At 65.3% G+C, this 92547-nt stretch carries 73 protein-coding genes and 2 pseudogenes; 49 read left to right on the top strand and 26 right to left on the bottom strand.

Translation table 11 applies throughout. The features are described from left to right. From M3I56_RS26070 to M3I56_RS26090, 5 genes are all read left to right on the top strand, one after another. Positions 1-547, top strand: a 547-nt coding sequence (locus M3I56_RS26070) for an acetylating acetaldehyde dehydrogenase (RefSeq protein WP_254356390.1), incomplete at its 5' end; no start/stop codon positions are given. Positions 548-551: 4 nt separating this feature from the next. Next, on the top strand, positions 552-1577 hold the full coding sequence (dmpG, locus tag M3I56_RS26075) for a 4-hydroxy-2-oxovalerate aldolase (protein WP_254356391.1): 1026 nt from the start codon (positions 552-554) through the stop codon (positions 1575-1577). 94 nt (positions 1578-1671) lie between these two features. Then, on the top strand, positions 1672-2919 hold the full coding sequence (gene mhpT / locus M3I56_RS26080) for a 3-(3-hydroxy-phenyl)propionate transporter MhpT (RefSeq protein WP_254356392.1): 1248 nt from the start codon (positions 1672-1674) through the stop codon (positions 2917-2919). A 65-nt stretch (positions 2920-2984) separates the two neighbouring features. After that, positions 2985-3854: an alpha/beta fold hydrolase gene (locus tag M3I56_RS26085; protein ID WP_254356393.1), complete on the top strand. Its 870-nt coding sequence runs from the start codon at positions 2985-2987 to the stop codon at positions 3852-3854. A 339-nt stretch (positions 3855-4193) separates the two neighbouring features. After that, positions 4194-5540 carry an MFS transporter gene (locus M3I56_RS26090; RefSeq protein ID WP_254356394.1) on the top strand — a complete coding sequence of 449 codons (1347 nt, stop codon included), beginning with the start codon at positions 4194-4196 and terminating at the stop codon, positions 5538-5540. 119 nt (positions 5541-5659) lie between these two features. Here M3I56_RS26090 and M3I56_RS26095 read toward each other — a convergent pair whose 3' ends face one another. After that, positions 5660-6577 (bottom strand): LysR substrate-binding domain-containing protein, encoded by a 918-nt coding sequence (locus tag M3I56_RS26095; RefSeq protein WP_254356395.1) that lies wholly within the window; start codon positions 6575-6577, stop codon positions 5660-5662. Between the two features lie 114 nt (positions 6578-6691). Here M3I56_RS26095 and M3I56_RS26100 point away from each other — a divergent pair, with 114 nt between their 5' ends. Continuing rightward, positions 6692-9742, top strand: coding sequence for an FAD-binding and (Fe-S)-binding domain-containing protein (locus tag M3I56_RS26100; RefSeq protein ID WP_254356396.1), 3051 nt, complete (start codon positions 6692-6694; stop codon positions 9740-9742). A 6-nt stretch (positions 9743-9748) separates the two neighbouring features. On the opposite strand, the gene M3I56_RS26105 is transcribed toward M3I56_RS26100, so the two are convergent. Beyond that, a complete protein-coding gene (locus M3I56_RS26105; RefSeq protein ID WP_028202834.1) occupies positions 9749-10024 on the bottom strand; it encodes a hypothetical protein in 276 nt (91 codons plus the stop codon). 312 nt (positions 10025-10336) lie between these two features. On the opposite strand from M3I56_RS26105, the gene M3I56_RS41695 reads away from it, so the two are divergent. Both M3I56_RS41695 and M3I56_RS26115 read left to right on the top strand, forming a co-directional pair. Next, positions 10337-10687, top strand: coding sequence for a response regulator (locus M3I56_RS41695; protein WP_375541791.1), 351 nt, complete (start codon positions 10337-10339; stop codon positions 10685-10687). Positions 10688-10865: 178 nt separating this feature from the next. Continuing rightward, entirely contained in the window at positions 10866-12602 is a 1737-nt protein-coding gene (locus tag M3I56_RS26115) for an ATP-binding protein (protein WP_254356398.1), read from the top strand. A gap of 7 nt (positions 12603-12609) precedes the next feature. Here M3I56_RS26115 and M3I56_RS26120 read toward each other — a convergent pair whose 3' ends face one another. Continuing rightward, on the bottom strand, positions 12610-13854 hold the full coding sequence (locus M3I56_RS26120) for a DUF1479 domain-containing protein (protein WP_254356399.1): 1245 nt from the start codon (positions 13852-13854) through the stop codon (positions 12610-12612). A 99-nt stretch (positions 13855-13953) separates the two neighbouring features. Here M3I56_RS26120 and M3I56_RS26125 point away from each other — a divergent pair, with 99 nt between their 5' ends. From M3I56_RS26125 to M3I56_RS26150, 6 genes are all read left to right on the top strand, one after another. Next, a complete protein-coding gene (locus tag M3I56_RS26125) occupies positions 13954-14925 on the top strand; it encodes an AraC family transcriptional regulator (protein WP_254356400.1) in 972 nt (323 codons plus the stop codon). A 204-nt stretch (positions 14926-15129) separates the two neighbouring features. Continuing rightward, on the top strand, positions 15130-16374 hold the full coding sequence (locus tag M3I56_RS26130) for a branched-chain amino acid ABC transporter substrate-binding protein (protein WP_254356401.1): 1245 nt from the start codon (positions 15130-15132) through the stop codon (positions 16372-16374). A gap of 40 nt (positions 16375-16414) precedes the next feature. Continuing rightward, positions 16415-17362: a branched-chain amino acid ABC transporter permease gene (locus M3I56_RS26135; protein ID WP_254356402.1), complete on the top strand. Its 948-nt coding sequence runs from the start codon at positions 16415-16417 to the stop codon at positions 17360-17362. Positions 17363-17401: 39 nt separating this feature from the next. Next, positions 17402-18676, top strand: coding sequence for a branched-chain amino acid ABC transporter permease (locus M3I56_RS26140; RefSeq protein WP_254356449.1), 1275 nt, complete (start codon positions 17402-17404; stop codon positions 18674-18676). After that, on the top strand, positions 18673-19440 hold the full coding sequence (locus M3I56_RS26145) for an ABC transporter ATP-binding protein (RefSeq protein WP_254356403.1): 768 nt from the start codon (positions 18673-18675) through the stop codon (positions 19438-19440). The genes M3I56_RS26140 and M3I56_RS26145 overlap by 4 nt, the downstream gene beginning before the upstream one ends. Next, the gene (locus M3I56_RS26150) at positions 19440-20159 is read left to right on the top strand and encodes an ABC transporter ATP-binding protein (RefSeq protein ID WP_254356404.1); all 720 of its coding nucleotides are present in this window, start codon (positions 19440-19442) and stop codon (positions 20157-20159) included. Before M3I56_RS26145 ends, M3I56_RS26150 begins: the two co-directional genes overlap by 1 nt. A 39-nt stretch (positions 20160-20198) precedes the next feature. On the opposite strand, the gene M3I56_RS26155 is transcribed toward M3I56_RS26150, so the two are convergent. Both M3I56_RS26155 and M3I56_RS26160 read right to left on the bottom strand, forming a co-directional pair. Beyond that, positions 20199-21386, bottom strand: a complete 1188-nt coding sequence (locus tag M3I56_RS26155; RefSeq protein ID WP_254356405.1) for a DUF2235 domain-containing protein — start codon at positions 21384-21386, stop codon at positions 20199-20201. A gap of 259 nt (positions 21387-21645) precedes the next feature. Next, on the bottom strand, positions 21646-22554 hold the full coding sequence (locus M3I56_RS26160; RefSeq protein WP_028202843.1) for a LysR family transcriptional regulator: 909 nt from the start codon (positions 22552-22554) through the stop codon (positions 21646-21648). Between the two features lie 181 nt (positions 22555-22735). On the opposite strand from M3I56_RS26160, the gene M3I56_RS26165 reads away from it, so the two are divergent. From M3I56_RS26165 to M3I56_RS26195, 7 genes are all read left to right on the top strand, one after another. Next, the gene (locus M3I56_RS26165) at positions 22736-23518 is read left to right on the top strand and encodes a 5-oxoprolinase subunit PxpA (RefSeq protein ID WP_254356406.1); all 783 of its coding nucleotides are present in this window, start codon (positions 22736-22738) and stop codon (positions 23516-23518) included. A gap of 21 nt (positions 23519-23539) precedes the next feature. Continuing rightward, positions 23540-23782, top strand: coding sequence for an acetyl-CoA carboxylase (locus M3I56_RS26170; RefSeq protein WP_254356450.1), 243 nt, complete (start codon positions 23540-23542; stop codon positions 23780-23782). 4 nt (positions 23783-23786) lie between these two features. After that, positions 23787-25253 carry an acetyl-CoA carboxylase biotin carboxylase subunit gene (locus M3I56_RS26175; RefSeq protein WP_254356407.1) on the top strand — a complete coding sequence of 489 codons (1467 nt, stop codon included), beginning with the start codon at positions 23787-23789 and terminating at the stop codon, positions 25251-25253. Continuing rightward, the gene (locus M3I56_RS26180; protein ID WP_254356408.1) at positions 25250-26125 is read left to right on the top strand and encodes an allophanate hydrolase subunit 1; all 876 of its coding nucleotides are present in this window, start codon (positions 25250-25252) and stop codon (positions 26123-26125) included. The genes M3I56_RS26175 and M3I56_RS26180 overlap by 4 nt, the downstream gene beginning before the upstream one ends. After that, positions 26115-27110: a biotin-dependent carboxyltransferase family protein gene (locus M3I56_RS26185; protein WP_254356409.1), complete on the top strand. Its 996-nt coding sequence runs from the start codon at positions 26115-26117 to the stop codon at positions 27108-27110. The genes M3I56_RS26180 and M3I56_RS26185 overlap by 11 nt, the downstream gene beginning before the upstream one ends. A 213-nt stretch (positions 27111-27323) precedes the next feature. Next, positions 27324-28679, top strand: coding sequence for a cytosine permease (locus M3I56_RS26190; RefSeq protein WP_254356410.1), 1356 nt, complete (start codon positions 27324-27326; stop codon positions 28677-28679). A gap of 413 nt (positions 28680-29092) precedes the next feature. Then, positions 29093-30286 carry a succinylglutamate desuccinylase/aspartoacylase family protein gene (locus M3I56_RS26195; RefSeq protein WP_254356411.1) on the top strand — a complete coding sequence of 398 codons (1194 nt, stop codon included), beginning with the start codon at positions 29093-29095 and terminating at the stop codon, positions 30284-30286. Between the two features lie 204 nt (positions 30287-30490). Here M3I56_RS26195 and M3I56_RS26200 read toward each other — a convergent pair whose 3' ends face one another. Then, positions 30491-31891, bottom strand: coding sequence for a GntP family permease (locus M3I56_RS26200; protein WP_028202852.1), 1401 nt, complete (start codon positions 31889-31891; stop codon positions 30491-30493). 203 nt (positions 31892-32094) lie between these two features. Here M3I56_RS26200 and M3I56_RS26205 point away from each other — a divergent pair, with 203 nt between their 5' ends. Both M3I56_RS26205 and M3I56_RS26210 read left to right on the top strand, forming a co-directional pair. Beyond that, entirely contained in the window at positions 32095-32715 is a 621-nt protein-coding gene (locus M3I56_RS26205) for a BON domain-containing protein (RefSeq protein WP_254356412.1), read from the top strand. A gap of 158 nt (positions 32716-32873) precedes the next feature. After that, positions 32874-33095, top strand: coding sequence for a hypothetical protein (locus tag M3I56_RS26210; RefSeq protein ID WP_309249186.1), 222 nt, complete (start codon positions 32874-32876; stop codon positions 33093-33095). 16 nt (positions 33096-33111) lie between these two features. Here M3I56_RS26210 and M3I56_RS41415 read toward each other — a convergent pair whose 3' ends face one another. Then, positions 33112-34359: a helix-turn-helix transcriptional regulator gene (locus tag M3I56_RS41415; RefSeq protein ID WP_254356414.1), complete on the bottom strand. Its 1248-nt coding sequence runs from the start codon at positions 34357-34359 to the stop codon at positions 33112-33114. Positions 34360-34743: 384 nt separating this feature from the next. Between M3I56_RS41415 and M3I56_RS26220 the strand changes: the two genes are divergently transcribed. The 4 genes from M3I56_RS26220 to M3I56_RS26235 all read left to right on the top strand — a co-directional run bounded on the left by M3I56_RS26220 (position 34744) and on the right by M3I56_RS26235 (position 40137). Beyond that, on the top strand, positions 34744-34971 hold the full coding sequence (locus M3I56_RS26220) for a hypothetical protein (RefSeq protein WP_254356415.1): 228 nt from the start codon (positions 34744-34746) through the stop codon (positions 34969-34971). A 105-nt stretch (positions 34972-35076) separates the two neighbouring features. Beyond that, on the top strand, positions 35077-35370 hold the full coding sequence (locus M3I56_RS26225; protein ID WP_069261447.1) for an H-NS family nucleoid-associated regulatory protein: 294 nt from the start codon (positions 35077-35079) through the stop codon (positions 35368-35370). Positions 35371-35934: 564 nt separating this feature from the next. Next, a complete protein-coding gene (locus M3I56_RS26230) occupies positions 35935-37536 on the top strand; it encodes a peptide chain release factor 3 (RefSeq protein WP_254356416.1) in 1602 nt (533 codons plus the stop codon). 237 nt (positions 37537-37773) lie between these two features. Next, complete coding sequence (locus M3I56_RS26235; protein WP_254356417.1) at positions 37774-40137, top strand: GNAT family N-acetyltransferase; 2364 nt, start codon at positions 37774-37776, stop codon at positions 40135-40137. Positions 40138-40167: 30 nt separating this feature from the next. Here M3I56_RS26235 and M3I56_RS26240 read toward each other — a convergent pair whose 3' ends face one another. Both M3I56_RS26240 and M3I56_RS26245 read right to left on the bottom strand, forming a co-directional pair. Then, on the bottom strand, positions 40168-40713 hold the full coding sequence (locus tag M3I56_RS26240; protein WP_254356418.1) for a hypothetical protein: 546 nt from the start codon (positions 40711-40713) through the stop codon (positions 40168-40170). Positions 40714-40882: 169 nt separating this feature from the next. Then, on the bottom strand, positions 40883-41716 hold the full coding sequence (locus tag M3I56_RS26245; RefSeq protein WP_254356419.1) for an IclR family transcriptional regulator: 834 nt from the start codon (positions 41714-41716) through the stop codon (positions 40883-40885). Between the two features lie 232 nt (positions 41717-41948). Between M3I56_RS26245 and M3I56_RS26250 the strand changes: the two genes are divergently transcribed. The 9 genes from M3I56_RS26250 to M3I56_RS26290 all read left to right on the top strand — a co-directional run bounded on the left by M3I56_RS26250 (position 41949) and on the right by M3I56_RS26290 (position 51149). Further along, positions 41949-43031, top strand: a complete 1083-nt coding sequence (locus M3I56_RS26250) for a sugar ABC transporter substrate-binding protein (RefSeq protein WP_254356420.1) — start codon at positions 41949-41951, stop codon at positions 43029-43031. An 83-nt stretch (positions 43032-43114) separates the two neighbouring features. Further along, positions 43115-44626 (top strand): sugar ABC transporter ATP-binding protein, encoded by a 1512-nt coding sequence (locus tag M3I56_RS26255; RefSeq protein WP_254356451.1) that lies wholly within the window; start codon positions 43115-43117, stop codon positions 44624-44626. Continuing rightward, a complete protein-coding gene (locus M3I56_RS26260; RefSeq protein WP_028202864.1) occupies positions 44616-45656 on the top strand; it encodes an ABC transporter permease in 1041 nt (346 codons plus the stop codon). Before M3I56_RS26255 ends, M3I56_RS26260 begins: the two co-directional genes overlap by 11 nt. Positions 45657-45671: 15 nt before the next feature. After that, positions 45672-46001, top strand: a complete 330-nt coding sequence (locus M3I56_RS26265; protein WP_254356421.1) for a UxaA family hydrolase — start codon at positions 45672-45674, stop codon at positions 45999-46001. A 42-nt stretch (positions 46002-46043) separates the two neighbouring features. Next, positions 46044-47357, top strand: coding sequence for a UxaA family hydrolase (locus tag M3I56_RS26270; protein ID WP_254356422.1), 1314 nt, complete (start codon positions 46044-46046; stop codon positions 47355-47357). A 57-nt stretch (positions 47358-47414) separates the two neighbouring features. Next, a complete protein-coding gene (locus M3I56_RS26275) occupies positions 47415-48452 on the top strand; it encodes an aldo/keto reductase (protein ID WP_254356423.1) in 1038 nt (345 codons plus the stop codon). Positions 48453-48455: 3 nt separating this feature from the next. Then, positions 48456-49331, top strand: coding sequence for an amidohydrolase (locus M3I56_RS26280; RefSeq protein WP_254356424.1), 876 nt, complete (start codon positions 48456-48458; stop codon positions 49329-49331). A 156-nt stretch (positions 49332-49487) separates the two neighbouring features. Next, positions 49488-50231 carry an SDR family oxidoreductase gene (locus M3I56_RS26285; RefSeq protein WP_028202869.1) on the top strand — a complete coding sequence of 248 codons (744 nt, stop codon included), beginning with the start codon at positions 49488-49490 and terminating at the stop codon, positions 50229-50231. A gap of 69 nt (positions 50232-50300) precedes the next feature. After that, positions 50301-51149 (top strand): ureidoglycolate lyase, encoded by an 849-nt coding sequence (locus M3I56_RS26290; RefSeq protein WP_028202870.1) that lies wholly within the window; start codon positions 50301-50303, stop codon positions 51147-51149. Positions 51150-51234: 85 nt separating this feature from the next. Here M3I56_RS26290 and M3I56_RS26295 read toward each other — a convergent pair whose 3' ends face one another. Beyond that, a complete protein-coding gene (locus tag M3I56_RS26295; RefSeq protein ID WP_254356425.1) occupies positions 51235-51678 on the bottom strand; it encodes a PaaI family thioesterase in 444 nt (147 codons plus the stop codon). A gap of 291 nt (positions 51679-51969) precedes the next feature. On the opposite strand from M3I56_RS26295, the gene M3I56_RS26300 reads away from it, so the two are divergent. Beyond that, positions 51970-53529, top strand: a complete 1560-nt coding sequence (locus tag M3I56_RS26300) for a methyl-accepting chemotaxis protein (protein WP_254356426.1) — start codon at positions 51970-51972, stop codon at positions 53527-53529. A gap of 73 nt (positions 53530-53602) precedes the next feature. On the opposite strand, the gene M3I56_RS26305 is transcribed toward M3I56_RS26300, so the two are convergent. Further along, a complete protein-coding gene (locus tag M3I56_RS26305; RefSeq protein WP_254356427.1) occupies positions 53603-54688 on the bottom strand; it encodes an AGE family epimerase/isomerase in 1086 nt (361 codons plus the stop codon). Positions 54689-55111: 423 nt separating this feature from the next. On the opposite strand from M3I56_RS26305, the gene M3I56_RS26310 reads away from it, so the two are divergent. The 4 genes from M3I56_RS26310 (at position 55112) to M3I56_RS26325 (ending at position 57504) form a co-directional block, all read left to right on the top strand. After that, positions 55112-55945 carry a hypothetical protein gene (locus tag M3I56_RS26310; RefSeq protein WP_254356428.1) on the top strand — a complete coding sequence of 278 codons (834 nt, stop codon included), beginning with the start codon at positions 55112-55114 and terminating at the stop codon, positions 55943-55945. 200 nt (positions 55946-56145) lie between these two features. After that, positions 56146-56301, top strand: coding sequence for a hypothetical protein (locus M3I56_RS26315; protein WP_165822904.1), 156 nt, complete (start codon positions 56146-56148; stop codon positions 56299-56301). A 198-nt stretch (positions 56302-56499) separates the two neighbouring features. Then, on the top strand, positions 56500-57114 hold the full coding sequence (locus M3I56_RS26320) for a flavin reductase family protein (RefSeq protein WP_254356429.1): 615 nt from the start codon (positions 56500-56502) through the stop codon (positions 57112-57114). A gap of 93 nt (positions 57115-57207) precedes the next feature. Continuing rightward, complete coding sequence (locus tag M3I56_RS26325; protein WP_254356430.1) at positions 57208-57504, top strand: hypothetical protein; 297 nt, start codon at positions 57208-57210, stop codon at positions 57502-57504. A 12-nt stretch (positions 57505-57516) separates the two neighbouring features. Here the strand turns inward: M3I56_RS26325 and M3I56_RS26330 are convergent, their stop codons facing one another. Further along, the gene (locus tag M3I56_RS26330; RefSeq protein ID WP_254356431.1) at positions 57517-58689 is read right to left on the bottom strand and encodes a porin; all 1173 of its coding nucleotides are present in this window, start codon (positions 58687-58689) and stop codon (positions 57517-57519) included. Positions 58690-58981: 292 nt separating this feature from the next. Here M3I56_RS26330 and M3I56_RS26335 point away from each other — a divergent pair, with 292 nt between their 5' ends. After that, the gene (locus tag M3I56_RS26335) at positions 58982-61513 is read left to right on the top strand and encodes a penicillin-binding protein 1A (RefSeq protein ID WP_254356432.1); all 2532 of its coding nucleotides are present in this window, start codon (positions 58982-58984) and stop codon (positions 61511-61513) included. A 101-nt stretch (positions 61514-61614) separates the two neighbouring features. Here M3I56_RS26335 and M3I56_RS26340 read toward each other — a convergent pair whose 3' ends face one another. Next, positions 61615-63621 (bottom strand): methyl-accepting chemotaxis protein, encoded by a 2007-nt coding sequence (locus tag M3I56_RS26340; protein WP_254356433.1) that lies wholly within the window; start codon positions 63619-63621, stop codon positions 61615-61617. Between the two features lie 268 nt (positions 63622-63889). Further along, positions 63890-66367 carry a heavy metal translocating P-type ATPase gene (locus M3I56_RS26345; RefSeq protein ID WP_254356434.1) on the bottom strand — a complete coding sequence of 826 codons (2478 nt, stop codon included), beginning with the start codon at positions 66365-66367 and terminating at the stop codon, positions 63890-63892. A gap of 309 nt (positions 66368-66676) precedes the next feature. Between M3I56_RS26345 and M3I56_RS26350 the strand changes: the two genes are divergently transcribed. Together M3I56_RS26350 and M3I56_RS26355 are read left to right on the top strand one after the other, a co-directional pair. Continuing rightward, positions 66677-68131, top strand: coding sequence for a DUF1254 domain-containing protein (locus M3I56_RS26350; protein ID WP_254356435.1), 1455 nt, complete (start codon positions 66677-66679; stop codon positions 68129-68131). A 327-nt stretch (positions 68132-68458) separates the two neighbouring features. Next, positions 68459-72241 carry a DUF748 domain-containing protein gene (locus tag M3I56_RS26355; protein WP_254356436.1) on the top strand — a complete coding sequence of 1261 codons (3783 nt, stop codon included), beginning with the start codon at positions 68459-68461 and terminating at the stop codon, positions 72239-72241. 51 nt (positions 72242-72292) lie between these two features. Here the strand turns inward: M3I56_RS26355 and M3I56_RS26360 are convergent. Together M3I56_RS26360 and M3I56_RS41700 are read right to left on the bottom strand one after the other, a co-directional pair. After that, positions 72293-73471 (bottom strand): annotated as a pseudogene (locus M3I56_RS26360) (PLP-dependent aminotransferase family protein); the annotation flags it as partial. A gap of 65 nt (positions 73472-73536) precedes the next feature. Then, positions 73537-73819: pseudogene (locus M3I56_RS41700) on the bottom strand (GntR family transcriptional regulator); the annotation flags it as partial. Between the two features lie 164 nt (positions 73820-73983). Here M3I56_RS41700 and M3I56_RS26365 point away from each other — a divergent pair. The 4 genes from M3I56_RS26365 to M3I56_RS26380 all read left to right on the top strand — a co-directional run bounded on the left by M3I56_RS26365 (position 73984) and on the right by M3I56_RS26380 (position 78447). Next, on the top strand, positions 73984-75075 hold the full coding sequence (locus M3I56_RS26365) for an ABC transporter ATP-binding protein (protein WP_254356438.1): 1092 nt from the start codon (positions 73984-73986) through the stop codon (positions 75073-75075). Positions 75076-75198: 123 nt separating this feature from the next. Next, a complete protein-coding gene (locus M3I56_RS26370; protein WP_375541792.1) occupies positions 75199-76242 on the top strand; it encodes an ABC transporter substrate-binding protein in 1044 nt (347 codons plus the stop codon). Positions 76243-76316: 74 nt separating this feature from the next. Then, positions 76317-77594 carry an ABC transporter permease gene (locus tag M3I56_RS26375; protein ID WP_254356452.1) on the top strand — a complete coding sequence of 426 codons (1278 nt, stop codon included), beginning with the start codon at positions 76317-76319 and terminating at the stop codon, positions 77592-77594. Between the two features lie 13 nt (positions 77595-77607). Further along, complete coding sequence (locus M3I56_RS26380) at positions 77608-78447, top strand: ABC transporter permease (RefSeq protein ID WP_254356439.1); 840 nt, start codon at positions 77608-77610, stop codon at positions 78445-78447. A 60-nt stretch (positions 78448-78507) separates the two neighbouring features. Here M3I56_RS26380 and M3I56_RS26385 read toward each other — a convergent pair whose 3' ends face one another. From M3I56_RS26385 to M3I56_RS26410, 6 genes are all read right to left on the bottom strand, one after another. Next, positions 78508-79983, bottom strand: coding sequence for an amidase (locus tag M3I56_RS26385; RefSeq protein WP_254356440.1), 1476 nt, complete (start codon positions 79981-79983; stop codon positions 78508-78510). Between the two features lie 119 nt (positions 79984-80102). Continuing rightward, on the bottom strand, positions 80103-81629 hold the full coding sequence (locus M3I56_RS26390) for an efflux transporter outer membrane subunit (protein WP_375541793.1): 1527 nt from the start codon (positions 81627-81629) through the stop codon (positions 80103-80105). A 10-nt stretch (positions 81630-81639) separates the two neighbouring features. Further along, positions 81640-82782 (bottom strand): ABC transporter permease, encoded by a 1143-nt coding sequence (locus M3I56_RS26395; RefSeq protein WP_254356441.1) that lies wholly within the window; start codon positions 82780-82782, stop codon positions 81640-81642. After that, positions 82779-83732, bottom strand: coding sequence for an ABC transporter ATP-binding protein (locus tag M3I56_RS26400; protein WP_254356442.1), 954 nt, complete (start codon positions 83730-83732; stop codon positions 82779-82781). The genes M3I56_RS26395 and M3I56_RS26400 overlap by 4 nt, the downstream gene beginning before the upstream one ends. Further along, on the bottom strand, positions 83729-84679 hold the full coding sequence (locus tag M3I56_RS26405) for an HlyD family secretion protein (protein ID WP_254356443.1): 951 nt from the start codon (positions 84677-84679) through the stop codon (positions 83729-83731). The genes M3I56_RS26400 and M3I56_RS26405 overlap by 4 nt, the downstream gene beginning before the upstream one ends. After that, positions 84676-85413, bottom strand: a complete 738-nt coding sequence (locus tag M3I56_RS26410; RefSeq protein ID WP_254356444.1) for a TetR/AcrR family transcriptional regulator — start codon at positions 85411-85413, stop codon at positions 84676-84678. Before M3I56_RS26410 ends, M3I56_RS26405 begins: the two co-directional genes overlap by 4 nt. Positions 85414-85590: 177 nt before the next feature. Between M3I56_RS26410 and M3I56_RS26415 the strand changes: the two genes are divergently transcribed. Further along, positions 85591-86193, top strand: coding sequence for a response regulator transcription factor (locus tag M3I56_RS26415; protein ID WP_254356445.1), 603 nt, complete (start codon positions 85591-85593; stop codon positions 86191-86193). Positions 86194-86293: 100 nt separating this feature from the next. Here M3I56_RS26415 and acnA read toward each other — a convergent pair whose 3' ends face one another. The 4 genes from acnA to M3I56_RS26435 form a co-directional block, all read right to left on the bottom strand. Beyond that, entirely contained in the window at positions 86294-89011 is a 2718-nt protein-coding gene (gene acnA / locus M3I56_RS26420; RefSeq protein WP_254356446.1) for an aconitate hydratase AcnA, read from the bottom strand. 76 nt (positions 89012-89087) lie between these two features. After that, positions 89088-90551 carry a bifunctional 2-methylcitrate dehydratase/aconitate hydratase gene (locus M3I56_RS26425; RefSeq protein ID WP_254356447.1) on the bottom strand — a complete coding sequence of 488 codons (1464 nt, stop codon included), beginning with the start codon at positions 90549-90551 and terminating at the stop codon, positions 89088-89090. Positions 90552-90570: 19 nt separating this feature from the next. Then, positions 90571-91095, bottom strand: coding sequence for a hypothetical protein (locus M3I56_RS26430; protein ID WP_254319745.1), 525 nt, complete (start codon positions 91093-91095; stop codon positions 90571-90573). 287 nt (positions 91096-91382) lie between these two features. After that, the gene (locus M3I56_RS26435; protein WP_254356448.1) at positions 91383-92426 is read right to left on the bottom strand and encodes a CoA ester lyase; all 1044 of its coding nucleotides are present in this window, start codon (positions 92424-92426) and stop codon (positions 91383-91385) included. Positions 92427-92547 lie beyond the last annotated feature (121 nt).

A 92547-nucleotide genomic window follows, 5' to 3' on the forward strand; every position in this document is an offset into this window, starting at 1 on the left:
CGGTCAGGCCACGATTCCGATGGTCGCGGCGGTGTCGCGCGTCGCGAAGGTTCACTACGCCGAAATCGTCGCGTCGATCAGCAGCAAGTCGGCGGGCCCCGGCACGCGCGCCAACATCGACGAGTTCACCGAAACGACTTCGAAGGCGATCGAAGTGGTGGGCGGTGCCGCCAAGGGCAAAGCGATCATCGTGCTGAATCCGGCCGAGCCGCCGGTCATGATGCGCGACACGGTTTATACGCTCTCCGAAATGGCCGATCGCGCGAAGGTCGAGCAGTCCATCGAAGCGATGGTCGCGAAGGTGCATGCCTACGTGCCGGGCTATCGCCTGAAGCAGAAGGTGCAGTTCGACGAGATTCCCGCGAACGCGCCCTTGAATATTCCGGGCCTCGGCAAGTTCAGCGGCCTGAAGACCTCGGTGTTCCTCGAAGTGGAGGGCGCCGCGCACTATCTGCCCGCTTACGCAGGCAATCTCGACATCATGACTTCCGCCGCGCTCGCCACCGCCGAACGCATGGCGCAGACGCTTCTGAGCGTGGCGGAATAAGACCATGAGCAAGAAACTCTACATCTCCGACGTGACGCTGCGCGACGGCAGCCACGCCATCCGCCACCAGTACTCGATCCAGAACGTGCAGGACATCGCCCGCGCGCTGGACCGTGCGAAGGTGGACAGCATCGAAGTCGCTCATGGCGACGGTCTGCAGGGCTCGAGCTTCAACTACGGCTTCGGCGCGCACAGCGACCTGGAATGGATCGAAGCCGTGGCCGACGTGGTTACGCATGCGCAGATCGCCACGCTGCTCCTGCCCGGCATCGGCACGATTCACGACCTGAAGGCCGCGTACAACGCGGGCGCGCGCGTGGTGCGTATCGCCACGCACTGCACGGAGGCCGACATTTCGAAGCAGCACATCGAATACGCACGCGAACTGGGCATGGACACCGTGGGCTTCCTGATGATGAGCCACATGACCACGCCGGAAAACCTCGCGGTCGAAGCGAAGAAGATGGAAAGCTACGGCGCGACCTGCCTCTACGTGGTCGATTCGGGCGGCGCGCTCACGATGAACGACGTGCGCGACCGTTTCCGTGCCGTCAAACAGGTGCTCAAGCCCGAAACGCAAACGGGCATGCACGCGCACCACAACCTCTCGCTGGGCGTGGCGAACTCGATCGTGGCGGTGGAAGAAGGCTGCGATCGCGTCGATGCGTCGCTTGCCGGTATGGGGGCGGGCGCGGGCAATGCGCCGCTCGAGGTGTTCATCGGCGCGGCGGAACGCATGGGCTGGAATCATGGCACCGACCTCTACGCGCTGATGGACGCCGCCGACGACATCGTGCGCCCGCTGCAGGACCGCCCGGTTCGCGTGGACCGCGAAACGCTCGCGCTCGGCTATGCAGGCGTGTATTCGAGCTTCCTGCGCCACTCGGAAGTGGCCGCGAAGAAGTACGACCTGAAGACGGTGGACATTCTCGTCGAACTGGGCAAGCGCCGGATGGTGGGCGGTCAGGAAGACATGATCGTCGACGTGGCGCTCGATCTGAAAAAGCGCCGGCAAGGATTGCAGTCCTGATCAAGCGCGCCGCGCATCGCCTTCGGGTGGTGCGCGGCGTTGCCACTTATAGCCGCCGGAAAGAGCGGCTCGTATATATACATGGAGACTTTTTATGACGTCGCGAAACCGTAGTGCTGGAGGAAGTGGAGCAAGCAGCAAGGCGACCATCGCCCTGTGTCTGGCGATTGCGCTGCTCGAAGGGTTGGACCTGCAATCGGCGGGCGTAGCGGGACCGCGTATGGCGAAGGAGTTTCATCTCGCCGTCGCGCAAATGGGCTGGGCGTTCAGCGCAGGCGCGATCGGCCTCCTGCCGGGCGCGGCGCTGGGCGGGCGGCTTGCCGACCGCTTTGGCCGCAAACGCGTGCTCATGTGGTCGGTGGCGCTGTTCGGCCTTTTCTCGCTCGCCACGACCATGGTGTGGAATTTCGAAAGCCTGCTCGTCGCGCGTCTGCTCACGGGTCTCGGTCTCGGCGCGGCCATGCCGAACCTGATCGCGCTGTGCTCGGAGGCAGCGGGTGAGCAGCAGCGCAGCACGGCAGTGGGTGCGATGTATTGCGGCATGCCGTTCGGCGCGGCGATCGCCGCCGTCATCGGCATGCTCGGCGCGGGCGACGCGAGCTGGCGCCACGTGTTCTACGTCGGCGGTCTCGGCCCGATCGTGATGGTGCCGCTGCTTGGCCTGTTCCTGCGCGAGTCGCAGCAGTTCGTCGCCGCGCAAGCGTCGAAGGTCGCGAGGGAAGGCGCACCGAGCGTGACGCAAGCGCTCTGGCAAGGGGGCCGCGCGCGTACCACGATTGCGCTGTGGATCAGCTACCTCGGCACCTTGATCGTGCTGTACTTCCTGATGAACTGGCTGCCCTCGATGGTGCTCGCGCGCGGCCTCACGCGCGTGCAGTCGAACCTCGTGCTGATGCTGTTCAACATCGGCGGTGGCGTCGGCGCCGTTGCGATCGCAACGATCATGGACCGCTTTGGGCGCCGCGGCACGGTGATCGGCATGTACGTGGGTATCGTGGCGGCGCTCACCGTGCTCGCAAGCGCGGGCGGCGCAAGCTCGACGGCCGTGGGCGGCCTGCTGTGCGGCTTCTTTATCGTGGGCGGCCAGTCGGTGCTGTATGCATTCGCGGGCCATGCGTACCCCACGGAAGTACGCGGCACGGGTGTGGGCGCGGCAGTGGCCGTGGGGCGTCTAGGCTCGATTCTCGGGCCGCTCGTGGCGGGACAGCTGTTTGCACTCGGCCAGAGCCCGTCGATGCTGGTGGGTTCGAGCATTCCGCTCGTCGTGATCGCGGCCCTTGCCGCGCTCAGCGTGGTGGGTGCATTCAGGCAGCGCAGCGCGCTGGGCGCACAGGGCGCGTGAATGTGAACGGGAGAAGGCACGCGCCTTCTCCCGCATGGGTTAATACGTTTTAAAGGATGGTCATCATGACGGGTACGGCACAAGCAATCACCGAAGCCTCGACGAGCAAGTTCGCGCGAGTGAAGGACGGCGAGGTCGAGTTCCAGATTCACTACAACGACGCAGGCGCTGGCGCCGAAACCGTTGTGATGCTGCACGGCTCGGGTCCGGGCGCGAGCGGCTGGGCCAACTTCAACCGCAACGTCGAACCGCTCGTCGCGGCCGGCTACCGCGTGATCCTGATGGATTGCCCGGGCTGGAGCAAGAGCGACCCGCTCGTCTGCACGAGCTCGCGCTCGGACCTGAACGGCCGCGTGCTCAAGGGCCTGCTCGACGTGCTCGACATCGAGCGCGTGCATATTCTCGGCAATTCGATGGGCGGGCATAGCGCCGTTGCGTTCGCACTGGCGAACCCGCAACGCGTGGGCAAGCTCGTGCTGATGGGCGGCGGCACCGGCGGCCCGAGCAGCTTCGTGCCGATGCCCACCGAAGGCATCAAGCTGCTGCAAGGTCTCTATCGCGATCCGACGATCGAGAACCTCAAGCGCATGATGAACGTGTTCGTGTACGACGCGAGCGCGCTCACCGACGAGTTGATGCAAACGCGCCTCGACAATATGCTCGCGCGCCGCGACCACCTGGAAAACTTCGTGAAGAGCCTCGTCGCCTTCCCGAAGCAGTTCAGCGACTATGGCCCGCGCCTTGGCGAAATCGCCGCGCCCACGCTCGTGATCTGGGGCCGCGACGACCGCTTCGTGCCGATGGATATCGGCCTGCGTTTGCTCGCGGGCATGCAGAACGCGCAACTGCACGTGTTCAACCGTTGCGGCCACTGGGCACAATGGGAGCATGCGGAAGCCTTCAACCGCATGGTGATCGACTTCCTGAAGCACTAGGACGCGAAAGCCCTCGCGGTAACGATGCGGCGCACCTCGCGGTGCGCCGCTTTTTTATTGGGGCGAGCGCATTGCGTTTGCAAACCGGCTTTTGTGTGACGAAACCGTGGGTCAACGTACCGTCGACATGTTCATCTAAAGACAAACCATAATTAGCGTAAAGCAAAGCGATTCGCCATTGACAAATTAAACCTGCCTCACCTATGATCGGCCTCAATGCCTGGAGACGCGTGAACCGTACGCGTCCCGGCGAGCCGCGCAAGGCGCACAAGACGCCGCGCATCAACGGTCTGCCCGGGCCCGCCTGGGTGAACCGGAGTCATGTTTGGAGACAGGCAGATGCCCCAATCGATTGCCCCGGACCGCCGGTCCGAAGCCGCACGCGCGTACGCTACGTCCGCGCAACATTCCTCGCAGCAAGAAGACGCGCTCTATCGCAAGGTCTCCGCGCGCGTCATCCCGTTCCTGTTCGTTTGTTACGTCGTCTCGTTCCTCGACCGCATCAACATCGGCTTCGCGCAGTTGCAGATGAAGCACGACCTGGGCTTCAGCGACGCGATGTACGGGCTCGGCGCCGCCGTGTTCTACGTGGGCTACGTGCTGTGCGAAGTGCCGAGCAACATGCTGCTTGCGCGCTTCGGCGCGCGCCGCACGTTCATGCGCATCATGCTGCTGTGGGGCATTGCCTCGACCAGCATGATGTTCGTGTCGAGCCCCACGCAGTTCTATGCGCTGCGCTTTTTGCTGGGCGTGTTCGAGGCGGGCTTCTTTCCGGGTATCGTGCTCTATCTCACGTACTGGTATCCTGCGCGCCGCCGCGCAGCCGTGTTCTCGATCTTCTTCGCGGGCGTGGCGGTGGCGGGCGTGCTGGGCGGCCTCATCTCGGGCTGGATCATGCGCGACATGGCCGGCGTGGCGGGATTCGCCGGCTGGCGCTGGATGTTCCTGATCGAAGGGCTGCCGGCCGTGCTGCTCGGCCTCATGGCGGCGTTCTGGCTCGTGGACGGACCCGAGAAGGCGCGGTGGCTGACCGATGCAGAAAAGGCACAACTCCTCGCACAACGCGACGGCGAAGGCGATCACGCGCACTCCACGCGTTCGTTCGGGGCGGCGCTGCGCAACCCGCGCGTGTATCTGTTCGCGTTCATCTACTTCTCGCTGACCTGTGCCTCGCTCACGCTGAACTTCTGGATGCCGCTCATGATCCGCGACTTCGGCGTGCATGACGTGCTGGCGATCAGCCTCTACACCGTCATTCCAAATGCGGTGGGTGCGGTGGGCCTCATGTGGATCGCGCGCCGCTCGGACCGGCGTGGCGAACGGCGCTGGCATTTCGCGGCGTGCACCGTAGGCGGCGGCATGGCATTGGCGCTGCTCACGCTGCATCTCGCGAGCTTCGCCGCGATGATGGCGATTCTTTCGATCGCAGCGGTGCTGATCTTCGCCGCGTTGCCGATCTTCTGGGCGGTGCCTTCGGCGTATCTCTCGGGCAAGGCCGCCGCTGCGGGCATCGCGCTCATCAGCAGTATCGGCATTACAAGCGGCATTGTGAGCCCGTGGGCAATCGGGCTCATCAAGACGCATACGGGCAGCATGGATAACGCGCTGTATCTGCTCGCGGCGTTGCTGGTGGCGAGTGGTGCGGCATTGGTGGCGGGTGTGCCGGCGGTGAAGGCTGGCCGCTGAGCGCGCCTCACGCAGGCATGAGTGGCGTGCGCCAGCTCGGCCAGCGCCTGCTGAACATTCGCCATGGTGGTGGCGCAGCAAATTTCATTCCGCATCCCCTTGCGAATGCAACCTTGAAGTCACTGCTGCCCCGCAAGCTCCTGCAGCAGCCAGTCGCGAAACGCAACCAGCACGGGATGGCGCTGAACCCGCTCCGGGTAGACGAGGTAATACGAGCGCGAGCTTGGCACTGCTTCGAATGGGCTGAGAAGCCGGTCTTCCCTCAATTCGTCTTCCACCAGCATGCGCGGCACGAGGCCTACGCCGATACCGGCCACGACTGCCTGGATCAAATGCGAGGTCAACTCGAAACTCGGGCCCGGCCGCAGCGCGTCGTGAGGCAAACCGAAGTGCCCACACCATTCGCGCCACGCGTCGGGAAAGCTGCGCACGCGCAGCAGCGTGAGCCCTTCGAGGGATTCGATGGTTGGCGCGGCGGCCCTGCGCCTCGATTTTCGCGCGAGGGGCAACACGGCAGGGTTGCCGACCAGCACCAGATCTTCCGCGTAGAGCCGGTGCGCCGTCACATCCGGCCAGCGGCCGTCGCCCACCACGATGGCAGCGTCGAGGTCCTGGGTCGAAAAGTCGGCGGCCTCGATGCGCGAGTCGAGATCGATCTGCAAATCGGGGTGCGCCTGGTAGAAGCGGTGCAGGCGCGGCAGCAGCCACTTGGCGCCGAACGTCGGCAGGGTCGCGACGCGCAGCTGCGTTTTCGGCGCGTTGGAGGTGAGGGCCTGCAGCGTCGCGCTGCGGATCAGCGTGAGCGCGTGCGAGATCTCGGCCATATAGGCGCGGCCGATATCCGTCGGGATGATGCGCTTGCCCTCGCGCGTGAAGAGCGCAAGCTCGAGCATCGCTTCGAGCGCCTGAACCTGGCGGCTCACGGCGCTCTGCGTGAGCGACAGCTCCTCAGCCGCACGCGTGAAGCTCTCATGCCGCGCGGACGCTTCGAACGCGAGCAGCAGCGACATGGAAGGCGTGAGCTTGCGGAAATTCATTCATAAACCTCATGATCAACCCAACGAATATACGTTTGCCCGGTGCCGGCGGGAACGCGACAATGCCTTGCCAGAAAGGGAATGGTACGCCCAAGGCGAGACTTCGAGAACGATATGACAATTGCCCCGCTTGCCATCGGCGAATTCAGCAACCCGCTGATCCGTCAATTTTTGCATGAATTGAAGACGTCGGGCTTCGAAGGCGAGGTGGATGCGACTCACGCGACGCGCACGGTGCTGGCCACGGACAATTCGATCTATCAGCGCTATCCGAAAGCGGTGGTGTTTCCGCGCCATGCGCAGGACGTCGTATGCCTCGCGGGCCTGCTCGGGCGCGAGGCGTTCCGCGGCGTGGCGGTGGCGGCGCGCGGCGGCGGCACGGGCACGAACGGGCAGTCGCTGACCGAAGGCATCGTGGTCGATATGTCGAGGCATATGAACCGGATCCTCGAAATCGATCCCGTCGCGCGTACCGCCAGAGTGGAAGCGGGTGTCGTCAAGGATCAGCTCAATGCCGAACTGAAGCGGCACGGACTCTTTTTCGCGCCGGAACTATCGACTTCGAACCGCGCGACCATCGGCGGCATGATCAGCACGGATGCGAGCGGGCAGGGCAGTTGCACCTACGGGAAAACACGCGACCATGTGCTCGCGCTGGAAACGGTCCTGGTCGGCGGTGCGTGTCTGTCGAGCGCGCCGGTCGATCATGCCGCACTGACGGCGCTCTGCGCGCGCGAGGACAAGGTCGGCGAAGTTTTTCGCACCGCGCGGGACATCAGCGAGCGCGAAGCCGGCCTGATACGCGAGCGCTTTCCCGAACTGAACCGCTGCCTGACAGGTTACGACCTCGCCCATCTGCGTGACGGCGAAGGGCGCTTCGACATCAATAGCGTGCTGTGCGGCTCGGAAGGCACGCTCGGCTTTATCGTCGAGGCGACGCTGAATGTGCTGCCGGTTCCGAAGCACGCCGCGCTCGTCAATATCCGCTATGAGGGTTTCATGGATGCCCTGCGCGACGCGCGCGCGTTGATGGCCCATCGTCCGCTCTCAATCGAAACCGTGGACGCCACGGTGCTGCGGCTGGCGCGCGAGGATAGCGTCTGGCAAAGCGTGGCCGACTATTTCCCCGACGACGAAGACATCGAAGGCGGTGCGAGCGGCATCAACATGGTCGAATTCAGCGGCGACGATGCGGACGAAGTGCGCGCGCGCGTGGCGGCGTTCACCGCGCACCTGGGCGCCGACGCGAGCGTCAGGCGCCTGGGACATACGATCGCCGACGGCGAGGCGGCGATCCATCGCGTCTATGCGATGCGCAAGCGTGCGGTGGGCCTGCTGGGCAACGCCCGCGGCGCGAGCCGGCCGCAGCCCTTCGTGGAAGACACGGCCGTACCGCCCGAAAATCTCGCTGACTATATTGCGGAGTTTCGGGCGCTGCTCGATGGTTTTGGTTTGCGCTACGGCATGTTCGGCCACGTCGACGCCGGCGTGCTGCACGTGCGCCCCGCGCTAGACATGCGCAATCCCGACGAGGCCGCACTCGTGCGCCCCATTTCGGATGCCGTGACCGCCTTGACGATGAAGTATGGCGGCCTGCTGTGGGGAGAGCATGGCAAGGGCGTCCGCTCGGAGTATGTGCCGGAGTATTTCGGGCCTTTGTATCCCGCGCTGCAGCGGCTCAAGGCGGCATTCGATGCGCACAATCAGCTCAATCCCGGCAAGATCGCCACGCCGGCGACGGCGCGTGCGGCGCTGTTGAAGATCGACGCGACGACGCTGCGCGGCGAACTGGACCGGCGCATAGACGAGCGTGTCTGGCAGGCCAATGCCGACGCCGTTCACTGCAACGGCAACGGCGCCTGCTACAACTTCGACCCAAACGACGCCATGTGTCCGTCGTGGAAAGCCACGCGCGACCGCGTGCATTCGCCGAAGGGGCGGGCTTCGCTGATGCGTGAATGGTTGCGCCGGCAACAGGATGCCGGAGCGGATCTCGCGGCTGTGCCAGCCGCGGCGGCGTTGCCGGTGCGCATCTTCAATAGCATACGCAAACGCCAGGGCGAGCAAGACTTCTCGCATGAGGTGTATGACGCCATGGCGGGTTGCCTCTCGTGCAAGTCATGCGCGGGGCAGTGCCCCGTGAAAGTGAGCGTGCCAGAGTTTCGCGCCCGCTTTCTGGAGCTGTATCACACGCGCTATTTGCGGCCGCTGCGCGACTATCTGATTGGCGCGCTTGAATTCTCCGTGCCGCGTGTCGCGGCGGTGCCAGGAGCGAGAAGCGTCTACAACGCGGTGATGGGCGCGGGTCTCGTCAAATCGGTGCTTGCGCGCTGTCTGGGCCTTATCGATAGCCCATTGTTGAGCCCGGTGTCATGGCGTGATGCGCTGCGCCTCTCGGGAGCGGAGGTCGCAACGCCCGAACGCCTCTCGATGCTCGGCGTTGCCGAGCGCCAGCACAGCGTGATCGTGGTGCAGGACGCGTTCACGCGCTACTTCGAAACGCCGGTCGCCGCCGCGTTTCTGGAAGTCGCCGCGCGGCTCGGATTCAAGGTCTTCGTCGCACCTTATCTGCCGAACGGCAAGCCACTGCACGTACAGGGGTTTCTGCCGCAGTTTCGCCGGGCTGCGCGGCGCAATGTGGCGCAACTGGCCGTGCTTGCCAGAACGGGTGTGCCGCTGGTCGGCATCGACCCGGCAATGACGCTCGTGTACCGCCAGGAATACCGCAAGATGGAAGGCATCGAAACAGTACCCGAGGTTCAGTTGCCACAGGAATGGCTGATCGGCGCATTGCGCACGCGTGCAACATCGCCGCGAGCGTCTGGCTCGTTCAGTCTGCTACCGCATTGCACTGAGCGCACCAACGCGAGCGCTGCCACGCTCCTGTGGAACGACGTCTTCGCGGCGGCTGGCCTCACGCTCACGACGCAGGCCAGCGGTTGCTGCGGCATGTCGGGCACTTACGGCCACGAGGCGCGCAATCGCGCGACCTCGGAAACGATCTTCGAGCAATCTTGGGCGCGACATGTCGATGCGGCATCGACGTCGACGCAGGGGGCGCAAGAACTGCTCGCCACGGGTTATTCGTGCCGCTGCCAGGTGAAGCGCTTGCGCGGGCGCCAGCTGCGTCATCCCATTCAGGCGCTGCTGGACGCCCTGCGCTGACCCGGGTCAGTAGTCCCAACGGCCCCGGTCGTGCCATTCGCGTTCGCGCCACTGCCGCTCGCGCCATTCATGCTCACGACGTTCGTGCTCGCGCCATTCGTGTTCCCGCCAACGCCGCGCGCGCCAGTCGTCGTCGCCTCGCCAGTCGGCCTGGACGGGAGCCGGCGCATAGGCCGCGCCTGGCACGCCAACGCCCACGGCCACATCCACGTGGGCCAATGCAGCGGTCGAAGCCGCCAACGCCGTTGCGCCCAGGACCAGGCCGAGAATCGTCCTCTTCATATCGCAACTCCTTCGCACGCTGCGTGCGTTTTTTTGATGAGCACGGTTTCGAGTGTAGGCGCCGCCGCCGGACACAGGTGCAACGGCGCTGCGAGATTGGTAACAACGAGTTATGCGCCTGCTCCGTTGCCACTGTTCAAACCGGTTTGCGTATTGCTCAGTACACCGATGAATTCAGGACGCCGGACTCCGACCCATGGCGCGAGGCGGCGCGGGCGTTTGCCATTGACGGAATCCGGGTACACTCGAAGGCGACCCACGGTCGAGTCCTGACTGTGTCGCTCCCGCTCTCCAGCCAGTTTTTTGTACCCGATGCCAAAACGAATCCTGCTAATCGACGACAACCGCGACGTCGCAGATGCGCTCGCGGCGCTCGTCGAATTCGAAGGTCATCAAGCCCGATGCGCCGCCGATGGACATGAGGCCCTGCTCGTTGCCGGATTGTTCCTTCCCGAACTTGCCTTCGTGGACTGGAGGCTTCCGGACATGAGCGGCGGCGAACTGGTGGACCAGCTTCGGCTCAACCCCGCTCTGTCGCATACCCGGTACGTTCTGCTGTCGGGACACACCGACCCGGACATCGCGGCCAAGGCTGCAGCAGCCGGCTTCGACAAATGTCTGACGAAACCCGTGCGGCTCGAAGACCTGCTGGCCTGCCTGTGACGCCGGTCTGAGCGGCTGCCGCTTCGGCACCGGTTGCCCTCCGTGGCGATCTTGACGGCCCGCGCCGGGTGCTGGAACGAGAATTGCGCACCCTGCCTCGCTCGTGCGCAGCGTCGAATCCTCCACGAACATCGCCGTTCCGAAATCCAGCAGCGTGTCCCGGGAGCCGAGTCGCGTCATGAACAAGGAAGTTCCACCGCCGATCGAGCGCCCCTTGACCCGCTGGCCGGGCGAAATGGCGGAGCGCATCGCCGCATTCGACTGGAGCGACACGGCGCTCGGCCCCCGCGAAACGTGGTCGGCGAGCCTCGTCGCCGCGATCAATATGCTCCTCGCCTCGCCTTCTCCGCTCGTCATGCTTTGGGGACACGAAGGCACGATGGTCTACAACGACGCCTACGCGGTTTTCGCGGGCGGCCGGCATCCGTTCCTGCTCGGCAAACCGGTCGAAACCGGCTGGCCAGAGGTGGCGGCGTTCAACCGCAATGTCGTCGATACGTGCCTCGCCGGTGGAACGCTGGCCTTCCAGGACAAGCAGCTCGTGCTGTATCGCGAAGGTCACGCCGAAGACGTCTGGTTGGACCTGAGCTACAGCCCGGTTTTCGAAGACGACGAGCGGCCGGCGGGCGTCATCGCCATCGTGTTCGAAACGACCGCGAAGGTGCAGGCGGAAAGGCAGCGCAAGGTGGCCGAAGACGCGCTGCTGCAACTGACCCAGACACTGGAGCAGCGCGTCGCCGAGGAAGTGGGCGCGCGCGTGGCAATGGAGGAGCGGCTGCGTCAGGCACAAAAGCTGGAGGCGATCGGCAGTCTCACGGGCGGCGTGGCGCACGACTTCAACAACGTCTTGCAGGTCATTTCCGCCAACCTGCAACTCATCGAGCTTTCTACGCGAGGCAACGTCGCGCTCGAGCGGCGCGTGGCGGCGGTCAGCAACGCGGTGTCGCGCGGCGCGAAACTCGCCGCGCAATTGCTGGCCTTCGCACGCAGGCAACCGCTCGCGCCGGCCGTTCTGAATCCCTTCCGGCTGGTCGAAGGCATCGCCGAGATGCTTCACCGGACCTTGCCGGAGACGATCGAACTCGCCATCGTGCCCGCGCAGGAGAGCTGGAATATCTGTGCAGACCGAAGTCAACTGGAAAGCGCGCTGTTGAATCTGGTCATCAACTCGCGCGACGCGATAGACGGACCGGGACGCATCTGCGTTTGTCTCGCGAACATCGACGCAGGCAACGACGAACTGGCGCGCCGCGACGGCGTGCCAGCGGGCGAATATGTGCGTCTGTGCGTTTCGGACTCGGGCAGCGGCATGCCCGACCACGTAAAAGCGCGCGTGTTCGAGCCGTTCTTCACGACCAAGGCCGAGGGCCAGGGGACGGGACTGGGCTTGAGCATGGTGCACGGGTTCGTGGCGCAGAGTTCGGGCCACGTTGTCATCGAAAGCGCGCAAGGCCAGGGCACGACCGTCAACCTCTATTTCCCGCGCAGCCTGGAGGCGGAATACGACGCTTACAAGCCGACCGTTGCGAGACAGGAGCGCGGCGGCGAGACCATTCTCGTGGTCGAAGACGATGCCGACGTGCGCATTGCCGCGATCGAAATGCTGGCCCAGCTCGGCTACAAGGTGCTCTCCGCGCAAGATGGCGAAAGTGCGCTCAAGCTGATCCAGAACGGCCAGCGTTTCGACCTGCTGTTCACGGATGTCGTGACGCCGGGCACGGTGAGAAGCAGCGAACTGGCTCGTATTGCGAGCGGGCCGCCGTATTACGCCGAGGTCCTGTTTGCCTCTGGCTACACGCGCGACGTCATTTTCCACGACGGCAAGCTCGACGAAGGCGTCGCGCTCATTAGCAAGCCTTATCGATACGACGAGCTTGCGGTTGCGGTGCGCAATGCGCTCAGCAAGACCGACTGACGCAAGCTCAGGTCTTCAGCCCGATCTGCATGCGTCCGAGCGGCGTCAGGTCGTCGACCGTTGCGCGCCCGAGGAAATCGACTTCGAAATGATCCGTCGGGAAGTCCGGCGGACTCTTGCCCTCGAGGAAGCTCGGCAGTTGCCGCGCGAGATACGCGTCGTTCTTGGCGCAGGACGGCGCCGACGCGATGTACATCACGTTGCTGTAGCCCTTGCCGCGATGCGCATCCTCCACGGCATGAATGACGTCGCTGTGCCAGAAAACGGTGTCGCCCGGTTGCATCAGTGGGATCGACGAAAGCGCGTGGAAAAGCGGCGCGTGATACTCCGGCTTGATCGAGAGCGCCCGGCCCGGCATCGCGCCGCACAGGTCGTCGTCGGCAATGTCGTCCTGCAGCGCGCGCAGCAGGATGTAGACCATCGCGTTCGCCATAGGCACGAGTTGCAGCGTGCCGTCGCCGGGGCCTTGCTGCGTGAGCGCCGTCCAGCCCTGAAACGTGCGGAACATCGAGCAGACAGCGGGTGACGGAATCTCTTCGACCGCGGTGCGCCACGCCGCATCGAACGCGTCATAGTCGCGCCAGTTTCCGGAGAACACGTGGCGGTAGACCTTGCGGAAGTTTGCTTCGATCCAGCGCTCGACTGAACCACCGTCGCAATGCGCGGAAAGCCCCAGCGACTCGGAGCCTGGCGGCCGGCGGCGCAGCCGGTCTGCATAAACCGGCACGTGATCCGGGTCGAAGTGCACGCGGCCTTCGCTCTCGGTGCGCCACAGCCGGTTCAGGAACACGCGCGCCTGCGTGAGTTCCGGCGACTGGCGCGCCAGCACTTGCGGCTTCGACCAGTAGACACCGTAGATCTGCGGCTTGCTCGAGGCCAGCTGGCCGAAGTATTTGTCTTCGGCGCGATGAAGCAGCTTGCGGTCGAGATCGTTGCGCTCGACATAGTCGGCAATCTCGTTGTCCCACTGCTCCACGAGCGAGCGGTCGAAGACCTTGCGGATGACACAGGCGCCGCGCGCCTTCACGAGCGCGATCTGCTCCACGCTCACCCGGTTGCCGACGATGTCCGCGAAGGCGATTTCGGGGATAACCGGCTCACCCCGGTCGCGAAGCTGGGCAATGCGATGCGCCTGTTCGTGCATGGCCGATTCGACCTCGGCGAACACGGCCTGGTAGTTGGGCAGTTTTTCCCGCAGTTCCTGCTTGGCCTGGCGGATAGCCGCGGGCAGGTCGTCGATATGCAAAGCCATGTCGTTGTCTCCACCTTGGTGATTTCGAATGATGGGAGCGTACGCCGGCGCAGCCTTGGCCGGTGATATTATCAAGTCAATCTTTTTGTAGTTTCGGCCATGAAAGCAGCGTACGAGCACGTCGACTTCGGCAGCAGGTGTTCGGTGCGGGTTTACCACCGGCGCTTGCCGCGCATTCCGTTCGAGTGGCATCACCACCCGGAATACGAACTCACGCTGACGATGAACAGCCAGGGCAAGCGCTATATCGGCGATTCAGTCACCGTTTATGGCGCCGACGATCTCGTCCTGGTCCCGCCGGACATGCCGCACACGTGGTCGTCCAATCGCTCGATCGACCCGGCGGATTCGCAGGTCGCCATCGTCATCTGGTTCGAAGGCAGCTGGGTGCAGCGCCTCGCCGACGTTTGCCCGGAATACGCGAACCTGCGCAACCTGCTGCGTCGCGCGGCCTGTGGACTGGTCTTCGAAGAGGGCGCCGGCGCGCATATGCGCGGCTATCTCGACCATCTTTTGTCGGCGGACCCGCGCGGGCGTCTGGCTGCCGTGCTGGAGATCCTCGCCTGGCTGTCCGATTTACCGGCTACCCAGCTGGCGACGCCCAGCGCGTTCGAAGGCCGCGTTGGCGCGTCTTCGGGCTACGAGCCCGAGCAACTGAACCGGGTGCTTGCGCTGATCGAAACGCAGTTCTCGCAACCCTTGCGGCTTTCGACGCTCGCCAAGGCCGCGGGTCTGTCCGAACGCACGCTGACGAGACATTTCGTGCAGCACACGGGCGAAAGCGTGGGGCAGTACATCGCGCGGGTGCGAATCGGCCACGCCTGCCGGCTGTTGTCCGACACGCAGATGCCCATCTCCGTGATCGCCACCCGCTCGGGGTTTCCCAACGCCGCGAATTTCAACCGGCAGTTCAAGGCCACGAAAGCGTTGACGCCGGTGGCCTACCGACAACAATTCAAGGGTGCAAAGCTTGACGAGGATCATGCTGCGCCGTCCCTGACCGAGCGCTCGCCTTCTCTCGAGCCTGCGCGGCGGATGGCGGGCGTCAAGCCCCGGTTGCGCCGGGCCTGAGGTCCCGAACGCGGGGTTGAGCCATCGCAAACGGACCGAGGCTAACCGTAAGCCAGTCGCAATGATTCGCTATGCCTGCTCGCGTCAGCGATTTCCCTGGAGTGCTGTCATTAGCGCCAGGAATGTGGTGATATAGCGAAAAATCGCACGGTCGGACAGAAAATTCACGCTCGATAAGAAATGCCCAAACAAAGGAGACAGTCCATGAGGATGTTGCGCTCGTTGCTGGTTGGTGCGGTGGTATCGTCGGCGTTGTCGGGAGGGGCCGCGCAAGCGCAGACGGTCAAGATTGCCTTTATCGATCCGCTGTCCGGCTTGATGGCGTCACTCGGAACAAATCAGCTGCACAGCTGGCAATACACGGCCGAATACGCCAACGAGCACAACTGGGCAAACGGCACGAAGTTCGAGGTGGTCGGATTCGACAACAAGCTTTCGCCGCAGGAAAGCCTGACCCTGCTGAACCAGGCTGCCGACCAGGGCATTCGCTATATCGTGCAGGGCAACGGCTCGTCGGTCGGCCTCGCGCTGGAGGATGCGGTCGCCAAGTACAACTCGCGCAATCCGGGCAAGGAAATCGTCTACCTGAACTACGCCGCGGTGGACCCGGCCATGACCAACGCCCGGTGCGACTACTGGCACTTCCGCTTCGACGCCAACGCCGACATGAAGATGGATGCGCTCACCACGTTCCTCGCGCGCGACAAGGACATCAAGAAGGTCTACCTCATCAATCAGGACTACTCGTTTGGACACGACGTTTCGCGCGTGGCGCGCGAGGACCTGAAAAGCAAGCGCCCGGATATCGTGATCGTCGGCGACGATTTTCATCCGCTCGCGCGCGTGAAGGACTTCTCGCCCTACACCACCAAGATCAAGGCGTCCGGCGCCGACACGGTGGTCACGGGCAACTGGGGCAGCGACCTCGCATTGCTCGTGAAGGCGAGCAAGGACGCGGGCGTGACGGCCAACTTCTACACCTATTACGCAGGCACGACCGGCGTGCCGACGGCCATGGGCGCGTCCGGCGCCGACCATGTGAAGTACGTGGGCGTGTTCGGCCCGAACACGGCGAACAACCCGCCCGTGGTTGGGCAGATCATCGAGGGCTACAAGAAGAAGTACAACGACGACTATTACCTGGCGACGGCCTATGCCGCCATCGAAATGCTGAGCAAGGCGATGAACGCAACGAAGTCGACCGATCCCGTCAAGGTGGCCAAGGCCATGGAGGGCATGACGGTCGACGGCATGAACGGTCCGGTGGCGATGCGCGCTGCCGATCACCAGGCGCAACAGTCGCTCGTGATCGCGACATGGACCAAGGCGGACGGCAAAACGGTAAAGTACGACCAGGAGAACACCGGCTATGGCTGGCGCACCGACGTCCAGCTTGGGCCGACCGCGGCAACGCAGCCGACCACTTGCCAGATGAAGCGCCCGGGCTGAACGTGCTCTCGCTACGACACTTCACAAGGATCATCGGGCAGTGGAATTCCTGACCATCTCTCTGTTGAACGGCATCGGCTACGGGCTGCTGCTGTTCATGCTTTCCTCGGGCCTCACCTTGATCTTCAGCATGATGGGCGTGCTCAATTTCGCGCACGCCAGCTTTTACATGCTCGGGGCCTACTTTGCCTACACCATTGCCAGCAAGATCGGTTTCTGGCCGGCGCTCGTGGTGGCGCCGGCGCTCGTGGCGTGTGTCGGCGCGCTCGTCGAACGTTTCGGCTTGCGCACCGTGCACAAGTATGGGCATGTGGCGGAATTGCTGTTCACCTTCGGCCTGTCATATCTGATCGTGGAGGGCGTCAAGCTGGTCTGGGGACTGGCGGCGGTGCCGTACGCCATTCCGCCCGAACTGAACGGGGCGCTGTTCAAGGTGTACACGTCGGAGTTTCCGAAGTATCGCGCCTTCATGATGCTCATCTCGATCGCCATGCTCGCGGCGCTGTATCTGCTGTTGACACGCACGCGCATCGGTCTCGTCATTCAGGCGTCGCTCACGCACCCGGAAATGGTCGAGGCGCTCGGGCACAACGTGCAGCGCGTGTTCATGCTGGTGTTCGGCGGCGGCGCCGCGCTGGCGGGCCTCGCCGGCGTGATTGGCGGCAACGCGTTCGTCACGTCGCCTTCGATGGCCGAGTCGGTCGGCACCATCGTGTTCGTGATCGCCGTGGTGGGCGGCATGGGTTCGCTGCCGGGCGCGTTCATCGCGTCGCTGCTGATCGGCATCATGCAGACCTTCGCCGTCACGATCGATGCCTCGCTCTCCGATCTGTTCTCACTCGTTGGCGTGACGGTCACGGACGGCACGACGCTCTCGTCGCTGTGGCGCATGCCGGTCTCGCAGGTCGCGCCGATTCTGCCTTATCTGCTCATGGTGCTCATGATGATCCTGCGACCGCGCGGGTTGCTCGGCAAGCGGGAGGGCTGACCGATGAAACCGCTCATTCAGGCCAGCGCCGGTTCGGCCATGCAACGCCGCGGATGGCTGCAATCTGCGCATTCGCTGCGCTGGATCATTTGGGGCGCCACGGTGCTCGTGATGCTGGTGCTGCCGCTCGTGTTTTCCAGCGGCTTCGCGATCGCGCTGCTGTCGCAGATGGGCATCATGGTCATCTTCGCGCTCTCGTACAACATGCTGCTCGGTCAGACCGGCATGCTCTCGTTCGGGCACGCGGTGTACTCCGGGCTCGGCGCATTCGTCGCGGCGCATGTGCTCAACCAGATCGGCGCGAGCCATTTCCCGTTGCCCGTTTCGTTGTTGCCGCTGGTCGGCGGGCTCGGGGGCATGCTGTTCGGCGTGCTGTTCGGCTACGTGACCACGCGCAAGTCGGGCACCACCTTTGCGATGATCACGCTCGGCATTGGCGAAATGGTGGCGGCGAGTTCGCTGATGTTTCCCGGGTTTTTCGGCGGCGAGGGCGGGGTGCCGACCAATCGCACGGTTGGCCATGCGGTGCTGGGCATCACTTACGGCCCGGCGATCCAGGTGTACTACCTGATCGCAGTGTGGTGTCTCGTGTCGATGATCGCCATGTACGCATGGACGCAGACACCGCTCGGTCGTATCGCCAACGCCGTGCGTGACAACCCCGAGCGTGTGGAATTCGTCGGGTACAACACGCAGCGCGTGCGCTTTTTCGTGATGGTCCTTTCGGCGTTCTTCGCCGGCATTGCGGGCGGCCTCTCGGTGATCGACTTCGAGATCGTGACCGCGGAGAACGTCGGCGCCGCGCAGTCCGGCGGCGTGCTGCTCGCGACGTTCATCGGCGGCGGCGCGTACTTCTTCGGGCCGATCATCGGTTCTATTTTGTTCGTGCTGTTTGCGGTCGCGTTGTCCAATCTCACGCCGGCATGGTTGCTGTACCTCGGCCTTTTCTTCGTGCTGGTGGTGATGTACGTGCCGGGCGGCGTGTCGAGCCTGCTGATGAAGCAGGTCCCTCTCATCGCGGCGCGCAAGCTGCACCGCATGCTGCCGTCCTATGCGGCGGCGTTGGGCGCCGCGCTGATTTTGCTTGCTGCGCTCGTACTGACGGTCGAACTCGTCTACAAGGTGCAGATCGATAGCGACAACGGCACGGCCATGGCGTTCTTCGGCCTGAACTTCGATGCCGCGTCGTGGAGGCCCTGGACCGTCGCCGCGGTGCTGTGGGCGCTGGGCGCACAGGCGGGACGCCTCGCGGCCGCGCGGGTGCGCGACGCGTGGGATGGCGTGCAACGGGAAATCGCAGGGGGCAACGTATGACGGCCGCGCTGGAGTTGCATGAAGTGCGCAAGAATTTCGGGCGCACGGAGATCATTCGCGGTGTTGACCTGAATATCGCGAAGGGTGAACGTCACGCGTTGATCGGTCCCAACGGCGCCGGCAAGTCGACGACGTTCAACCTGATTTCGGGGCGCATGGCGCCGAGTTCCGGCACGGTCAAACTCAACGGCGTCGAGATCGGCGGGCTGCCGCCGTACAAGATCAACCGCATGGGGCTCTCGCGCAGCTTTCAGGTGACGAACATTTTTCACCGCCTTTCGGTGTTCGAGAATTTGCGCTGCTCCGTGTTGTGGTCGCTCGGCTACCGGTATTCGTTCTGGCATCGCCTCGAGCAATTGCGCGACGCGCGCGAACGCGCCGAAGCAGTGCTCGAACTGATCGGCCTGCAGGGCCGCCACGACACCCTTGCAGGGCTGCTGACTTACGCCGAGCAGCGGGCGCTCGAAATCGGCATCACGATTGCGGGCGGCGCCGAGGTGATCCTGCTCGACGAACCCACGGCGGGCATGAGCCGCTCGGAGTCGGATCATGCAGTGGAGCTGATTCGCCGGGTCACCGTCGGCAAGACGCTGGTGATGGTCGAGCACGACATGAGTGTCGTCTTCGGCCTCGCCGACCGCATTTCGGTGCTCGTGTACGGCGAGGTGATCGCCACGGACACGCCGCAAGCCATCCGTAACAACCGCCGCGTGAAGGAAGCCTATCTGGGCACCACGCTGGACGAACCCGCAGGTGCACATTGATGGCGACCGCCAATTCCATGCTCCAGGTGCGCGACCTGCACGCGTACTACGGCAAGAGCCATATCCTGCACGGCGTCGAGATGCAAGTGGGCGAGGGCGAGATCGTCGCCTTGCTCGGGCGCAACGGCGTGGGCCGCTCGACGCTGGCCAAAGCTATCATGGGGCTGGTGCGGTGCGAGGGGCAGATTCTGCTGCGCGGCGAAGAAGTGCGCGGGCTGCGCACTTTCGAGGTTGCGCATCGGGGTATCGGCTACGTGCCTGAGAACCGCGATATCTTCCCGACGCTCACCGTGCGGCAGAACCTGATGCTCGGCGAAAAGCGCAGCCGCTCACGCCAGAAGCCGCGCTGGCAGTTCGACGACATGTGCCGGATGTTCCCGCGCCTGAAGGAGCGCGAGGACACGCCCGCGGGCCTGCTGTCCGGCGGCGAGCAGCAGATGCTGACGCTGTGCCGCACGCTCATGGGCGACCCCGACCTCATCATCATCGACGAGCCGACCGAAGGGCTCGCGCCGCTCGTCGTCGCGCAGGTGGGCGAGTATCTGAAGACGCTGAAGGCGCGCGGCATTTCGGTGCTGCTCGTCGAGCAGAAGCAGGCCATTGCGCTCGATATCTCGCAGCGCGTGTACGTCATGGGGCACGGCCAGATCGTGTTCGAGGGGACGCCGCAGCAGTTGAAGGCCGATGCGCGCGTCCGCCAGGAATGGCTGGAAGTGTAGGGCGTGCTTCGATCGTTCGCCCTGCCGAAGCAATTCCGCTTAGCGTGCGGGCAAGTTACCCGGTGAGTACACAGGCTGCTGGCCGGCAGCGCCAAAAAGATCTTCGGGTTGATCGTTCATACGCTGCCGTATGTTGTCGTTGACGACCATGCCTGCCGGGAAGGCACGCGCGCCCACTCCTGCTGCCAGCCAGACAGGATCCGCAACCCATTCCCGGTGTCGCGGCCCCAAGGGATTGGATTGGACGGCAACGGGGGGATGAAGGGCGAACTTCAAACCCACGCCAGTCTGCTGCAACCTGTCCACGATCCAGACCAGGGGGCCGTCGGAGAGGCCGTGATCGGCATAGCCGCCGCCGACATCGCAATGACCGCCTGGAAAGAGCGCTTGCGTCACGTTTGGGTTGGGATTCCACAGCGTCGGCTCGAACGGCCTGCGTTGCTCGTCGAGCGAGACGGCGTGCACGCCGAGGCCAATGTCCGGGTTGAGATTCAGATCGCAAAACCGGAACAAGTCGATGGCGGAGCCCTGATAGTAGATGGGAATGCCGAGCGAACCCACCGTGTCCCAAACAGCCACTGCGGCGATTTTTGCGTCCACGAATGAGTCGGCGTCCAAAGGTTTTGGATTGGAGAATGCGGTATGGATCGTCAAGAACTCCATCACGCCGTCGGCGATCTTCTGGAACGTCGTATCGTGGCCGTGTCTCCATCGATACCACGCCGCAACCGCGGTGTCGTAACGATTCTGATCGTCGATGGCGGCGAGCTCTGGCCGAAGCAGTCCCTGTCCCGCGATCAGTCCCGCAAGGGCTCGCGCGGTGTACGCGCCGCGGCTGAATCCGACGATCACGATGCTGTCGCCCGGCTCGAAATTGCGCGAAATATACGTATAGCCACGAGCGATGCGGGCGACGACACCGACACCGAACGCACCGCCGGCGACTTTATCAAGCAGTTGCTGGGAATTTCCGACCCCGTGAATGTACTTCGCGATTTGTACAGGGTTGCCGTTTGCGTCGGAAAGCGCCTTTTCCATCTCGACGCCACCCCAGTCGGTTCCTTCGGGCAGCATGTTTCCATCGAGCCACGCGAAAAGCTTGCATACATTGGTCAGTCCCGGCTGACACCCTGCCACGGCGTCAGGCGCGCCGCCATCGCCTTTTCCTGCCGGATCGTCGGGGCCGTTCCACGTGCCGTCTGCGCAAAAGACTATCGTTTTGGACATCGCTGGCTCCTCACACGCAATCCAGTCGCAACATACGGAACGTTTGTTCGCAATCCTGAGTATCGTCCCGGTGCGTTACGTCAGCCGATGCGGCAACGCGTGCGGTGCGCGTTCCGAACGTCAGATCTACAAATATAGCTTCTGCGCCCCGGATTGCGAGGTCGGGAATGTACGATGGCGCACGTATGACAGGGGACGGTAGGGCTCGCAGCGGCTGGATCAGCTGCTGTGAACGGGCTAGGTCAGGATGTCCGGCAATTTATCCGGTAGCCCTCGGCTCCATGAACGTATGGCGGAAATACTCTCTCACCGCATGCATGGCCGGGCTCAGTTCCATGTTCTTGCGCCATGCCAGACCCACGCTCATCGCGGGTACAGGATCGAGCAGCACGATCGTCTCGATGCGTCGACCTTCGAGCGACCACGGACGATAGACCATATCGGACAGAATGGCGACGCCAGACCCATTCGCCACCATGCTGCGAACAGCTTCAACCGACGAAGTCCGGAGTATCACATTCGGCCGCCATGGCGTCTCGTTCCAGTAGCGCATCGCCGTTTGCGCAGCCTCGTCTACCGTCAACATCACAAAGGGCTCGTCTGCCACTTCGGAAAAGGTCACGCTCTCTCGCCTTAGCAGCGGATGGTGGGCGGCCACCCATAGCCGGCGCACGGAATGAATCATGGGCTCCAGAGCAAGCTCGGGGTTCGACACGTTCGACGTGAGGAGCACGGCCATGTCGTATTGCCCGCTAATCAAGCCCTCTTCGATGGCGTCGCGATTCAACTCATGCAATTGAATGGTCAGGCGCGGATACAGTGCATTCAGCCGTTGTATGTGATGCGGCAGGAAGTATCCCAACACCGTATAGCTCGCCGCGATAGCAAGCGTGCCGGTGAGCGTGCTCTCGAGGTTGGGAATCCGCATGGCCTCATCCACCGACGCGAGAATGGTGTACGCGTGATTGAGAAAGCGACGGCCGGTGTCGGTCAACGTGACGCCTGCGGCGTTACGCACGAAGAGCTGGGTGCCCAAACTCTCTTCCAGTTCCTTGATTGCACTCGTCACTGCGGACTGAGATATGGTCAGATGAATCGCCGCTTGGGAAAGCTGTCCAAGCTCGGCAGTCGCGACGAAATACTTTAATTGTCTGAGGGTAAGCGCCATCTTCGAAGTCAAACCGCTGGACGTCAGAGTGAGGTCATCACGCGGATGCTATCGAAAAAATCGATACCAAGGCATACAAAAATAAAACTTTTTTGGCTAACCCTGTCCGTATAACCTCCATTTCACATTGGTTGGTGCGCGCTTTAAGACGCCCGACCGCTCAAATCTGGAGGGGAACAGTATGAAGAAGCAGTGCGTCGACCTGAACTCCGATATGGGAGAAGGCTTCGGCCCGTGGCGAATCGGCGATGGTGTCGACGAACAGATCATGCCGCTCATCAGCTCGGCGAATATCGCCACCGGCTTTCACGCCGGCGATCCCAACATCATGGCGCGGACGGTTCAGCTGGCGCAGGAGGCTGGCGTGGGTATCGGTGCGCATCCGGGATTTCGCGATCTGGTCGGTTTCGGCCGTCGAAACATCGCCGAAACGCCTCAGGCGCTGGTCAACGACATCCTTTATCAACTTGGCGCGCTGCGTGAGTTCGCACGTCTGCATGGCATCCGGCTGCAGCACGTGAAACCGCACGGCGCGCTCTACATGCACGCAGCGCGCGACGAGGCATTCTCGCGGCTCTTCGTTGAAACGCTGCAACAACTCGATCCCAATCTGTTGCTCTTCTGCATGGAGTCGTCTGCGACGTACCGCATCGCGCGCGAGATCGGGCAACCGGTCGTCCGGGAGTTTTACGCCGATCGCGACTACGACCGCAGTGGTTCGATCGTATTCATCCGTCGCGTCGGTCGTCTCGATCCCGAACAGGTCGCCGAAAAGGTCCTGCGAGCGTGTACGGAAGGCAAAGTGCGGACGGTCGATGGAGACGATATCGACATCGACTTCGACTCCGTTTGCATCCACAGCGACACGCCCGGCGCACTGGAGCTCGTCCAGCAGACTCGCGAGCGGCTCGTTCGGGAAGGGATTCGAATTACCGGGCCGCAGGCGGCGACGACAAAGATCTGAATCAATTCAAGGAGAGACATGATGGCACTGCACGATATCGTCAGCCCCCTGCCGGGCACGTTCTACCGGCGCCCCTCGCCAGAGGCGCAGTCCTACGTCGCCGTCGACTCCGCCGTTGAGGCCGGCACGATCATCGGCCTCGTCGAAGTGATGAAACAATTCACCGAAATCGAGAGCAGCGTCTCGGGCCGCGTAACCGAGCTTCTCGTCGAGGACGGAGAGCCTGTGGACGCTGGACAGGTGCTGATGCGCATCGAGGAGTGAAGTCATGAACGTGCAAGATTCAGCGACGACGTTCTACCGCCCCAGACGAATTCGAACCGTTCTGGTTGCGAATCGCGGCGAGATCGCGGTGCGCGTGATTCGCGCGGCGCAGGAGCTTGGCATGCGTGCTGCGGTCGTGGTGAGCGACGCGGACCGGGACAGCCTGGCCGCCCGCATGGCGGACGAAGCGGTGCATATCGGTTCTTCGCATGCGGCAAAGAGCTATTTGAATCCCGCGGCGGTTCTCGCTGCCGCAAGGCAATGCGGAGCAGATGCGGTTCATCCGGGCTATGGTTTCCTGTCCGAAAACGCGGACTTCGCGGCGCAGGTGGAGGCGGCCGGCCTGGTCTTCGTCGGGCCGACGTCGCAGGTAATCGCAACGATGGGCGACAAGGCACGCGCGCGCGAGACGGCGCAGCGCGCTCACGTGCCCACGGTGCCCGGCAGCGCCGGTATCGTAAGCACGCGCGACGAAGCCCGGGAGGTCGCTGCGCGCATCGGCTACCCCATCATGATCAAGGCGGCAGCGGGTGGCGGCGGCCGTGGCATTCGCGTTGCATATGACGCCGCCCAACTCGACGCGGAATTGCCGCTTGCGCAGCGCGAAGCCCAGGCAGCGTTCGGCGATGGCGGCGTCTATCTCGAGCGATTCATCGCACGCGCCCGGCACATTGAGGTGCAGGTACTGGGCGACGGCAATGACGTCATCCACCTGTTCGAGCGCGAGTGCTCCCTGCAACGGCGGCGTCAAAAAATTCTCGAAGAAGCGCCCTCGCCGTCTCTCACACCGAAGTTGCGCGCGGAGCTTTGCGCGTCGGCGGCGCGCCTCGCAAAGCAGGTTGGATATCGAAGCGCTGGCACACTCGAATATCTCTTCGACGAAACGCGCGGCGAGTTTTACTTCATCGAAATGAACACGCGTATTCAGGTCGAGCACCCGGTCACAGAGGCGATTACGGGCGTCGATCTCGTGCGCGAAATGCTGCGCATTGCAGATGGCGAGCCGTTGCGCTTCAGCCAGAGCGACATCGTGCTGCGCGGCGCGGCGCTTGAATGCCGCATCAACGCGGAAGACCCGATGCAGGACTTCCGCCCGAATCCAGGGCGCGTAGACGAGCTGGTCTGGCCGACCGGCCCCGGTGTGCGAGTCGATTCGCTGCTGTACCCCGGCTACGTCGTGCCGCCGTTCTACGATTCGCTGCTCGCCAAGCTGATCGTGCACGACGAAAGCCGGGCGGCCGCCATCGAACGCCTCGCACGCGCGTTGCGGGAGTTGCATATTGGTGGCCTGAAAACCACGGCGCCGCTGCACCGTGCGCTCGTTGCAGACGAAGACGTGCGCGTGGCCCACTATCACACCAATTATCTCGAGACTTGGATGACGGCGTGGCGCGAAAGTAGCGAGGCCGCATCGCTCGCGGCGGGAGAACGCGCCGTTGCAGTGTCGTCTGGCGCACGGGAGGCATCATGACCATACGCTATACCTTTGGCGGCGACGAATTCGTATTTGCCGAGATCAGCGAGGAGATGTCGCTCGAAGCGTTTTTCCAGGGCACGGCGATTACGCGCGAACTCCAGCGCCGCAACGTGGCGGGCGTGACCGAAATCTGCCCGGCGAATGCCTCGTACCAGGTGCGCTATGACCCGGATGTCATTGCCCCTGATGCGCTCGTCGCGCTGCTGCGGAGCATCGAGGCCGAAGTCGGCGAAGCCGCGCTCGACATCGACACGCGCATTGTCGAAGTCCCGGTGCTCTATAACGATCCCTGGACGCACGAGACGCTCATGCGTTTTCGTGAGCGTCACCAGGACCCTTCCTCGACGGACCTCGAGTACGCGGCGCGCATAAACGGCAAACGCGACGTCGATGCATTCATTGCGGCACATGCCGGCTCGCCGTGGTTCGTTTCGATGGTTGGCTTTGTCGCGGGGCTGCCGTTCATGTACCAGATGGTCGAGCGCGAGCGTCAGCTTCAGGTGCCGAAATACCTGCGGCCGCGCACTGACACGCCGAAGTTGACGGTCGGCCATGGCGGTTGCTTCGGCTGTATTTACTCTGTGCGCGGCGCGGGCGGATACCAGATGTTCGGCGTGACCCCAGCGCCGATTTTTGACCCGGCGCAACGGCTCGATTATCTGCGTGACTTCATGGTGTTTTTCCAGCCCGGCGACATCGTGAAGTTCAAACCGATCGATCGTCCAGCCTATGACGAAGCCGTTGCCGCCGTCGAGGCGGGCACCTTCTCGCTACGTGTACGCCCCGTGAAATTCTCGCTTGATGCCTTCCTGCGCAATCCTGACGAATACAACCGTTCCCTCGTCGAGGTGCTGAATGCCAACTGATACGCTCAATGTGATCGAGGTTCTGAAGCCGGGACTAGCCACGTCGGTGCAGGACACGGGACGCCAGGGCTACTACCACGTTGGTATTCCCCCTTCCGGATCGCTCGACCAGTATTCGTCTCGTGCGGCGAACCTGCTCGTAGGCAATGTCGAAGATGCGGCCGCGCTCGAATTCACGCTGCTGGGCCCTGAACTGCTGTTCCACTCGGAAACGCTGATCGCGCTAACGGGTGCGGAGATGACTCCGAAAATCGACGGTGTCGCCTATCCGTCCAACACGGCCCTGCGGATTCGCGCCGGAAGCAAGCTCTCGTTCGACTATGTGAAGCGTGGCGCACGCGCGTACCTGGCAATCGCCGGTGGTATCGACGTTCCGGCGGTATTGGGCAGCAGGTCGACCTACACGCTCGGTGCTATCGGCGGCCTCGAGGGTCGTCGGCTGCAAAAGGGAGACCGTCTCAAGATGGGCGCCAGCAACGCAAAGCTGAGTGAGGGTGTCGAACTGCCCGCAGCCTTGCGTGCAAAGCTCGACACAACGGTCGAACTGCGTGTGTTAAGGGGCCTTTATCACTACCGCCTCACCAGCGAGTCGGCGCAAACGTTCTTCGATGATGAGTGGACCGTCGCGCCCGAAGCGGACCGCATTGGCTATCGATACAAGAACGGGCGTCCGCTCCATTTCATGGACCGAGAACAACCCTTCGGTGCAGGCGCCGATCCGTCGAATATCGTCGATGCCTGCTATCCCATTGGCTCGATCCAGGTGCCGGCCGGGCTTGAGCCGATCATTCTGCATCGTGACGCGGTATCAGGGGGCGGATATGCCACGATCGGCACGGTGATCAGTGCCGATATGGATCTGATCGGTCAGATGCAGCCTAACCACCGCGCGCGGTTCGTGAGCGTCACCATGAATGAGGCACTCGCTGCACGACGCGAGTATCGACATCGACTTGCCCTGCTGCGCGAAGCACTAGCGCACTAACCCGTTCGAAGCTAAGGGGCGGCCCGCAGCAGCGCCGTTCCCCTGCCTTTTCCTTTCGCGACCCGCGTTCCGTGTGGCTTCCCGCCACACGGCGGGAGCGCTCGCACGTTCTTCGCAACATCGGCTGCCCGCCCGGCGTCAAGGCAGCCCCGTGAGTTGCATCGCACCGCGGTACGGACGTCGTTCGTTAAATGCAGACTCGAGGAGCAGATCATGGCCAACCTGGCTCAGGAAAGCGCGGAGGGAGCCGTCGATCTATCGACGGTCGCCATTCCCGATAGCGCAAGAATGGCGCCCTTTTCGCTAACGATGGCGTGGTGGGCAGTATGTAGCGCAGTGTTTTACATTGTGGTTGGCGCGACGCTTGCACTGACTTACGGAGCGCGCAACGCATTGATCGGCATGGCGCTATCGGTCGTATCGTATGGCGTCATCAACTCGATCATCAGTCGATACGCCATTCGCACCGGTTTGTCCGTTGCGCTGTTCTCACGCGTTCTGTTTGGAAGCGTCGGCGCCGCGCTCGCGACGCTGATTTTCTTCGCAACGGCCATTTACTACGCCGTATTCGAAGGTTCGGTCATCGCAGTCGCGGCCAATCATCTGTTTCCCGCGCTGCCATACAAATGGGCCGCGCTGATTGTAGTCTGCTATAGCGTGCCGCTGGTATTCGGTAGCGTGCAACACTGGCTGGACAAGTTCAATGGCGTGCTGCTGCCGTTCTATCTGCTAGGACTCCTTGCGGCCGTGGGACTTGCGACCTGGGAATACGGCTATAACGCATCGTGGCTCGATTTCGGTCCCAAGGGCACGATACCCGTAGATGGCTGGTGGCAGTGCTTTGTTTACTACATGGGCGTATGGGTATTGATGATGTTCACGTTCGACTACGCCCGCTTCGGCCGCAAGGAAGATGCTGGATACCACGGCCGGTTTAATTTCGGGATTCCGTTCTATCTCGTCACGTTCCTCGTCAATGGCGCTGCGGGCATTTATCTCGTGAGTACGATTCCGGGTCTCGGCACGCTCTCCGAAGTTTCGGTTGTCCTGGCGCTGTTGAAGCTGATGGGCATCTGGGGCTTGATGTTCGTCTGGGTCACCCAATCACGCATCAATACCGCTAACTACTATCTCGCGACTATCAACATGCAGGCCTTCTTCCAGAAGGTTGCAGGATTGCGTGCGCCGAAGTTCGTGTGGGCGCTGGTTGTTGGTGCTGTGGTCTACGCGCTGATGATGGCCGATATTTTCTCGAAGATCCTCCAGGCGCTTGCGTGGCAGGGTGTCTTCGTCGTCGCATGGGTTGGCGTCGCGCTGGCTCACATCACGTCGGCGCGTTATGAACGACTCATCGGCGCCGATATCGAATGCCGCGACTCTCACGTACCCCAGTTCAATCCCGGCGGTTTGATATCCTGGTTTGCCGGGGCCTTCGTCGGATTCGTCTTGAACAATGGCTCGGGCTTTCTTGTGTCGCTCTCCGCGCCAGCGACGTTCGTCATTTCCTGGACGGTTTATAGCGGCTTGCTGGCTAGTGCGAAGCGGACATGGTTCGTGCGGAATATGTGACCAGTGCAGTTTTTCTCCAGCTATTGGCCTCGCCAGCGACGTGGCTGGAAGTGAGCTTCGCGCATCGAGGGAGATGCATGTCGACGTCCCCTCGGAGACGTGCAAAAGGCGGGAGCGCTGTTTTGGCCGCCTGCGTCAAACGGGCCGAACAGGATACCTGGCCGAAGTAGCTGGTCGTCAACGAATGAGATACGGGTTCGATAAGGCAACTGCGTTGAGGTTGCGAACTGGCAAACTTGTGTCGACCGCGATAGCGGACGTTAACGAATGTTCGGAACTCGCCGACAGTCTCCTTCCCGGGAAATGGCCAGCGTGGTCGCATTCGATGCGCACAGGAAAAGCAATGCCTCTCCCGGTGTAACCTGTGAAGTGCCGTTGATTGATCTCCACCCCAACGTCAGGACCTCCCTACCATGCAAAACGAATCGGATGATGTTATCGCTCGTCGCGCCTTCATGAAGAAGGCGGTTGCGCTGGTCGGCGCGACGTCCGCATTGGCCACGCAAAGTGGGGCGGCGAATGCCCAGGCCGCGAATGCACCGGCCACCAGTGGCCGAAAGGGGACGGTGTACACCGGCGATGTGATCCAGGGGAAGAAAGTCATTAGCGCGCTCGACGTCGACGACCTTGAGCGCGGAAAGACACACAAGCTCTATTTTCAGGGCGTCCAAATGCCGACGGGGCAGGATTGGTATGTGTCGGTTATCGTTGTCCACGGTGCGAAGCCGGGCAAGCGCGTCGCGCTGATCAGCGGGGTGCATGGCGATGAAATGAGTCCCGTGCATACGATACACAGCGTGATAAGTCAGCTCGATCCCGCGCAAATGTCAGGCACCGTGCTGGCGGTTCTTGACGTATCGCGCCCCGCGCTCGAAGCCATGGAGCGCAGATGGCCCAATACCGCACTTGGTACCGGCCTCATCGACATCAACCGCGAATGGCCGGGCAACGAGAATGGCGCCAGCGCGCCGAGCCGGCATGCGGGACTGCTGTTCAACCGGCTGTTGAGGCCGAACACCGACTACGCAATCGATTTTCATACGGGCACGACCGGCATGGATTTGACGTCCTTCAATCTGGTCAGAATGGAATTGCCGGAGCCGCGAGCCATGGCGGAGCTTTTTCCGATCAAGCAGATCTTCGACAATCCCGCCTATCCCACGCTGCTTGCAAACGCATTCATCACTGTGGGGATTCCCGCCATCACGCCCGAGATCGGTTCCGCGCGCGTTTTCGACTTCGACATGATTCCCTCGTTCGTCGAGGGCACGATGAACGTGCTCAAGCGCTACAACATCGTATCTGGTCCGATGGGGCGCACTGGGCGAGACGTCGGGACCTTCGTCGGCAACAGCGGCCACTCAGTCATGTCGACGCACGGTGGGTTCGTCGAACTGCTGGTCAAGCTGAATGAGAAGGTCAAGGCGGGCCAGAAAGTGGCAATCCAGCGCAATACCTTTGGCGAAGTGGTCGCGGAGTATACGACCGAAGTCGCGGGCGAGGTGACGGGACGGCGAACCGACGCCACGGCAGAGCCCCGAATTCCTCTCGTGATGATTCTTTATCAGAGTGCGGCCAGGGAGAATCCGGAGGACTACTCCGAATGAATTCGGGCCGTTGTGAGCTTGCGCTTGTGAACCTGGGAGTTGGTCTGCTCCACTGAGTCACGAATAGCGAGGACTTACAGTGGCAGCCAGCTAGCTGCGAGCAGGGCAGCTAGCGATCGCGCAGAATTGCAGCGGGCCAGGATTGCCAGGACAGTGCATTGACAGGCTTGTTGCAGAGGGTGGTGCCGCTGCGAGCACCCCACGTCAAACAATGCCCGTCGCATAGTACACGGCGATCACGAAGAAGACGGCCAGCGTCTTGATCACCGTCACCGCGAAAATGTCCCGATACGACTCGCGGTGCGTGAGTCCCGTGACCGCGAGCAGCGTGATGACCGCGCCATTGTGCGGCAGCGTGTCCATGCCGCCGCTCGCCATGGCCACCACGCGGTGCAGCACTTCCATCGGAATATGCGCCGCCTGCGCGTTCTTGATGAAGAGGTCCGACATGGCCGCGAGCGCGATGCTCATGCCGCCCGAAGCCGACCCCGTGATGCCCGCAAGCGCGCTCACCGAAATGGCGGCGTTCACGAGCGGATTCGGAATGCTCTTGAGCGCATCGCTCACGACGATGAATCCGGGCAGCGCCGCAATCACACCGCCGAAGCCGTATTCAGAGGCGGTATTCATCGAGGCCAGCAGCGCCCCGGCCACGGCGGCCTTCGTGCCGTTCGCAAAGCGGTCTTTCACGCGGCCGAACGCCGTGACGATCACGAGCACGATGCCCGCGAGCAGCGCACCCTGAACCGCCCAGATCGCCACGACTTGCTTGACGGTGGCCGTGACCGGCGTATGAATGCCGGGCAGCACTTCGGGCGGCACGGTCACGGTGTCGCCGTACCAGACGGGAATCCAGTGCGTGAGCAGGAAGTTCGCCACGCCCACCAGCACGAGCGGTGCGACGGCGAGCGCCGGGTTGGGCAGGTGCTCGGTCTTCACGTGTTCCGGCTCGTTCACGAGCGAGGTGCCGTAGCCTTCGCCTTTGGACATCGCGCTGCGGCGGCGCCATTCGAGGTACGAGAGACCCACCACGATGATGAACAGCGAACCGATTACGCCAAGCGCGGGCGCGGCCCACGCAGTGGTCTTGAAGAACGTGGTGGGAATGATGTTCTGGATTTGCGGCGTGCCGGGCAGCGAATCCATCGTGAACGAAAAGGCACCGAGCGCAATGGCGCCCGGCATGAGGCGCTTGGGAATATTGCTCTGGCGATACAGTTCGGCGGCGAACGGGTAGACGGCGAACACCACCACGAAGAGCGAAACGCCGCCGTAAGTGAGCAGCGCGCACACGGCGACGATCACGGCGTTGGCGCGCGAGCGGCCGATATAGCGGATGGCGGCGTGCACGATCGCTTCGGAAAATCCCGATAGTTCGATCACCTTGCCAAATACCGCGCCGAGCAGGAACACGGGAAAGTAGAGCTTCACGAAGCCCACCATCTTTTCCATGAAGATGCCCGAAAAGACGGGTGCGACAGCGGCGGGTTCGGTGAGGAGGACCGCGGCGAGCGCGGCGATGGGCGCGAAGAGAATCACGCTGTAGCCGCGGTACGCGGCAAGCATGAGGAACGCGAGGGCGGCGAGAACGATAACAAACGACATGGAGTCTCCTGCGGATCGATCGTGTTGCGCGATTCAGCTTGCTGCGTGGGCGATGGCTTTAGACGCGTCTTTTCGTGCGTCGGGGCCGTGGTGCGTCGCAGCGATTGTAACGAAAGGATTTATCTCGTTATTGCGAGCGTGGCCGCGCGGTCCTATCGTTGCGCAGAAGAGCGGGCCGGAGTGAGCCGGTGAGGTGACAGTCGATGGGTGCAATCGATAAGGGCGGGCAAAGCGCGTGGCGCGCGCGGGCGGTCCGGACAGCGCGGCTAGCGGCGGCGCTTGTTTGCGTGGGCGTTTTTGCGGGCTTTTGGGCGGGCGCAGCGCTCGCGCAATCGCAAGCCGGCGCTTCCGCGCCCGCCTCAAACGCAGAGCACGCTGCGAACGCGCCGGACGTCCCGCGCAAGAACTGGTACAACGACCCGTTCTTCGCGCTGTCGAACGCAATCGGCGCCTGCCCGCAGCCGCTCGGCCCGCGGATGACGAAAGCCGAAGCCGACGACGACGCCCACTATCGTGTGGAGCGGGGCACGACCTGCTGGCTCGCGCACAAGTGCTCGAAGCCGAACTCATATCTTTACGATGCGGACATTGCAGCGGCCATTCGCCAGCAACTGCAAGGCGATGCCCTGTTTGCTGGCACGAGCATCTGGATTACGGTGCAGCGCCGTTTCGTCTATGCGGAAGGCTGCGCGGGTCCAGGCTTCGACAGTGCGGCGCTCGAGCGCAGGCTCGCCGCGATTCCCGACGTCGAGCAGGTCTTCGTGCGCGTGAGTTCGGACCCGCAAGGCGCGCTGCCATACAAGACGCTCTCGACCGCGCCCTGAGCGCGTGCACGCAGCGCTCGCGGCGATGCATCGCACATGGCTCGCGGCATGGCACAATCGCAACGTCGAAAAACTAGAAGCCCGTTGGGGTGCTCCAAATGACTCGTCCTGGTTCGTCGTTGTTCCGTTTGCGCAGATTGCCGTTCGCGGCGTGCGCGTTGACCTTGATCGCAGGGCTGGCTGCGTGCAGCAGCGGGCCGCCGCTGTTCCTGTCGGACGGCCGTCCGACGGTCCAGGTGCAGTGCCCGGCCTCGGGCGATCGCGATTCCTGCGCGCAGCAGGCGCGTGCCCGTTGCGCCAGCGCAGGCTACGACACCGTCGCGACATCGACCGACAACGGCAACTACACGCTCGTGTTCGCCTGCCGCAAGGCCCAATAAGCCTGTCGCGCGCCGCTCAGCCCTCGGCGGCGGCGCCCATGCCGCGCGCCGGCAGATTCAGCAAAAGGCGCAGCAGGTCGGGCTGGCGGCGCGTCGCCGTCTTCTGAAAGATCGATTGCAATTGTTTGCGCACGGTGTCGTGCTGCACGCCGACGTGCGCGGCGATTTCCTTTTGCGTGAGGCCTTCCGCGAGCAGCAGCGCAATACGGCATTCGGCCGGCGAGAGATCGAAGGCCGTGGCGAGCACCCGCTCGTCGACCAGCGGCGCGGAGCGCGGGTGATAGAAGGTCAGCGCCGCGAAGGCGCGCAATTCGGAGGCCGAGGCGTCGTCGGCCGTCACCACGTTGTAGAACGCGTAGAGCACCTCCTGCTGGCTCGCCGAGGCCTGTGCGCGGCCATGCCCGCTAGGGGTTTGGCCGTGCCGGTCCGTTGAGGCGGCATCCGGCGCATCCGGCGCGAGCGTGCCGTCGGCGGCGCCTACGATACGCAACGCGCGAAAGCGCGCCGCCGCGGTCCGTGCGCCGCTCATGCGGTTACGCAGGCGCGCCTCGCTCACGGCGATGTCCTCGAGCAGGCGCGCGTGATGGGGCGCCGCGAGCGTGATTCGCCGTCCGCGCACCCGCACGAGCGAGGTCGCCCTCAGGAGCCGCTGTGCGGCCTCGTTGCTATGGAGCACCTCGCCCAGCGCGCTCACGAGCATGGCTGGCGGACGTGAGCGGTTTGCAAGCGTGTCGGCGTTCAAGGCGAAGCGGCGCAGGTACAGGCGCACCGCGCGCACGAGGTGAGGCGTGAGCCGCTCGAGCAGTTCGCGGTGCTCGCCGGGGAGCGGCCCGGCCTCGGCGTGAGCGCGGCACGCGAGCATGACGGCGAGTCCGTTCTGTTCGATCAGCTTGCACAGCGCCGCGCAGCGATGGCCTTCCTCGAGCGGGCAGAGCTCGAACCCGGCTGCGCAGTCGCCGTCCGTGCAGTCGAGCTCGATGCCGCAATGCAGCCACTTGCCCGGCGGGTAAGCGCGCAGCCATGCAAGGCGCGCATCGTCGCGGTAGAGCGGCCGAATGCGCTCCAGCGGTTCCGCGCCGGCGAGCGCGAAACCGTTGCTCCAGGAAAAAAGATCGCGCTGCCGGTCAAAGGCATACAGATGAATCGACGCCACCCCAGTCGCTTCGCGCAATTGCGCGCAAAAATCCTTCCAGGCGCAAGGATTATCGAGTGTGTCGTAAATAAGGTGCAGCAGGCGATCGTATTGTGATTCGCTTGTTCTCACGCCATTCTCGTTGTTCGTATTGTGAAAGGCCGTCGGAAATAAAATGCGCTCCGCATAGCGTTCCACAATTGAGGAATATACAGACGCAATAGCCCCCGTTAATCTGCCTTCCGATATGGATGCGGATACAACCGTCAGCGTGGACGAGCGGCCTTTGGAATTCCGTGCGGTATCCAACGGATAGCCGGGCGTGCTGGCCTTATTCTGGTCTGACAGTACGAACAAAAGCAGTCAGTCCGCTGCGGCGTGCATTTAGCACCGTCAGCCGGCGCGATTACCAAACTGACCGATTATCCGCAGCGTGCGGAAAAGCGGCGATGCGACGAAAGTGAGTGCGCGCTATTTGTGCGCGCTCGATAAAACTTGTCATTACCGGGGGCAGCGATGAATCATCACCAACTCGAAAAGGACATTGAGCATCTCGAACACATCATCGGGCGGCTCTCGGGGCGCGACCGTATTCCGCTCTCGTATTGGCGCGGCCGGCTCGAGTCGGTTTCCAGCGCGGACCTCGTACCTTCGCAGGTGCAGCGCGTGAAGCGGCTCAACGAAGCGCTGCGCGCGCTCGAGAGCCGTCTGTCACACGAATCGCTGCAGCAGCGCGAACGGTAACGCCAACGTTTGCGGCAGCGCTGTAAAAAAGCGTGCCTTCTTGGTCGCTCGGGCTCCAAACCGGTCACAATGGCACTCTCTTGACCGAACTGGAGATGACGTTTCATGCCGAGCTACAAGCAACTGACCGCCCAGCTGGAGAAGCTTCACAAGGAAGTGGCTGCGGCGCGTGAAAAGGAAATTGACCAGGCAATCGCCGAGATCAAGGAAAAAATCGCGGAGTACGATATCACCGCGGAAGAACTGGGCTTCACGAGCCGACGTGCAGGCCCCGCGCGCAAGAAGGCGCTGCCGGCCCGCTACATGAACCCGAAGACCGGCGAGACCTGGAGCGGCCGTGGCCGCGCGCCGGGCTGGCTGGCGGGCAAGAACCGCGAACGATTCCTCATCAAGGAATAACGGGGCAATTCTCGCCGGGCCGTCGCACCAGGGGGGCGCAGCCCCGACGTGACGGCCGCACCGCTTCAGGCCTCCCGAAAAAGCTCACCTCACGGCCTGCGCGGCGTGCAGCAGCATGCCGCAATGAGCAGGACCACGACGTTCACGCAGCGGGTGGACGTCTGTGGCGAAAGGAAATTCTCGCGAAAATAGGAGGCGTCTCGCGAGCGCGGCGGGTGCACGAAGCTGTCGACGGTGCACTCGCATCGAGGTCCTGTAAAAGCTCACCTTTGCCAAAACGGCGCCCACCTGCACGTCTAACCCGTTCGTACCCCATCAAACCTTTAGTCGGCGGGGCGAATGCCGTGTATCATTCGGTCCCGGCGCCTTTTCGCTTTTTTGCGCGGGCATCCGCGGGACATTCCCGATCGCTCGTGCTATTTGCCGCGCGTCGCGGTCCGCGCACTGCCGCCGCACGCGCCGTAAGCGTTGCCTGAAAACGCGCCCGCAAGCGCCGCCGCGCTCGCCGCAACCCCCGCCGCGCGGCCCGGTTGCCCGAATTCATCCGTGATACCCGCCCTATCCATGTCAGTAGCCGAACTCAGACGCCGCCGCACGTTCGCGGTCATTTCTCACCCGGACGCGGGCAAGACCACGCTCACCGAAAAGCTGCTGCTGTTTTCGGGTGCGATCCAGATCGCCGGTACCGTGAAGGGCAAGAAGAGCGGCCGCTTCGCGACCTCCGACTGGATGGAGATCGAAAAGCAGCGCGGCATTTCGGTCGCCAGCTCGGTGATGCAGTTCGAGTACGGCGACGCCGTCATCAACCTGCTCGACACGCCGGGCCACGAGGACTTTTCGGAAGACACCTACCGCGTGCTCACGGCAGTCGACGCGGCCGTGATGGTGATCGACGGCGCGAACGGCGTGGAAGCGCAAACGCTCAAGCTGCTCGAAGTCTGCCGCAGCCGCAAGACGCCCATTCTCACGTTCATCAACAAGCTCGACCGCGAAGTGCGCGAGCCGCTCGACCTGCTCGACGAAATCGAGCAGCACCTTGGCGTGGCCGCCGTGCCGTTCACCTGGCCCATCGGCATGGGCAAGGAGTTCCAGGGCGTGTACGACATCCAGCGCGACCAGGTGCGCGTGTTCCGCGCGGGCCAGGAGTCGCTGGGCGGCGCGGTGGAAACGCTGCAGAACATCAGCGACGCCGATGGCGAAGCGCGCTTCGGCTATCACTGGAAGCGCACCAAGGAAGAAGTCGAGCTGATCACGGGCGCGACGCCCACCTTCGATCGCGACGCCTTCCTCGCGGGCGAACAGTCGCCGGTGCTGTTCGGCTCGGCGATCAACAACTTCGGCGTGAAGGAAATTCTCGACGCCCTGGTCGATCTCGCGCCGCCGCCGTCGCCGCGTATGGCCGTGCAGCGAGCGGTCTCGCCGGACGAGCCGAAGTTCACGGGCGTCGTGTTCAAGGTGCAGGCCAACATGGACCTCGCGCACCGCGACCGCGTAGCGTTCATCCGCGTGTGCTCGGGCCATTTCGAGCGCGGCATGCAGTTGAAGGTCACGCGCAACAACAAGACCTTCCGCGCGAACAACGTGGTGAGCTTCCTGTCGCAGCGTCGTGAGACCGTGGCCGAGGCCTACCCAGGCGACATCATCGGTATTCCTAACCACGGCACGCTGAGTCTCGGCGACACGCTCACCGAAGGCGAAGACCTGCAATTCACGGGTCTGCCGTTTTTCGCGCCGGAAATCTTCCAGACCATCGAAGTGGTCGATCCGATGCGCGCGAAGCAACTGGGCGAAGCGCTCAAGCAGCTTGGCGAAGAGGGCGCGATCCAGGTGTTCCGTCCGATCCACGGCGGCGCAACGATTCTGGGCGCGGTCGGCCAGCTGCAGTTCGAAGTGGTGTCGCACCGCCTCGCGGCCGAGTACAAGGTTGCCGTGCGCCTGATGCCCGCGCGCTATCGCCTCTCGCGCTGGGTGACCTGCGACGATCCCGTCGAGCTGCGCCGCTTCACCGATTCGTACGAGGCCCGCATGGCCTACGACGCGTCGAACGCGCCGACCTATCTCGCCTCGCACGTCTCCGAAATCGAGGTCGCGCAAAAGGCATGGCCGAAGATCGTGTTCAACGAGCTGCGCGAGCATTCGGGCGCGCCGTTCCGCAAGTCGATGTAACACGCACGGCGCGCCCGCGCCGTGTTTTCAAACCAGCGAAGTTCCTTCTCGTGCATCGTGGTGTCACACGCCCAGGGCGGCGTGCGACGCCATACCGCCGCATCTGCGCTCATACGCGCCGGGCGAAAAACGCGCAGCGCCTGCGCGCTTGCCCTATCCTCTTCTCGTAACGGTAAAAGACGACAAACCGGCGTTCGCCTGTGCGGCAAGCGCTTGTCCGACCGACGAGGAGTGCCTGTGACCGTACGCAATCTCGATGCAGTGTTCCAGCCGAAATCCGTGGCCGTGATCGGCGCATCGCAGCGCCCCGGCAGCATCGGCAGCATGGTGTGGCGGCGGCTGATCGAAGGCGGCTTCACGAGCCCGCTCTGGGCCGTCAATCCGCGCCATGCGGGCGACTTCGAAGCCTTCGATGGCCGACCCGTGCTCGCCGACGCGGGCGATCTGCCCGAGGCGCCCGGCATTGCCATCATCTGCACGCGGCCCGCCACGTGGCCCGCGCTGGTGCATCGCCTCGGCGGCATGGGCACGCGCGCGGCGATCATCGTCGGCGAGGTGCGCGACGAGGCCGATCAGGCCGACCTGCGCCATGCACTGGCGGCGGCGCGCCCGCATCTGCTGCGCATCGTCGGCCCCGGCAGTCTCGGCGCGCTCACGCCCGCGCTCAACGCGCAGCTGGGCGCGGCGGCGTCGATTGCGCGCAAGGGCGGCGTGGCCTGGGTGTCGCAGTCCAACGCGCTCACTAACGCGGTGCTGCGCTGGGCCGCGCCGCGCGGCCTGGGCTTTTCGCACGTGATCGCGCTCGGCGACGAAGCCGACGTCGACGTGGGCGACGTGCTCGACTATCTCGCGAGCGACCCGAGCACGCGCGCGATCCTGCTCGAAGTGGACACGATCCGCGCGGCGCGCAAGTTCATGTCGGCGGCGCGCGCGGCGGCGCGCAACAAACCCGTGCTCGCGCTGCGCAGCGGCCGCGACGACAAGGGCGATGCGCTCTACACGGCGGCGTTCCGGCGCGCGGGCCTCGTGCGCGTTGACACGCTCGACGATCTGCTCGACGAAATCGAAACGCTCGGCGTGGGCCGCGTGGCCGCGAGCGACACGGCCACGCTCATCGCGAGCGACCGAGGCGTCGCTACGCTTGCGCGCGACGCCTTCATGAAAGCCGGCGACACGCTCGCACGCTGGAACGACGAAGCGCTCGCGGCCATAGAGGCCGCGCTGCCGCACGCGCAGGCCGGTAATCCGCTCGTGCTCGGCGACACCGCGAAGCCCGAGCACTTCGGTCTCGCGCTGCAAACGCTCGCCCCGCACCGATCGAGCGGCACGGCGTTCGTCGTGCATGCGCCCACCCACAGCGCGCCGGTGGACGCGGTGGCGCGCACGCTGATCGAGCAACAGCGTTTCGCGTATCGCGGCATGCTCGCGTGCTTCTTCGGCGGCGTGGACGAAACCACGCGCGACGAACTGCACGCGCACGGCATTCCGGTGCACACCACGCCGCGGCGTCTGGCGCGCGCATTTGCGCGTCTTGTCGATTACCGGCTGGGCCGCGAGCTATTGATGCAGACGCCGGAGACGATGCCCGCCCAGGGGCCCGCCGCGATCGAGGCCGCGCAGGGCGAAGCGCGCGCGGCGCTGGCGGCCGGGCGCACGGAACTGAAAGGGGAGGAGGCGGGCAGACTGCTGACCTTGTTCGGCCTTGTCACGCAGGCGCAGGACGAACCGGGCGTGAAGCCCGTGGTGGACGTGTCGGTCGAGTTTCGCGACGATGACAACTTCGGGCCGGTGTTCCGTTTCGCCGCGCCGTCGCCCGACGATTTTTCGCCGCCGCTGCGCGTGTACAGCCTGCCGCCGCTGAACCCCGTGCTCTCGCGCGACATCGTCGCGCACTCGCCCTATGCGCGCTACGCGGCGCCCGAGCCGACGCTGGCCGCGCTCACCGAGCTATCGCAGTTCGTGTGCGAGGTGCGGGAAATCGTGGGCTTGCGTCTGACGCTGCGGGTGCTGCCCGAGGCGGTCGTGGTCGTCGCCCCCTGCCTGCAGATCGCGGAAAAGCGCAGCCGCTTCGCGATCATGCCGTATCCGCGGCGGCTGGAAGAAACCATCGACTGGCGCGGCGAGCGCCTCACGATCCGCCCGATCCGTCCCGAAGACGAGGCCATGCACGCCGCGTTCGTCGCGTCGATGACGCCCGACGACTTGCGCCTGCGCTTCTTCTCGGCGGTGCGCAGCTTCGATCACACGCAGCTCGCGCGCATGACGCAAATCGATTACGACCGTGAGATGGCGCTCATCGCGGTCGTGCAGGGCGAGGACGGCCAGCCGCGCACGCTGGGCGTGGTGCGCGCCGTGGCCGATCCGGACAACGAGACCGCCGAGTTCGCGGTCGCGATTCTGTCGAATCTCAAGCGTGGCGGCCTTGGGCGCTTGCTGATGTCGCGCATCATCGAGTACGTCCGCTCGCGCGGCACGCACTGGCTGCTCGGCGAGGCGCTGCGCGAGAACGCGCCGATGATCGGCCTCGCGCGCGCCTGCGGCTTCACCGTCACGCCCACGGAAGACCCGGGCGTAGTCGGTTTTCGCATGGCGCTCGACTGAGCGAGCACGCGGCCTGGTTCGAGACGGTGCTTAAGCGGCCAGCTTCGCGAGCGCGTCGTCGATCTGGCCGCGCGTGAGTGCGAGCTCTTCGAGCCAGGCCTCGCCGTACTGCGCGCCGGTTTCCTTCTCCAGCCGCGCGATGGTCGCGGCGCAGCGCGCGGCGTCCTTGGGCGTGGCGATGAACGCCTTGACCGACTGGCCGCCCTGGAACGCCTCGAACAACGGGGCGCGAATGTCCTCGGGCAGCGCGCGCGTGGTCCACTGGTGCGTCTTGCCGTTGAAGGTCAGCGAAGGCGGCAGCACGCGCTCCTTGCGCGTGGCCGGAATCAGACCGAAATTGCGCGCGGCTTCGGCGATCTGCTCGGCCGTGAAAAGCTCCTCGGGAGCGATCTCGAATTGCGCAATGGCGGTTTCGACGGTCTTCATCGCGTCGGCGCGGTCGTCGCGCTTTTTCTGCGCGCGCGCGACGATGTCGCGCAGCTCGTTGGCTTCGTCGGGCGTGATCGTGAAGCTCGCCTGTTTCTGCTGAAGCTCGGAAAAGCGCTGGAATTCTTGATCGGTCAGGAGTTTCGCCATGGGTTTCGAATGCGCGTTCGCCATACAAGGCGCACAGGTTTTTTTGAGAGGGCCGCCATTCTAACCGTTTTGCGTGGCCGGCTCTCCATCCACGAGAATCTGTGGATCGTCACGTTCGACGCCGGGCGCTGGGGCATCAAGCAACGTTCGTACTGAGCCCCACCGGGCGTCAGGCCACGCCGTCCTCGCGAAACATCGACAAGGTCTGCACGGTCGCGCTCAGCATTTGCGTTGCCTCGTCGAGCGAGGGCGCGACATAGTCGTCGATACGCTTGAGGAACGGGCAGGTGAGCGCCGCGATCGCCTGGCCCGAAGGCCCGAGCACCGGAAACGTCACGTCCGTCACGCCGAAAATCTGCTGACTGTCCTTGCGCGAGAAGCCCGCCTCGCGCACTTGCTCGCACGCGGCTTCCAGCGCCGCGTGGTCGATCGTCACTTCGCCCTTCACCTTCGTATGCTCCGCGAGCATGTGCGCGCGCTGCTCCGGCGTTTGCCAGGCGAGGAGCGTGCGGCCCGAACTCGTATCGACGAGACCCACGCGCGAACCCAGCCGCACCGCGATGCCCCATGTGCCCGGCCCGTCCACCTGGGCGATCACGAGCAGGTTGCCGCGGTCGTACACGGTGAGATGGCAGGACTGTTCGGCTTCGTCGGCGAAGCGCTGCATGAGCGGCAGCGCTTCCGAGATCAGCCGCTCCATGGGCGGGTGACGGTGGGCGAGCGCGAAAAGTTTCAGGCTCAGCGCATAGCGGTCGCCGCCTTCCGAACGGATGACGTATTGCCGCGCCACCAGCCGCTCGAGCATGCGGTAAATCTCGCTCGCGTTGCGTCCCAGCGCCTTCGTGATCTCGGCGCGCGTAAGGCCGGCGCGCTGCTCCGCAAGCAGTTCGAGGATGTCGAGCCCCTTGTCCAGCGCGGGCGCGCGATAGCGATCGGCGTCGTCTTTCTCGTCAGTTTCTTCGGGCACGTTGTCCATCTGGCTCTTCTTCGTGTTTTTTTCCATTCGATCGCCCCAGGGAAATCACGGACCCATGCTGCACTGCACATCGCTTGACCTCTTGATGTGCGTATATGAATAATACGTTCACTGGTGAATAAACGCCAGCGTCGTCAGGTAGAGAAGAGGCAGTTGCAACGGGTCGCCGGCGCTTCGAGCATTCCACGTGGGCGCGGCAAACACATGCGATTCATCAACGACAGAATCGGCGCGCGAGGCGCGTCGACAGGAGACACACATGGCGTTCGCATCCGGGCTCTCGAAGGCCCGCCGCTCCACCGGAATTCCCCAAACGCGCGGCGCCTTCGCCCGCGCCGCCACCAGGACGCTGTGCGTCGCCGCGGCCTGTGCTGCGGCGTTCGGCGCGTCGGGTGCAAGTAACGCGGCCGAACTCGGCAAGGTCGGCCTTGGCCTGCCGCTCCTCACCTCGCCGTTCTGGCAGTCGTACAACAACTATCTCGGCGCGTATGCGAAGCAGGACGGCATCGACATCCTCGCGCCCGTGAACTCGAACAACGATCCCGCCCAGCAGATCACGGACATGAACAACATGATCAATCTGGGTGCGAAGGGCATCGTGGTCGGGCCGATCGATTCGGCGGCGATCAGCCGCGCGCTCGGCAACGCCGCGCAGAAAGACGTGAAGGTCGTGGCCGTGGACGTCGCGCCCACCCAGGGCAACGTGGCGATGGTCGTGCGCGCCGACAATCGCGCGTACGGCGAGCAGGCCTGCAAATACATCGGCGAGCACGTGAAGTCGGGCAAGGTCGTGCAGATCATGGGCGACCTCGCCTCGGTGAACGGCCGCGACCGTTCGGAAGCGTTCCGCGCGTGCCTGAAAAATTATCCGAATCTGTCGCTGCTCGAAATTCCGGCTGGCTGGAAGGGCGACGTGGCGGCGAGCGCACTGGACAGCCTGCTCACCGCGAACCCTGACGTGAAGGGCATCTACATGCAGGCGGGCGGCGTGTATCTCTCGCCCACGCTGCAAACGCTGCGCCGCAAGCAGCTGCTCGTTCCTGCGGGCGATCCGAAGCACATCGTGATCGTCTCCAATGACGGCATTCCGCAGGAATTCGAAGCAATCCGCAAGGGCGAGATCGATGCGACCGTATCGCAGCCCGCCGACCTCTATGCGAAGTACGGCCTCTACTACATCAAGGCCGCGCTGGAGGGCAAGACGTTCAAGCCGGGCAAGACCGATCACGACAGCACCATCATCCAGTTGCAGTCCGGCATTCTCGAAGACCAGTTGCCGGCGCCGCTCGTGACGAAGCAAAACGTCGACGACAAGAACCTGTGGGGCAACACCGTCAAATGAACGATCGAACCAGCGATCGGGCCGTGGCAGATAGCGCGCCGCCGTGGGGCGGCGCGCTATCGGTGGGCAGCCGCGAGGCGGCCATGCGAGCCCGCTTGCCGGTAGTCGAGGCGAGCGGCGTGACGAAGCGTTATGGCTCTACCGCGGCGCTCGCCGACGTGAGCCTGCGCGTGATGGCCGGCGAATCGCACGCGCTGGTGGGCCGTAACGGCGCGGGCAAGTCCACGCTCGTTTCGATCCTCACCGGCCTGCGCAAGCCCGACGAAGGCAGCGTGCGCTTCAACGGCGAGAGTGCGCCCGCGCTCGCCGACCGCGACGCCTGGCGCGAACGCGTGGCCTGCGTGTATCAGCATTCGACCATCATTCGTGATCTCACGGTCGCGGAGAACCTCTTCATCAATCGCCAGCCCAGGCGGCGCGGGGTGATCGACTGGCCCACCATGCGCCGCGACGCGCGTGCGCTGCTCGACCACTGGCGCATCGGCGTGCGCGAGGACGCGCGCGCGGGCGACCTCACGGTCGAAGCGCGCCAGCTCGTCGAGATCGCGCGGGCGCTGTCGTATGGCGCGCGTTTCATCATCCTCGACGAACCGACCGCGCAGCTCGACGGCGAGGAAATCAAGCGCCTCTTCCGGCGTATCGACGAATTGCAGCGCGAAGGCGTGACGTTCCTGTTCATCTCGCACCATTTGCAGGAGGTGTACGAGATTTGCCAGGCCGTCACGGTGCTGCGCGACGCGCGGCATATCGTGAGCGCGAGCGTGGCCGAGTTGCCGCGCGAGCGGCTCATCGAAGCCATGACGGGCGAGCGCGGCGGCCTGAACGTCGCCGATGCGGCGGCGCGCGCGGCGCTGCCCGCCAACGCGCCACTCGCGCTCGAAGTGCGCGGCCTTACGGGTCATGACTATCACGACGTGTCGTTCACGCTCAAGCGTGGCGAAGTGGTGGGCCTCACGGGCGCGACGAGCAGCGGCCGCACGAGCGTGGGCGAGGCGATTGCGGGACTCGCGGCGCAGCGCGCGGGCGAGATTCGCGTGAAAGGCGCGCCGCTCACGCCCGGCGACGTGCCCGCGGCGCTGGCGAGCGGCGTGGGCTGCGTGCCGAAGGACCGCCATCATGAAGGGCTCGTGCTCACGCAGTCGGTGGCCGAGAACGCTTCCATGACGATTGCGGGCTTGCTGGGGCGTTTCGGTTTCGCGCCGCCGGCGAAGAAGCAGGCATTTGGCAAGTGCATGATCGAGGCGCTCGGCATCGTCGCGCAAGGCCCGGATCATGTGGTGTCGGGGCTTTCGGGCGGCAACCAGCAAAAGGTGGTGATGGCGCGCGCGTTGGCAAGCAATCCTGACGTTCTCGTGCTGATCGACCCCACGGCGGGCGTGGACGTGAAGTCGAAGGAAGCGCTGCTCTCGGTCGTGGACCGCGTGCGCGACGAAGGCAAGGCCGTGCTCGTGGTGTCGAGCGAACTCGACGACTTGCGCACCTGCGACCGTGTGCTCGTGATGTTTCGCGGCGAGGTGGTCGCCGAAATGGCGGCCGGATGGCAGGACCACGAACTGATCGCATCGATTGAAGGAGTCGATCTCCATGAAGAATAGCGTTTCGACACCCGCGTTCGCGGCGGCGCAGGCCGATGCGGCCGCGAGCGCTCGCGGTGCGCGTCCGCGCATCCAGCTGGCGCGCCTGCGCGATTTCGCGCTGCTGCCCGCACTGGTGCTGCTGCTCGTGATCGGCGGTTTCGTGAGCCCGAGCTTTCTCACGCGCGCGAATCTCATCAGCGTGCTCGGGGCTTCCGCTGCGCTCGCGCTCGTGGTGCTCGCCGAATCGCTGATCGTGCTCACGGGCAAGTTCGATCTTTCACTCGAATCGACGGTGGGCATTGCGCCCGCCGTTGGCGCGATGCTCGTCATGCCGGCCGCTTCGGCGGGCTTCGGCTTGCAATGGCCCGCTTTTGCGGGGCTCGCCGCCATCGTGGCGGTGGGCGCGCTGATCGGCTTCATCAACGGCTTTCTGGTCGTGCGGCTGCGCCTGAACGCCTTCATCGTCACGCTCGCGATGCTGATCGTGCTGCGCGGCATGCTGGTGGGTGCAACCAAAGGCGGCACGCTCTTCGACATGCCTTCGTCGTTCTTCGCGCTCGCCACCACCATCGTGCTCGGCCTGCCGGTTTCCGTGTGGCTTGCCGCCGCCGCATTCGCGATTGCCGCGTTCATGCTGCGCTATCACCGCGTGGGCCGCGCGCTCTATGCGATCGGCGGCAATCCCGACGCGGCGCGCGCCGCGGGCATCCGCGTGGAGCGCATCACGTGGGGCGTGTTCGTGCTCGGCAGCGTGCTTGCCGCGATTGGCGGCTTGATCGTCACCGGCTACGTGGGCGCGATCAACGCGAATCAGGGCAACGGCATGATCTTCACGGTGTTCGCGGCGGCCGTGATCGGCGGCATTTCGCTCGACGGCGGCAAGGGCACGATGCTCGGCGCTCTCTCGGGCGTGCTGCTGCTCGGCGTGGTGCAGAACCTGCTCACGCTCGCCCAGGTGCCATCGTTCTGGATTCAGGCGATTTACGGGGCGATCATCCTCGGCTCGCTGATGGTGGCGCGGCTCGCGGGCGGCGAGGCACAGAACTAAACGCGGAGACTATCTGTGAACGGCAACGCACCCCATACCGACGCCCGCCTGATTCTGCTCGCGCCTGAGGACAACTGCCTGATCGCGGCGGCGCGTCTGGCGGCGGGCGAGACGGTGGCGATAGAAGGCGAGCGCGTGACGCTCGCGAAGACGATCGAACTTGGTCACAAAGTGGCGCGCCGCGCGCTCGCGCAAGACGAGAAGGTGCTGCGCTATGGCGCGCGCATCGGCCACGTGAACGAGCCGGTGGCGCGCGGTGAGCATCTGCACACGCACAACCTGGAAAGCGATTACTTGCCGACCTATACGCACGACGCGGGGCACGAGTTCGTGCCGCACAAGTAACGCCACCATGATGCGGCACGCGCCGCGAGCAGGATTCAAGTTATGAGCGATAGCAACGTCACCCCTTCACAAGTCGCCGCGCCGATGCTCGAAGGCTGGCTGCGCAACGACGGCCGCAAGGGCATTCGCAACGTCGTTGCGGTGGCCTATCTCGTGGAATGCGCGCACCACGTGGCGCAGGAAATCGTCGCGCAGTTCCGCGAGCCCTTTGGCACCTTCGACGAACCGCATGCGCTGCATCACCCAAAAGAGCCGCCGGTGCATCTGATCGGTTTTCCGGGCTGTTTCCCGAACAGCTACGCCGAGAAGATGATGAAGCAGCTCACCACGCATCCGAACGTGGGCGCGGTGCTGTTCGTCTCGCTCGGCTGCGAGAGCATGAACAAGCATTATCTCGTGGAGCAGGTGCGCGCCAGTGGCCGTCCGGTAGAAGTCCTGACGATCCAGGAAAAGGGCGGCACGCGCAGCACGATCCAGTACGGTCTCGACTGGGTGCGCGAGGCGCGTGCGCAACTTGCCGCGCAGCAGAAGGTGCCGATGCGCCTCGATGAACTCGTGGTCGGCACGATTTGCGGCGGCTCGGACGGCACGAGCGGCATCACCGCCAACCCGGCTGTGGGCCGCGCCTTCGATCAGCTGATCGCAGCAGGTTCGGCCTGCATTTTCGAGGAAACCGGCGAGCTGGTGGGCTGTGAATTCCACATGAAGAGCCGGGCGGCAAGACCCGAACTGGGCGAGGAGATCGTGGCGAGCGTGGCCAAGGCCGCGCGCTATTACTCGATTCTCGGCCACGGTTCGTTCGCCGTCGGCAACGCGGACGGCGGCCTCACCACGCAGGAAGAGAAGTCGCTCGGCGCGTATGCGAAAAGCGGCGCCTCGCCGATCGTCGGCATCGTGAAGCCGGGCGACGTGCCGCCCACGGGTGGCCTCTATCTGCTCGACGTGGTGCCCGATGGCGAGCCGCGCTTCGGCTTTCCGAATATCAGCGACAATGCGGAAATCGCGGAGCTGATCGCCTGCGGCGCGCACGTGATCCTGTTCACGACGGGGCGCGGGTCGGTGGTGGGCTCGGCGCTTGCGCCGGTCATCAAGGTGTGCGCGAACCCGCTGACCTACCGCAACCTCGCTGGCGACATGGACGTGGACGCGGGCCGCATTCTGGAGGGGCGCGCGACGCTCGACGACGTGGGGCGCGAAGTGTTCGACCGCACGCTGGCGGTGGCGGGCGGCGAGCGTTCGAAGTCGGAAATGCTCGGGCACCAGGAGTTTATCCTCACGTACAAGACGTTCGAGCCAGTCGGCCCCGCATGCCTGCCCGCCCGCGCGCGCGTGCCGATTGTCGAGGCCGCGAACTGAAACACACAGTCGGATGATTTCGTTGTGGGAACAACCATCTCCAGGAGGTGACGAGCCATGGCGCAGGAACAGCATCCCAGGGTGGCGCATACGCGCCGTATCGGCCGCACGGCGCTCGAAGTCAGCGCATTGGGTCTAGGCACCGCGCCGCTCGGCGGCCTGTATCGCGACCTATCCGAAGAAGAGGCGCAAGCCACCGTCGACGCCGCGTGGGAAGCCGGCATCCGCTTTTTCGATACCGCGCCGCACTACGGCCACACCAAGGCCGAGCACCGGCTGGGCGCGGCGTTGCGGCGCCATCCGCGCAACGAGTACGTGATTTCCACGAAAGTGGGCCGCCATTTCGTGCCGCGCACGCACCCGTACGACGGCAGCGAGGGCTGGCAAAACCCGCTGCCCTTCGAAGCGATCTTCGACTACACGCGCGACGGCATCCTGCGTTCGTTCGAAGACAGCCAGCAGCGTCTCGGCCTCGTTGAGATCGATATCCTGCTCGTGCACGATATCGGCCGCTACACGCACGGCGAGCGCAACGAGCATTACTGGCGGCAACTGAGCGACAGCGGTTTCAAGGCGCTCGACGAATTGCGCAAGGCGGGCGTGATCAAGGCGATCGGCTTCGGCGTGAACGAGCGCGAAGTGATACGCGAGGCGATGCAGGAATTCGACATCGACTGCGCGCTGCTGGCGGGCCGCTATACGCTGCTCGAACAGGCGCCGCTCGACGACCTCCTGCCCGAGTGCGAGAAGAAGGGCGTGAGCATTCTGCTAGGCGGCGCGTTCAATTCGGGCATTCTCGCGCACGGGCTGCTCGGCGAACTCAAGTTCAACTACGCCGATGCGCCCCAGGAAGTGGTCGAACGCGTGGCGCGGCTCGATACCATCTGCCGGACCTACGACGCGCCGCTCGCGGCGGCGGCGCTGCAGTTTCCCTATGCGCACCCGGCCGTGGCGACTGTGCTCAACGGCGCGCGCAGCCCGCAGGAGGTGCGCGAGAACGTCGCCTCGTTCGAGACGAATTTGCCCCGCGAGTTGTGGCTCGCGCTGCGCGACAAGGGTCTCATCGATCCGCGCGCGCCGCTGCCGCAGGCTTGAGCCATGGCTACAATCGAACGGATCGACGCCCATCAGCACTATTGGGATCCCGCGCGCGGCGATTACGGCTGGCTCACGCCTTCGATGACCGCGTTGTATCGTGCGTTCGGACCCGCTGATCTCGCGCCGCTGCGCGCGTCGTGCGGCGTGGCGCGCACGGTGGTCGTGCAGGCTGCGCCGACTGTCGAAGAAACGCGCTGGCTGCTCGATCTTGCGCGCAACGAGCCCTCGATTGCGGGCGTGGTGGGCTGGGTGCCGCTCGACGACCCTCACGTAGCCACGCTGATCGCCGAACTCGCGCGCGAGCCGAAGCTACGCGGTGTGCGCCCCATGCTCCAAGACCTGCCCGACGACGACTGGATCGCGAAAGCCGATACCGCGCGCGGCGTGCAAGCGCTCATCGCGCACGATCTCGCTTTCGACGCGCTCGTGTTCACGCGTCATGCGAATGCGCTCGCGACGTTCCTCGCGCGGCATCCAACGCTGCGCGTGGTGGTCGATCACGGCGCGAAGCCGCCAATCGCGGCGGGCGGCGAGAGCGGTTTTGCCGAGTGGGCGCAGGCCATCGTGCGCCTCGCGCGGTTTGCGCACGTGCACTGCAAGCTGTCGGGGCTCGCGACCGAAGCCGCGCCAGGCTGGGACGACGCCACGCTCGCGCCGTGGATCGCGCATCTGCTTGCATCGTTCGGGCCGCAACGCCTCATGTGGGGTAGCGACTGGCCGGTGCTGAACCTCAATGCCGATTACGTACGCTGGCACGCGAGCGCGCAACAGCTCACACAGACACTTTCCGCTGACGAGCGCGCCGCCGTATTCGGCGGCAACGCGGCGGCTTTCTATCGGCTTAAAACCGGGCTCGGAGACCATCCAGCCGGTTAGAAAACGTCCGCCGAACGCCACGAGGCGCGCCTGCGTCGCCATAATGGCCGTTTGCGTCATCCCAACTTCTTCCCGCGATTTCATCGCTCGATCGCGGCATGGGGGCCTGCTGCAATACGGGGTATCGCCGTGCCGCGCTTCCAACCGGAGTGGCAGATGGTACAAAGACTGGCCGGCAAGACGGCCTTGATCACCGCGGCAGGCCAGGGCATCGGCTACGCGGCCGCCGAACTGTTCGCGCGCGAAGGCGCACGTGTGATCGCCACGGACCTGCGCATCGACGCGCTTGCGGCGCTGCCGGTCGAGGCGCGCAAGCTCGACGTGCTCGACGGCGCGGCCATCACGGCGCTCGCGCAGGAACTGGGCGCGATCGACGTGCTGTTCAACTGCGCGGGCTTCGTGCACGCGGGCTCGATACTGGAAGCGAGCGAAGAAGACTGGGACTTCGCGTTCGATCTGAACGCGAAGGCGATGTACCGGACCATCCGCGCCTTCCTGCCGGGCATGCTGGCGAAGGGCGGCGGGTCGATCATCAACATGTCGTCGGCGGCGTCGAGCGTGAAGGGCGTGCCCAACCGCTTCGTGTACGGCGCTTCGAAGGCCGCTGTGATAGGGTTGACGAAGGCCGTGGCCGCAGACTTCGTGACGCGCGGCATCCGCTGCAACGCGATCTGCCCGGGCACGGTGTCGTCGCCGTCGCTGGAGGAGCGCATCGCCACGCAGGCGGCGGCGCAGGGCACGAGCGTGGACGCGGCGCGCGCCGCGTTCGTCGCGCGCCAGCCGATGGGGCGCGTGGGCAAGCCCGAGGAAATCGCGGCGCTCGCGCTTTACCTCGCCTCTGACGAATCCGGGTTCACGACCGGCCAGGCGCATGTGATCGACGGCGGATGGTCTAACTAGTTAGCCCCGACATTCGCCCCAGGCGATTCTGACCGACTGCAACGCACAGACACACGAGGAACACAGACGATGAAACTGCTTCGCTATGGCCCGAAGGGCCACGAGAAACCGGGCCTGCTCGACGCCGAAGGCCGCATTCGCGCGCTCTCGGGCAACGTGGCCGACATTGCGGGCGACGTGCTCTCGGACGCCGGCCTCGCACAACTGCGCACGATCGATCCGGAAACGCTGCCGCTCGTCGAAGGCAATCCGCGTATCGGGCCCTGCGTGGGCCACATCGGCAAAATGGTCTGTATCGGCCTGAACTATGCCGATCACGCCGCCGAGTCGGGCATGCCGGTGCCGAGCGAGCCGGTCGTCTTCAACAAGTGGACGAGCGCCATCGTCGGCCCGAATGACGACATCGAGATCCCGCGCGGCTCGAAGAAGACCGACTGGGAAGTGGAGCTGGGCGTGGTGATTGGCAAGCACGCGAAGAACGTGAGCGAGGCCGATGCGCTCAACTACGTGGCGGGCTACTGCGTGATCAATGACGTGTCCGAGCGCGAATGGCAGATCGAGCGCGGCGGGCAGTGGGACAAGGGCAAGGGCTTCGACACCTTCGGCCCGACCGGCCCGTGGCTCGTCACGCGCGACGAAGTGGCCGATCCGCAGAACCTCTCCATGTGGCTCGAGGTCGACGGCCATCGCTACCAGAACGGCAGCACGCGCACGATGATCTTCACGGTCGCGAAGCTCGTGTCGTATCTCTCGGAGTGCATGAGCCTGCAGCCGGGCGACGTGATCTCCACCGGCACGCCGCCGGGCGTGGGCATGGGCGTGAAGCCGAACCCTGTGTTCCTGAAGGCGGGGCAGACGGTGCGCCTTGGCATCGAGGGCCTGGGCGAGCAGCAGCAGAAAACGCGCGCGGCAGAGTAAGCGCGCCTGAAGCACGAAAAAGCGCGCGAGGGAGGCGGGAGAGACCCGCTTCGCCTCGCGCGCTTTGTTTTGCGGCGCGGGCTTCTCAGTTCGCCGGACTTTTCTCTTCCGGTCCGCTGCCTTCCGCGAGCCGGTTCACCGTCCCCTGCGCGAGCGCCACGAGCTTTTCGTCGCCGTTTTCCATCACGTACACGCTGCACTGGCAGGTGGCCTGATGGCGCCCCGCGTGCACCACGCGCGCCCGCGCCATCAGCGTGCCCTTGAGCGCCGGGCGCAGATAGTTGATCTTGTATTCCCCCGTCACCACCCGCGGCCCGAGCGCCAGCGCGCCGGCGAAGGTCAGCGCGTTGTCGGCGAGATAGCTGATCACCCCGCCATGCACGTAGCCATGCTGCTGCTTGAGTTCGTCGCGGACGGGCAGACGCAGGGTCAGCTCGTCGGCGCCCACGTGTGTCAGTTCGGTTCCGAGCAGCACGCTGAACGGTTGGGCATGCAAAGCGCCGCGCGCGCGGTCCACAAGATCTGTCATCGTCGCATTCCCTGGGTCTATCCCCGAGTGGTTTCCTAACCACTGTAGGAAGCCTCAGCGTCGAGTCAAGGTGAATCGAACCGAGTCGGCCATTCTATTGTTGCGAGAAATGCGGGGAATGGCCGCGCGACCATTGCTGAAATGATCCGTTACGCATTTTGGGGCGTTTTTTCACGGTTTATTCACCGTTTAGGGCTCAAAAACCGGGTTTGCGTGGCCGTAAACGCGGTGCGGGCCCGAGCGATCACATGCTCGAGCCTCACTCATTCACTGCCATCCCAGGTGTCCCCGATGTTCAGCAAGATCAAGGTCGCATCCGGCCTGTTGTGTGTCCTCGTCGCGTTCTGTGTACTGCAGCTCGTGACCGCAGGACTTGGTTACTGGTCGCTTACACGCACGCACGACGACGTGGCCGACCTCTCGAAAGTGGCGTTGCGGCAGGCGAGCGCCGCCAACGTCATCACCCAGCAGTTGATGGACGCCCGTATCAATCTCTCGCGCGCGGGCACGCGCATGGTCCGCGGCGGCACGGTGCCGACCGACATGGTCAATCACGCGCGCGACCAGCTGGCCGCCGCCGACACCACGTTTGCGGCGCTCATGGCCGTGCCGCCGATCAACGACGACAACCGCGCGCGCGTCGCCGCGCTCGGCGAGCGCTACCAGGTGTACCGCAAGGCGCTCGGCGAACTGATCGACGACCTCAACGGCAACAATCTGCAGGCCTTCCTCGACCAGCCGACGCAGTCGTACCAGGACGCCTATCTCGCTGAACTGCACGCCTTCGCGCAGTTCAGCGCCGCGGCGAGCCGCGCATCGCTCGCTTCGATCGACTCGCGTCTCGCGCTCTTCCAGGGCGTGGGCATCTTCATCCTGGTCCTGCTGATCGCACTCGCGACCGGCGTGCACCTCGCGCTGCGCCGCGGCGTGGTGGAGCCGCTCGAGGAAGCGGGCCGCCATTTCGAACGCATCGCGCGCGGGCGCCTCGACGAGCGCATCGCGGCGCGCGGCGAGAACGAGATCGGCCGGCTGTTCCAGGGCCTTGCGCTGATGCAGGCGAGCCTCGCGCGCACGGTCCACACCGTGCGCGAAACGGCGGGCTCGATCAACGTGGGCGCCGACGAGATCGCCACCGGCAACGCCGATCTTTCGGCGCGCACCGAATCGCAGGCGGCGTCGCTGGAGCAAACGGCGGCGAGCATGGAGGAACTGACGGGCACCGTGCGCAACACAGCCGACAACGCGCGCGAGGCGAACGCGCTGGCGGAGGCGGCGCTCGACGCGACTGCGCGCGGCGGCGCCGTGGTGGGCGAGGTAGTCGAGCGCATGCGCGGCATTGCGCAAAGCTCGGACAAGATCGCGGAGATCATCGGCGTGATCGACGGCATCGCGTTCCAGACCAACATTCTCGCGCTCAACGCGGCCGTGGAAGCGGCGCGCGCGGGTGAGCAGGGCCGGGGTTTCGCGGTCGTGGCGGGCGAGGTGCGTGGACTCGCGCAGCGCAGCGCGCAGTCGGCCAAGGAGATCAAGACGCTGATCAGCGAGTCGGTTTCGCAGATCCGCGGCGGCTCGGAACTGGTGGAGCGCGCGGGCGAGTCGATGCGCGAGGTGTCGAACTCGATCTCGCGGGCTACGCAGATGATGGCGGGGATCAGCGCCTCGTCGCTCGAGCAGAGCTCGGGCATTGACCAGGTGAATCAGGCCGTCTCGCAGATGGACCAGATGACCCAGCAGAACGCGGCGCTCGTCGAGGAAGCCGCGGCTGCCGCGGCTTCGCTGCATCAGCAGACGCGCCAGCTTTCCGAGGCCGTGGCCGCGTTCGAGATTTCGCCGGCGGTGCTGGCGGCCTAAGCGACTTGAGCGGTCCGGGCGCCACGTGGGCGGGCTTGCGCCCGCCTGCGTCGGCGCTTCGCGTTGTTGCGCCTCAGACGCCCATGCCCTGATAGGCGGTCAAGAGGTGATACGGCGTCGTGGACGGCATGTCCGCGCGCGCCACGTCGCCGTTTGCGCTGCGGCATTCCACCCAGCCCTGCGTCGTGAGAAAGCGCGGCGCGAAGCGCCCGATCTGCAGCGCGAGCGCGGCGCGCACCGCGGCGTCGCCGTGCGTGGCGAGCGCGCGCAAGTATTCCGTCTGCGCCCAGATGCGCTGCGTCGCATCGATCACACGACCGTGCTCGTCGAGCGCGGCCGCCACGGCTCCCGTTTCCGGGTCCACGCCGTGCTCCTGCGCAAAGGCGAAGGCGCGCGCGAGCGCCTCGTCCAGTCCCGACGCGCCCAACCGGGCGCCCGCCCGCGTTGCCAGCCAGAACCATTCGAACTGATGTCCGGGCTCGAGGCGGTTATCCGCCGCGCCGATCGGCAATTCGGCGATACAGCCCGTCGGCGCGTGCAGGAAGCCGCGCGCGAGCGCCTCGACGAGACGCGTGATCGCCGTGTCGAACGCGCTGTCGCCGGTCGCTTCGCTCGCGGCGAGCCAGGCTTCGGTGAGGTGCATGAGCGGATTCTGCAGCGGGCCGCCGGTGACGCTCGCAAAGGAAACGTCGAGCGCCGCATTCAGCATGCCGTCGCGGGCCGCGAAGCGGTCGACGATCAGCGAGGACGTTTCGCGCGCGACGTCGAGCGCTTCGGCCGCGCCGAAGCGCTGGCCGTAGGTCGCAGTTGCGAACACCACGAAGGCGTGCGTGTAGAGGTCCTTGGTGGTGTCGAGCGGCGCGCCGGCTGCGTCAACGCTATAGAACCATCCGCCGTGCTTCGGGTCCCGATAAGTGTGGCGCAGGGTTTCGAAGAGCGTTTGCGCGTGCGCGGCGTCGCCGGCCTGGGAGAAGACGAAGAGCTGGCGGGCGCACGCCATCGCGCGGTAGCGCGTGACGGGCAGCGGCTGCGCGCCGGCCGCATCGAGCGCCTCGTAGGGCAGGCGCAGTTCGGCATTGAAGCCCGGGCCGCGCCACATCGGCAGGACGACGCGGTCGAAATGCTCGCGCAGGCTGGCTGCGCTCGTAGGTGTGTTCATGGCGAAAAGGTGCGGCGGAGCGCGTCACTTCAAATGAGCAATGCCGGCGATTGTACGCATTCGCAAAGTACGCGGGACATTCCAGTCTGCCGCAGCGCGCTCGCGTATTTGCGCGACGCTGCGCCGCTTGCCCGACGTGAAGGAATTTCGCGAGGACGGCGCACCGGGTTGACTGCGCAAGGCGTTGGGTCGATGCCGGCCGGGTAAGTCGGGGCAGAGCCCCTGGCGGCGCGTTCCGGCGTGCGACAATGCGCGTTCGAACCAGAACACGAGGACGTCGCCAAGCGGCCGTGACCGGCCGGCGCGCGACGCGAACCGCATCGCTGACCCATGGCTGACTACGCAGATACCGCATCCTTGAGCTCTTCGCATCCCGAACGCAACGCGCCGTGGCAGCCCCGCGCGACGTCTGCGTCGTCCAACGTGACCGAATCCCCGCCTGCTGTCGAATCCGATGCTCCGCACGCGCTTGCCGGCGAGGACCTCGCCGCCGTGGCCGAAGCGGATGCCGCTGTGCGCCAGGGAACGCTGAGCGGCTTCGAAAGCGCCGAGCCTGCTCGAGCGATGGCCGCGCCCGCCGAGGAGGCCGGCGCGGCGAGCCCCGTTGCGGGTGCAACGACTGCGCGCCGCGCGCCGCGGGCGAAACGTGCCGCGGCGTCTGCCGTGGCCGAAGCGGTGGCGCCGGGCATTGGGGCGGTGCGGGACCCGGCAGCCGCAGCCTTTGTTGCCGAGCCGTCGTTTGCCGCCGACTCTGCTGAGCGCGTGGAACCCACTGGGTTCGCTCCCGAAGCGGCTCAGACGGCCACCGAGCCGGACGCGCTGACGCAGCGCCTCGACGCGCTCCAGGGCGCGCTCGCCGAGCAGCGCCGCATGGCGGTCGCCTCGTCGCGCCAACAAAAGTGGGTGGTCGCCGCCGCTTCGGTGGCGGTGCTCGCATCGGTCGGTTTCGGGATCGCGCAGTCGGTGCGGCTCGATAGCCTCGCAAACGAATCCCGCGCCGACGAGGCCCGCCTCGAGCAGTTCATCCTGAAGCAGCAGTCGACGCTCGACGACCTGTCGCAGCGCGTTGCCGCGCAAACCGCCGCTGCCACTGCGGCCGCTGCGGCCGCTGCCGCTCCCGCGGAAACCCCGGCGGCGCCAGCACGCGTGTCGTCCAGGGCGGCGCCCGCCAAGGCATCGCCCGCCCCCGCACGCCATGCAGCGGCGCATGCCGCGCGTGCAGCTCACGCGAAAAGCGCCCAGAAAGCCACGCGCTGACCGGCTTCGCCCCGCGATCCCGCCCCTGTATCCGAAAACTCGATGCGTTGCTTTGTTGCAACGCATCGAATGCGTTCGACCCCGTGCGACGGCGCGTCGCAGTTTTTTTGCTGCGCTGCACTAGCGTTGACCTAGGGAAAACCCTATAATTCGTTCTGTCCTAGGGAAAACCCTGAATTGCAGCCTAACTGGGAGTCGCCATGAGCTTCATCTTTGCCCTGTTCCAAAAGGTGAGCGACCTCTTCGCGTCGCCGTATCTGCCGATGGATTCGGAATACTCGTACGAAGCGCGTCACCGCGAAGCCGAGCGCGTTCGCCGCTCGCACTACATGCCGTTCGGCATGCCGCGTGACTGATCGAAGCTGAAGCGCTTCGGACGGCGCGTGCCGTCCAACGCGTTTCTCCGGTCAGACCGCCAGGTCTTCATGCAAGGCCGGCTCTCGCAGGAGAGCCGGCCTTGCTGCGTTTTGGGGCGGTTGCAAGCCTCTGGCGTGACGGCGGCCGCGCGCGGCTCGTGTCATAGTGATGCCGCATCGAAATCGCTACGCCTCATCATGTCCAATACCTACTTCTACGATCCCGCCCAAGGCCATGGCCTGCCGCACGATCCGTTCAAGGCGATCGTCGCGCCGCGCATGATCGGCTGGATCGCCAGCCGCGCGAAAAGCGGCGCGCTCAATCTCGCGCCCTACAGCTTCTTCGGCGCGTTCGCCACATTTCCGCCGATCATCGGGTTCTGCAGCGAAGGCCGCAAGGACAGCATCAGCAACATCGAAGAGACCGGTGAGTTCGTCTGGAATCTCACCTCGAAGGCGCTGGCGCCGCAGATGAACCGCACCTCCGCGCCGGTCGCTGCCGATATTGACGAATTCGCGCTCGCGGGCCTCACGGCCGCGCCGGGGCGCAGCGTCGCGGTGCCGCACGTGGCCGAGTCGCCGGCCGCGCTCGAATGCAAGCTGCTGCAGGTCGTGCGGCTCAACACGCTGGACGGCGCGCCCATGGACAACTGGCTCGCGCTGGGGCAGGTGGTGGGTGTGCACATTCGCGAGGAATTCCTGAAGGACGGCCTGTTCGACACGCCCGCCGCCCAGCCCGTGATGCGCGCGGGCTATCGCGCCGACTACGCGCAGATCGGCGAGATGTTCCAGATGGTGCGACCCAGCGCCTAAGCCACTTCGGACGTAAGCAGGTCGCGGCGTTGCCGCGTCCCGCCCGCCCGCCGATAATGGCCCGACAGCGCGAGGCGCGCAGGGAGGCAATCCATGCAATCTCCGACGGGATCGGTGGTGGCGCTCAGTTCTGCCGCCTCCACGATGTTTTCGATCGGCATGATCGCGCTGGCCTACTGGGGGCTGCACGAGCCTTCGGCCTGGCGCATCGGCGACCGGGTGGTCGTCGGCATCGCGCTCGCGGGCTTCGCGTGCCTCGGCAGTGTGCCCTGGCTCGCCACCTCGCCCGCGAAACCCAACGACGAGTCGCGCTTCCTGATGGCGCGCCGCGCCTTTCTCTGCGGCGCGGTTGCCGTGTGGGTATCGATCGCGCTATCGCTCCTGTTGTGACCAGAAGCGTGATCAGAAGCGGGCGCGCAACCCCACCGTGCCCACCACCTGATTGGCCGTCGAAGACGCACCGCCCGCCGTGTTGATGAACGCCACGTAGTTGTGTCCCGAGGCGTGCTGGTACATGGCCTCGCCGTAGAGATCGGTGCGCTTCGAGAGGCGGTACACGACCTGTGCGTCCACCTGGTTCCACTTCGGATCGGTGCCGTAGGTGGTCGTGTTGCTCACGTGGCCGTCCGTGAAGGTGTAGGCGAGACCCAGGCTCCACGCCGGGTTCAACTGATACTTCCCGTTTACTTCGTAATTGTTGAAGCTCATGTCGCCGCCCTGCGAGCCGAACGAGCTGGTGCCCGCGTACTCGCTGCGCGTGAACACGAAGCCTGCCGTCGCCGGCCCGAATGTGTAGTTGATGCCGCCGCCGAACGAACGCAGGCGCTCGGCGCCGAGTGCGAAGCCACCCTTGCCGTTGGCCGTCGATTCCGCGAGATCCACCGCGCCCGGGCTGCTCGCCGTCGCGCCCTGGGTGCCGTTCAGCTGCAGATAACCGGCCGCGATGGCGAGCGGCCCGTTGGTATAGCTCGCGCCGAAGCTGTAGGCGCGGTTCACGGCGAAGTCGGTCTGGTTCGAGAACGCGTACAACGCGCCGAACTTCAGGCCGCTATACGTGTTGCTCGTGAACTTGACGGCGTTGCTCATGCGCAGCGAGTGGTTCAGGTTGTCGTTGTCGAACGGATGCGCGAAGCCCGTGTCACCGAAGGTGCCTGCCGTGGCCGAGAGCGGCGCGACGAAGTCGACGAGCGAGTCGTACTGGCGGCCGAGCGTGAGCGAGCCGAACTGGTCGCTCGCGAGGCCCACGTACGCCTGGCGGCCGAACATGCGGCCGTCCTGGCCCAGCTTGCCGTTCTGCACGTTGAAGCCGTTTTCGAGCACGAAGACCGCATGCAGGCCGCCGCCCAGGTCCTCGCTGCCGCGCACGCCGAAGCGGCTGCCGTTCACGTTGCCGCTCGTTGCCTGCCAGAGCGCGCCGCCCGACTTGCCGCTCGCGACGTTATTCGTGTACATGATGCCGGCGTCGATCAGGCCGTAGAGCGTGACCGAGCTTTGCGCGTGGGCCGCGGGCGCGGCGAGCGTGCCGAGTGCGCCGAGCACGGCGGCAGCGGTGGTGAGCGAGAGGGGGTTCTTCATTCGAGGTTCCTGTAGCGTTGTTGTTTCGTGGCGTGTGCAACAGCGACAGGAGTGTAGGGAGGGAAAGACTCCGGAAAAACCGGCTGTGACTGGAGAGGATTCTTCCTCGATCTGGAAGGATGATTTCATCTCCCTGTCATAAATCGACTCAGGCATCGACTCAGGCGATCGAGGGCTTGCACCTGGCGGGAAGCAGGAGCGGCCTTGCGAGTTTGGTACGATTCACGCTTTGCCAGCCGACCCTACCTGCCGCGTGAAGCGTTACGTGCCGTTGATCCGCGATCGAATCGCGATGTCGTTGTCCCGCCTGAAGCCCGCCGCCGCGCGGCTGGGCGGGTTTATTCGCCCGCTGGGGGCGCGTGCGCTCCATCATCTGCGGCATCCCACGCGGCGCGGCGTGCTCATGACCATTGGCGCGTTGCCGGCGCTCGTCTTGCTCTACGTGCTCGTGCTGATTCCGTTCACGCCGGGCATTGGCGACATCCGCAAGGCGCGTGTGGACGAACCGGCCCAGATTCTGTCCGCCGACGGCAAGGTGCTCGCCGAGTTCAAGCCCTCGAACCGCGAATGGGTGCCGCTCGCGCAGATCTCGCCGCACATGGTCGATGCGCTGATTTCCACCGAGGATCACCGCTTCTACGAGCACCACGGCATCGACTTCAAGCGCACGGCGGGCGCGGCATTGCACACGTTCTCGGGCGAGCGCCAGGGCGGCTCGACCATTCCGCAGCAACTCGCGCGCAATCTCTATCCCGATGAAATCGGCCGCGCGCCCACGCTTACGCGCAAGATCAAGGAAGCGATCACGGCGTTCAAGATCGAGGCGGTGTATAGCAAGCAGCAGATTCTCGAGACGTATCTGAACACGGTGCCATTCCTCTACAACGCCTACGGCATCGAGATGGCGGCGCGCACCTACTTCGGCGTTTCGGCGGATCAGCTCGACATTCTGCAAGCCGCGACGCTCACCGGCATGCTCAAGGGCAACGCCTATTACAACCCGGTGATCAACCCTGAGCGCGCGCTCGCCCGGCGCAACACCGTGCTCGGCCAGATGGTGAAGTACGGCAAGCTCAGCGAGGCGCAGTACGCCGCGCTCTCGAAGAAGCCGCTGCGCCTCGACTTCGAGCGTCAGACCGAGCCGCCCGGCCCCGCACCGCACTTCGCGCTGCAACTGCGCAAATGGCTGATTTCGTGGGCCGACCGCAACGACTACAACATCTATTCGGATGGCCTCGTGGTGCGCACCACGATCGATTCGCGCCTCCAGCAGATGGCAACCGCCGCGCTGCGCCAGCACACGAACCAGCTGCAGGGCATCGCCAACGGCGCATGGAGCGGGCGCAACGGCTGCGTGGCCGGCAACGACCTGTTCGCGACCTTCATGCGCGAAACGCAGGACTACAAGAGCGCGCGCGACGCGGGCGCGAACGACGCCGATGCGCTCAAGCAGCTCGCTGGCGACCGCACCTTCATGCGCAACCTCTGCAAGAGCAAGACCGCGGTGGAGGCGGGCTTCCTCGCCATCGACCCGCGCAACGGGCAGATCAAGGCGTGGGTGGGCAGCCGCGACTTTACCGACGAGCCGTTCGACCACGTGCAGCAGGCGCGCCGTCAGCCCGGCTCGACGTTCAAGCCGTTCGTGTACGGCGCGGCCTACGCGGCGGGTGCGAAGCCGAGCGACACGTTCATCGACCAGCCGGTGGAGATTCCGCTGGCGGGCGGCGAAATCTGGAAGCCGACCGACGACGTGGCGCCCAGCAATCGCCCGATGACACTGCGCGACGCGATCGCGTTCTCGCGCAACCGCATCACCGCGCAGCTCATGCAGACGGTGGGCCCGGACAAGGTTGCGCGGCTCGCGCGCGCGATGGGCGTGCGCGACAGCCAGCTCGACCCGGTGCCGTCGCTTGCGCTCGGCACGAGCCCGGTCACGTTGAAGGAGATGGTCTCCGCGTACAGCACCATCGCCAACGACGGCGAGTATCTCGAACCGCGCATGGTCACGAGCATCGAGGACCGCAAGGGCAACGTGCTCGCGCAGTTCGAGAGCGCTTCGCCCGAGCGGGCGCTTTCAGCGGAGGCGGACCGCACCCTGCTCGACACGATGCGCGACGTCGTGAACCGCGGCACGGGCTCGGCCATCCGCACACGTTTCGGCATTCGTGGCGACGTGGCGGGCAAGACCGGCACGACCCAGGGCAATACGGACGGCTGGTTCATCCTGATGGACCCGCAACTCGTGGCGGGCGCGTGGGTGGGCTTCGACGACGGCCGCGTGACGCTCGACGACTACTGGGGGCAGGGCGCGCGCAGCGCGCTGCCGATCGTCGGCGACTTCTTCCAGCGTGCGTTGCGCTCGCGCCTCGTGGATCCGCGTGCGCGCTTCGACACCGAGGTGACGCCGGGCGCGTTCGAAGCCTTCCGCGAGAAGCTGCGCGCGTGGATGGACAAGCTGTTCGGCAAGCACGAAGCGCCGCCTCCGGCCCCGCCGGTGCGGCATGCGCCGCCGCCGCGCGTGAGCGCGCCGGCACCGGCCTCTGTGCCTGCTGTGGCTTCGGCGGCGGGGGCATCGGCACCTGCGGAGGCATCGGCGCCGTCTGCCGCTTCGGCGGCGGCCGCAGAGTCCGCCGCGCGCGCGATCATGGGCCTGCCGCCGATCATCGGGCCGTCCAGCGCGCCGGCGGCGCTTGCCCCGCAGCCTTCGTATCCGGCGCAGGCGCCTGCGCTTGCGCCGACCCCGACGCCCGACGAGGCGGACCCTGATACGCCGGGCGCGAGCGCGAGCTACACGCCGCCCGCGGCGCAGCCGCAGGGGCAATGAGCGCGGCCTCGCGCCGTTAATAAAAAAGGCAGCGTCTTGCGACGCTGCCTTTTTTATTTGTTGGGCACTGCGCATCATGCCCTGAAGGTGCTACACGTGCGTTACTCGCGCACCTTGAATACGGAAACGAGTTCGGCGAGCGCTGCCGCATGCTCGTTGAGCGCGGCGGCGGCGCGCTCGGCGTCGCCCACGAGCGCGGCGTTCTGCTGCGTCGCCGCGCCGATCTGCGAAACCGCGATATTCACCTGCTCGATGCCGCCCGACTGTTCGCGCGAGGCTGTGCTGATCTCGCCGATGATCGAGCGCACTTCATCGACGCGCGCAACGATGCCGCGCATGGTCGTGCTCGCTTCACCGGCGATACGGTAGCCCGTCTCGACCGTCGACGACGATTCGGTGATCAGCGCCGAGATTTCCTTCGCGGCCGCCGCGCTGCGCTGCGCGAGCGCGCGCACTTCGCTCGCGACCACCGCGAAGCCCTTGCCGTGCTCGCCCGCCCGCGCCGCTTCCACGGCCGCATTGAGCGCGAGGATGTTGGTCTGGAATGCGATGCCGTCGATCACGCCAGTGATCTCGGCGATCTTCTGCGACGCGCGGCTGATGTCGTTCATCGTTTCCACGACGCGGCTCACGGCGCGCCCGCCGTCGAGCGCGGCTTCGGCTGCGCTCGTCACCACGGTGTTGGCGCGCGTCGCGTGGTCGGCGTTCTGCTGCACGGTCGAGGTGAGTTCCTCCATGCTCGCCGCCGTCTCCTCGAGGCTGCTCGCCTGGCTCGCGATGCGCGAAGCGATTTCGCCGCTGCCCTGCGCGATGCGCGAAGTGTCCTCGCTCATCTGCGCCGTGGCACTGCGCACCTGCGCGACGATCTGCGCGAGGCCCACGCCGATGCCGTCGATGGCGCGCGTGAGGCGGCCGATCTCGTCGGCGGCCGCCGTGCCTTGCGCGTTCGCTGCATCGCCATGTCCGATGCCGTTGCGGCTGTTGTTGCCGATGCGCACCGTGAGGTCGCCCGCGGCGAGCTGGCCGGCGGCTTGCGCGGCGGCGTCGAGCGGCCGGCTCACGAGGCGGCGCGCCGCGTAGATCGACAGCGCCGCGAAGAGCGCGACCAGCACGAGGCCGATGGCCGCGAAGCGGTCGCGCGTGGCGTTCACTTCCGCCATGATCTCGTCGCGCACGGCGACGCCGCCCACGAGCCATTGCCACTGCGGCACGCTCACGAACGAGACGAACTTCGCGCGCGCGTCGCCCTCGCCGCGTGTCGAGTCGGCGGAGGTGTAGTCGAGCGTGCCTTCGCGCGCTTCGAGCATGCGCGACCAGGGCGCGTCGGCGTCGTCGTAGTGCTTGCCGACGGCGCTCGGGTGAACGAGGAAGGTGCCGCGCGTCGGGCCGTTCGACGCGTCCATCACGAAGTAATAGCCGCTCTCGCCGATCTTGAGCTTGGCGATCTCGCTCTTGAGCGCGTCGATCTGCGCGCCCACGTCCACGCCGACGAAAAGCGCGCCGATCACGTGGCCGCTCGCGTCGAGAATCGGCTTGTACTGCGTGATGTACTGCTTGCCGAACAACTGCGCGAGGCCGGTGTAGGTGCGGTTGGCCATGATCGGGCCATACGCGGGGCCCTTGCGGTCGAGCAGCGTGCCGATCGCACGCGAACCGTCCTGCTTCTTGAGCGACGTGGTCACGCGCACGAAGTCGTCGCCGCTGCGCGCGAAAACGGTGGCGATTTCGCCGCTGCGCGCGAGAAACTGGTCGGGGATCGTGAAGTCCAGGTTCAGCACGTGGTCGCCGGACTTGAAGACCGGCGTGGCCTTGCCCCCAATGTCGACCGTTTGCGTCGGGTCGAGCGCGAAGGCGCCGGGCAGGAAGCTCTCGAAGAGCTGCATGGCACGGTCGACTTCGGCTGCGAGCGCGCCGTCGATGAGCGAGATCGACGAGGCGACCGACTGGTCCTTTTCGGCAATGCGCGTGCGCACCTGTTCGCCGACCTGGGTCGCCGCCGAATACGTGATCGCCCACGTGAAGGCGGCAAATATGGCTGCGACGAGCACGCACGATAGCAAGGCGACGCGTACGCCGACGCTCGCGCGGCCTGATAAGCGTGAAAGCATGAATTCGGTTCCGTAATAGAGCTTGTGAGGAAGGAACCTGCGCCTTCGAGGCGCTGGCATGACGCATTACGGCGCGCGCGCGCGATCCTTTAGGGGCAGGTGTGAAAAACCTTACAGTCACGTAAAGATTACCGGTCGGTCATGCCGTTTCGGTGTGCAGATTGTGGGATATTTCGGAATCCAAAAATAACGCCGCCACAAGGAAAAGGGCGCATGAAGCGCCCTTTCGTTATGTTTCGCGCGATACGTCGCGCCGTGAATTTCTGCGTTAGCGGCGGGCCTGCCACGTTCTGAGCAGCAGCGCGTTGGTCACGACGCTCACGCTGGAAAACGCCATGGCGGCGCCCGCGAGCATGGGGTTGAGCAGGCCGAAGGCGGCGAGCGGAATGCCGATCAGGTTGTAGACGAACGCCCAGAACAGGTTCTGCTGGATCTTGCGCCACGTGCGCCGCGAAATATCGATTGCGGCGGCAACGAGCGCCGGGTCGCCGCGCATGAGCGTGATGCCTGCCGCGTGCATGGCGACGTCGGTGCCCGTGGCCATGGCGATGCCGATGTCGGCGGCGGCGAGCGCCGGAGCGTCGTTGATGCCGTCGCCGGCCATCGCGACGATGCCGCCGCTTTTGATCTTGAGGTCGCGGATCGTGCGCGCCTTGTCGTCGGGCAGCACCTGCGCGTGGACTTCGCCGATGCCGAGTTGCGCGGCCACGGCCGCCGCGCTGCCCGCGTTGTCGCCAGTCACGAGCACGCTGCGGATGCCCATCGCCTTGAGGCTCGCAATGGCTTCGCGCGCCGTGGGCTTCACGGTGTCGCCGAAAGCGAGCAGGGCGAGGACGCCGCCGTGCGGCTCGAATAGCCACGACACCGTATTGCCCGCCTCTTCGAGCGAATGCGCGCGGGCCGCGAGCATGGGCGGCACGGCGAGCGCCAGTTCGTCGAGCCAGCGGCCGCTGCCGATCGCGAGGCGCCGGCCGTTCACTTCGGCCTCCACGCCGCGCCCGGGCACCGCGCGCGCATGGGCGGCGACGGCCAAGGCGCCTGGCGCCTGTGCTTTTGCCTGTGCTTCATACGCCTGCACCACGGCTTTCGCGAGCGGGTGATCGCTGTGCCGCTGCACGGCGGCGGCGAGCGCGAGCGCTTCGCCGCGCGCGAGCCCCCCGGCCGCTTCGAACGCGGTGAGCGAGGGCTGGCCGAGCGTGAGCGTGCCGGTCTTGTCGAAGGCGACAACGCTCACGTTGTGGGCGGTCTCCAATGCTTCGGCGTCCTTGATGAGCACGCCGTGGCGCGCGGCCACTCCGGTCCCGGCCATGATCGCGGCAGGCGTGGCAAGGCCGAGCGCGCACGGGCAGGCGATCACGAGCACGGCCACGGCATTGAGGATCGCCGTTTCGGCGCTCGCGCCCGCGAACAGCCAGCCGCCCAGCGTGATGGCCGCGATCACGAGAATCGCGGGGACGAACACGGCGCTCACGCGGTCGACGAGACGCTGGATCGTCGCCTTCTCGGCCTGTGCGCTTTCCACGAGGCGAATGATGCGCGCGAGCGTGGTTTCCGCGCCGATGGCCGTGGTGCGCACGGCGATCGCGCCTTCGCCGTTGATCGAGCCGGCCGTGACGGGATCGTCGGGCGCTTTCGGCACCGGCAGGCTTTCGCCCGTGATGAGCGATTCGTCGATGTGGCTGCGGCCTTCGAGCACGACGCCGTCCACGGGCAGGCGCTCGCCGGGGCGCACGACCACCACGGTGCCCACGCGAACCTGGGCGAGCGGGACTTCGCGCTCCTCTGCGTTGGCGCCATTTGCGCCATCGACGCGGATGCGCGCGCGATCCGGCCGCAGCGCGTTGAGGGCGCGGATCGCGTCGGTGGTCTGGCGCTTCGCGCGGGCTTCGAGCCACTTGCCGAAGCGCACCAGCGTGATGACCACCGCCGAGGCCTCGAAATACAGATGGGCCATGTCGCCGGGGTGCGCGAGCATCGCATAGACGCTCACGCCATACGCGGCCGAAGTGCCGAGCGCGACCAGCAGATCCATGTTGCCCGCGCCGGCGCGCACGGCCTTCCATGAGGCGCGGTAGAAGCGCGCGCCGAACACGAACTGCACGACGCTCGCCAGCGTCAGCTGCGCCGCGGCGGGCAGCATCCAGTCGAAGCCGAGCCAGTGGCCGAACATCGGCAGCACGAGCGGAGCCGTGAGCACCGCCGAAATCAGCACGGCGCGCCATTCGCGGCGCGCCTCGTCGCTGGCGGCAGCACCTTTCGCCGGGGTGGCGGCGTCTTCGTCGGCGGCGAGCGGCGTGGCTTCATAGCCGGCCTTCTTGACGGCGGCGACGAGCAGGTCCTGCAACTCGCCCGTGAGCGGCGAGCGCGTGTTGACGGTGGCCTGCTCGGTGGCGAGGTTCACGCTCACGCCAGCCACGCCGGGCACGCGCGCGAGTGCCTTCTCGACGCGGTTCGCGCATGAAGCGCAAGTCATCCCGCCGATGGCGAGCGTGGCGGCTTCCGTGGCGACGGGCACGGCTTCATAGCCGGCCTTTTCGACGGCGGCGACGAGCGCGGCGGGCACGACGCCACCGCTGGCCTCGACGGTGGCCTTTTCCGTGGCGAGGTTGACCGAGGCGCGCGTGACGCCCGGCACCTTGGCAAGCGCTTTCTCGACGCGCATGGCGCACGAGGCGCACGTCATGCCGTGGACCTCGAGTTCGGCCACGGCGGTATCGGTGCGCTCTGCTACGAGGGGTTCATTCATGATGGGGTGCGAGCACTGGCTGTCATCGATGTTGGGCAGTATCTACGTTCCCATCATGGGAAGGTCAAGGGGCGCGACATTACGCCCCTTTCGTTTCAGAGGGAAGTCCTGAGAGCAAGCTCTCGAGCGGTAACGCAATTTTCCACGCTGCAGGCTTTTCAGGCCCAGGCGCGAGCGATACGATACCAACCGGCGGCATTGGCGCCTTGCCGCGCGCATTTGACCACGGCCCTGGGGGGGCCCCGCGCGCGGAGTGGCCAGCCGGTCGACGTCACTTCATGGACCGCCCGCACCGAATACAACCAACAAATGACAACAATACATCGAGCATTCTCTACGTACCGTAGCTGCTCCGCGCTTGCCTGTCTTGCCCTGATCGCCGGATGCGCCTCGGCGCCGGGAGACGTTGCGCCGAAGAGCAACGGCTGGATGAAGGACGAAGTCTCCGACTCCTATGTGTTTGGCTATCCGCTCGTGCTGATGGACGTGGCGCGCGAAGCCGCCACCGGCAGCGCGCCCGGCCAGGCCGCGCCGAACACGCTGCGCCACGCGCAGTCGCTGCCGCCCGTCGGGGCTTCGAGCCCGCCCGAACCCAACCTCGACACGCTGACTTCCAGCGGCTGGCTCGACGTTTCGAGCGAGCCGGTGCTCGTCACGCTGCCCGATACGCACGGCCGCTACATGGACGCGCGCGCGCTCGACATGTGGACGAACGTCGTCTGGTCGACAGCCGCCGCGCAGACCGGCGAACGTGTCAGCGGTCTGAAAGCGCAAACGATTGCATTTGTTCCGGCCGGCTGGAAGGGCACGCTGCCCGCGCGCGTGAAGCGCGTCGATGTGTCGACGCGCTACGTGTGGTTCCTCGCGCGCATCCAGACGCGCGGCGGCGGCGACCTCGCGGCTGTGCGGCGGCTGCAGCACGGCCTGCAGGTCACGGAGCTTTCCGGGTGGGACGAGCGCGGCGCGCGCGGCAAGGCCGGCGCTCGCCGCGGCCGCGGCAACGAGCCGACCGGCGCCACGCAGAGCGGCGATCCGGTCGCGCCGGGCACGCCGTCCGCCCAGGTCGCGGCGCTCGACGCGAACGGTTTCTTCGACCGGCTCGCCCAGGCGCTGGAGGACAATCCGCCCACGGCGGACGACGCGCACGCGCTCAAGATTCTCGGCGACATTGGCGTGCACCCGGGCGACCCGGCGCAGTTGCCCACGGGCGCGAAGGACGCCGCAGTCGTCAAGGCGGGTCTCGCCGATGGCCGCACGCGCGCCGCGACGCCGCCGGCCAACCTGCTGGCAGGCAACGGCTGGCTCTGGGTGGGCGACGATGCGGGCAACTACGGCCCCGACTACTCGCTGCGCGCCTATGCGGCGTACACGTCGCCGGGTCTGCCGACGACCCGCGACGAAGTGCGCGCCCGCGTGAGCCAGGACAGCGACGGTCATGCGCTCAACGGCGCGAACCGCTACACGATCCACTTCACGGCCAAGCAGTTGCCGCCGGTGCGCGGCTTCTGGTCGATCACGGCCTATACGACCGACGGCGCGCTCGATGCCGACGCGCCCGTGCGCGTGGCGTTCGGCGACCGCAGCGGCGCACGGCGCAACCGCGACGGCTCGCTCGACGTGCACGTGAGCGCCGAGCGGCCGCGCGGCGGCGCGAACTGGGTGCCGGCGCCGCATGGCGACTTCCGCCTCGTGATGCGCCTCTACGCCGCGAAGCCGCAGGCGACCGATGGCAGCTGGCAGCCGCCCGCCGTCGAGCGGCAGTAATCGCTGAACCGGGCTGAACCAGGCGTTGGCGGGCCGCTGTCCCGCCAACGCTTTTTTTGCGCCGCATAAGCCCGCTCAAGCGCCACGCCCGGCTTTTCCGCCCGCATTTCATGCATTGCGCAACACGCGCGACGGACACCCCGCAATCGCCGGGCCATCGCCTTTGCGCTGTTACTTCTTGTTGCGCAATACCTGCGCCGCGGGCGGCGTTTTCCCGCCGTCCGATCTTCTATCGGACCTATACTTCCGGCTGTCGGCATCCCCGGATTTCCGACATCAGACCCACATCCCGCGGCGGGCCTGTTGCCGCCTCATCCGCAAGCAAGCATGGCAAGCCTCAACAAAGCGTCGCTCAACTCTTCCTTGCAATCGGTGCGCGCGGTCGCGCGTGCGCCCCGCACCCGGCGCATCCTCACGGGCGTCGTCATCTTTCTGATTGTGTTCGGCCTGGTCGGCTTCTTCGCCGCGCCGCCGATCATTCGCCACGTTGCCGAGCAGCAGTTGAGCAAGCAGCTCGACCGGCCCGTCACGATCGGCCGCATCGCGCTCAATCCGTACACGCTGCGTCTCGAAGCGGACCGCGTGCATATCGGCGAGCGCGGCGGCAACGGCGACTTCTTCGATGTCTCGCGCGCCGTCGTGCAGGCGTCGTGGTCGTCGCTCTTTCGCGCGGCGCCCATCGTCGACGAACTGCGGCTCGACTCGCCGCGCGCCACGATCGTGCGGCTCGACGCGCAGCACTTCAACTTCTCGGACCTCATCGAGAAGTTCTCGACGCCCTCGAAGCCCAGCAGCAAGCCCTCGCAATTTTCGGTTTCGAACATCCGCATCGAGAACGGCCAGATCACCTTCGACGATCGCCTGCTCAACGAAAAGCACGTGATCGACCGCTGGTCGCTCGGCATTCCGTTTATCGCCACGCTGCCTTCCAAGACCGATATCTTCGTTCAGCCAATGCTGCGCGCGCGCATCGACGGGGCGAGCACGCTCGCCATCGACGGCAGGACCAAGCCCTTTTCCGCGACGCGCGAGTCGGAAGTGGAGCTGCGCCTGACCGACCTCGACGTGCCGAAGCTCCTCACCTACGCGCCGACGAAGCTGCCCGTCACGGTGAAGAGCGGCAAGCTCTCGACCAACCTCAAGCTCGATTTCGTGATGTCGGGCGAGAAGCCCACGCTGCGTGTGACGGGCACGACCGACCTGAACGACTTCGACTCGACCGACAACGCCAACGCGCCGTTCTTCGGCGCGCGCAGCCTGCACGTGGCGGCGGCTTCGCTCGAACCGTTCAGCAATGTCTATCGCTTCGACGACATCCATCTTGACGCGCCCACGGTGTGGGTCGCGCGCGACAAGCAAGGCATGCTGAGCGTCGAGAAGTTAATGGGCGCGCCGGCCGCGCAAAATGCGCCGGCCGCCGGCAAGGCCGCGAGCGCCGCGCCGGCCTCGGGCGCCTCGGGTGCCCAGAGCGCGCAGGCGGCGGCCGAGGAAGCGAAGCCCGCGCCGCTCGATGTTTCGATCCGCCAGTTCGCGCTCACGAACGGCACCGTGCACGTCGCTGACGATGTGCCGGCGCGGCCGGTGAACGTCGAGCTCACGCAGCTTTCGACCACGCTTACCAATTTCTCGACGACCGCCAAAGCGGGCGCGCCGTTCACGTTCGCGACCAACGCGAACGACGGCGGCGCGATCAAGGCGTCGGGCACGGTGAGCCTCGCGGGCAAGAACGCCGAAGCCAACATCGCGCTCGAGCGCGTGAGTCTGCCGCAGGCGCAACCGTATATCGACAACCTGAGCGGCGCGCAGATTCTGGACGGCAAGCTCAATCTCACGTCCACGCTCAAGGCCGACTGGGCGCAGCAGCCTGCCGTCGTGCAGGTCGGCCAGAGCACGCTCGGCCTCGAATCGCTCAAGCTCGCGGCGCGCGGCGCGAAGGCGCCTTCCATTGCGCTCGCCCAGGGCACGGTGCAGGTGAGCAGGATCGACCTCAACGCGCGCAAGGCGCAGATCGCTTCGGTGGACGTGACCGGTCTCGTGGTGAACGCCGAGCGCCAGAAGGACGGCAAGCTCGACCTGGCGCAACTCGCCTCCACGCATCAGGCGGCGCCCGAGCGCACGGCGATTCACGCGGCCCAAAAGTCGGTGCAGGAAGGGCCGGCCTGGCGATACACAATCGACGCTTTCACGCTGAACAACGGCACGATCATTTTCACGGACAGCTCGACGCCGCGCCCGGTGAAGCTCGCGATCACGCCGTTCGACCTGAAGATCCAGCAGATCAGCGACGACCTGAGGCACCCGCTGCCGATCGACCTGAAGGCGACCGTCAACCGTAGGGGCACACTCGCGCTGAGCGGCAAGATCAACCCGACGCCGCTCACGGCGCAGTTGAAGATCGACGCAAACCAGCTCGACGCCGCCGCGTTCGAGCCTTACTTCGGCAATCAGCTCAACGCGGTGATCGCGAGCGCGCTGCTCAACATGAACGGGCAGCTTTCGGTCGAACAGGGCAAGGCGCTCAAGGCGAACTATCGCGGCGACGCGGCGCTCGTGGACGTGCGCATGCTCGACAAGGCCACGTCCGGCCCGTTCGCGGGCTGGCGCTCGCTCGCGCTCACGAACCTGAAGGCGAACTACGACGACGCGCGCGGCACCGACGTGGACGCGAGCCGCGTGACCTTCGCCGGCTTCTATGGCCGCGTGCTGCTCGACGCGCAAGGCAAGCTCAATCTCAAGGACGTGGTCGCGCATCAAACCGGCGCGGCGCAGTCGCTTACGCAGGACACGAGCGGCAAGCCAGGCGCGCACGAGCCCGTGCCGCTCACGCCGCAGGCGGCGAGCGCACCCGTGCAGACGGCTTCCGCACCCGCACCCGCTTCCGCGCCTGCCACGGTCGTGGCCGCACAGGCGCCGAAGAACCCCGTGCGCCTGCACTTCGGCGAGCTCGTGCTGCAGGACGGCCGCGTGAACTACACCGACAACTTCATCAAGCCGAACTACACCGCCGATCTCGTGCAGATCCACGGCACGGTGGGCGCGTTCGGCACGCAGTCGACGACGCCCGCGCCCGTGGATGTCTCCGCGAAGCTCGCGGCGAACGGTCCGCTTTCGATCAAGGGCACGGTGAACCCGCTCATCGAGAAGCCGTCGCTCGATCTCACGGCGAGCGCGCACGATATCGAGCTTACGAACCTCACGCCGTATTCGGCGAAGTACGCGGGCTATCCGATCACGAAGGGCAAGCTCAACGTCGATCTGCATTACCAGCTCGCGAACGACCAGCTCACGGCGAACAACCATATCTTCATCGACCAGCTCACGTTCGGCGATCACATCGACAACGACACGGCCACCAAGCTGCCGGTGCGGCTCGCGATCTCGCTGCTCAAGAACCGCAAGGGTGAGATCGACGTGAACATTCCGGTGTCGGGCTCGCTCTCGAACCCCGAGTTCAGCCTGGGCGGCCTGATCTGGAAGGCGGTGCTCAACCTCATCGCGAAGGCGGTGACCGCGCCGTTCACGCTGCTCGCCAACGCATTCGGGGGCGGCGGCGAAGACCTGGGCTATGTCGAATTCGCGGCCGGCACGGCAACGCTGACCGATGCCGACCAGAAGAAGCTCGACACGATCATGAAGGCGCTCGACGACAAGCCTTCGATCAAGATCGATCTGATCGGCCGCGTCGATCCGGCCGTGGACACGCCCGCGCTGCGCGAGCAGTACGTGGATCGCCTCGTGCGGCTTCAGAAGGTGAAGGACACGGTGGGCAACGGCGAGAGCGTGGATACCTCGCAGGTCAAGGTGGACGACAAGGAGTACGAGAAGTACCTCGCCAAGGCCTATAAGGATGCGGACTTCAAGAAGCCGCACAACATGATCGGCCTCACGAAGACGCTGCCAGTGGACGACATGAAGCAGGCGCTAGCCGACCACGCACCCGTTGACGACGCCACCTTGCGCAACCTCGCTCAGGACCGTGCGCAAGCGGTGCAGCAGTACTTCGAAGGCAAGGTCGATCCGAGCCGCGTGTTCATCGTGGCGCCGAAGCTGGACGCCAAGGGCATCGAAGACAAGGGCGCGACGACGCGGGTGGATTTCGGTCTGAAATAAGCGGCGCGCTTCTATGCAAAGACGCGATTCGATGCAGCGGCGCGCTTGGGTCTAACCGGCGCGCCGCAGCTTTTTCGGGTTCGCAAACGCATGTTCCTCGATGACCTGCGCGAGCGTCGCAAAGGCCGGCGCGATTTCCTCGTGCGGCACGCACGCGTAACCCGTTAGCAATCCTTTGCGGTCCTGGCGCACGCTGTAGTAGGCCGCGAGCGGGCGCACGATCACGCCCGCGTCGTAGGCGGCCGCAGCGATGGCGCGATCGTCGGTGTGGTCGGGCAGGCCAAGCACGAAGTGCAGACCCGCTTCGTCGCCCATGACGGGCAGCGCATCGCCGAAGTGGCGCGTGACCGCGTCGATCAGCAGCTGGCGCCGCTCGCCATAGAGCGTGCGCATGCGGCGCACGTGCGAAGTGAGATAGCCATCCATGATGAATTCGGCGAGCACGGCCTGCTGCATGAGCTGGCCTTCGCGATACAGCTCCGCCACGCCCGTGCGGAACGTGGCCGCGAGCCGCTCGGGCACGACCATGTAGCCGATGCGCAGGCCCGGAAACAGCAGCTTGCCGAGGCTGCCCACGTAGATCACGCGGTCCGACTCGTCGAGACCCTGCAGCGAGGCGAGCGGCCGGCTGCCGTAGCGGAACTCGCTGTCGTAGTCGTCCTCGATGATCCACACCTTGTGCTGGCGCGCGTATTCGAGCAGCGTGCGGCGGCGCGCGAGGCTCATCACCATACCGAGCGGGTATTGATGCGAAGGCGTGACGAGCGCGATACGCGGCGGGTCGCGCAGGTCCTGCTCACGCGGATTGAGCCCTTCGACGTCGACGGGAATGGGCGCGAGCTTCAATCCCGAGGACTGCAACACACTGCGCGCGCCCCAGTAGCACGGCTCTTCGACCCACGCCGTGTCGCCGTGGTCGGCGAGCAGCCGCACGGCGAGATCGATGGACTGGTGAATACCCGTAGTGATGATGATCTGGTCCGGCGTGCAGCGCACCGAGCGCGCCACGCGCAGATAGTCCGAAAGCGCGCGCCGCAGCGGACGGTAGCCGCCGCCGGGCGCGTAGGTCAGCAAACCATGATTCGCCGATTTCCATAACCGGGCCTGCAAGCGGCTCCACGTGCGCGCCGGAAACTCGGCCACGTCGGGCACGCCCGGCATAAAGGCGCCCCACTGCCTGGCGGACACGCCCGCCTCGTCGATGAGGCGTTGGCCGCGCATAGACATGTCGCCGCGCGGCGAGGCGCCGCTCGCGTCGTCGTCCTCGTCGTCGGCGGCGGCGGCTGGCGTCGGCGTGCTCACGGCGGCCGAGTCGGGGCGCGTGTCCGCGACATAGGTGCCGCTGCCGGTGGTCGAGATCACGTAGCCCTCGGCGCTCAGCTGGTCGTAGACGTGCAGCACGGTGTTGCGCGCCACGCCGAGGTCGCCCGCGAGCGTACGCGAGCTGGGCAGCTTGGTGCCGGGCGCGAGCCGGCCCGTCAGGATGGCCTGCTGCATGAGCTGCAGCAGCTGACGGTAGGCGGGCTCGGCGCTTTCCTTGTCGAGCTGCGCCGCGAGCCATTCGGACAGGATCACCATGGCTAAGTGGTTCCATCGGTAATAATGAAATGGCTCCATTGAATAGAGCCGGGACCATCTATAGTAATTCGCACGTCAGTTTCGGTTAACGCCTGCGCCAGGATTTATTTAATCGCGTCAGAAGGGCCGGCCGGGAAAAAGAGTATGCAAAGGAGACAGGGCGGATGAAGACCTCGGATGTGATCGTCAGCTTTCGCGGCGTGCGCAAGACCTATGACGGCGAAACGCTGGTCGTCAAACAACTTGACCTTGATATTTATCAAGGTGAGTTTCTGACGCTGCTCGGCCCGTCCGGCTCGGGCAAGACCACCTGCCTGATGATGCTCGCCGGCTTCGAGTTTCCCACCGGCGGCGAGATCCGCCTCGAAGGCAAGCTGCTCAACAACGTGCCGCCGCACAAGCGCGACATCGGCATGGTGTTTCAGAACTACGCGCTCTTTCCGCATCTCACGGTCGAGCAGAATGTGGCCTATCCGCTGGGCGTGCGCAAGGTGCCGACCGCCGAGCGCGCGCAGCGCGTGAACGACGCGCTCAAGATGGTGCGCATGGAAGGCTTCGCGAAGCGTTATCCCGCGCAGCTCTCCGGCGGCCAGCAGCAGCGCATCGCGCTCGCCCGCGCGCTCGTGTTCCAGCCCAAGCTCGTGCTCATGGACGAGCCGCTCGGCGCGCTCGACAAGCAGTTGCGCGAACATATGCAGTACGAACTGAAGTCACTGCACGAAAAGCTCGGCGTCACGTTCGTCTATGTCACGCACGATCAGGGCGAGGCGCTCACGATGTCGGACCGCGTGGCCGTGTTCGACAAGGGCATCGTGCAGCAGCTCGACAGCGTGGACCGGCTCTACGAGTCGCCCTGCAACGAGTTCGTGGCGAACTTCATCGGCGACAGCAACCGGCTGCGCGGCACCATTGCCGCTGTGGATGGCGAGTACTGCGAAATGCATCTCGCCGACGGCACGCGCCTCACCGGCCGCAACGTGGCGGGTGCGCAGGCGGGGGCCGCGGCCATCGCGTGCATTCGCCCCGAGCGCATGAAGCTCGCGAACGGCTCGAAGGGCAATGGCGCAAACTCGCTGGCCGGAGAAGCGCGCGGCCTCATCTATTTCGGCGACCACGTGCGCATGCGCTGTGGCCTGCCACAGCAGGACGAATGCTTCGTGAAGGTGCCGCTCGGCACCGAGGCGCTCGACGGCTTCGCGCCCGGCCAGCCGGTCGCACTCGAATTCGCGCCTGAGCATCTGCGCGTGTTCGCTTGAGACGTGCGGGCGCGGCGCGCAATCTCGCGCGCCGTTGCCTCGCGAAGCGTCTCGACGATCGGGCCACGTTTCTCGCATCGAAGGGCCCGGCAAGACAAACCACCAAGGAGAAGGGACTCAACCATGAAGCAGATCGGCAACATGCGCGTTGTAGCGGTCGCGGCCGCACTCGCACTCTCGTTCGGCGTGGCGAATGCCGCGGAACTGACCGTCGTGAACTTTGGCGGCGCCAATGGCGATGCGCAGAAGGCGGCGTTCAACGAGCCGTTCCAGACGCAGACCGGCAACAAGATCACCGCTGTCGAGTACAACGGCGAGCAGGCCAAGGTGAAGGCCATGGTCGACGCGAAGCACGTGGACTGGGACGTGGTGGAAGTCGAAACCGGCGACATCGCGCGCGGCTGCGACGAAGGTCTCTACGAGAAGCTCGACTGGGCCAAGCTCGGCAACAAGGGCGACTTCATGAAGGCGGCGCAGCAGCCCTGCGGCGCCGGCTTCTTCGTGTGGTCCACGGCGCTCGCTTACAACGCCGACAAGCTCAAGACCGCGCCCACGAACTGGGCCGACTTTTGGGACGTGAAGAAATTCCCGGGCAAGCGCGGCATGCGCAAGGGCGCCCGTTACAACATGGAGTTCGCGTTGATGGCCGACGGCGTGCCGCCGCAGGACGTCTACAAGGTGCTCGCGACGAAGGCCGGTCAGGACCGCGCCTTCAAAAAGCTCGATGAACTGAAGCCGAACATCCAGTGGTGGGAAGCCGGCGCGCAGCCGCCGCAGTTCCTCGTAGCGGGCGACGTGGTGATGTCTACGGCGTACAACGGCCGCATCGACGCCGCGCAGCGCGAAGGCAAGAACCTCAAGGTGGTGTGGACCGGCAGCATCTACGACCTCGACTACTGGGCGATCCCGAAGGGCGCGCCGAACAAGGCGCTGGCCGAGCAGTACATCGCCTACACGCTCTCGCCGAAGCCGCAGCAGGCGTATGCGCAGCACATCGCGTATGGCCCGGTGAACGCGAACGCGATCAAGGCGCTCGACGCGAAGACGCTCGCTAACCTGCCGAATTCGCCGGACAACGGCAAGACCGCCATCCAGGAGAACCTCACGTTCTGGACCGACCACGGCGACGAGCTGGAGCAGCGCTTCGCCTCGTGGGCCGCGAAGTGAGAGTGATGTAGACGCTCCGGGGCGCAAGCCCCGGAGCGGTTTGGCTGCATGGCTGGAGACTGGATGTGACCACAATGACGACCGTGACCAACGTTGCCGGCGCGGCACGCGAAGAGACCGCGCGCCTGAAGCGCGAACTGCGCGCAGCGCAAGCGAAGAAGCGCACGATGGCGCTCATGCTGATCGCGCCGCTCGCGATCTTTCTGCTGCTGATTTTCGTGGTGCCGATCGCCGCGCTGCTCACACGCGCGGTGCAGAACCCCGAAGTGGCGACGGCGCTGCCGCATACGATCACGGCGCTGCGCGACTGGGACCGCAAGAGCGCGCCGCCCGACGCGGCCTACGCGGCGCTCGCGCAAGACCTGACCGTCGTGCGGGACGGCGATGCGATGGGCGCGCTGGCGCGCCGCCTGAACGTGGAAATCGCGGGCTTCCGCTCGCTGGTCGCGAAGACGGCGCGCGCCATGCCGCTCGCCGACGACGACGGCAAACCGCTCACGCTTACCCCCGCGCAAACGCGCGCCAAAATCGTCGAACTCGACGACCGCTGGAGCGACGTCGCTTACTGGCAAGCTATCGCGAAGAATAGCTCGCGCTATTCGCCGTTCTACCTGCTCGCATCGCTGGACCACCGGCAGGATGCGTTCGGCAACATCGTGGCCGCCGATCCTGAGCAGCAGATCTATCTCGACGTGTTCGGCCGCACTTTCGTCATCAGCGTGTTCGTGACGGTGTTCGCGCTGCTGCTCGGCTACCCGCTCGCCTACTGGATCTCCACGCTCTCCGAGCGCCGCGCGAATCTCGTGATGATCCTCGTGCTGATTCCGTTCTGGACGTCGATTCTCGTGCGCGTGGCCGCGTGGATCGTGATTCTTCAGGGCGAGGGTCTCGTCAACAAGGCGCTGCTGGGCACAGGCCTCATTTCGCAGCCCCTAACGCTGCTGTTCAACCGCGTGGGCGTCTACATTTCGATGACGCACATCCTGCTGCCGTTCATGGTGCTCCCGCTCTACAGCGTGATGAAGTCGATTCCGCCGACTTACCAGCGCGCGGCCGTATCGCTTGGCAGCCATCCGTTCTCGGCCTTCTGGCGCGTGTATGTGCCGCAGACGTACCCCGGCGTGGGCGCGGGCGGGCTACTCGTGTTCATTCTCTCGATCGGCTACTACATCACGCCGGCGCTGCTCGGCGGGCCGGGCGACCAGATGGTCAGCTACTACGTGGCGTACTTCACCAACGTGTCGATCAACTGGGGCATGGCCTGTGCGCTCGGCGCGCTGCTGCTCGCGGCGACCACGGTGCTCTATTTCGTCTACGGGCGCTTCACGCGCACGCAACTGAGCCTCGGCTGAGGGAGGCGCAACCATGAAATTCGCCAAACCGCTTTTTGCGCCGCATACGTCGGCCGTCGAACGCGTGTGGTACTTCGCGCTGCGCGCACTCGTCGTGCTCACGCTACTGTATCTGATCCTGCCCGTGCTCGCGATCGTGCCGCTGTCGTTTTCGTCGAGCACGTTCCTGGTTTATCCGATTCCGGGCTGGTCGCTGCGCTGGTATGAGAACCTCGTGATGTCCGACGAATGGCGCATGGCCGCGAAAAACAGCTTCATCGTTGGTCCCGCCGCCACGGTCGTGGCGACCGTCCTCGGCACGCTCGCGGCCATTGGCATCACAAAGGCCGATTTTCGCGGCAAGGCGCTGCTCATGGCTGTGCTCATCTCGCCGATGATCGTGCCCGTGGTGGTGGTGGGCGTGGGCATGTATCTGTTCTTCGCGCCGCTCGGCCTCGCCAATACGTATCTCGGGCTGATCCTCGCGCACGCGTCGCTGGGCGTGCCGTTCGTCGTGACCACGGTCGCGGCCACGCTGCAGGGCTTCAATCACAATCTCGTGCGTGCGAGCCTTTCGCTCGGGGCGAGTCCGGTCACGACGTTCTTCCGCATCACACTTCCCGTCATCGCGCCGGGTGTGATTTCGGGTGCGCTGTTCGCGTTCGCCACGTCGTTCGACGAAGTCGTCGTCACGCTCTTCCTCGCGGGCGCCGACCAGACCACCTTGCCGCGCCAGATGTTCACGGGCATCCGCGAGAACATCAGCCCGACGATCGCTGCGCTCGCAACGATCCTGATCGTGTTCTCCACCTGTCTGCTACTCGCGCTCGAATGGCTGCGCGGCAGAAATGCGGCGCGCGCGGTGAAGGCGTGATGGCGTGAGATGTCGATGGAAAAAGGCAGCGCCGCGGCGCTGCCTTTTTGCTTCAGCGCGTTACGCCTGAAGCAGAGTCGGCACACGCCGCTTGACCCACTGCGTGGCCTGATCGTACGCGTGGGCGAGTTGCAGCACCGAGAGATCCGCCTGCGGCTTGCCGATCACCTGCAGCCCCATCGGCAGGCCTTGCGCATTGAAGCCCGCCGGTACGCTGATGACCGGCAGCCCCGCGAGACTGCCGCCAATCACGACTTCCATCCAGCGGTGATAGGTATCCATCGTGCGGCCCGCGATCGACTTCGGCCATTGCTCGCTCGCGTCGAACGGGAAGAGTTGAGCGCTGGGCAGCACGAGGTAGTCGTAACGCTCGAAGAGCGCGAGCAGCGCGTTGTACCACTGACTGCGCGTGACCGTGGCGTTCCACACGTCTTCGCCCGAGAGCTTCAGGCCGCCTTCCACTTCCCATTGTGCTTCGGGCTTGAGCAGCGCGCGCTTTTCCGTGTCGCGATAGAGCGCACCCAGCGTGCCCGCGCACGAGAAATGGCGCAGCGTGAGCCACGTTTGCCACACGCGCTCCATGGCGAAGTCGGGGCGTGCGGCTTCGACCTTGCAGCCCACCGATTCGAAGTCCTTGAGCGCCGTTTCGCACAGTGCGAGCACGCCGTCTTCCATGGGCAGATAGCCGTCGTAATCGCCTAGCCAACCGATGCGCGCGCAACCAAAGTCGCGCTCGAGCGGACCCGTGAACTGCGCAGAATCTTCGGCAATGGAAAGCGGCGCGCGCGCGTCGTAGCCCGCCTGGGTGGCAAGCAGCATCGCGAGGTCGGGCACAGTGCGGGCCATCGGGCCCGCGTAGCCGAGCTGATGGAAGAACAGTTCGTGCGCGGGCACGGAGGGCACTCGGCCTTGCGAGGGACGAAAGCCGAACACGTTGTTCCAGCCGGCGGGATTGCGCAGCGACCCCATCATGTCGCTGCCGTCCGCCACGGGCAGCATGCGCAGCGCAAGCGCGACGGCCGTGCCGCCGCTGCTGCCGCCCGCGCTGCGCGTGAGGTCGTAAGCGTTGAGCGTGGTCCCGAAGACCGTGTTGTACGTGTTCGAGCCAAGGCCGAATTCCGGCGTGTTCGTCTTGCCGATGAAAATCGCGCCCTGTGCGCGCATGCGCGCGGCCATCAGGGAATCGGTTGCGGGCACTTCGTCGCGGAACAGCGGCGAGCCTTGCGTGTACGGGATGCCGGCCGTGGCCGTGAGATCCTTCGGCGCTTGCGGCATGCCGTGCATCCAGCCAAGGTACTCGCCTCGCGCGAGCTGGGCGTCGCGAACGCCCGCCTCGGCGAGCAGCGAGGCGCGCTCGCGCAGCGAGACGATGGCGTTGGCCGGCGTATTCACACGCTCGATATGGTCGAGAAACGCGCTCATCACTTCGCGGCAGGACACCTTGCGCAGGCGTATCCATTCCGAAAGCTGAAGTGCGTCGGCCGCGACGAGATCGTTGGGCGACAGTCTTGCGGGGGACAGCGATGCCTGGTTCATACGTGTCTCTCGTTTCGGATGGAGCAGGGGGAGGGTCATTGTCGCGCACGTGCGGCGCAAGCGAAAGGAAACGAATGGTTGCCGCAACAGGGTGCCGGTTGCCGTGTGGGGCGGCCAGTCTACCGAACGGGCGCGGCGGGCGCGGCGGGCGCCGACGTGTCGTTGCCCTGGGCAGGCGGCGCTGCGCCGGGGAGTGGGGCGCCACCAAGCGCTTGATAGAGCGCCGCGGTGTCGGTTAGCCGATCCGCATGAACGCGCGAGCGGTCGAGCGTTGCCTGGAGTGCCTGGCGTTGCGCATCGATCAACGAAAACTCGCTCACGCCGCCTGCTTTGTAGCGCGTTTGTGCGATCGCCGCGTTGGCCTGTGCCTCACGAGCGGCGTCGTCGCGCGCCTGCAGTTCGGTCGCATCGTTCTGGAGCGCCTGGAGCGAGTCGGCGACCTGCTGCAGCGCTTGCAGGACCGTCTGACGATAGTCGGCAAAAGCGGCTTCATAGGCGGCTTGTGACGCACGTTTTTTCGCGCGCAATTCGCCGCCATGGAACAGCGGCTGTGTGAGGCCGAGTCCGACGTTCCAGATGTTCAGCCCGCTGATGATGTCCTCGATACGCGTGCGCTCCGACCCGATACTCGCCGAGAGCGAGATCTGCGGATAGAGATTCGCCGTCGCCACGCCCACGTTCGCGCCAGCCTGGTGCAGCAGCGCCTCGGCGGCGCGTATGTCGGGCCGCTCGCGCGCCAGCGTGGAAGGCACAGTGAGCGCAACCGTATCGGGCAGATGCAGGGTATCGAGAGAAACGGCGTCGAGCGGCGCGGCGAACTGCGCAGGCGCGACGCCCAGCAGGGTGGCGAGCTGATGCTCCGCAGCCTCGCGCTGCGTTTCGAGCGGTGGCAGCGAGGCGCGCGTTTGCGCGAGCAGGGTGCGCTGGCTGCGCACGTCGATCTCCGCTACGCCGCCGGCAGCAAGGCGCGCCTGCATGATAGCGAGCTGGCGCGCCTGCGTCTGCGCGAGTTGCATGGTGAGGTCGATCTGGCGTTGCAGCGACGCGCGGCGGATGGCGGTGGACACCACGTTGGCGGCCACTGAAAGTCGCGCGGCCTCCATTTCGTACGCCAGATAATCGACTTGCGCGAGCGTGGATTCCAGCGCGCGACGGTTGGCGCCGAACAAGTCGAATACGTACGAGACGCTGACCGAAGCGTTGTAAAGCGTAAACGGCGGTGGGTTCGGCACTTGCGTAATGCCGAAAGCGGCGAGATCGACCTTCTGGCGCGTGCCGGAAAGTTTCAGATCCACGGCGGGAAAGTTCGTCGCGCCGGCCTGCGCGTTGTAGTTTTCGCGCGCTTCCACGAGCCTGGCGCGCGCCGAGTCGAGCGTGGGGCTCGCGCGCAAGGCCTGATCGACGAGTTCGTTCAACTGCGCGCTGCCAAACTGTATCCACCATGCGTTTGGAGCGTGTTCCGCGGCCGTGAAGGTCTGCGCGCCGCCGCCGGGCCCGGTGGCGCTGGCGGTGGACGTCGGCACAGGCTCGCGCGTCCAGCCTGTGGCATCGGGCGCGGCGGGCGGGTGGAAATCGGGACCCACGGTGCAGCCCGCGAGAATGAGCACAAGCAGGCAGGCAAGGGCGGCGTCGCGCTTCATGGTCATGTGCGTCGCGCTAGTCGAGCGTGCGCCGGTAAAAGCGCACGGCGATCGCCATGACCGCGACCGTAAATACCGCGAGTGGCCACACCGCGGGCCACAGGTCGGTCCAGCCGTTGCCCTTGAGCAGGATGCCGCGCACGAGCCGGTTGAAATACGTGAGCGGCAGCAGATTGCCGAGCCACTGCGCCCAGCGCGGCATGCCGCCGAACGGGAACATGAAGCCAGAGAGCAGCAGGCTTGGCAGGAAATAGAACATCGTCAGTTGCATGGCCTGCAACTGGTTTTGCGCGAGCGACGACAGCGTGATGCCCACCGTGAGATTCGCGGCGATGAACAGCAGCGCCGAAAGATAGAGCGTGACGAGACCGCCCGCAAACGGCACGTGAAAGACGTAGCGCGCGGCGAGCACGATGATGGTCGCCTGGATCAGCCCGATCGCCACGTACGGAATGATCTTGCCCGTCATCACCTCGATGGGCAGCACTGGCGTGGCGAGCAGGTTCTCCATCGTGCCGCGCTCGCGCTCGCGCGTGATGGCGAGGCCCGTCATCATCACCATCGTCATCGTGAGGATCACGCCCATGAGGCCGGGTACGACGTTGTATTGCGTGATGCCCTCGGGGTTGTAGAGCCGGTGCACTTGCACGTCGAACGCGGCGGGCGAGCCGTTCAAGTGCGCGAGCGGGCCGGTGAGGTCCTTCGCGGCCACGGGAGCGACCAGCCCGGGCAGCGCCGCGAGCGCGGTGGTGATGGCAGTGGGGTCGCTAGCGTCGGCTTCGACGAGCAGCGAGGGTCTTTCGCCGCGCAGCAGGCGCCGCGAAAAATCGACAGGAATACTGAGCACGAACTGCACCGTGCCGCGCGCGAGCGCATGACGCGCGGAGGCTTCGTCGGGCAGCGTTTCGATCACATCGAAATAGGCGGAATTGCGCATGCCCGCGACGAAGCTGCGCGCGAACACGCTGTCCTCACCCACGACGATGGCCGTGGGCAGATGCTTGGGGTCGGTGTTGATCGCATAGCCGAACAGCGTGAGCTGGATGATCGGCAGGCCGACGATCATCGCGAATGTGATGCGGTCGCGTTTGAGCTGCAGGAACTCCTTGAGCACGATGCTCCACCAGCGCGCCACGGAAAACGGGAACGACGCGCTCACGACGTGACTCCGTAATTGTCCTGAGCGTGGCTCATCAGGTAGATGAAGACATCTTCGAGACCGGTGTCGATGCGCTCCGCGCGCAGCGGCTGGCCTTCCACTGCCCGCTCGACCGCTCTGGCGAGCGCGGCATGATCGCGTCCGCTCGCATGCAGCGCGGAGCCGAACACGACCGTCTGGTCGATGCCCGGCGCGTCGCGCAACTGCGCGGCGAGTGTGCTCAGCCGCTCGCCATGAATCGCCCACGTTTCGAGATTCTGTTCGGCGATCACCTCGGCGGCAGTGCCCTGCGTGAGCAGCTTGCCGTAGGCGATATAGGCGAGCTTGTGGCAGCGCTCGGCTTCGTCCATGTAATGCGTGCTCACGAGCACCGAAATGCCCCGCGCGGCGAGCCGGTGCAACTCCTCCCAGAAGTCGCGGCGCGCGGTGGGATCGACGCCCGCGGTCGGTTCGTCGAGCAGCAGCAATTCGGGCTCGTGCAGCATGCAGGCCGCGAGCGCGAGCCGCTGCTTCCAGCCGCCCGAAAGCGCACCCGTGAGCTGGCTCGCGCGGCTTGCGAGCCCGAGCGATTCGAGTGCGCGATCGACGGCTTCGCGGCGGTTCGGCATCTCGTAGATGCGCGCAACGAAGTCGAGGTTCTCGCGGATCGTCAGGTCTTCCCAGTACGAGAAACGCTGCGTCATGTAGCCCACGTGACGCTTGATCTGTGCGCTCTGGCGCAGGATGTCGTAGCCAAGGCAGGTGCCTGAACCGGAGTCGGGCGTGAGCAGCCCGCACATGAGCCGGATCGACGTGGTTTTGCCGCTGCCGTTCGGGCCGAGAAAGCCGAATATCTCGCCGCGCGCCACACGCAGCGACACGTCGTTGACGACATGCTTGTTGCCGAAACGCTTGTTGAGATTGCGCACGTCGATGGCGTAGTCGCCGGCAGATCGATCAGGTGTGCTCATTGCAGCGTCACCTCGACCGGCTGGCCCGGGTGCAGCTTCACGGCGTCCTGTGCGGAAGGCCGCGCCTCGATCATGAAAACGAGCTTCGCGCGGTTCTCGTTGCTGTAGATGACGGGCGGGGTATATTCGGCGGCGTTCGAAATCCACGTGATGGTGGCGGGCACCTGGGCGGCGCAGCCGTCGCAGCGCACGTTCACCTTGCGGCCCGGCGCGAGCGATCCGACGATCGTTTCCGGCACGAAGAAGCGCACCTTCACGTTCTGCGGCGGCAACATCTGCACGACGGGGTTGCCCGCCTGCACCCACTCGCCCACACGAAACAACGTATCGTAGACGAGGCCGCCGCTCGGCACGCTCACGCGCTTCTGGTCGAGCCGCCACTGTGCCTGTGCGAGCGAGGCGCGCGCGGCCTCGACGTCGGCGGCCTGGGCGGCGATTTGCGCGGTACGTCCCGGCAGATTCGCCACGCGCACCTGGTTTTGCAGCTCGCGCACCTGGGCGGCCGTGGAGTCGGCCTGCGCGCGCGAGTCGTCGAGCTGCGCCTGCGCAATGCCGCCTGCACGCAGTTGCGCCTCGTCGCGTGTGAGCTGGAGCCCGGCCTTGCGCGCGTTCGCCTCGGCCTGCGCGAGCTGCGCCTCGGTCACACGCACTTCGGGCGGACGCTTGCCGGTCTGGAGGTCCGCGAGCTGCTGCTGTGCGGCCGTCAGGCGATGCTGCGCCTCGTCGCGCGCGGCCGCTTCCTCGACGGAGTCGAGCGCGAAGGCGGGCGCATTGGCGGCCACGGTTTGCCCGCGTTGCACTTCGAGGTGCGTGAGCGTGCCCGACTGCGACGACGCGAGGTAGACGTACTCGCCTTCGGCATAGCCCTGCCAGCCAGCCGGTCCATGCCTGGAGCATGAGGCGAGCACGAGCGCCGCGACGCATATGCCGGCAAGGCGGCGCTTCATGACGCGTCCTCCTTGCGGCTTGCCGTCGGGCCCGTCGTGCGGCGCGCGCGCGTGTCCTGCGGCGCAGGCCGCAAGGCCGCGCTCAACAGCGCGCTCACATGCCGATGCAGCGCCTCGCGCTCGATCTTCGGAAAGCCGCGCACACTTTGCCAGAGCTTCGAAGTGGCGAGCGGCAGCATGACGAGCGCGAGAATCGAGATGAACAGCAGCGGCGCCTCCAGTTCGGCGTTGACGTTGCCGTCGCGCTGCGCCTCACTGACGCGCGCGGCAAAGCGCTGCAACTGCTCAGTGGGCAGCCGCTTGAGCATGCGCTCGCGCAGCAGGCCACCTTCGTTGACGATTTCGCGCAGCCAGAGCGGCGGCAGCCAGGGCATGCGCGAGGTGACGTCGAAGAGCCGCGCGACCAGTTCCTCCACGAGCGCGTGAGGGTCTTGCGCGAGATCGCCCTCGGTGCTGTCCACACTCTCCCACACGAAGGCGATCGAGCGCGCAATGCGCTCCTCGACCACGGCGTCGAGCAGCTTTTCGCGGTTCGTGAAGTAGTAGTGAACCATGGCGGACGTCACGCCCGCGGCCTCGGCGATCTGAGCCATGGTGGTGGCCGCGATGCCCTGCTCGCCGAACAGTTGCGTGGCGCTGGCGAGCAGCCGCTCGCGCATGTCGAGGTCGGCGGCGGCGCGGCGCCGGCCGCGCGGGCGGGGCGCAGCAGGAGCGGTGCGGGTGCGCGCGATCATCGTTCTACTTTAATTCACGCATTAGTTAAATTCAAACTGCGCGCGCAGTGGGTTAACCCTGCGACAGTTCCTTTCGGGTTCTTTCAGAACTTTCCTATACAAAAAGACTGGCAGGTCGGTCAGGCTGTGAGATTCACGCTGAAGGGACAAACAAATCACGCCACCATGGAACAAATAATGAAACGCGTCGTTGTCATCGACGACCATCCGATTGTGCTGAAGATGCTCGCCAATGTGCTGAATACGCAGTACGAACTGGTGGGCGAATGCAGCGACGGCGAAGCGGGCCTTCGCCTCGTCCAGGAATTGCGTCCCGATCTGGTGATTCTCGACCTCGAGTTGCCGAAGCTCGACGGCCTTTCCGTCATCCGCGGCATTCGCGCGCACCAGCCCGGCGCGCGCATTCTCGTGCTCTCTGCGAAGCCCGAGTTGGTGATGGCCAATCACACGCGTATCGCGGGCGCGAACGGCTATGTCAACAAGAATCGCGGTGTGGAGGAACTGTGCGGTGTGGTCAAGGCGGTATTGCTCGGCTACGACTGCTTCCCGGCGGGCAGCTGCGGCGGCGGCCGCGACGTGGCGCTCAACGGGCTGTCGCCTCGCGAAGTCGAAGTCCTGCAGTATCTCGCGCGCGGTTTGAGCAACAAGGGTATCGCGGCACGGCTCGGGCTTTCGGATAAAACCGTCAGCACCTATAAGACCCGCGTGCTGGACAAGCTCGGCGTGTCGTCACTTGCGGCGCTGATCGAGTTTGCGACGTTGAACAAGCTGATCGAATAGCCCGACCCAAAGCCCAGTCGAAAAAAAAGCCCGACTTGCGTCGGGCTCCAAGTGTGACCGCACCCGTTGCCGGGCGCGGCACCTGCAAAAAACTGCGTATTTACGCCGCGAGCAGCGAGCGCAGCACGAACGGCAGTATACCGCCGTGCTTGTAGTAGTCGACTTCGATCGGCGTGTCGATGCGCAGCAGCACCTGCACGCGCTGATCCTTGCCGTCCTTGTGGTGGATCACGAGCGTCAGATCCTGCTGCGGCTTGAAGTCGTCCGTCAGGCCTTCGACATCGAACGTTTCTTCGCCGGTCAGGCCGAGCGACTGGACGCTGTCCGAACCCTTGAACTGCAGCGGCAGAACGCCCATGCCAACGAGGTTCGAGCGGTGGATACGCTCGAAGCTGCGTGCGACCACGGCCTTCACGCCCAGCAGCTGCGTACCCTTGGCTGCCCAGTCACGCGACGAGCCCGTGCCGTACTCTTCGCCTGCGAACACCATGGTCGGCGTGCCCGCGTCGATGTACTTCATCGCTGCATCATAGATCGAGAGCTGTTCGCCGCTCGGCTGATGGATCGTCAGGCCGCCTTCCACGCGCGTGCCGTCGGCCTTCGCCGGGATCATCAGGTTCTTGATACGCACGTTCGCGAAGGTGCCGCGCATCATCACGTCGTGGTTGCCGCGGCGCGAGCCGTAGCTGTTGAAGTCGGCCTTCTGCACGCCGTTTTCCTTCAGCCACTTGCCTGCGGGCGAGTCTTCCTTGATCGAGCCAGCCGGGCTGATGTGGTCGGTCGTGACCGAATCACCGAAGATGCCCAGTGCGCGCGCGCCCTTGACTTCGGCCACCGACGACGACGGCGTCATCGAAAAATCGCTGCCGAAGAACGGCGGCTCGGCGATGTAGGTCGACTTCGGCCAGTCGTAGACCTGGCCTTCTTCGCCCTCGATCTTGCTCCACAGGTCGCCCTTCTTCGTGAGCTGGCTGTAGTTCTTCTGGAACGCGTCCGGATCGAGCGCGAACTTGAGCAGCGCGTTGACTTCGTCGCTCGTCGGCCAGATGTCGCCGAGGTAGATGTCACGGCCGTCCTTGCCCTTGCCCACCGGTTCCGTCATCAGGTCGCGCGTGATGTTGCCCGCGATCGCGTAAGCGACGACCAGCGGCGGCGAGGCCAGGAAGTTCGCGCGGATGTTCGGGTGGATACGCGCTTCGAAGTTACGGTTGCCCGAGAGCACCGCAGCCGCGACGACGTCGTTCTTGACGATCGATTCGTTCAGTTCGGCCGTCAGGTCGCCGGCGTTGCCGATACAGGTCGTGCAGCCGTACGCCGCGAGTTCGAAGCCGAGCTTCGAGAGGTACGGCAGGAGGCCCGTCTTCGTCAGGTATTCCGTGACGATGCGCGATCCCGGCGCGAGCGACGTCTTGATGTGCGGCGCGACCGTCAGGCCCGCTTCCACGGCCTTCTTCGCGAGCAGACCGGCGGCCAGCAGCACGCTCGGGTTCGACGTGTTCGTGCATGACGTGATCGCGGCGATCAACACGTCGCCGTTGTGCAGCTTGACCTTGTCGCCCGCCGCGTATTCGGCGCTGAGGTCGGCGGCCTTCTTGTTGAAGCCGTTTTCCGCGACCGGCTTCGAGAACAGGTCCGTGAAGGTCGACTTCACGTTGCCGATTTCGATACGGTCTTGCGGGCGCTTCGGACCGGCCAGCGACGGCGCGACCGTACCGAGGTCGAGGACGAGCGTCTTCGTGTAGTCGATGTCGCCGGCCTTCGGCACGCCGAAGAGATCCTGCGCCTTGAAGTAGTTCGCGAATGCCGCGATTTCAGCTTCCGTGCGGCCCGTGCCCTCGAAGTAGTCGATCGTCTTTTCGTCGACGGGGAAGAAGCCCATCGTCGCGCCGTATTCCGGCGCCATGTTGCCGATGGTCGCGCGGTCGGGCACGCCGATCGACGCCGTGCCTTCGCCGAAGAACTCGACGAACTTGCCGACGACCTTCTCCTTGCGCAGCATTTCGGTGATGGTCAGCACGAGGTCGGTGGCCGTGCAGCCCTCGCGCAGCTTGCCCTTGAGTTCGACGCCCACCACATCAGGCGTGAGGAAGTACACCGGCTGACCGAGCATGCCGGCTTCCGCTTCGATGCCGCCCACGCCCCAGCCCACCACGCCGATGCCGTTGATCATCGTGGTGTGGCTGTCGGTGCCGACGAGCGTGTCCGGGTAGTAGACGGTATCGGCGCCTTCAGCCTTCTTGTGCACGCCGCGTGCGAGGTATTCCAGGTTCACCTGGTGGACGATGCCGATGCCCGGCGGCACGACCTTGAACGTGTCGAACGCCTGCATGCCCCACTTCATGAACTGGTAGCGCTCGTTGTTGCGCTGGAATTCCAGTTTCATGTTCAGGTCGAGCGCGTCCTTCTGGCGAAAGTAGTCGATCTGGACCGAGTGGTCGACGACGAGATCCACCGGCACGAGCGGCTCGATGACCTTCGGGTCACGGCCGACTTGCTTGGCCACGCCGCGCATGGCGGCGATGTCGGCGAGCAGCGGCACGCCCGTGAAGTCCTGCAGCACGACGCGGGCGACCACGAACGGGATTTCGTCGACGCGCGAGGCGTTCGGCTTCCAGTTCGCGAGTTGCTCGATGTGCTCTTCCGCAATCTTCTTGCCGTCGTAGTTACGCAGCACAGACTCGAGCACCAGACGGATCGAGACCGGCAGACGATTGATCTTCACGCCAAGCTGCTTGCCGAGTTGCGGCAGCGAGTAGAACTTGCCTTTGCCGGAACCGCTGTCGAATTCTTTTAGCGTTTTGTGGAGATTGTGGGCCATAGTGTTTTCCTTCGTTTAATCGCGGAAATAACGCTTACTGCTCGTTTGCTGCTGTCACGGATACCTGCCTGATTGCTCAGATCACATACATGTCGACGTACTCGTTGACGGGCAGGGCGCAAAGCCGCGGTTCGTCGAGCGAGACATCGAGAATCGCCTGCTGCTGCTTCGCGGGGAAGCGGCGCGCGAGGTTGATTCGAAACTTTTCGATCAACAGCGGAATGCCTTCTTCGCGGCGCCGCTTATGGCCGATCGGGTACTCGACTACGACCTCGTCGAGCGTCGTCCCGTCCATGAGCTCTATGGTGAGCGCATTCGCGATCGAGCGCTTGTCCGGATCGTGATAATCCTTCGTGAACTGCGGGTCTTCCACGCATACCGTCTTCGCGCGCAGCGCGTCGATGCGCGGGTCGCTCGCAATGTCGTCTTCGTAGTCGGAGGCGGTGAGGCGGCCGAAGATCAGCGGCACGGCGACCATGTACTGGATACAGTGGTCGCGATCGGCCGGGTTGGCAAGCGGGCCGCTCTTGTCGATGATGCGGATGGCCGCTTCGTGCGTGCGGATGGTGATGCGCTTGATGTCCCCAGCCGTCCTGCCTTGCTGCGCGAGCACGCCGTGCAGCGTCATCGCGGCTTCGGCGGCGGTCTGCGCGTGGAATTCGGCGGGGAACGAAATCTTGAACAGCACGTTTTCCATGACATACGTGCCGTAGGGGCGCTGAAACTTGAACGGCTGTCCCTTGAACGAGACGTCGTAGAAGCCCCAGGTTTTTGCCGTGAGCGCCGAGGGATAGCCCATCTCGCCCGTTTTCGCCATGAGCGCGAGGCGCACGGCGCGCGAGGTGGCGTCGCCCGCGGCCCACGACTTGCGCGAGCCCGTATTGGGCGCGTGGCGGTAGGTGCGCAGCGACTGGCCGTCGACCATCGCGAGCGAAACGGCGTTGATCAGCTCGTCGCGGGTGAGCGCGAGCATTTGTCCGACCACGGCGGTCGAGGCGAGCTTGACGAGCAGCACATGGTCGAGACCGACCTGATTGAACGAGTTTTCCAGCGCAATGCAGCCCTGGATCTCGTGCGCCTTCACCATGCCTTCGAGCACGTGCTTCATGGTGAGCGGCGCTTTGCCCTGAGCGATGGCGGTGCGCGAGAGCCAGTCGGCGGTCGCGAGGATGCCGCCCAGGTTGTCCGAGGGATGGCCCCATTCGGCGGCGAGCCATGTGTCGTTGAAGTCGAGCCAGCGGATCATCGCGCCGATGTTGAACGCGGCCTGAACCGGATCGAGCTGGAATGGCGTGCCCGGCACCTTCGCGCCGTGCGGGACGATCGTGCCCGGCACGATCGGTCCCAGCAACTTGGTGCAGGCGGGGTAGGAGAGCGCCTCGAGTCCGCAGCCGAGAGTATCGATCAGGCAATGCCGGGCCGTCGTCAGCGCGAGCGCGCTGTCAACCCTGTCTTTGGCAAACCCGCCGAGCACATAGTCGACGATATCGACCAGTACCTGGTCCGGCTGCGGCCTGACGTTGGAGATCAGGGCGGACATCGAGGCGATCCTGCGGTCCTTACTGGCCCGCGGCGCCGCTGGCGGCTGCCGGAGCGCGGTTCGCCGGGTTCAGCGCTTGAGCCTGGGTCGGCGCCATTGCGCCTTGCTGCATTGCAACAGTCTTGCACTCGTCGGCCAGACGCGAGCTGTCCTTGTCCGAGAACAGCATGGCCTTCGTCGGGATCACGACGAGGTCGAGGCCGGTGGCGGCGTCGTGGAAGCGGTCCGCGCCCGTGGTCGTAACTTGACGCGGCAGGTTGTAGTTCTTGTTCGCCCAGTGAACGGTGACGATCTGGTCACGCGCCATGTCGCCCTTCAGGTCGAACTGTGCGCCTTCAGCGCAGCTCCAGTGCTCCGAGCCCTCCGGGACCGGATCGACCTTCGCTTCCTTGGCCGGGTTGGCCTTGCGCTTGATGATGCGATGCTTCGGAGCCGGCTTCTTGGCGGTCGTGGTCGACGTGCCTTGTGCGGCGGCGTCGGTGGCGGCCAGCATCAGCGTCGAGGACAGGGTGCCGATGACAGCGGCGATCAGCAGTTTCTTCATGAGTGTCAAACCTTTATCTATCTAAAAGCGGTTGATCAGTGCGCGGTTGAACAGGCAACCGCCGTTTGCACTGCGCGCGCCCCGAAAGCACGCAGCGGACGCTATTTTCACCTATTTATCGCCATGAACTTCAATTTCTCCGGCCCGGTGTTGTTTGCGTCTTGGTTCGCAAGTAACTGCCTGTAACTGTCCGTGACTGCCGTCGCTGCGCTATGCGGCGCGAGATCCGTTTCGTTGCCGTGGCGCAATACGTTGAAAACGTTTTCGGCGTCCGTTCGCGGCGTGCATCAGGCCGACTCCTGCGTCAGGTCGCCCGGCGTATCGACGCCCGGCGTATCGACGCCCGGCGCGAACAGCGGCGCCGCGTCGAACGGCACGGCGCGGCCCGTGGCGCGCGCGCGGCGCAGCACCGACCAGTAGTAGCGGTAGCTCGCGCGGTCGTGCAGCGTGTCGCCATGGCGTGTCGGACCCCATTGCGCGTACTGCGCGGCCAGCAGGATTTCGGCGGCCAGGACGATTTCTTCCTCGCGCGGCGCGAAAGCGGCCACGATCGCGGGAATCTGCGCCGGGTGAATGCTCCACATGCGCGTGTAGCCGAACTCGTTGCGTGCGCGGCGCGCGTCGTTCGCCACCACGTCCATGTCGCGCACTTCCGTACTCACGTTGTGCGAGGGCACGCGGCCAAACGCGTGGCACGCGGCCGCGATTTCGAGCTTCGCGCGGCGCACGAGCGGGTGGTCGAACTGTCCGGGCGAGCGCATGGCCGTGTCGGGAATCGCGCCGTCGTGCGCGGAGACGAAGTCCATCAGCCCGAAGCTCAGCGACTCGACGCCGCGCAGCGCGGCGAGGTCGAACACGCGCGCGAGCGCGCCATGCGTTTCGACGAGCAATTGAACGGGAATAGGCTTGTCGATGCCCATCTCGACGCGCGTGGCCTCGATGAATGCTGTCATTTCGGCGGCGTCGCCCACGGCGCGGATCTTCGGCAGGGTGATGAAGGCCGGCGCACGCTTCGCGGCGCGCAGGATCATGCGCACGTCGTCGCGCCAGTGCGGGTGATGGAAATCGTGGATGCGCACGCCGACGCGGCCAAAGCGGTCGTGTTCGCCGCCGATGAGCGACGCCACGAGTTCAGCGTGTTCGGCCTCGCGGCCGACCTGCGCGCCGTCTTCGCAATCGAGCGTGATGTCGAATACCGGGCCCAACTGCTGCTGCAGCGCGAGCGATTTGAGCATCAGCTTCTCACTGCCCGCGTAGTGGTCGCATGCGGGCAGGATGGCGGGCGGCGCTTCGCCGTCAAACAGCACTTCTGCTGGCAGAATGGCGCGCATCTTCGGCGTCGGGAGTCGAGTTTTGTAGGAGATACCGGATTCGGATGCGTCCTGCCGGCAACGTGGTCAGGGCAAGGCGCATGCGGATCGGGGGGCCCGCCTAGGGGGGGCCGCCCAGGGG

Source organism: Paraburkholderia sp. CNPSo 3281 (assembly GCF_024206515.1).
GTDB lineage: Bacteria > Pseudomonadota > Gammaproteobacteria > Burkholderiales > Burkholderiaceae > Paraburkholderia > Paraburkholderia nodosa.

Coding starts and splice junctions, on each gene's coding strand:
- M3I56_RS26405 (WP_254356443.1), bottom strand. CDS start 84,679: ATGAAGCGCCGCCTTGCCGGCATATGCGTCGCGGCGCTCGTGCTCGCC.
- M3I56_RS26380 (WP_254356439.1), top strand. CDS start 77,608: ATGAAATTCGCCAAACCGCTTTTTGCGCCGCATACGTCGGCCGTCGAA.
- M3I56_RS26095 (WP_254356395.1), bottom strand. CDS start 6,577: ATGAATTTCCGCAAGCTCACGCCTTCCATGTCGCTGCTGCTCGCGTTC.
- M3I56_RS26195 (WP_254356411.1), top strand. CDS start 29,093: ATGCAAAACGAATCGGATGATGTTATCGCTCGTCGCGCCTTCATGAAG.
- M3I56_RS26335 (WP_254356432.1), top strand. CDS start 58,982: ATGTCGTTGTCCCGCCTGAAGCCCGCCGCCGCGCGGCTGGGCGGGTTT.
- M3I56_RS26430 (WP_254319745.1), bottom strand. CDS start 91,095: ATGAAGAAACTGCTGATCGCCGCTGTCATCGGCACCCTGTCCTCGACG.
- M3I56_RS26325 (WP_254356430.1), top strand. CDS start 57,208: ATGCAATCTCCGACGGGATCGGTGGTGGCGCTCAGTTCTGCCGCCTCC.
- M3I56_RS26285 (WP_028202869.1), top strand. CDS start 49,488: ATGGTACAAAGACTGGCCGGCAAGACGGCCTTGATCACCGCGGCAGGC.
- M3I56_RS26255 (WP_254356451.1), top strand. CDS start 43,115: ATGCGAGCCCGCTTGCCGGTAGTCGAGGCGAGCGGCGTGACGAAGCGT.
- M3I56_RS26345 (WP_254356434.1), bottom strand. CDS start 66,367: ATGAATGAACCCCTCGTAGCAGAGCGCACCGATACCGCCGTGGCCGAA.
- M3I56_RS26415 (WP_254356445.1), top strand. CDS start 85,591: ATGAAACGCGTCGTTGTCATCGACGACCATCCGATTGTGCTGAAGATG.
- M3I56_RS26185 (WP_254356409.1), top strand. CDS start 26,115: ATGCCAACTGATACGCTCAATGTGATCGAGGTTCTGAAGCCGGGACTA.
- M3I56_RS26190 (WP_254356410.1), top strand. CDS start 27,324: ATGGCCAACCTGGCTCAGGAAAGCGCGGAGGGAGCCGTCGATCTATCG.
- M3I56_RS26385 (WP_254356440.1), bottom strand. CDS start 79,983: ATGAACCAGGCATCGCTGTCCCCCGCAAGACTGTCGCCCAACGATCTC.
- M3I56_RS26250 (WP_254356420.1), top strand. CDS start 41,949: ATGGCGTTCGCATCCGGGCTCTCGAAGGCCCGCCGCTCCACCGGAATT.
- M3I56_RS26170 (WP_254356450.1), top strand. CDS start 23,540: ATGGCACTGCACGATATCGTCAGCCCCCTGCCGGGCACGTTCTACCGG.
- M3I56_RS26245 (WP_254356419.1), bottom strand. CDS start 41,716: ATGGAAAAAAACACGAAGAAGAGCCAGATGGACAACGTGCCCGAAGAA.
- M3I56_RS26230 (WP_254356416.1), top strand. CDS start 35,935: ATGTCAGTAGCCGAACTCAGACGCCGCCGCACGTTCGCGGTCATTTCT.
- M3I56_RS26305 (WP_254356427.1), bottom strand. CDS start 54,688: ATGAACACACCTACGAGCGCAGCCAGCCTGCGCGAGCATTTCGACCGC.
- M3I56_RS26105 (WP_028202834.1), bottom strand. CDS start 10,024: ATGAAGAGGACGATTCTCGGCCTGGTCCTGGGCGCAACGGCGTTGGCG.
- M3I56_RS26320 (WP_254356429.1), top strand. CDS start 56,500: ATGTCCAATACCTACTTCTACGATCCCGCCCAAGGCCATGGCCTGCCG.
- M3I56_RS26375 (WP_254356452.1), top strand. CDS start 76,317: ATGACGACCGTGACCAACGTTGCCGGCGCGGCACGCGAAGAGACCGCG.
- M3I56_RS26300 (WP_254356426.1), top strand. CDS start 51,970: ATGTTCAGCAAGATCAAGGTCGCATCCGGCCTGTTGTGTGTCCTCGTC.
- M3I56_RS26145 (WP_254356403.1), top strand. CDS start 18,673: ATGACGGCCGCGCTGGAGTTGCATGAAGTGCGCAAGAATTTCGGGCGC.
- M3I56_RS26435 (WP_254356448.1), bottom strand. CDS start 92,426: ATGCGCGCCATTCTGCCAGCAGAAGTGCTGTTTGACGGCGAAGCGCCG.
- M3I56_RS26330 (WP_254356431.1), bottom strand. CDS start 58,689: ATGAAGAACCCCCTCTCGCTCACCACCGCTGCCGCCGTGCTCGGCGCA.
- M3I56_RS26165 (WP_254356406.1), top strand. CDS start 22,736: ATGAAGAAGCAGTGCGTCGACCTGAACTCCGATATGGGAGAAGGCTTC.
- M3I56_RS26225 (WP_069261447.1), top strand. CDS start 35,077: ATGCCGAGCTACAAGCAACTGACCGCCCAGCTGGAGAAGCTTCACAAG.
- M3I56_RS26370 (WP_375541792.1), top strand. CDS start 75,199: ATGAAGCAGATCGGCAACATGCGCGTTGTAGCGGTCGCGGCCGCACTC.
- M3I56_RS26280 (WP_254356424.1), top strand. CDS start 48,456: ATGGCTACAATCGAACGGATCGACGCCCATCAGCACTATTGGGATCCC.
- M3I56_RS26175 (WP_254356407.1), top strand. CDS start 23,787: ATGAACGTGCAAGATTCAGCGACGACGTTCTACCGCCCCAGACGAATT.
- M3I56_RS26090 (WP_254356394.1), top strand. CDS start 4,194: ATGCCCCAATCGATTGCCCCGGACCGCCGGTCCGAAGCCGCACGCGCG.
- M3I56_RS26365 (WP_254356438.1), top strand. CDS start 73,984: ATGAAGACCTCGGATGTGATCGTCAGCTTTCGCGGCGTGCGCAAGACC.
- M3I56_RS26260 (WP_028202864.1), top strand. CDS start 44,616: ATGAAGAATAGCGTTTCGACACCCGCGTTCGCGGCGGCGCAGGCCGAT.
- M3I56_RS41695 (WP_375541791.1), top strand. CDS start 10,337: ATGCCAAAACGAATCCTGCTAATCGACGACAACCGCGACGTCGCAGAT.
- M3I56_RS26410 (WP_254356444.1), bottom strand. CDS start 85,413: ATGATCGCGCGCACCCGCACCGCTCCTGCTGCGCCCCGCCCGCGCGGC.
- acnA (WP_254356446.1), bottom strand. CDS start 89,011: ATGGCCCACAATCTCCACAAAACGCTAAAAGAATTCGACAGCGGTTCC.
- dmpG (WP_254356391.1), top strand. CDS start 552: ATGAGCAAGAAACTCTACATCTCCGACGTGACGCTGCGCGACGGCAGC.
- M3I56_RS26290 (WP_028202870.1), top strand. CDS start 50,301: ATGAAACTGCTTCGCTATGGCCCGAAGGGCCACGAGAAACCGGGCCTG.
- M3I56_RS26350 (WP_254356435.1), top strand. CDS start 66,677: ATGACAACAATACATCGAGCATTCTCTACGTACCGTAGCTGCTCCGCG.
- M3I56_RS26275 (WP_254356423.1), top strand. CDS start 47,415: ATGGCGCAGGAACAGCATCCCAGGGTGGCGCATACGCGCCGTATCGGC.
- M3I56_RS26425 (WP_254356447.1), bottom strand. CDS start 90,551: ATGTCCGCCCTGATCTCCAACGTCAGGCCGCAGCCGGACCAGGTACTG.
- M3I56_RS26115 (WP_254356398.1), top strand. CDS start 10,866: ATGAACAAGGAAGTTCCACCGCCGATCGAGCGCCCCTTGACCCGCTGG.
- M3I56_RS26315 (WP_165822904.1), top strand. CDS start 56,146: ATGAGCTTCATCTTTGCCCTGTTCCAAAAGGTGAGCGACCTCTTCGCG.
- M3I56_RS26085 (WP_254356393.1), top strand. CDS start 2,985: ATGACGGGTACGGCACAAGCAATCACCGAAGCCTCGACGAGCAAGTTC.
- M3I56_RS26140 (WP_254356449.1), top strand. CDS start 17,402: ATGCAACGCCGCGGATGGCTGCAATCTGCGCATTCGCTGCGCTGGATC.
- M3I56_RS26205 (WP_254356412.1), top strand. CDS start 32,095: ATGGGTGCAATCGATAAGGGCGGGCAAAGCGCGTGGCGCGCGCGGGCG.
- M3I56_RS26390 (WP_375541793.1), bottom strand. CDS start 81,629: ATGACCATGAAGCGCGACGCCGCCCTTGCCTGCCTGCTTGTGCTCATT.
- mhpT (WP_254356392.1), top strand. CDS start 1,672: ATGACGTCGCGAAACCGTAGTGCTGGAGGAAGTGGAGCAAGCAGCAAG.
- M3I56_RS26100 (WP_254356396.1), top strand. CDS start 6,692: ATGACAATTGCCCCGCTTGCCATCGGCGAATTCAGCAACCCGCTGATC.
- M3I56_RS26240 (WP_254356418.1), bottom strand. CDS start 40,713: ATGGCGAAACTCCTGACCGATCAAGAATTCCAGCGCTTTTCCGAGCTT.
- M3I56_RS26200 (WP_028202852.1), bottom strand. CDS start 31,891: ATGTCGTTTGTTATCGTTCTCGCCGCCCTCGCGTTCCTCATGCTTGCC.
- M3I56_RS26340 (WP_254356433.1), bottom strand. CDS start 63,621: ATGCTTTCACGCTTATCAGGCCGCGCGAGCGTCGGCGTACGCGTCGCC.
- M3I56_RS26220 (WP_254356415.1), top strand. CDS start 34,744: ATGAATCATCACCAACTCGAAAAGGACATTGAGCATCTCGAACACATC.
- M3I56_RS26295 (WP_254356425.1), bottom strand. CDS start 51,678: ATGACAGATCTTGTGGACCGCGCGCGCGGCGCTTTGCATGCCCAACCG.
- M3I56_RS26160 (WP_028202843.1), bottom strand. CDS start 22,554: ATGGCGCTTACCCTCAGACAATTAAAGTATTTCGTCGCGACTGCCGAG.
- M3I56_RS26150 (WP_254356404.1), top strand. CDS start 19,440: ATGGCGACCGCCAATTCCATGCTCCAGGTGCGCGACCTGCACGCGTAC.
- M3I56_RS26400 (WP_254356442.1), bottom strand. CDS start 83,732: ATGAGCACACCTGATCGATCTGCCGGCGACTACGCCATCGACGTGCGC.
- M3I56_RS26125 (WP_254356400.1), top strand. CDS start 13,954: ATGAAAGCAGCGTACGAGCACGTCGACTTCGGCAGCAGGTGTTCGGTG.
- M3I56_RS26130 (WP_254356401.1), top strand. CDS start 15,130: ATGAGGATGTTGCGCTCGTTGCTGGTTGGTGCGGTGGTATCGTCGGCG.
- M3I56_RS26180 (WP_254356408.1), top strand. CDS start 25,250: ATGACCATACGCTATACCTTTGGCGGCGACGAATTCGTATTTGCCGAG.
- M3I56_RS26155 (WP_254356405.1), bottom strand. CDS start 21,386: ATGTCCAAAACGATAGTCTTTTGCGCAGACGGCACGTGGAACGGCCCC.
- M3I56_RS26120 (WP_254356399.1), bottom strand. CDS start 13,854: ATGGCTTTGCATATCGACGACCTGCCCGCGGCTATCCGCCAGGCCAAG.
- M3I56_RS26270 (WP_254356422.1), top strand. CDS start 46,044: ATGAGCGATAGCAACGTCACCCCTTCACAAGTCGCCGCGCCGATGCTC.
- M3I56_RS26355 (WP_254356436.1), top strand. CDS start 68,459: ATGGCAAGCCTCAACAAAGCGTCGCTCAACTCTTCCTTGCAATCGGTG.